The sequence below is a fragment of the Pseudomonas sp. DF5 genome (assembly GCF_058148225.1).
This window is the reverse complement of record NZ_JBYVYM010000021.1, coordinates 1-113,724: the sequence shown is the minus strand read 5'-3', so window position 1 is coordinate 113,724 and position 113,724 is coordinate 1. Positions and strand designations below refer to the sequence as shown.

Sequence of the window (113,724 nt, the reverse complement as noted above, 5' to 3'; positions counted from 1 at the left end):
GGGCTGTCGTCTTACGTCGAAGCCACCGAAGAAGCGATGAATGTGTGCCGGGCGATCACCGGTTCCCGCGACGTCAACCTGATGGGCGCCTGCGCCGGCGGGCTGACCATCGCCGCGCTGCAAGGGCACTTGCAGGCCAAGCGGCAGTTGCGGCGGGTATCCAGCGCGACCTATCTGGTCAGCCTGCTCGACAGTCAGATAGAAAGCCCGGCCACCCTCTTCGTCGACGAACAGACGCTGGAAGCGGCCAAGCGTCGCTCGTATCAGAAGGGTGTTCTGGAAGGTAGCGACATGGCCAGGGTTTTTGCCTGGATGCGTCCCAACGATTTGATCTGGAATTACTTCGTCAATAACTACCTGCTGGGCAAGGAGCCCCCGGCGTTCGACATCCTCTACTGGAACAATGACAACACGCGCCTGCCGGCAGCGTTTCATGGCGACCTGCTGGACTTCTTCAAGCACAACCCGCTGAATCATCCGGGCGGGCTGGAAGTGTGCGGCACTCCGATCGACCTGCAGAAAGTCACCGTCGACAGTTTCAGCGTGGCTGGCATGAACGATCACATCACCCCGTGGGATGCGGTGTATCGCTCGACCTTGCTGCTGGGTGGCGAGCGGCGCTTCGTGCTGTCGAGCAGCGGTCATGTGCAGAGCATTCTTAACCCGCCTCACAACTCGAAAGCCAACTACGTCGAAAACCCGAAACTGAGCAGTGACCCGCGGGCCTGGTATTACGACGCCAAACGCGTCGACGGCAGTTGGTGGACACAATGGCTGAGCTGGATTCAGGAACGCTCCGGCACTCAACACGAAACCCTGATGACCCTTGGCAACCAGAACTATCCACCGATGGAGGCGGCGCCCGGTACTTACGTGCGCGTGCGCTGACGTTCAATGAACCACGGCCGCCAATGGCCGTGGCCTGACTCGACCATTAAGAAGACTGGATGAAAACCCGCGACCGGATTCTCGAATGTGCCCTGCAGTTGTTCAATCAGAAGGGCGAACCGAACGTGTCCACCATGGAGGTGGCCAACGAAATGGGCATCAGCCCCGGCAACCTCTACTACCACTTCCACGGCAAGGAGCCGCTGATCCTGGGGCTGTTCGAACGCTTCCAGACCGAACTGACGCCCTTGCTCGATCCACCGTCCGATGTGGAATTGGCACCCGAAGATTACTGGCTGTTCCTGCACCTGATCGTCGAACGCCTGGCCCAATACCGGTTTCTGTTCCAGGACTTGTCGAACCTTGCCGGCCGCCTGCCGAAACTGGCCAAGGGGATACGCAACTTGCTCAATGCGTTGAAGCGCACACTGGCTTCATTGCTGGCGCAGTTGAAGGCTCAGGGGCAGTTGGTCAGCGACACCCAGGCGCTGGGGCAACTGGTGGAACAAATCACCATGACATTGCTGTTCTCGCTGGACTATCAGCGGATTCTCGACCGTGAAGGTGAAGTACGACTGGTGGTGTATCAGATCATGATGCTGGTGGCGCCGCACTTGTTGCCGCCGGTCAAAGTCGCGACCGAGCGGTTGGCGTTACAGTATCTGGAAGAACACGACTAACCCTGTGGGAGCGGGCTTGCTCGCGAAAGTGGTGCATCATTCAACATTGATCTCGACTGACACGCCGCTTTCGCGAGCAAGCCCGCTCCCACAGTAGATCTGTGGTGCTATTTAGAATGTATCCGCAAACAAAAACGCCCGACCTTTACAGGCCGGGCGTTTTTTTGAGTCCTGAAAATCAGGACTGACTGGTTGGCGCCGATGGAGTCGGTGCGACAGTCGGGGTTACAGCAGGGGTCGGCGCAGCAGCGGAGTTCGCCGGACTGACCGGGGTTGCCGGTTTGGCGGCAGCCACTGCTGGTTTCGGAGCGGCCGCTTTCGGGGCTGCCGGTTTTTTCACTGCTGGCTTCTTCACAGCAGCGGGTTTGGCCGCTGCGGTTTTAGCTGCTGGTTTTGCTGCTGGTTTAGCGGCAGGTTTTGCAGCAGGTTTAGCGGCCGCTTTGGCAGCAGGTTTCGCAGCAGCAGTTTTGGCTGCTGGCTTGGCTGCCGGTTTGGCGGCAGGTTTCGCTGCGGCCTTGGCCAATGGTTTGGCAGCGCTTTTAGCTGCCGGTTTGGCCGCTGCGGTTTTCGCCGCAACAGGCGCAACCTTGGCACCGGTGAGTTTTTCGATTTGCTTGGTCAGGGTGTCGACCTTGCTGTGCAGTGCCTTGACCTCATTGCGGCTCGGTACACCCAGGCGCGAAATGGCGCTGTTCAGGCGCTTGTCGAAAGCCCCTTCCAGTTCATCCCACTTGCCCAGTGCGCGATCTTTCACGCCGCTGATGCGCGACTTGGCCGACGAAGCGGAGTCCTTGGCAGCATCGACAGTCTTGCCGACAGCGCTCTTGGTGAGCTTCTCGGCTTTCTCGCCGTCCTTAACCAATGCATCGAAGAGTTTGCTGCCGTCAGTATCAATCTTCGAGTACACGCCTAAACCAGCCAGCCAGATCTTGCGGGAGTAGTCTTCGACCTTCCCGATCCACGAGCTGCTTTCTTTTTCAGTATTCTTTTTGCCAGCCATCCCGTTCTCCTTAAGATTTACGCGCGACACGTTCGAGCAATGCTGTCAGCTCATCGAGCTTAGCAGAGAGTGTCTCCACGTCATGTTTAGACGGAATGCCGATACGATTCAAGGCACTTGCGATACGCGTATCGAAAGCCTTCTCGACTTTGTCGAGTTGAAGTTCGACTTTGCCTTTGAAAGTACTCACTTCATTCTTGGCTTCATCGATCTCGGCATTAGCCGCTTCAAGTTTCTCAGCAACTACTTTTTTACCTTTCTTTTCAACAGCTTGACCAGCCTTGATCAACTCTTGAACGTACTCGCTACCCTCTTGACCGACCTTGGTGTAAGCACCCAGGCCCGCCAGCCAGATCTTGCGGGCATACGATCTGACGTCGTTCAGAGTGTTGGTCTCAACGTCGACTTTTTTCTTCACAATAACTTTGGCCATGGTCCACCTCACGCGCAGAAGGGTTGAGGAACTGCCCGCGAAAGTGTCGGGCTCAGGCACAAAGTAGGGAGAAAAATTAGAAACGGCACCCTAACAACCGCAACAATTGCGTGCCGTGGAATACCTGTAGGAGCGAAGCTTGCTCGCGAAGGGGCCGGTCCATCCGCACCATCTTCGATGGCAGAAACTCTGCCTTCGCGAGCAAGCTTCGCTCCTACGGGTCGTCATCACGCGAGGGCTTTGTCGAGGGCCCTTTCGATTTCCGATTTGATGGTGCCGCTCATGGCAGACATCAACAGCCCCAGTTCGACATCGACCCTGATCGAATCCTCGCCCACATGCACCGCCCCTTTCACACCGGAGCGCTTGAGGTTCAGCGTGTCGCCAGACCACTGTGGCTCCAGGCCATATTGATCGGACAGTTTCTGCGCCAACTTGTCGGCCTTCTCGCGGGCCGCTTCCTTACCCAGGCCATGGGCACGCTCAACACTAATATGGGCCATCGAATGACTCCTGCTTTATGGACACTTCCTGAAGCATCTTGACCGTTACTGCGTCAAAACGTCCCGGTTTCTCTCTATCTTACCTTCAGCCTTGCCAAGACAAAGCAAGCCACCGGGATTAGAATGTCGCGCATTCTCTTTTGGTGACAGCGATATGACTGATCAGCGCAAAGGCAGCGATGCCGAACCCACCACTCACTTCGGCTTCAAAAACGTTCCGGAAAGCCAGAAAGCGGAAAAAGTCGCTGAGGTTTTCCACTCGGTAGCCGCCAAGTACGACCTGATGAACGACCTCCTGTCGGGCGGCATGCACCGTCTGTGGAAGCGTTTCGCGATCGAACTATCGGGCGTGCGTGCCGGTAACCGTGTGCTGGACATCGCCGGCGGCACTGGCGACCTGACCAAAAAGTTTTCGCATCTTGTGGGACCGACTGGTCAGGTAGTGTTGGCCGACATCAACGAATCCATGCTCAAGGTCGGTCGTGACCGCCTGCTGGATCTGGGTGTGTCCGGCAACGTCGAATTCGTCCAGGCCGATGCTGAAAAGCTGCCGTTCCCGGACAACCACTTCGACTGTGTGACCATCGCTTTCGGTCTGCGCAACGTGACGCATAAAGAAGATGCCCTGCGCTCGATGCTGCGCGTGCTCAAGCCCGGCGGTCGTCTGCTGGTGCTGGAGTTCTCCAAACCCACCAACGCACTGATGTCCAAAGCCTACGATGCCTATTCGTTCGCCTTCATGCCGTTGATGGGCAAGCTGATCACCAATGATTCGGAAAGCTATCGCTACCTGGCCGAATCGATCCGCATGCACCCGAACCAGGAAACCCTGAAGTCGATGATGGTCGAGGCCGGTTTCGACCGCGTGACCTACCACAACATGACCGCAGGCATCGTCGCCCTGCACCGCGGCATCAAACCCTGATGTTGCTGGCCGGCCTGCTCGCCAGCGTTGAACTCGGTCTGAACCGGGTGCTGCGTCTCGACAGCACGGCGCTGCCGCGGCTGGCGCATTTGAGTGGCAAGGTCATTGCCGTCGACTGCCGTAGCCCGGCACTGCAATTGTTCATCCTGCCCAGCGACGAAGGTTTGATGCTGGCGTCCCACTGGGAAACCGGTGCCGACTGCACCTTGCGCGCACCGGCCTCAAGCCTGCTGAAACTGGCGACGAGCAAAGACAAGACTTCCGTGCTGCATGGCCCGGAAGTCGAACTCGACGGCGACAGCGGCGTGCTGCTGGAACTGGCTGCGATCCTGCAGGACCTTGAACTGGATTGGGAGTACGAACTCTCGCGCTGGCTGGGACCGGTGGCCACGCAACTGGTCGGCGGTCACCTGCGCAGTCGCGCACGCTGGTATCAGCAAGGGTTCGCCAGCCTCAACCAGAACCTGGGCGAGTACCTGGCCGAAGAATCACGCACCCTCGTCGGTCAGCGCGAAGCCGAAGCCCGTTTCAGTGAACTGGACCAGATCAAGCTCAATCTGGAACGTCTCGAGGCGCGTTTCGAGCGCCTTTCCCGATCCCTCGACCCAAGCGATAACGCATGAAGCTGCTTGCCGTCCGCCGTTTGTTGCGCATCCAGCGCGTCGTGATCCGTTACCGCCTCGATGACCTGCTGTTCGCCCTGCCATTGCCCTGGTTTCTGCTGGCGCTGCGCTATGCATTGCCGTGGCGCTGGTTCCCGCGCAAGCCCCTGGACCTGAGCCGAGGCGCACGATTGCGCCTGGCGTTGCAGGACCTCGGGCCGATTTTCATCAAGTTCGGCCAGATTCTCTCGACGCGCCGCGACTTGCTGCCTGAAGACATCGCCGATGAATTGATGATGTTGCAGGACCGCGTACCGCCGTTCGACTCGCAAGTGTCGGTCCGGCTGATCGAGGAGCAGCTCGGCAAGAAGATCAATGAAGTCTTCTCACGTTTTGACGTCGAACCGTTGGCCTCGGCCTCGGTGGCGCAGGTGCATGCCGCGCAGCTGAAAACCGGTGAAGAAGTAGTGGTCAAGGTGATCCGCCCGGGCCTCAAGCCGGTGATTGCCCAGGACCTGGCATGGCTGTTCATTCTTGCCCGCGCCGCGGAAAAACTCTCGGCCGACGCCCGTCTGCTACACCCGGTGGACGTGGTCAGTGATTACGAAAAAACCATCTACGACGAACTCGACCTGCTGCGCGAAGCCGCCAACGCCAGCCAGTTGAAGCGCAACTTCGACGGTTCGCCGCTGCTGTATGTGCCGCAAGTCTATTGGGACTGGTGCCGACCGAAAGTGCTGGTGATGGAGCGCATCTACGGGATTCAGGTCACCGACCTCGCGACCCTGGCCGACCAGCGCACCGACATGAAAATGCTCGCCGAGCGTGGCGTGGAGATCTTCTTCACCCAGGTGTTCCGCGACAGTTTCTTCCACGCCGACATGCACCCCGGCAACATTTTCGTCAGCACCGTGCAGCCCTGGAGCCCGCAGTACATCGCCATCGACTGCGGCATCGTCGGCAGCCTGACCCCGGAAGACCAGGACTATCTGGCGCGCAACCTGTTCGCGTTCTTCAAGCGTGACTACCGGCGTGTCGCGCAATTACACATCGACTCGGGCTGGGTACCGGCAGAAACCAAACTCAACGAATTCGAAGCGGCGATCCGCACGGTGTGCGAACCGATCTTCGAAAAACCTTTAAAAGATATTTCCTTTGGTCAGGTGCTGATGCGCCTGTTCCAGACCGCTCGACGCTTCAACATGGAAGTGCAACCGCAGTTGGTCTTGCTGCAAAAAACCCTGTTGAACATCGAAGGCCTGGGTCGTCAGTTGTACCCGGACCTCGATCTGTGGAACACCGCCCAGCCGTTCCTCGAACGCTGGATGCGCGAGCGCGTCAGCCCCAAAGCCTTGCTGGGCAACGTGCAGAGCCAGTTCGAGCAACTCCCGCACCTGGCCAACATGGCCCGCGACCTGCTTGAGCGCATGTCCCAACCCCACGCCAACGACCCGCCGCCTCCGTGGCACCGGCGCAAGGACGACGTGTTCCTGCGCCTGCTCGGTACCGCTCATCTGGCGGGTGGCACGATACTCGCCGCCGGTGGCCCGTTGCACGAACTGGGGCATTGGCCCGCCGGAATCATGGTGGCGATCGGCTTGTATCTGGTCGTTCGCCGATAGCCAGTTGGATCATCGGCTGGCACACTGTTTGAACGCTGAATTTGAACATTGGCCTCAACTATTGAAGTAGAGCCCGCTGTCGGAGTCGAAGATGAAAAACTGGCTGGACGAGATCAAGTGGGACGCCGATGGACTGGTGCCGGCGATTGCCCAGGATCACAAGACCGGACGCGTCCTGATGATGGCCTGGATGAACCGTGAAGCACTGCAATTGACCGCCGCCGAGAACCGTGCCATTTACTGGTCACGTTCCCGTGGCAAGCTGTGGCGCAAGGGCGAAGAGTCCGGCCACGTGCAAACCCTGCATGAGATGCGCCTGGACTGTGACGCTGACGTGATCATCCTGATGGTCGAGCAGATCGGCGACATCGCCTGCCATACCGGCCGTCAGAGCTGCTTCTATCGCGTCTTCGAGAACGGCGACTGGAAAACCGTCGACCCGGTTCTCAAAGACCCGCACGCCATCTACTCCGCAGGACATACCCATGAGTGACACTTTGACCCGTCTGGCCCAGGTGCTGGAAGAGCGCAAAGGCGCCGCCGCCGACAGCTCGTATGTCGCCAGCCTGTACCACAAAGGCTTGAACAAGATTCTGGAAAAAGTCGGCGAAGAGTCGGTCGAAACCATTATCGCCGCCAAGGATGCCGCCATCAGCGGTGACTGCAGCGATGTGATCTACGAGACCGCCGACCTGTGGTTCCACAGCATGGTCATGCTCGCCCAGTTGGGGCAACATCCACAGGCTGTGCTCGATGAACTGGACCGTCGCTTCGGTCTGTCCGGACACGTCGAGAAAGCCTCGCGTCCGTCCGCCTGAATAGTTATTAGAGAGGAATGCAACATGGGCATTTTTGACTGGAAACACTGGATCGTCATCCTGGTTGTCGTGGTGCTGGTGTTCGGCACCAAGAAACTGAAAAATCTCGGCACTGACGTCGGCGAGTCGATCAAGGGCTTTCGCAAGGCCATGAACGACGAAGAGAAACCGGCCGACCCGACTGCGACTCCGGCCCAACCGGTTCCGCCGACCCAGCCACAGGCCACAACGTCTGTGAACCCGCCGCACACCATCGACGTGCAGGCGCAAAAAGTCGAAGAGCCGATCCGCAAAGACTCGTGAGCACTGACTAATGTTTGGTATCAGCTTCTCTGAACTGCTGCTCGTCGGCCTCGTCGCCCTGCTGGTGCTGGGCCCCGAGCGCCTGCCGGGTGCTGCGCGCACCGCTGGCCTGTGGGTCGGGCGGCTGAAGCGCAGCTTCAACGCGATCAAACAGGAAGTTGAACGTGAAATCGGTGCCGACGAAATTCGCCGGCAACTGCACAACGAGCACATTCTGTCCCTGGAGCAGGAGGCGCGGAAGATTTTCACGCCGACCCAGCAGGAGCCAACGCCGGTGGAACCTGTGGCGACGCCGACGATTCATGCGCCAACAGCTGAAGTCACACCGGCGGTTGCAGCTGCTGAACCTGCGCCTGCCAGCCCAGTAGAACCTGTTGCTCCTGCCGCTGCGCCGACAACCCCGGCGCCTCACGACACCACTTTGCCGCCGCGAGCCCCATGAGCGATCTCCCCGAAAACGACCAGCACATGCCACTGGTCTCGCACCTCACCGAGTTGCGCACCCGTCTGCTGCGCTGTGTAGCGGCGATTTTCATCATCTTCGCCGGGTTGTTCGCCTTCACCCAGCAGATCTACACCTTCGTCTCCACGCCGTTGCGCCAGTACCTGCCGGCCGGCGCGACGATGATCGCCACCGACGTGTCGTCGCCGTTCCTGACGCCGCTGAAGCTGACCATGATGGTCTCGCTGTTCCTGGCAATCCCGGTGATCCTGCATCAGATCTGGGGGTTCATCGCGCCAGGCCTGTACAAGCATGAGAAGCGCATCGCCGTGCCGTTGCTGGTCTCCAGCATCCTGCTGTTCTACACCGGCATGGCCTTCGCCTATTTCCTCGTGTTCCCGCTGATCTTCAAGTTCTTCGCCGCTGCCACCCCGGCCGGCGTGGAAATGATGACCGACATCACCAGCTACCTCGATTTCGTCATGACACTGTTCTTCGCCTTCGGCGTGGCGTTCGAGATCCCGGTGGCCGTGGTGCTGCTGGTGTGGATCGGCGTGGTCAACGTCGCCTACCTGAAGAAAATCCGCCCGTACGTGGTCATCGGCTGCTTCGTGGTCGGCATGATCCTGACGCCGCCGGACATCTTCTCGCAGACGCTGTTGGCCGTACCAATGTGGTTGCTGTTCGAGATCGGCGTCCTGTTCGGCGGCCTGATCAGCAAGCGCGGCGAGCACCCGGACGAAAAGCCGGCTGACGATCACAACGACCAGCCGCCAGCGACCCAAGCGTGAACCTGCTGCTCCTTGAGGAGGCCGATTTCATTGCGGCCGACCGGGCGATCCTGCGCGATCGCCGCTTGACCCATATGCAGGAAGTCCACCGCTGTGAAGTGGGTGACAGCATGCGCGTCGGGCGTATTGGTGGGCTGATGGGCGCCGCCGAAGTGCTGCGCCTGGACGCCGACGAAGCCGAGTTGCGCGTCACCCTCGACCAGCCGCCGCCAGCCAAGCTGCCACTGACCCTGGTGTTGGCCCTGCCACGCCCGAAAATGCTCCGCAGGGTGTTCCAGACCGTGGCCGCCATGGGTGTGCCGCGAATCGTTCTGGTAAACAGCTATCGCGTCGAGAAGAGCTTCTGGCAAACCCCGTTCCTCGAACCTGAGGCTATTCGCGAGCAATTGATCCTGGGGCTTGAACAAGCCCGGGACAGCGTGCTGCCGGAAGTCGTCATCGAAAAGCGCTTCAAACCTTTTGTCGAAGATCGCCTGCCAGCAATCACTGAAGGCACTCTCGGCCTGGTCGGTCATCCCGGCAATTACCCGCCCTGCCCCCGTGGCCTGGACGAACCCGTGACCCTGGCCATCGGCCCCGAAGGCGGCTGGATTCCTTACGAAATCGACCTGCTGGCCAAGGCCGGCCTGCAACCGGTGCAGCTCGGCGAGCGCATCCTGCGGGTCGAAACCGCCGTCACTGCACTGCTCTCGCGTTTGTTCTGACCCAGACACTTACCCTCGCCACAGGTGTTTGCTCACCTACAGGTTCCAGCCTGCCTGCCGATACAGTCCCTATAAAACCAATCAATGGTCCGAGGGAGTCGCAGCATGTACCGATGGCTAGCCGAGAAACTGGGGAACGTAAGCGTCAATCACAAGTTGAGTGTCGGCTTTGGCCTCGTGCTGCTCATGACCCTCCTGATCACTTTCACTGGCTGGAATAGCCTGGGCAGTGTGATCAGTCGCGCAGACAAGCAGAACTACATCTCAGGTCTCAACGAGTTGGGCAAGGATTTGCGAACCGCCCGTCTCGACTACGAAATGCGCCGTGGCGAACAAGGCCCGGCAGCCGTCAGCGAACTCTTGGGCAAGCTTGACGATGGTGTGCAAGTCGCCCTCAAAATGTTTGTGCGCATCTCGGACCAGGAAGTGCTCAATCAGCAACTGGCCACCATCGGTGACTACAAACGTGCCTTTGCCGAAATGACTCAAGCGACGCAGAACCGCGAATCGGCGCGATCCAAGCTCGGCGCCACCGCCGACAACGCTGTGGCCAAGGTGACAGAAGTCGAAAAGTCCTTGCTGCAAAGCGACAGCGTCACTCAATTCAACAGCGTGGTCGAGCTGAGCAAACTGCTCCAGCAAGCGCGCTTCCAGGTTCGCGGTTATACCTACAGCGGCAAGCCCGAAGCCGAGCAACCCGCGTTGGATGCCATCGACAACGCCCTGAAAAACCTTGAAAGCCTGCCGGGCAAACTGCCAGAACAACACACCGCCAACCTGCAACAAGCCACCGAATCGCTCAAGGGCTACCGTGTCGCAGTCAGCCAGTTCCGCGATTCGCAAGTGGCCAGCGCCGTCGCCCTCAAGAAGATGGTGGATCAAGAGACCCGCTTGAATGACCTGAGCGCACAACTGACCCGCTCGCAAACCGACAAGCGTAACCAGGAGACGGCCCAAGCGAAAAGCACGCTGATCATCGTGACCGTCCTGGCATTGGCGTTTGGCCTGCTCGCAGCCTGGATCATTACGCGGCAGATCGTCGTTCCACTGCAACAGACGTTGGTGGCAGTCGAACGTGTTGCCTCGGGCGATCTGAGCCATAACCTTGAGGTCGCTCGCCGCGACGAGCTGGGTCAATTACAAAGCACCCTTCAGCGGATGGTCGTCAGTCTGCGGGAACTGATCGGCGGCATCAGCGACGGTGTGACCCAAATCGCCAGCGCCGCTGAAGAACTGTCTGCCGTTACCGAGCAGACCAGTGCCGGGGTCAACAGCCAGAAGGTTGAAACCGATCAAGCGGCCACCGCCATGCACGAAATGACCGCCACCGTGCAGGAAGTCGCGCGTAACGCCGAGGAAGCATCAGAAGCAGCCGTCGCCGCCGACCAGCAGGCCCGCGAGGGTGACAGGGTGGTCGGCGAAGCCATCGCTCAGATCGAGCGCCTGGCCCTCGAAGTCGGCAACTCCACTGCCGCCATGGGCGATCTGAAGCGCGAAAGCGACAAGATCGGCAGCGTGCTCGACGTGATCAAATCCGTGGCCCAGCAAACCAACCTGCTGGCGCTCAACGCCGCCATCGAAGCCGCTCGCGCCGGTGAAGCCGGGCGTGGCTTTGCGGTGGTCGCCGACGAAGTCCGCAGCCTGGCCCAGCGTACCCAGAAGTCCACCGAAGAAATCGAAGAGCTGATCGTCGGCCTGCAAACCGGCACTCAGCAAGTCGCTACCATCATGGACAACAGCCGCTGCCTGACCGACAGCAGCGTCGAACTGACCCGCCGTGCCGGTGGCTCACTGGAAAGCATCACCCGCACCGTGTCGGCGATCCAGTCGATGAACCAGCAGATCGCCGCAGCCGCCGAGCAGCAAAGCGCGGTGGCCGAAGAGATCAACCGCAGCGTGCTGAATGTGCGTGACGTATCAGAGCAGACCTCGGCCGCCAGTGAAGAGACCGCGGCCTCCAGCGTTGAGCTGGCACGGCTGGGGACGCATTTGCAGATGCTGGTGGGCAGATTCAAGGTTTGAGCGTTCGCTTAAGACCGAGGTGAAGCCATTCGCGGGCAAGCCTCGCTCCTACGGGGGAATTCCTGTAGGAGCGAGGCTTGCCCGCGAATGCGATGGATCAGGCGACGAAGTTAGAGAACCTGCCGCAAAAACGCCTGCGCACGCGGATCCTTCGGTGCATCGAAGAACTCGGTCGGGGAGGCATCTTCCAGCAATTTGCCGTGATCGAAGAACAGCACCCGATCCGCCACTTCCCGGGCGAAGCCCATTTCGTGGGTGACGCACACCATGGTCATGCCTTCCACGGCCAGGGTCTTCATCACATCCAGCACTTCACCGACCATTTCCGGGTCGAGCGCCGACGTCGGCTCATCGAACAGCATGACCTTCGGCTCCATCGCCAACGCCCGGGCGATGGCCACGCGCTGCTGCTGACCACCGGACAGGCGCGATGGAAACTCGTGGGCCTTCTGCGCGATACCGACCTTCTCCAGCAACACCATGGCCTTGGCCTCGCGCTCCTTCTTGCCGCGCTTGCGCACGACTTTCTGGGCCAGGCAGAGGTTCTCCAGCACGGTCATGTGCGGGAACAGGTTGAAATGCTGAAACACCATGCCGACTTCGCGGCGGTAGGCGTTGACGTCGGTTTTCGGGTCGGCCAGTTGCAGACCGTCGATGCTCACCGAGCCGGAGTCGAACGCTTCCAGGCCATTCAGGCAGCGCAGAAAGGTCGACTTGCCGGAACCGGACGGGCCGATCACCACCAATACTTCGCCCTTCGCCACTTGGGTGGTGACGTTGTCCACCGCGCGAACCACCTGGCCGCGAGTGTCGAAGACTTTAATCAGATCGCGGACTTCAATCACTTTGCGCGAGCCTCCGCTCAAGCCGACTGGCGATTTTCGACAGCGGCAGGTTGATCAACAGGTACAGCCCAGCCACGCAGAACAGGATTTCGAACGGCGAGAACGAGGTGGTGATGACTTCGCGACCGCTTTTCAACAGTTCGGTAATCGCGATCACCGACACCAGCGATGTGTCCTTGACCAGACTGATGAACTGCCCGGCCAGCGGTGGCAGCACGCGCTTGAACGCTTGTGGCAGCACCACGTGGCGCATCGACTGGCCACCGCTCAAACCGAGGGAGCGCGCCGCTTCGTTCTGGCCGCGTGCAATCGACTGCACGCCAGAGCGGATGATCTCCGCCACGTAGGCACCGGTGAACAGCGACAGCGCGGCGATCCCGGCGAACTCGCGGGAAAGGTTCATCACGGTGCCGATGAAGAAATAGAAAATGAAAATCTGCACCAGCAGCGGCGTACCGCGCACCAGCTCGACATAGATCGTCGAGAGGTCGCGCAGGGTCGGGTTGTTCGACAGGCGGCACAGCCCGGTGGCCAGGCCGATCAGCAGGCCAAGCACGCCAGACACCAGGGACAACCACAACGTGGTCCAGAGACCCCATAGCAGTGGGCCGGCGGCCCAATGCCGGGTCACACCGATCACGTCGCCTTCGGCCACATCATCGCCTTGCGCGACTTGCAGGCTGTTGTCGTCAACCGTCAGGTGCTGCTCATCCCCTGCATCATTGCGCAGGGTGACTTCAGCCTTGCTGCCCTTGCGCACCAGCTCACTGACGGTGGAGATGTCGGCCGCGCGCTGGGACTCTTCGGCGTGGTAGGCGAAGTACTGCGGCACACGGTTCCAGCGCCATTCGTAGGACATCAGCGAGGTGGCGTAGTACAACGCGCCAGCCAGGCCGATCAGCACCAGCACGGTTAATACGTGCCAGGGCCATTGGGTTTTTTTCTGTTTCATTGGGGTTTGCAGGTTCCGAATGCTAAGTCGCTGGGGAGGACGCCTTCGCGGGCAAGCCTCGCTCCTACAAGGGATCGCGTTTGCGCAAGATTGGGATTACTCCAATCCCGCCTGTAGGAGCGAGGCTTGCCCGCGAAGGGGGCGACTCGATCTATCTGACCGAGTGTTACTCCATATCCTTGAGCCAAGCGGTGTCTTTAAACCACTTGTCATGGATGCGATCGTAGGTGCCGTCTTCGTGGATCTGGTGCAGGAAGTTGTTGATGAAGTTGAGGCTGTCGTAGTCGCCCTTCTTCAGGCCGAAAGCCAGGGGTTCATAGGTGAAAGGCTTGTCGAGGAACAGCAGTTTGCCGTTGCCGACCTTGTTCACCGCCACGACGTTGTAAGGCGCGTCGTAGACGAAGGCGTCGGCCTTGCCGTTGACCACGTCGAGCACTGCTTCCTGCTCGTTGTCGTAGCCGTGGTACTTGGCTTTGGAAATGAGTTTTTTGGCAACCATCTCGCCGGTAGTGCCGAGCTTGGAGGTGATGCGGTAGTCGGCGGTATTCAGGTCTTTATAGGACTTGATGGTGCCTTCCAGCTCCTTGCGGATCAGCAGCGTCTGGCCAACCACGATGAAGGGCTCGCTGAAGTTCAGGCGCAGGTTGCGCTCCTGGGTCAGGGTCATGCCGCTGCCGATCATGTCGAACTTGTCGGTCAGCAGGGCCGGGATGATGCCGTCGTAGCCGGTGGATACCATTTCCAGCTTGACGCCCATGGCCTTGGCCATGGCTTTGAGAATGTCGACTTCGAAGCCAATGATCTCGCCGCGCTTGTTGGTCATTTCGAACGGCATGTAGGTCGGGTCCATGCCGACTTTCAGCGTGCCGCGCTTGACCGCGTCATCGATGGCACCGGCCTGCGCCGCGCTGACTGCAACCAATGCCGTGACGCCGACCAGCAGCATCGACAGATACTTCTTCATCATCAAGTCCCCAAACCATCGCGTTGTGAGGCACGCAAACCGCTGATTTCCTTTGGGAAACCGGCAGATACGAACAGAAAGTTGTCCGGGCGCACCAATTCGGGGACGGATGCTAACGCACTCGGCCGTTTGCACAAGGGGTTGGGCAGGATTTGTTTGATCCCCCCCACGCTCGGCGCAGGGAAGTTCCGCGCCCCAAGAGCGTCCAACCAGACCTTCCCATGCAGAACACGGGAACGATCATCGGCACAAAAAAAACCCCGCTTTCGCGGGGCTTTTTCGTTATGCCAACTGAGGCTGCACGCTCAATGGCTTGAGCGGCAACAACGGCGCATGCGGATCGGCAACCACCGAAGTGCGCCAGGCTTGCAGCCACTCGGCATGGCCTTCGTTCCAGACCTGCTCATGCAAGCGACTCAGCGCCACCGGATCACTCAACAGGGCCACACGCTCGTTGTTGGTCAGCCCCTCAGGCCCGACCTTCATTGCATGGCGAACCCGCTCGATGCGCAGCCATTCGATCGGCTCGGCCTGACGGTGACGAGATGTCGCCAGCGCGCACGCCAACGCGTTCTGCTGTGGATCGACCACCGACCGGACGAAGCCGTCGTGCAGTGCATGCCAACGGTTTTCGTGGGTGTACTGATCGGTCGCCAGCAATGCCTGCGGCGGATTGTATTCCTCAGGAATCAGGAACAGGCTCTCGTCACGGGACTTGAGGCCCAGACCGACACGACTGGAGATCACCGACACCGGAATCGACAGCATCAGCGAACCGACGATCGGCACCAGCCACCAGAGGAAGCTCGGGTTCAGCCAGATCACCAGCAGCGCCCAGAAGAAGCCCAGCACGGTTTGCGGACCGTGGCGCTTGACCGCTTCGCTCCACGGCGTGGAGTCGTCGTCACGTTGCGGCGAGTTCCAGGTTGCGGCCCAGCCGAGGAACGCGGCGAGCACGAAACGGGTGTGGAAAATCATCCGCACCGGCGCCAGCAGCATGGAGAACAACATCTCCAGCAACATCGACAGCGTCACCTTGAACTTGCCACCGAACTCTTTCGCGCCCTTGGCCCAGATCAGGATGATGCTCAGCAGCTTCGGCAGGAACAGCAGCACGATGGTCGTCGAGAACAGCGCAATCGCCTTGTCCGGGTGCCATTGTGGCCACAGCGGATAGAGCTGGCGCGGCTCCAGGAAGTACTGCGGCTCCATCAGCGTGTTGGTCGCCAGCAGAGCTGTCGACAGCACGAGGAAGAAGAACCACAACGGCGCCGACAGGTAAGACATCACGCCTGTCAGGAACACCGCGCGGTGTACCGGGTGCATGCCTTTGACCAGGAACAGCCGGAAGTTCATCAGGTTGCCGTGGCACCAGCGACGGTCACGCTTGAGCTCGTCCAGCAGGTTCGGCGGCAGTTCTTCGTAGCTGCCCGGCAAGTCATAGGCAATCCACACGCCCCAGCCGGCACGGCGCATCAGCGCAGCTTCAACGAAGTCGTGGGACAGAATCGCACCGGCGAACGCGCCTTTACCGGGCAACGGCGCCAGGGCGCAGTGCTCGATGAACGGCTTCATGCGGATGATCGCGTTGTGGCCCCAGTAGTGGGATTCGCCCAACTGCCAGAAGTGCAGGCCAGCGGTGAACAACGGACCGTACACACGGGTGGCGAACTGCTGCATGCGCGCATAAAGGGTGTCCATGCCCGACGCACGCGGCGCGGTCTGGATGATCCCGGCGTCCGGCGTGGCTTCCATCAGGCGCACCAGGCTGCTCAGGCATTCGCCACTCATTACGCTGTCGGCGTCGAGCACGACCATGTACTTGTAGTCACCGCCCCAACGACGGCAGAAGTCGTCGAGGTTGCCGCTTTTACGTTTTACACGACGACGACGGCGGCGGTAGAAGATCTTGCCGAAGCCCTTGGCTTCACGGCAGACGTCCAGCCAGGCCTGCTGTTCGGCGACGCAGATATCGGCGTCGTTACTGTCGCTGAGCACGAAAAAGTCGAAGCGATCGAGGTTGCCCGAGGCTGCAACCGACTCGAAGGTCGCCCGCAAACCGGCGAACACCCGCGGCACGTCTTCGTTGCAGATCGGCATCACCAGAGCGGTGCGTGCGTCCTTGGCGATCGGCTCGTTGCCGGCGCTGGCGCCGGAAATGCGGTACTTGTCGCGACCGGTGATCAACTCGAGGAAGCCCATCAGCGCGGTCCAGAAACCGGCCGACACCCAACAGAACAGAATCCCGAACAGAATCAGGATGCTGGTTTGCAACACGTAAGGCAGCACCTGGGCCGCAGTTTGCAGCAGCGGTTGGTGCAGGACTTCTTCCAGATCGACGAACGACCAGCCCTGGTACGGCATGATGCCTTTCATGTACCAGCCGGCGACGATCGTCTGACCAAGCATCAGCACCAACAGAATGTAACGACGGATCGAACCGACGGTGCGCCAGCGAGCTGCTGGCAACACGTTCTCGTCTTTCGGCGGCTTCGGCGGGTTGGTGCGACCGGTCAGCCGACGCCAGCCACGCACCAGGATATTGGTGCGCCATGGCTCCGGAACGACTTTGGTCCGACGGATCGGCGGGGCTGCCTTGAGGCAAACCCGACCACTGGCGTCGAGTCCCAACATTTGCGCATCCGCCAGTTCTTCGGCGGTGTTCAGGGTCAGGCGCCGCCCGACCGACGCCTGGGCGGCATCGGTCGGCGCGTCGAACGCCTGGGACGACAGACGTTCGTGCAATTCACTGAAAGACTTGCAGCCCGCGAGTTCCGCGCGCTGCTCGTCGGTCATCGGCAAATGCGCCAGGTACTCGGCAAGCGTTTGTGGCTGTACGTGTGAATTACTCATCGGCGGGCAACTGATAGCTCCAGGTCTCGGTCAGGACTTGTTCAGTCGGTGCCGATTCCGGTGTGGCAGGGGCCGCTTCGGCAGCGACAGGCTGCTTGGCGTCTTTGTTGTCCTTGTCCTTGGTGTCCTTGACTTGCTGGGCCTGCGCTTCAGCTTGCTTGGCTTCCTTGTCCTTCTTCTCCTGCTGCTTGGCGGCGATCTTGTCAGCCTTGGCAACGGAAGAGCTGGACGCTGGCGCCGTGGTCTTGATCGTCTCGGCAGGCGTGATGGTCTTGACCAGTGCTGCACGCATTTCGGTGGACTTGCCCGGATCCTTGATCTTCATCCGCAGGGTCAGGCGCCAGCCCTTGGTTTCAGGGTTGTAACGGACGCTGTTCTCGACCAGTTCCGCGTTGTCGCCAACGCTCACCTGACTGCGCACTTCGGCATCTTCCGGCAAGTCTTGCAGGGACGGACCCTGGAAATCCACCAGGTAGGCCACGCTGCCGTCCGGCTGACGAATCAGGTTCGACTGCTTCACGTCACCCGTGGAACGCAGGGTCTGTTGAACCCAGGCGCTGTCCGCCGAATGCAGGGCGGCTTCGTCGATGGTCCAGTGCATGCGATAGGCGACGTCCAGGGACTGGCCAGGCTCTGGCAGTTTTTCCGGGCTCCAGAAAGCAACGATATTGTCGTTGGTTTCGTCAGCGGTAGGAATCTCCACCAGATCGACGGAGCCCTTGCCCCAATCGCCTTTCGGCTCGATCCAGGCACTTGGGCGCTTGTCGTAGCGGTCATCGAGGTCTTCATAGTGGCTGAAGTCACGACCACGCTGCAGCAAGCCGAAACCGCGCGGGTTCTCGATCGAGAAGTTGCTCACGGCCAGGTGTTTCGGGTTGTTCAATGGGCGCCAGATCCATTCGCCGTTGCCGGCATGGATCGACAGACCGCTGGAGTCGTGCAGTTCGCGACGGTAGTTCAGCACTTTCGACGGCTGGTTGGCGCCGAACAGGAACATGCTGGTCAGCGGCGCAACGCCAAGTTTGGTGACCTTGTCACGCAGGAACATCTTAGCCTTGACGTCGACGACCGTGTCGCTGCCCGGACGCAGGGTCAGGCGATAGGCACCGGTGGCGCGCGGCGAATCCAGCAGGGCGAAGATCACCAGGTGCTTGTCGCCCGGCTTCGGCTGCTGAATCCAGAACTCGGTGAAACGCGGGAACTCTTCACCGGACGGCAGGGCAGTATCGATGGCCATGCCGCGAGCGGACAAGCCATAGGTATGGCCCTTGCCGACGACGCGGAAATAACTCGCGCCGAGCATGGTCATGATTTCGTCTTGCTTGTCGGCCTTGTTGATCGGGTAGAGCACACGGAAACCGGCATAACCCAGCTTCTCAGTGGCTTTAGGATCGAACTTCATATCGCCGAAATCGAAACGACTTGGGTCGTATTTGATCTCTTCGACGGCGTTGGCCGTGATTTCGTTGATTTTCACCGGCGTATCGAAGTGCATGCCCTGGTGATAGAACGACAGCTTGAATGGGGTTTTCTGGTTAGCCCACTCGGCTTTTTCGGTGAGGAAGCGAATTTTTTGATAATCCGCGAATTTCATCTCACGAAATTCGTTCGGCAGGTTACTGCGCGGGGCTTCGTATTTTTGCCCGGCCAGCTCTTTTGCCTTGACCGATACGTCATCCAGATTGAATGCCCAAAGCTGGCCGGCGCTGAACAGGCAGAGCAGTGCAGAGCCCGCTACCAGAGCATTTCGAAACCGTTTGGCAGACAATTTTGGTGCATTACAGGGACTAACAATCACGAGCAACCCTCGCCGAAAACAGATCAAAAAACCAACGGCCAGTTAAAGTGCCAGCACGGTGTACGGTGGAAAAAAACCGACCCTGCGGACCACTCTTGCCAAGTTGGCGAGCATTGTTCCGACTCCCATGGGGCAAAATGATTCCCCAACAGGCCGCGGACAAGTCTCTACCTAAGTCAAAATGGACCAACGAACGCTGATCCCCGTAGCGCGCGATTATCTAGTAGGCCGCGTTACAACGCATCAGGGGGAAGCAAGTATTTATCGGGAAAAGCCTCTGTTTTCAGCCGAAATGCCCTTAAAAACATGTTTCAAGCGCTTTCACGTCTGTAACAGGAAGGTTACCGGGCCATCATTGACCAGGTGCACCTGCATATCCGCGCCGAATCTACCTGATGCCACAGTGCCATGCACCTGTTTCGCTTTGCCCAATAGATAGTCGAACAGCGCCTCGCCCAAGGCCGGAGGGGCTGCAGTCGAAAAACTCGGACGCAACCCGTTTTTGGTATCGGCGGCCAGGGTGAACTGCGAGACCAGCAACAACCCGCCGTCCACGTCAGCCAAGGACAGATTCATCTTGCCCTCGGCATCACTGAATACTCGATAGTTAAGCAGTTTATGCAGAAGTTTGTCGGCGCTGGCCTGCGTGTCGTCGGGTTCGACCGCCACCAGCACCAGCAACCCCTGATCTATCGCACCAACCACCTCTCCCGCGACCTCGACTCGCGCGCCGCGCACGCGTTGCAGCAGGGCCTTCATGCTTCGTCAGGCGACAGGTCGAGCAAGCGACGGGCCATCTGATCGGCGGCGCGTACCAATGCATCGGTGATCCCCGGTTCGGACGCCGCATGGCCGGCGTCGCGGATCACCTGCAATTCGCTGTTCGGCCAGGCTTGATGCAGTTCCCAGGCGTTGTCCAGCGGGCAGATCACGTCATAGCGACCATGGACGATGACGCCGGGCAAATGGGCGATCTTGCCCATGTCGCGGATCAGCTGATTCGGCTCAAGGAAAGCGTTGTTGGTGAAGTAGTGGCATTCGATGCGGGCGATGGACAACGCACGCTGGGGTTCGGAGAAACGATCGACCACCAGCGGGTTCGGACGCAAGGTCGCAGTGCGGCCTTCCCAGATGGACCAGGCCTTGGCCGCGTGCATCTGGGCGATCTGGTCGTTGCCGACCAGGCGTTTGTGGAATGCCGTGAGCAAGTCGTCGCGCTCGTCCAGCGGGATCGGCGCAATGTAGTCCTGCCAGTAATCGGGGAACAGGCGACTGGCGCCACACTGGTAGAACCACTCGATTTCCTGGGGACGGCAGAGAAAAATCCCGCGCAGAATCAGACCGTGCACGCGCTCCGGGTGGGTTTGCGCGTAAGCCAGGGCCAGGGTCGAACCCCAGGAACCGCCGAACAGCACCCATTTGTCGATGCCCAAGTGCTTGCGAATCCGCTCGAGATCGGCGACCAGATCCCAGGTGGTGTTGTTCTCAAGGCTGGCGTGGGGCGTGGAGCGACCGCAACCGCGCTGGTCGAAGGTGACGATGCGATACAGGTTCGGATCGAAATACCGGCGGCTCTGCGCATCACACCCGGCGCCAGGGCCGCCGTGAATGAACACTACCGGCAAACCTTCCGGTGAACCGCTTTCGTCGACATACAGCGTATGGGTTTTATCGACGGCCAGATCGTGCCGGGCGTGGGGTTTGATCTGCGGGTACAAAGTCTGCATTGCGCGCTCCGTAAGGGGTCGAGGTCATCCCTGTAGGGACTTCTATTATTCTGCCGTCCGGCATCATAAACCCGAATTACTTCAATGAGCATGCCCCTCGCAGCGTCAGCGTTTGTCAGCCCGTCTTATCAGCCCGTCTTGTCAGCCAAATAGCCGAGCAGGGTTTCATAGAGTCGGTCGACCTCGGCAACCTGCCCCCGCGCCCGCAAACAACCGTGAACCAGCCCCTGACCGTAATAAAGCATTGCGCTCACGCCGGCGGCGTTGAGTCGCCCGGCGTAAAGCACGCCGTCGTCACGCAATGGATCGAACTGCGCCACGGCGATCAACGCCGGCGGCAGGCCGCTGAAATCGTTGGCGAGCAATGGCATCGCATAGGCTCCCGGTTGCCGGGTACCGCGCAAATACATCGCGTGATAACAATCCAGATCGCTGCTGCTGAGCAGTGGCGCGTCGGCGCACTCACTGCGCGACGGCAATGGGTGATCACCGCCCAGCCCCGGATAAATCAGAACCTGTGCGCAAGGCCCCGGTTCGCCGGCATCGCGCAAGGCTAGACACAACGCGGCGGCAAGGTTGCCGCCAGCGCTGTCGCCGGCCACCAGCGTCCGCGCCAGGTCGAGCTGGAACGGTCCCGCTTGCAGGGCTCGCCAGACACCCAGACAGTCATCGAACGCCGCCGGAAACGGATGTTCCGGCGCCAGCCGATAATCGACGGCGATCACCAACACACCGAGTACCGATGCCAGTTCGGCGCAGATGAAGTCGTGGGAATCCAGATCCCCCACCACCCAACCGCCGCCATGCAGATACACAATGCAGGGCCAACCGTTGGTCGGCGGCGGAACCGACAGTTGCCAGGCGCGCACCGCCACTCCCGCCAACTCGACATCGACTACCTCAAGCCCCGCCGGATGCGGCGGGGTAAATGCCCGGCACATCTCGTTATAGGCCTGACGCATGCCGGCGAGGCTGTTGTCGGTGCTGTTGAAGCTGGCGGTTTTCTCGACGAAAGCCGCCATCTGCGCAGAGAGAGGATAAGAAGCCATGAGCCTACAGCCAGCCAAATAGAGGAAGTCGAAAAAATGAACGACGCTAATCCTGTGGGAGCGTGGCTTGCCCGCGAAGAATGCGCCGCGGTTTTTCAGGTATTACGCGTCATCGTTCTTCGCGGGCAAGCCACGCTCCTACAGGTTCTGCGTCTTCCTCGCCAGAGTGCTCTCGCTCGACCAGTCAGTTTTTCAAACTGGCTTGAACGGTTGCCACCCCTTCCTTGCCATCGAAACTGCTGACACCCGCCAGCCAGCGCTGAAGGTCTTCGGGATGATCACGCAGCCACTGTTTGGCGACATCCTGCGGCGTCTTGCGCTCCATGATCGGCACCATCAACTGGCTTTCCTGGGCAGCGGTGAAGGTCAGGTTTTCCAATAGACGGTTCACGTTCGGGCAACGCTCGGCATAGTCCGGCGCGGTCACGGTGGAAACGGTCGCCGCGCCTTCGTTCGGGCCGTAGACGTCTTCGCTGCCGGTCAGGTAGGCGATGTTCATGTTGATGTTCATCGGATGCGGGGTCCAGCCGACGAACACCACGAACTCCTTGCGATTGACCGCCCGCTGCACGGCGGCGAGCATCCCGGCCTCACCGGACTCGATCAGTTTGAAGTCCTTCAAGCCGAAGCGGTTGGTCTCGATCATGGTTTTGATCGTGGTATTGGCACCGCTGCCCGGCTCGATGCCGTAGATCTTGCCGCCGAGCTGATCCTTGAATCTGGCGATATCGGCGAAAGTTTTCAGGCCGGCGGCAGCAACGTAGTCAGGTACGGCGAGCGTTGCCTGGGCGTCGGCCAGGCTCGGTTTGTCCATGACCTTCACCTGATTGGCAGCGACGAACGGGGCGATGTTCTTGTCCATCGCCGGTTTCCAGTAACCGAGGAAGATATCGAGGCGTTTGTCGCGAATGCCGGCGAAGATGATTTGCTGCACGGCGCTGGTTTGCTTGCTTTCGTAGCCAAGGCCGTTGAGCAATACGTCAGCCATGCCACTGGTGGCGATGACGTCGGTCCAGTTGACCACGCCCATGCGCACGGTCTTGCAGGAAGCGGGGTCGTTGGCGAAAACGCTGGTGCTCAGAAGAGCAGTGCCGGTGAGGATTAACAGACAGCGGTTGAACAGTCGTTTCATCGGGAAGGCTCGCTCGGCAGCAGATTATTGTGGGCCCGGTGTCTTTGTGCACCGTGCCCACAACGTTACGCAGCACCGAGTCGGCAAAAGTGACCTGTGGCGACCGTGTTTTGCACGGTGGCGACAGTTCCAATCAGGTATCGAGGCGAAGCGCAATCCATGTGGGAGCGGGCTTGCTCGCGAAGGCCGCGTACCAGGTAACATTGATATCGACTGACACTCCCTCTTCGCGTGCAAGCCCGCTCCCACAGATAAGCATTTAAGCTTGAACTGCGTGAACATTAATAGCCGACAACCCGAAGCATTAAAATCGCACTAGAAAAAAAAGCATCAACTGCAAATAATTATAAGAAACCATTTACACCTATCAGATATGACAGTAGACCATCATCGACAAACAGATATAAATAGAGCTTCAAATCGATACTCTTATAAGGATATAGCGATGAGCTTCAATACCAAATCATTCAAGCACTGCCTCGGGTCGCAGGCATTGCTCTCGGTCTGCGCACTGTCCCCCCATGCCTTTGCTGGAGATCACACATACTCTTGTAAATTTACAATGAGTACAGATCTCGCTAACCCGCAGTATATAAAAATGCCTATCCAAGCTTCCTCAGAAAAGGATGCAGAAAGTAAACTCAAAACCCAATATAAAAAAACAAAAGCTCCAGTCACGAAGGTGGTTTTTTGCGCATTGATTGGCCAATAAGTCGAGACTTTACTGGAGACTCATACGGGAGCATCAGCCAGTGCTTTATCAACCGCCATGTTAAATGGGCCGCCTATTTTAGGCCGCCCATTCAACATTTGAGTCAGCTACATCGCGGCACAACCGCGCGCAGAAAAAACAAGTGCCTGCCAGTTCTCTTTTTACTTCAAATACTGCCGCTGTCCCCACGCCAACAGCCCTTGCAGCAACTCCCGGAGCACCACCTGCGTCGGTGCCGCCAGATCCGGGCGATAACGGAACGGCTGGAACTCTTCCATATACGTGCACTGGCCCAACTCCAGTTGCACGGCATGAATGTTCTCGGCCGGGTTGCCGTAGTGCCGGGTGATGTGACCGCCCTTGAAGCGACCGTTCAGCACATGGCTGTAATCGGTGTGCTTCGCGCAGATCGCTTCCAGCTGTGTGGCCAACTGCGGATCGCAACTGGCGCCGTTGAAGGTGCCGAGGTTGAAGTCCGGTAGTTTGCCGTCGAACAGGTGCGGGATCACCGAGCGGATCGAGTGCGCGTCGAACAGCAGCGCGTAGCCGAACTCGGCTTTCAGCCGTGCCAGCTCTTGCTGCAAGGTGCGGTGGTACGGCGTCCAGATCTGCTCCAGATACGTAGCCCGCTCTGCAGCCGACGGCTCCAGCCCTTCGCGGAACAACGACACGCCGTCAAACAGCGTCGCCGGATACAGACCGGTGGTGGCGCCGACATATAAAGGCTTGTCGTCGGACGGCCGGTTCAGGTCGATGACAAACCGCGAGTACTCGGCCGCCAGGGTGCTGGCGCCCAGTTCGGCAGCGAACTCATAAAGCCGTGGAATGTGCCAGTCAGTGTCCGGCAGGCTTTTCGCGTCGGGGATCAACCCCGCTTCCACCGTCGGGGTCAGGCGCAGGCCGGCGTGGGGCATGCTGATCAGCAGTGGCACGCGGCCTTGTTTGAAGTTCAGAACCTTATCCACAACCGCTCTCCTACAGATTTGATTCAACGCCGTGACGCACGACGCGTTTTTCCAGGTCGCCGCCCAGCCAGTACGACAGGTCGGCCGGACGATCGATTTGCCAGGCGACGAAGTCTGCGACCTTGCCGGCTTCCAGCGAACCGTGGGTTTGGCCCATGCCCAACGCGGTGGCGGCATGAATAGTCGCCCCTGCCAGCGCCTCTTCCGGGGTCATGCGGAAACAGGTGCAGGCCATGTTCAGCATCAAACGCAACGACAACGCCGGCGAAGTGCCCGGGTTGAGGTCGCTGGCGATGGCGATTTTCACCCCGTGTTTGCGCAGGGCTTCCATCGGCGGCAATTGGGTTTCCCGCAGGAAGTAAAACGCGCCGGGCAGCAATACCGCGACAGTGCCGGACTTGGCCATGGCGATGGCGTCGTCTTCGGTCATGAATTCCAGATGATCAGCGGACAGCGCGTGGTAACGCGCCGCCAGGCTCGAACCGTGCAGCGATGACAATTGCTCGGCGTGCAGCTTCACCGGCAAGCCGAGGTTCTGCGCGGCGACGAACACCCGCTCGACCTGCTCTGGCGAAAACGCCAGGTATTCACAGAACGCGTCTACCGCATCCACCAGCCCTTCGGCTGCCAGGGCCGGGAGCATTTCGCTGCAGATGTGATCGATGTACGCGTCGGCGCGGTCGGTGTATTCCGGCGGCAAGGCGTGAGCCGCCAGGCATGTGCTGCGCACGCTGACGGGTAGCTCGGCGCCGAGACGGCGGATCACCCGCAGGATCTTGCGTTCGCTGGCCAGGTCCAGGCCGTAGCCGGATTTCATTTCGACGGTGGTCACGCCATCACGCATCAGGCTTTTCAGACGCTTGGCGGCACTGGCGAACAGCTCGTCTTCACTGGCGGCGCGGGTGGCGCGCACGGTGCTGGCAATGCCGCCGCCGGCAGCGGCGATTTCCGCGTAGCTGACGCCTTGCAGGCGCTGCTCGAATTCGCCGCTGCGGTTGCCGCCGAACACTGTGTGGGTGTGGCAGTCGATCAGGCCCGGAGTGACCCAGGCCCCGCTCAAGTCATTGACGGCCGGGTACTCGCCGGCCGGCAGTTCGGCGCGTGGGCCGACCCACTCAATGTGCGCACCGGACGTCACGATGGCCGCATCCTCGATGATCGAGTAGACGCCTTGCGCCATGGTTGCGACGTGGCAGTGTTGCCAGAGCGTTTTCATCCTTGGCCTCCGTTAGGTTATCGATGAGAAAAAATGGGTTCCTGTTCCACCGGTACCGCCTTGCCTGCCGCCGGTTTGACCCACGTCAGGTAGGCCAGCACCAGCAACACTATCCAGACCACGCCGACGATCAACGCCGCCTGAGTGTCCGGGAAATAACCCAGCACGCCGAAGATGAACAGCATGAAGGCAATCGCCGCCATCGGCGCATAGGGCCAGAACGGTACCGGGAATTTCAATTGCGCGACCTGCTCGGCACTCATGGAGCGACGCATGGCCACCTGGGTGAACAGAATCATCAGCCAGACCCACACCGTGGCAAAGGTCGCGATGGAGGCGATCAGCAGAAACACGTTTTCCGGGATCAGGTAGTTCAGCAACACACCCAGCAGCAGTGCGCAGCTCATTACCATCACCGTCAACCAAGGCACGCCATTGCGCGACAAGCGAGCGAAGCCTTTCGGTGCGTGCCCTTGCTGAGCCAGGCCATACATCATGCGGCCCGCGCCGAAGATGTCACTGTTGATGGCCGACACCGCCGCCGAGATCACCACGATGTTGAGGATGGTCGCCGCCGAGCTGATCCCCAGGTTGTCGAAAATCTGCACGAACGGGCTGCCTTGGCTGCCGATCTGCTGCCACGGGAAGATCGACATCAGCACCAGCATCGTCAGCACGTAGAACAGCAGGATTCGCAACGGTACGGCATTGATCGCGCGAGGCAGCACATGCTGCGGGTCTTTGGCTTCACCGGCGGTAACGCCGATGATTTCAATACCGCCAAAGGCAAACATCACCACCGCAAACGAGGCGATCAAGCCGCCCACGCCATTGGGCATGAAGCCGCCCTGGGTCCAGAGGTTGCTGATATCGGTCGCTTGGGCACCGGGCGCATTGCTGATGCCGAACAGCATGATGCCGAAACCGCCGAGGATCATCGCGACGATGGCCGCGACCTTGAGCAGCGACAACCAGAACTCCATTTCGCCGAAGACTTTGACGTTGCACAGGTTCAAGCCGCCGACCACCGAAACGATGCCCAGCACCCAGATCCAGCGGGAGACTTCCGGAAACCAGAACCCCATGTAAATGCCGAATGCGGTCACGTCGGCCATACCGACAATGACCATTTCAAATGCGTAGGTCCAACCGAGGATAAAGCCCGCCATTGGCCCCAGATAGGTGCTGGCGTACTGGCCGAAAGAACCGGCCACCGGGTTATGCACCGCCATCTCGCCAAGGGCGCGCATGACCATGAACACCGCCGCGCCACCGATCAGGTAAGCGAGCAGGACCGCGGGGCCGGCCATTTGAATGGCCGAGGCAGAACCGTAAAACAGCCCGGTGCCGATCGCCGACCCCAGTGCCATGAAGCGAATATGTCGGGCAGAGAGCCCGCGTTTCAAACCTTTTGCTGGCTGTTGCATTTCTCGTCCTTAATTATTCTTATTCGACGCTAAATGATCATTCCCACGCTCCGCGTGGGAATGATCATCAGAGAAGGAGCTATTACAGGCTAGGCAGCAACTTCGCCGTCACCAGGCCATTCAGGCAACGCGTAGCCAACAACTCACTGGCCGCATTGATGTCCGGCGCAAAGAAGCGGTCCTTCTCATAGAACGGCACTTCAGCACGCAGGATCGCGCGGGCTTTTTCCAGTTTTGGCGAGGTTTTCAGACCGTCGCGCAGATCCAGACCCTGGGCCGCCGCCAACCATTCCACCGCGAGAATCCCGCGAGTGTTCTCGGCCATTTCCCACAGACGCTTGCCGGCAGCCGGGGCCATGGACACATGGTCTTCCTGGTTGGCGGAAGTCGGCAGACTGTCCACCGAGTGCGGATGGGACAGTGCCTTGTTCTCGCTGGCGAGTGCTGCAGCGGTCACCTGGGCGATCATGAAGCCGGAGTTCACGCCGCCATTGGCCACCAGGAACGGCGGCAGTTGCGACATGTGCTTGTCCATCATCAGCGAGATGCGGCGTTCACTCAGGGAGCCGATTTCGGCAATGGCCAGAGCCATGTTGTCGGCAGCCATGGCCACCGGCTCGGCGTGGAAGTTACCGCCGGAGATCACGTCGCCTTCAGCCGCGAACACCAATGGGTTGTCCGATACGGCGTTGGCTTCGATGGCGAGCACTTCGGCGGCCTGACGGAACTGGGTCAGGCAGGCGCCCATGACTTGCGGCTGGCAGCGCAGGGAGTACGGATCCTGGACCTTTTCGCAGTTCTGGTGCGAGTCGGACACTTCACTGCGCTCGCCCAGCAAATCGCGGTAAGCGGCAGCGGCGTCGATCTGGCCTTTCTGGCCGCGAGCGGCATGAATGCGGGCGTCGAATGGCGAGCGCGAGCCCAGTACCGCTTCGACCGTCAGGCCGCCAAGGGCCAGGGCGCCAGCGAACAGATCTTCGCCTTCGAACAGGCCACGCAGGGCGTAGGCAGTGGACACCTGAGTGCCGTTGAGCAGCGCCAGGCCTTCTTTCGCTGCCAGGGTCAGCGGTGTCAGACCGGCGACTTTCAGCGCTTCGGTGGCGGGCAGCCATTCACCTTTGTAACGCGCCTTGCCTTCGCCCAGCAGCACCAGCGACATGTGCGCCAGCGGCGCCAGATCGCCGGATGCACCAACCGAACCTTTCAGAGGAATATGCGGGTAAACCTCGGCGTTGATCAGCGCGATCAGTGCGTCGATCACCTGACGACGAATACCGGAGAAACCACGGCTCAGGCTGTTGACCTTGAGCACCATGACCAGCCGCACCAAGGCGTCGCTGATCGGTTCGCCGACACCGGCGGCGTGGGACAGCACCAGCGAGCGCTGGAGGTTTTCCAGGTCTTCGCTGGCGATGCGGGTCGAGGCCAGCAGGCCGAAACCGGTGTTGATGCCATACGCGGTGCGGTTCTCGGCGAGGATCTGTTCCACGCAGGCAACGCTGGCTTCGATTTGCGCCGAAGCGCTTTCATCGAGGGTGATTTTGACCGGTTGCTGATACACATCACGCAGTTGGGCAAGGCTCAGTTGGCCGGGAATCAAATTAAGCGCAGTCACATTCATTCTCCTTTTGAGAGTTTTTTATTAACTAACCAGACGCTCCGGAGATATCCGTTGTCCGTCGCTTCCCGCCTTTTGGAGGGGCCGCGCCTTGGCACGCTGGTGTTGTGGAAATCAGTTCAGGTTCGGTACAGCCTTGTGCAGCAAAATCGGGTCTTTCAAAACGGCAGCGGCGCTGGCGATGTCCGGCGCCAGCCAGCGGTCCTGGTCGTAAGCCGGAATACGTTCGCGCAGCAGGCGCCACGCGGCATCGGTGCCGGCGCCGAAGCGTTGCTCTTTCAGGAACTCAAAAGCCTGAGCCGCCAACAGGTACTCGATGGCGAGGATCTGCGTGCAGTTTTCCAACGCGCGATGCAGCTTCAGCGCGGCGTTGGTGCCCATGCTCAGGTGGTCTTCCTGCAAGCCCGACGTAACGTAGTTATCGAGCACCGCCGGCTGTGCCAACTGGCGGTTTTCCGCACACAGCGACGCCGCGACGTATTGCACGATCATCATCCCGGAGTTCACGCCCGGGTTGGCCACCAGAAAGGCTGGCAAACCGCTGACGTGCGGGTTGACCAAGCGGTCCAGGCGACGTTCGGCGATAGAGCCGATTTCGGCCATGGCAATGGCGAGCAAGTCAGCCGCCAAAGCAACCGATTGGCCGTGCGGATTGGCCTGGGACATGACACGGAAGTTGTCCGGCGTGCCCAACAGCAACGGGTTGTCGGTCGCGGAGTTGAGCTCGGTCTCGATCTGTTTTCTGGCGTGTTCCAGCTGATCGCGGGCAGCGCCGTGTACTTGCGGAATCGAGCGGATGCTCAGCGCATCCTGAGTGCGAATGCCTTTGCTGTTGGCGATCACTTCACTGCCGTCGAGCAATGCCCGCAGATTGATACCCACCTGTTGCATGCCCGGATGCGGTTTGAGCGCAATGATCTCGGCATCGAACGCGGCAATCTGACCACGCTGGGCTTCGAAGCTCATGGCGCCGATCACATCGGCCCACTGCACCAGGTTCGTTGCATCGGCCAGGGCCAGGCAGCTGAGGCCGGTCATGCACGGTGTGCCGTTGACCAGGCACAAACCATCTTTGGCACCCAGTTGAACCGGTTGCAGCCCTTCTTCGGCCAAGGCTTGTTGTGCAGAAACGATCTGCCCGCGATAGCTGACATTACCGACGCCCAGCAGCGCGATGCCGATGTGGGCCATGTGGGTCAGATAACCGACCGACCCCTGGGACGGCACTTGCGGAGTGATGCCGCGATTGAGCAACGCCAGCAACGCTTCGACTACCCGGCGGTGAATGCCGGATTTGCCATGGCTGTAGTTGTGGATCGCGGCGCAGAGAATCGCGCGAGTCTGCTCTTCGGACAGCGGAGCACCGACGCCGCAGGCATGGCTGAGCAAGGTGTTGCGCGACAGCTGGCTGAGTTGTTCGTCCTTGAGCGAGACGTTGCACAAGGCGCCCAGGCCGGTGTTGACGCCATAGGCGCGCTCGCCGCTGGCGACGATGCGCTGGACGATCGCCTGGGCATTCTCGATCCGCGCCCAGGTTTGGGCCGACAGCTCAAGCTGCACGCCGTGGCGGGCGACCGCGACCACATCCTGCCAACGCAACGGGGCATCGGCGATAACGATTTTTTCAGCCTGGGACATCTAGAGCCTCATACAAAATTCATGGACGTATGACACCTGTGGCGAGGGAGCTTGCTCCCGTTCGACCGCGCAGCGGTCGCAGATTTTCAGGGCCGCTTCGCAGCCCAGCGGGAGCAAGCTCCCTCGCCACAAAAACGATCAACCTCAAACCACCGCAGCCCGCCGCTGTACGAACCGGTCTACATACTCATCCGCCGGCGAATGCAGGATCTCTCGTGGCGTGCCGACCTGAATCAGCCGGCCATCCTTGAGAATCGCGATGCGATTGCCGATGCGCACGGCCTCGTCGAGGTCGTGGGTGATGAAGACGATGGTCTTGTGCAGGGTCTTTTGCAGTTCCAGCAACTGGTCCTGCATTTCGGCGCGGATCAGCGGGTCGAGGGCGCTGAAGGCTTCGTCCATCAGGATGATGTCAGTGTCCGCGGCCAGGGCACGAGCCAGGCCCACACGCTGGCGCATACCGCCGGAAAGCTGATGCGGGTATTTGTTTTCGTAGCCCTTCAGGCCCACGGTGTTGATCCAGTGCAGCGCGCGTTCGGAGCACACCTGCTTGCTCTCGCCACGCACTTTCAGGCCGTAGGCGACGTTATCCAGCACGCTTTTGTGCGGCAGCAGGCCGAAGCTCTGGAACACCATGCTGATCTTGTGCCGGCGAAATTCGCGCAAGGCTTCCATGTCGTATTGCAGGATGTCCACGCCGTCCACCAGGATCGCACCGCTGGTGGGGTCGATCAGGCGGTTGAAGTGACGCACCAGGGTCGACTTGCCGGAACCCGACAGGCCCATGATCACGAAGATCTCGCCGGTGCCGATGCTCAGCGACAGGTCATTCACGCCGACCACGCAACCGGTTTCGGCCAATACCTGGTCTTTGGTTTTGCCCTGGCTAATCATGGCCAGCGCATCCTTGGAACGGTTGCCGAAAATCTTGAAGACGTTTTTGACTTCGATCTTGCTGATGGCTGCGTTGCTCATTTGCTCACCTCATGCCGTGCACGACCGTACGCCTGTGTAATGCGGTCGATCACCACTGCCAGAATCACGATCGCCAGACCGGCCTCAAGACCACGTCCGACGTTGAGGGTCTGAATCCCCACCAATACGTCTTCACCCAAGCCACGGGCACCGATCATCGAGGCGATCACCACCATCGACAGGGCCATCATGGTGGTCTGGTTGATCCCGGCCATGATGCTCGGCAGGGCCAGCGGCAGTTGCACGCCGAACAGTTGCTGCCAGCGGTTGGCACCGAAGGCGTTGATGGCTTCCATCACTTCACCGTCGACCTGGCGAATACCCAGATCGGTCAGGCGGATCAGCGGCGGCGCAGCGTAAATAACGGTAGCGAAAATCGCCGGGACCTTGCCCAGGCCGAACAGCATCAGCACCGGGATCAGGTACACGAAGCTCGGCATGGTTTGCATGATGTCCAGCAACGGCATCAACACCGAACGCAGGCGATTGCTGCGCGCAGAAAGAATGCCCAACGGAATGCCGATCAGCACCGAGATGACCGTCGCCACCATCATCAGCGCCAGGGTCTGCATCAGCTTGTCCCAGAGACCGACCGCGCCCACCAGGAACAGCAGGCCGACGATGACCGTCGTGGTCACGACTTTGCGGGTCGCGTGCCAGGCCACGCCCGCCACGATCGCCAGCATCAGCCACCAGGGCGCCGCACGCAGCAGCCCTTCAAGATTGACGATGGCCCACAGCAGGGTGTCGGAGATGCTGCGGAACACGTCGCCGTAGTTGGTGACCAGCGTATCGACCCAACCGTTGACCCAGTCGGCGATGGAAAAGGTAAAGCTTTCGGGAAACATAAGAGACTCTCAATCAAGGGGTTGCGATCAAGCATCCGACTGCCGTTGCCGACAGTCGGAGAGGCTCAACCTACAAGGCCGCGTCGATTTTCTTGGCTGCGTCTTCGCTCACCCACGCGTGCCAGACTTCAGGATGTTCCTTCAAGAAGATCTTGGCCAGTTTTGGCGACTCGATCCGCTCTTTGGCCATACGCCCCAGGTTCTGATTCAACAGGTCGATCGGCAGGTTGACCTTTTCCAGCACGGTCACCAGTTCCGGGGCCTGCTCGTGGAAAGTCTTGGAGAGGCCGACCTTGATGGTCACGCGCTTGTCGACACCCGGTTTTTCTTCCAGTTTGACCACGTCGATCTGGCCCATCAGCGGGGTTGGCGACCAGTAGTAGAACAGGATCGGCTCGCCACGCTTGTAGCTCGACAGCACCGCCGCATCCAGCGCCGGGCCGGTGCCTGGACGGAAGTTGGTGTAGCTGTTTTCCAGGCCGTAGCTTTTCAGCATTTCGCTGTTATCCAGCTCGCAGGTCCAGCCGGCCGGGCAGTTATAGAACCGCCCTTTGGATGGCTCTTCGGCGTCCTTGAATACCGCGGAATATTTAGCCAGATCGGCAATGTTTTTCAGGTCCGGCGCCTTGGCTTCCAGTTTGCGCTTGGCGTCGCCTTCGATCACGTAGCGCGGCACGTACCAGCCTTCGACGGCACCCACCACCGGAGCGCCGACACCGACGACTTTGCCGGCCTTCTCGGCCTTGTTCCAGACTTCGCTGCGGCCGACCCACTCTTCGGCGAACACTTGGATGTCGTTGCTGCTCAGGGCGTTTTCCATGGTGATGGAGTTGCCCGGCAGGCTGTCGGTCTTGCAGTCGTAGCCTTTCTCCAACACGACTTGCAGCACGTCGGTCAGCAGCATGGCGCTTTCCCAGTTCAGGCCGGCGAACTTCACCGGTTTACCCGATTCGCACCAGCCAGCCGCCTGGGTAGCACCGGCACTGGCCAGCAGGCCCATGGAAAGCAAAGTGGTCAGCAGGGTCTTGTTCGATTTCATTGTGTGACGCTCCTAATCATGAGTTGGCTTACGGCAGTCAAGAGGCATCCAGCCCTGTCCACGTCCAATCAGGCCTGCGCTACGCGCGACCCGCCCCGCTTATTGTTGGGTCTGCAACATCGTGATCTCTGCAGGAGCTGCCGCGGCAGCTCCTGCAGTGGTCTTTTCTCTTATTTGCCGGTGATCATCGGCAGGTTCAGCCCCTGTTCCTTGGCGCAGTCGATCGCGATCTGGTAACCCGCATCGGCGTGACGCATGACACCGGTGGCCGGGTCGTTGTGCAGCACGCGAGCGATACGCTCGGCCGCTTCGTCAGTACCGTCGCAGACAATCACCATGCCCGAGTGCTGGGAGAAGCCCATGCCTACGCCACCGCCGTGGTGCAGGGAAACCCAGGTCGCGCCGCTCGCGGTGTTCAGCAGAGCGTTGAGCAGTGGCCAGTCGGACACGGCATCGGAACCGTCCTGCATCGATTCGGTTTCGCGGTTCGGGCTGGCTACCGATCCGGAGTCCAGGTGGTCGCGACCGATCACGATTGGCGCGGACAATTCACCGCTACGGACCATTTCGTTGAACGCCAGACCGAGCTTGGCGCGCAGGCCCAGGCCAACCCAGCAGATACGTGCCGGCAGACCCTGGAAGCTGATGCGCTCGCGAGCCATGTCCAGCCAGTTGTGCAGGTGGGCGTCGTCCGGGATCAGTTCTTTGACTTTAGCGTCGGTCTTGTAGATGTCCTGCGGGTCGCCCGACAGTGCAGCCCAACGGAACGGGCCGATGCCACGGCAGAACAGTGGACGGATGTAAGCCGGTACGAAACCCGGGAAGTCGAATGCGTTTTCCACGCCTTCTTCTTGCGCCATCTGACGGATGTTGTTGCCGTAGTCGAAGGTCGGGATGCCTTGCTTCTGGAAATTGAGCATCGCTTTGACGTGAACGGCCATCGATTGCTTGGCGGCCTTGATCACGGCAGCAGGTTCAGTCTTGGCGCGGGCGCGGTATTCGTCCCAGGTCCAGCCGGCCGGCAGGTAGCCGTTGAGCGGGTCGTGGGCGCTGGTCTGGTCGGTGACCATGTCCGGGCGCACGCCACGACGGACCAGTTCCGGGAGGATTTCCGCGGCGTTGCCCAGCAGGGCGATGGAGATCGCCTTGCCTTCGGCAGTGTATTTGGCGATACGGGCCAGGGCGTCGTCGAGGTCTTTGGCTTGCTCGTCGACGTAACGGCTTTTCAGACGGAAATCGATGCTGACCTGCTGGCATTCGATGTTCAGCGAGCAGGCGCCGGCCAGGGTTGCAGCCAGAGGCTGTGCACCGCCCATGCCGCCGAGGCCTGCGGTCAGGACCCAACGACCTTTCAGATCATCGTTGTAATGCTGGCGACCGGCTTCGACGAAGGTTTCGTAGGTGCCTTGAACGATGCCCTGGCTGCCGATGTAGATCCAGCTGCCGGCGGTCATCTGGCCGTACATGGCCAGGCCTTTGGCGTCGAGTTCGTTGAAGTGCTCCCAGTTCGCCCAGTGTGGTACCAGGTTGGAGTTGGCGATCAGAACGCGTGGTGCGTTGCTGTGGGTCTTGAACACGCCGACCGGCTTGCCGGATTGCACCAGCAGGGTCTCGTCGTCGTTCAGGTTGGTCAGGCTTTCGACGATCTTGTCGTAGCATTCCCAGTTACGTGCCGCACGACCGATACCACCGTAAACCACCAGTTCTTTAGGGTTCTCGGCGACTTCCGGGTCGAGGTTGTTCATCAGCATGCGCAGCGGCGCTTCAGTCAGCCAGCTCTTGGCGGTCAGCTTGTTACCACGCGATGCGCGGATTTCAACGTCACGGTGCTTAGTAAAAGAAGCGGTCGTAGGTTTATTCTCAGTCACGAAAAGAACTCCTCAGCAATCAATCCAAACCAACCCAGGCAGTGGGCGAGCAAGCCGATGGGCGTCAGTGCACATCAGCGAATCAGTGGACGATGGTTGAGTCTTCGTGACTCATACACATACGTCTTTACTTGTACATACAAGCATATGCAATCAAGCGGCCAACTTGTTGAATGAGCATCCAAGAAAATTTTTTCCAGGGCTGGAAAGCGCTTGAATCAAGGGTTCTGGCGCAGATGAAATTTTTCGCGGGGATTTATTCGAGGACGTGCCGGTTGTTACTTGAGCGTGGTTTTGCGCCACGCTGGGGCGTTCGGTAACAAACTGGTGCGCGATGGGGAACGGATTGGCGAGGACGAAAAGCATCGCGGGCAAGCCTCGCTCCCACAAGATTGTCATCGACCTTGTGGGAGCGGGGCTTGCCCGCGATAGAGGCGACTCGATATTGAATCAGCGTGCAGTCAGCTCAATGACACAGCACGAACCATTGATGGCGATGTCCAGCAGACCGACGTTACCGTCCAGTTGCAGGCAATCATGGCGACCGAGTTGCGATGCGTTGTTACCGACCTTCACTTCAAGCGCTTCACTGACGCTGAACACCAGCAGAGTCCCGGCTTCACTAAAAAACCGCTGCTTGCCTTCCAGCCACTGCAACCGCGCACTGTAGCGATCCGGAGCATAAATCAGGTTGAAGTCGCGAATCGGTCCGCCGAGCAATGCGCAGGACACATGACTCTCACCACTGAAGGCAAACGGGTCCAGCGGTAACAACGCCCGCGTGTCCTGACCATCGACACGCAAGGTCATGCCTTCGCCCTGCAGTACGGTGATCACCCGCTCATACCCGGCAAAGGTGGAAAAACCGCCCGACTCGCCAATGTCGGCAATCGACAGGCGCCAGCCAAAACCATCAAGACCTACCCCCGTATCACGGGTGATTTCTTCAGTGCTGCCGCCGCCGTTCTTCCACGGCATGCGCGGGTAATCGGTTGCGCGTAAAACCTTCAACTGACTCATTTATGGCTCTTCTTATTTGTGGAACCGTCCTTCCAGACGATGACGGGAACCGGGGTGGATCAAACGGGCAGCGGTCACTGGCTGACGGCCGGACCAGGTGCGGCGACGAATCAGCAGGCACGGTTCGCCCTTTTCAATCTGTAGCAACTTGCACTCGGACGGCTCGGCGAGAATCGCTTCGACCACATGCTCGCCTTCGGTCAACGGCGCGACCTGATTCAGATAGGCGTATGGCGTTTGCAGGGTGAAGTCTTGCTTGAGGTACTCCGGCGCCACCAGTGCATTGACGAAACGGTCTTCGATTTGCACCGGGATATCGTTTTCGAAATGCACGATCAGCGAGTGGAACACCTTCTGGCCTTCGCGCATGTCCAGGGCCAGGGCCCGCTCGGAACCGGCGGCCTCTTCTTCGAGGGTGATCACCTTGCACGTGTGACGATGACCACGGGAGGCGATCTCGTCGGCGATGTTGTGCACTTCAAACAGCGCAGACTGACTTTTTGGCTCGGCGACGAACGTTCCAACGCCTTGCATACGCACCAACAGGCCGTCGGCAGTCATCTCGCGCAGGGCGCGGTTGATGGTCATGCGGCTGAAACCCAGCTGGTTGACCAGTTCGCTTTCCGACGGAACGCGGTAGTGCGGCGGCCAGTTTCCACTGTCGATTTGCTGGGTGATCATCTGTTTTACGCGGGCGTACAAGGGCGCCGGACTGTCGCCCATGTTCGCGGCCAACGGGGAGACTGCAGGCGGAGTCGGCACGGTTAATCCTTGTTCATTTGGTAGAGGTTGCTAGCTTGCCGGAGTTTACCGAGCAGGCAAACGTCTGTATATGTATATACAAATAACACACGATGGGGTGCTGAACCATGTCCGCCTTCTTTGCCGAACGCGCGCTGCTGCCTAGTGGATGGGCCAACAATGTACGTCTTGAAGTCAACGCCGATGGCGTGCTGACCCATATCCAGGCCGATTCCCACGCAGATGGCGCCGAACGGTTGAGCGGTCCGCTGCTGCCGGGAATGCCGAATTTACACTCCCACGCCTTCCAGCGGGCCATGGCGGGACTTGCGGAAGTGGCGGGTAATCCGAATGACAGTTTCTGGACCTGGCGCGATCTGATGTATCGGCTCGTCGGAAAAATCAGCCCGGATCAACTCGGCGTCATCGCCCGTCAGCTGTACATCGAAATGCTCAAGGCCGGTTACACATCGGTCGCGGAATTCCATTACGTCCATCACGACAATAATGGCCAGCCGTATGCGGACCCCGCCGAACTGGCACTGCGCATCAGCCAGGCGGCCAGCTCCACCGGTATCGGCTTGACCTTGCTGCCGGTGCTCTACAGCCACTCCGGTTTCGGCGGCCAGGCCCCGAACGAAGGCCAGCGCCGCTTTATCAACAGCACCGAAAACTACCTGAAGCTTCAGTCGCGTTTGCAGCCGATTCTGGCGCAGCAACCGGCGCAGTCGCTCGGCCTGTGTTTCCACTCGTTACGCGCGGTCACACCGCAGCAGATCAGCGAAGTGCTGGCGGCCAGCGACAAGCAGTGCCCGGTGCACATTCACATCGCCGAGCAACAGAAGGAAGTCGATGACTGCCTGAGCTGGAGCGGTCGCCGTCCGCTGCAATGGTTGTACGAAAACACCGAAGTCGATCAACGCTGGTGCCTGGTCCACGCCACCCACGCCAACCCGGAAGAAGTCACGCTCATGGCCAAGAGCCGCGCCATCGCCGGCCTGTGCCTGACCACTGAAGCCAACCTCGGCGACGGGATTTTCCCGGCGGTGGACTTCCTGGCGCAGGGCGGGCGCATGGGTATCGGTTCCGACAGCCATGTGTCGTTGAGCGTGGTTGAAGAATTGCGCTGGCTGGAATACGGCCAGCGTCTGCGCGATCAGCGGCGTAATCGGCTGTATGGCGCCGATCAGCCGATGGTCGGCCGCACGCTGTACGACGCCGCGCTGGATGGCGGAGCCCAGGCGTTGGGCCAGCCGATCGGCGCCCTGGAAGTCGGCAAGCGCGCGGATTGGTTGGTGCTGGACGGCAACGATCCATACCTGGCGACAGCCAGTGGCGACGGGATTCTCAATCGTTGGCTGTTTGCCTGTGGCGATCGCCAGGTCCGGGATGTGCTGGTCAATGGCCAGTGGGTCGTGCGCGATGGGCGGCATGCCGGTGAAGAAGAGAGTAACCGGGCATTCACCCAAGTCCTGCGTGATCTCTTGGGCTGACGCAAAAAAATGTGGGAGCGGGCTTGCTCGCGAAAGCAGTCTGTCAGTCAACAATTGTGTTGGTAGTGACAGTTCTTTCGCGAGCAAGCCCGCTCCCACATTTGATCTTCGTTAGCAGTCAGTTCGAGGTTTTAGCCATCTTGGCATCCGACGTACGCCAGATCAGTCGCGTCGTGTCATAGCCCTGCTGACGCGCCCTGCTCAGCAGTTCTTCACGCACTACACCATTGACCGTCGGGGTCCGTGACAGTAGCCAGAGATGATGGCGGCTCGGGTCACCGACAATCGCGGTCTTGTAATCATCGCTGACATACAACACCCAGTATTCTCCCTTCGACACACCGGGTATCAGTCGCGAGAACCAGGTATCGAATTCGACCCACAGCTTGTCGGCCTTGCCGGGTACCTGTGGATAAGCCGTGCCCTTGGCCTCTTCCCATTGCCATTGCGAAGTCAGGCAGCGGTTCAGCACCGCCATCCCACCGTCAGGCTTGAGGCTGTAATGGGCTTCGGATTGCGCACAGTTACGCTGGAAATACACCGGCAGACGCGCCAATTCGTACCAGGTTCCCTGGTAACGCTTGAGGTTGACGCTGTTGACGGTCTTGGGCGCCAACGGATCTACGCCAGAAGAGGCGCAGCCGGCCAATACCAGGCCGGCCAAAAGAACGATCAGGAACCGCTTCATTATTTTTTTCTCCCGTGGGCGAAAAGCCCCGGTTTACTTCAGGCCTTGGCCCGAAAACATCAGCACTTTGTCACCGGCATACTGCACGCTGATAAAGCTGTTTTTGTCGCCCCAGGTGCAGCTGGACATGCCGAGTGCGCCCGAGCAGTCGGTCGGTTTGCCCAGCAAGGTTTCAACCTCGGCCTTGGGCATGCCGGTCGACAGCTTCGAATAATTTTCCTGATTGATCTTGCTGCACGCGGCCAACAGCACGCAGAACGAGAGCAAGGCGATAGAACGCAGCGACATGGTGTAACTCCTGGAGCGGAAGAGAGGTGGCATGTTGCCAACCAGAAGCTTAGAAGAGAAAACCCTAATCTGGTTCCCCGACCGTCCGCCTATTTATTAGGCCACTCGTCAGCCTTTTACCAATAAATCAGCCCCTTTCTCACGCCCTTGAGTATTTCGTCGGTTTTCGTCGATACCTGCCTAATCTTTGGCGCCGGCCAGTCGACATAAAAGCAGCGCCAAGCCCTCGACTGTGGCAAATTGACGCCCCTTTGCTGACCAGCCACTGCGCGGTAGATCACTTAATGACCAGAAACATGAAATTCAGCCACAAGATCTTGTTGGCAGCCGCTCTTGTGGTGGCCGTTGCATTCGCCTGTTTCATCCTGTTCAACGATTACCGCCAGCGGCAAACCCTGCGCAGCAGTACTGAGTCCTCGATGCAGGAACTCGGCAGCCTGACCACCAGCAACATCCAGACCTGGCTGGAAAGCCGCATCCAATTGCTGCAATCGCTGTCCCAGCAGATCGCCGTGGACGGCGGCGCCCCGGCCAACCTCAAACGCGCCATCGACCTGCCTGCCTATACCAGCAACTTCCAGCTGAGCTACTTCGGCGGCACCGATGGCGTGATGTTCTCGGTGCCGGCTGGTAACCGCGCCGCGGACTATGACCCCCGCGCCCGTGGCTGGTACAAGGCAGCCAACAATGCGCAACAGACCATCGTCACCGAACCCTACATCGCGGCGTCGTCGGGCAAACTGGTGATCACCGTGGCCACACCGGTGAAGTATCAGAACCAAATGATTGGCGTCGCCGGCGCGGATATCGACCTGTCCAGCGTCAGCGCAATCATCAACTCGCTGAACTTCGGCGGCCATGGCCATGCGTTCATTGTCAGCGCCGACGGCAAGATCCTGATCCACCCGGACAGCAAACTGGTGCTCAAGAGCTTGACTGACGCCTATCCCAACGGCGCGCCTAAAGTCAGCCCGGGCTTGAAGGAAGTCGAACTGGACGGTAAAACCCAGTTCATCTCCTTCACCCACGTTAACGGTGTGCCGTCGGCGGACTGGTATGTGGCGCTAGTGCTGGATCAGGAAACCGCGTTCTCGATGCTCAGCGAATTTCGCACCTCGGCGATCATCGCCATGGTCATCGCCGTGGTGATCATCATCGCGCTGCTGAGCATGTTGATCCGCGTACTGATGCAGCCTCTGCTGATCATGGGCCGCGCCATGCATGACATCGCCGAGGGCGAAGGCGACCTGACCAAACGCCTGACCATTCACGGCCAGGACGAATTCGGTGCACTGGGCACCTCGTTCAACCGTTTCGTCGAGCGTATCCATACCTCGATCCGCGAAGTCTCTTCGGCCACCGGCCAGGTCAACGAAGTTGCCCTGCGCGTAGTGGCGGCCTCGAACTCGTCGATGTTCAACTCCGATCAGCAAGCGTCGCGTACCAGCAGCGTCGCGGCAGCGATCAACCAACTCGGTGCCGCCGCCCAGGAAATCGCCCAGAACGCCGCCCTCGCCTCGCAACATTCGAGCGACGCACGCAGCCTGGCCGAAGAGGGTCAGCAGGTAGTGGATAAAACCATCGCCGCGATGCACCAGCTTTCGGCAAAAATCAGCGATTCGTGCGGCAACATCGAAACCCTGAACAGCAACACGGTGAACATCGGACAGATTCTGGAAGTGATCACCAGCATCTCGCAGCAAACCAACCTGCTGGCCCTCAACGCGGCCATCGAAGCGGCGCGCGCCGGTGAAGCCGGCCGTGGTTTTGCCGTGGTGGCCGACGAAGTACGCAACCTCGCCCACCGCACTCAAGATTCGGCGCAGCAAGTGCAGAAGATGATCGAGGAGCTGCAAGTTGGCGCCCGGGAAGCCGTCAGCACCATGACCGACAGCCAGCGTCAGAGCGAAAGCAGCGTCGGCATTGCCAACCAGGCCGGCGAACGCCTGGGCAGCGTGACGCAGCGCATCGGTGAGATCGACGGGATGAACCAGTCGGTGGCCACCGCGACCGAAGAACAGACCGCTGTGGTGGAATCGATCAACGTCGACATCACCGAGATCAACACGCTGAACCAGGAAGGTGTGGAGAACTTGCAGTCGACTTTGCGTGCGTGTGCCGATCTTGAGCAGCAAGCGGCGCGGTTGAAGCAGTTGGTCGGTAGTTTCCGGATCTAAGGCGCTCTCACCGGCCTCATCGCGGGCTTGCCCGCGATGCCGGCATCAGCAACAACGAAAAGCTAGAAGCGCGATCCTGGCCCCGAAAGAAACTCCAGCTCCTCAGCCGTAGACTCACGCCCCAACACCGCATTGCGATGGGGAAACCGCCCAAATCGCGCAATGATCTTCTGATGCCGTTCGGCGTAATCCAGGTTGCTGGCAAACACCGCCCGATCCGCCTCGGGTTGCTGTTCAACCAGATCGAGAAACCGCGAAACCGCTTCGTTCTGCACCGCCAGGTTTTCGCAGTGCTCGAACACCAGATAGATAAATACCCGCTGGATCGGTTGCAGTTGCCGATCGAAATCCGCGGCAATGCCTTGCGCCACCAGTGCCTGGGCCCTGACGTCGCCGGAAAAGGATTTGGGGGTGTCGCGAAAGATCATTCGCGGCAATTGATCGAGTAACAGCACCAGGGCCAGCCAACCTTCGGGGCGTTGCGCCCATTCGGTCAATCCGCCGGCCAGTGCCTGCTCGACCAGATCCCCGAAACGCATCCGCGCTTCGAGGTCCTGACTGTCACGCTTGCCGAACCATAACTTGCCCTTGTCAGCCGCTATTTCGTTGGGTGATTCGAAAGATCCAAACCACCATTCGAGTAACGGCTGCCAGGGCGCGGTCATGTTTTATTCCTTGTGGTAAGCCGTGACGCGGGCAACTTCTTCTTTCGAACCGAGGAACACCGCAACACGCTGGTGCAGGCCTTCCGGCTGGATGTCGAGGATGCGCTGGTGGCCGTCAGTGGATGCGCCACCCGCTTGCTCCACCAAGAACGACATCGGGTTGGCTTCGTACATCAGGCGCAGTTTGCCCGGCTTCGACGGCTCGCGGCTGTCGCGTGGGTACATGAACAGACCGCCGCGGGTCAGGATGCGGTGCACGTCGGCCACCATCGCGGCGACCCAACGCATGTTGTAGTTCTTCTTCAGCGGGCCTTCATCGCCAGCCAGCAACTCGTCGACGTAACGTTGTACCGGCGCTTCCCAGTGACGCTTGTTGGACGCGTTGATCGCGAATTCCTGCGTGGACTCCGGAATCGTGATGTCTTCATGGGTCAGTACGAAGCTGCCCATTTCACGATCCAGGGTGAAGCCTTTGACGCCATTGCCCAGGGTCAGCACCAGCATGGTCTGTGGACCGTAAATCGCGTAACCGGCGGCAACCTGCTGAGTGCCTGGCTGCAGGAAAGCCTTTTCGTTCAAAGGCTCGTTCTGGGTCAGGTATTCGTTCGGGCAACGCAGCACCGAGAAGATCGTACCGACCGGCGCGTTGATGTCGATGTTCGACGAACCGTCCAGCGGGTCGAACACCAGCAGGTACGCGCCTTTCGGGTATTTGCCCGGGATCTGGTAGGCATTGTCCATTTCTTCGGATGCCATGCCGGCCAGGTGACCGCCCCATTCGTTGGCTTCGAGCAGGATGTCGTTGGACATCACATCAAGCTTCTTCTGCACTTCACCTTGGACGTTTTCAGTGCCCATGCTGCCCAGGACACCACCCAGGGCGCCTTTGGAGACGGCGTGGCTGATTTCCTTACAGGCACGCGCCACCACTTCGATCAGGAAACGCAGATCGGCAGGAGTGTTGTTGCTGCGGGTCTGCTCAATCAAATAGCGACTCAGGGTAACGCGGGACATGGACGGCTCCGGAGGAATGGGGGGGCTAAAAACCCGCGCAGTTTAACGCGAGTCGGGGCGCATTTCCTCCTATCAGACGTGATACACCCAATAGAGTTCATGCGCGGGGTTGAGCGTAGTTGGAAATGGGCTGCGATTGGGCGCCAGTTTCGATATTTTTGGTGGCAGGAAGGACGTCTTCGCGGGCAACCCTCGCCCCTGCAGGAGCGGCTTGCCCGCGATCTGGCGCACAGCGCCAGCCATCCTCAGGATTTAGCAGCAGGCTTGCGCAGCAAACTGAACGCCATACCCCCCAAAAACAGCACACTGAGCAGCAAAACCGCCCACAGCCCGATCTTTTTCCAGTTCGTGCCCAGCACCGTTGGCGCTGTCGCCACCGGGGTCACCACAGCCCCGCCGTCCACCGTCGCCTTGCCCAACGTCGCCAGCTTTGCCGCGCTGTAATCGGGAATCAGCGTCGACAACGGCAAGCTTGCAGCCTTCACCGTCGCACTTCCCAGCGCCAGCGTATAAGGCCCGGCCCCGCGCGCCAGGAACACCAACTGCGTGGAGCGCACGGCATACCGCACGGTGGGTGCTTCGGCACCCAGGCCACCGCCGCGTTCATCCACCGTCAGTTTCAATTGCTGCACGGTCTGACCCGACAACTGCAATTCGTTCTGCACCACGTCCTGGCCATTCTGGGTCAGGCGATAGAGCAAACCGTTGGTCAGCGGTTGCCACGGCAGGCTGGTCTCCCGGCGCCCCGACAATGTTACCGGTGCCAGGCTGTTGGGCTGATTCAGCTCGATCTGCAAACGCTGGACGTTCAACCCCATCGGCAATTGCCAGATGTACTCACCGGCCTTCACGCTGCTGCCGGCCAAGGGTTGCGACCAGACCAACGGCAGCGGCAAGGTGCGAGGGTTGGTGCTTTCCAGTTGCGCCGAGGTCAGCACTGGCGCCGACTGAGGCGAATTCCAAAGCAAACGCAGATAGCGCGCCGATTGCCCCGGCAGGCCGACTTCATGTTGCTCGACCCGTTCGTCGGCAAACGTCAGACGCGCCACCTGCCCTTCCCCCCACGACTGCCAATGCTGCAAATCGTTGCTGGCCTCGATGCTGAAACGCTGGAAGCCGTCGCGTTCACTGGTCCAGTCGAGGATTAATTGCTGCAACGGCGCCTTGATGCCGCTGGCATCGAGTAACCAGCCACGCAGTTCTTCTTCGCCCGCCTCCAACTGGCTGGACGGCTGCACTTCGATCAACGTGCCGTTGGTGTTCGATTGCACCCGTACGCTTGGCGTGCGTTCGCTGGCATCCGCCGAGTTGTACAACGGGAACCACTTTACGTCGGTCAGCGTGCGGTTTTCGTGAGTCTGCGCAGGCTCTCGGGCCAGAGCGTACGCCTGAGGCTCACCGGCGGCGTTGAACACACGCACATCGCTGAGATCGGTTTGCCGCGCGTTCAGTTGCACGCCCAAGGGCAGTTCCAGGCGATACCACGGGCCCTCGCCGCTCACAGACAATGGCACCTGCGTGGCGAAGTCCGCAGGTTTTTCCTGCGCGCCAGCCGACAGTGTCACACCCAGCACAACAGCAGCCCACCAGCCCAGGTTCAGCTTCTGACTCAAGATGACGCTCCTTCGGTTTCAGGGGCCGGTTTTTCAGCATCCGGCACGGCTTCGGCACGCTTGGGTGGCAACGGGGCGAAATAGCCCACCACCAACAGCAACACGCCAACGCCGATAAACGACACGATCCGCGCCAGCCCGCCGCGGTTACTTAATTCGACGAAGAACAATTTGGCGACCACCAGCGCGATCAGCGCCGCGCCGATCAGCCAGACTTCGCGGCGATGACGCAGATGCCCACCGATCATCAGGCTCAGGGCCATCAGGGTCCAGACGATGGACAGGCCGGCCTGCACCAGCATCGATTCAAGCAGCAGATCCAGCGCGAACGGCACGCCACCCCAGTGGTGAGCCGCGCGCATCACCAGCGCGGTAAAGAAGGCGAACAGTGAAACACCGGCAATCACCTGCGTGGCGTTATCGGTGTAATCCTTGCGGATCGCCAGTTGCGTGACTGCGTTGCGGGACCAGACATAAACACCGAACAGGGCGAACAACAGGCCCAGCTCCAGCGGGTTGATCAGTGGCACATAGGGCAACGGCTCGGCGGTGCCGTCGCTGGCCATGTTCGCCAGCCAGAACCAGCCGAGCATCAACAACGCCAAAGGCGCGGCGGCATAGACCCGGTACTCGCGGGGATAAGCCGACACCGGCCATGGCCACGTGCGCGGTGCGGCCATCAGCACCAGATACAGGCTCGGCAGAATTGCCCAACCCAGCCAACGCCAGGCGTTGTACTGCTCCGACAACAGCAGCAAGCCATAACGCAGCTCCAGGGCCAACACGCCGATCAATAGCCAGCAACCGAGCACATGGGCGGTGCTCAGGGCTTTTTCGGGCAACATTGGCGCTAGCCGCCGCAGCGAGGTGAAATGCACGACGAACACCGCGGCCCAAACCAGCCAGCCGAAGTTGGCGGCCGGGTGATAACGCGAATGCCAGGCCGTGAGCAACACCAGACCGGCGGCGGGAATCAGCAAGGTGCAGAGCAAGCCCAGCGACGACCACTTCAGGCGCAGCGCCAGCACCGCCCACAGCGCCACACTCACCGCCGCGACCGCCAGCAACAACGTCGCTTGCAGGTTCACAGGCGCAAAACGCAGCACTTCGCTGATCCACGCCAGTGCCCACCAACCCGTGCCCCACACCAGCAACACTTCGGACAAGCGCTGCAGGCTCAACACATCGAAAGCCGAAGCATGGTTGCCTAGCTGCAAACGCCAGGCCCCGACAAATGCCGCCAGCCCCAGCACCAGCGGTGTCCAGAACCCGCTATGCGCCAACGGTCGCAAGCCTTCGCTGAGCAGCGGCCCGAGCAGGTCCGGCCCGGCGAACAGGAACGCTACGCCGCCGATCACCTGCAACAGCAGACCAAAGACAAAACTCACACGCTGCTTCAGGTACAGACTCAGCCAGATGATGAACAAACCACTGGCCGCCCACACCGCACTCGCGGTTTGCCACGGCAACACGAACAGCACAGCCAGGTTGATCAGCACCAGACCGGCCAATAGCACCACTGACAAGCCACGCAGCAAACGCACATCGCTGCGCACCATTTCATCGCGGGCCGCCAGCAGCATGCCAGCGATCAACGCCAACCCGATCAGGGACGCGCTGAGCAAACCGCTCCATCCGGCGCTGAACACCGCACCCGACTCTCCGCTTGCCCCTTGCAGCCGCACCAGGAACAACGCACCGCCGAGCAGTTGCACGGCGAACGCACTGAACAGGAACGCTCGCGATTGCAGGCGCAGGCCGACGAACAGCGTCACCAATCCGGCCAACGCCCAACTGATCGCCGTGCCGTGAGTGAAGAAAAACAGCGGCGCCAGCAGATAGAGGAACGTCAGGCCCAGGCAGGCCAGCACCGGCAAGCCTTGGCGTTCCCGCGTTGATACCTGTTCGGGTGACGCTTTGCGCAATTGATAGAAGCTGAAAAGCAACGCCACGCCAAGCATCAACGCCCCTAGCGGCGCGCCATCGAGCAGACTGCTCTCGCCGCTGCGCAATTCGCTGAGAAAGGCCAGCGCCGAACCCAGTTGCAGCAGCAAGGCAAAGGCCCGCGCCAGCGGTCGTCGTTGACGCAGGCCGAGCCAGTAAATCCCCGCGCCTTCCACCGCCCAGGCTGCGGCAGTCCAACGCGCGTCCAGCCCCAGGGGGATCGCCAGACTGGCGAAGATCACCCCCAGCGCCAGACAGGTTTCGGCCAACAACAGCGCTCGGCCACCCATCAGCAACTTGGCCAGGCCCATGTAGATCATGCCCAAGGCCAACGCACTGAAGGCTGCGGCAAATTCAAAGTGCTCCACCAGTGCGAACTGCAGACCGAAGCCCACCAGCGGTGGCGCGAACAGCATCATGCCGTCGACGTAATCGCCCTTGTGCGCCGACCAGTGCAGCAGTGCTTCACGGCTGCCGTCCTCGGGCGCGTCGCTCATCTCCAGCAACTTGCGCCGGGTGAACAACAAACCGATGGCCAGGTACATCAGGAAAAACAGAATCAGGAACGGCTCGGTGCTCCATAGCAGCTCCGGTCTATAGGAGCGCAGGCCCCAGGCAAAGCCGATACCGAAGGTGCCGACAAACCCGATCAGGTTGAGCAGCCGCCAGGCCTTGAACCACGCGATGGCGAGGATGCCGGCGTTGAGCAGGGCGAAATAGCTGAACAGCGCGACGTGATTGCCGGCGCCGGTGGAGGTCAGGATCGGCGCGGCGAAACCGCCCAACGCAGCTGCGGCCGCCAGGCCCAACGCATTTTGGGTAATGGCGAGAATCGCCGAGAACACCGTTACCACCACCAACAGGCCCAATGCTGCCTTTGGATCAAGCAACGGATGCAGACGCATCGCGGCAAATACCGTGAGGTACAACACCGCGATCCCGGTGCCTTGCAGCATCAGCGCGTAGTTGCTGTTGCGCAGTCGCAGCCACCAGCCCAGCGCGAGCAGGCCCAAGGCCGCCGCCGCAACGCCGGCGTAACGCAACTCGATCGGCACAACCATGCCTTCGGTGGCATAGCGCAACAGGAAGGCCAGGCCGAGGAACAACAGCACCACACCGACCCGCAACACGGTATTACCGCCGAACAGCCAGTTGCGTGCGCCGCTGATGGCGCGCTCGATGAAGCTCGGGCCGCGCGGCTCAGCCGGTTGCTGCGGTTTGCGGGCAACCGGCTCGGCTTGCCAGACATCGGCGGGCAGCGGACGACTGGTTTCGGCAGCGGCCACAGTGATGGGTTCGAATTCGGGGGGTAGTTCCCAGACCAGCTCCGTGGGTGCGACAGGGGCTTGCTCAAGACTGATTTCAGGCGATGCAGCAGGTTCGCTGACAACCGGTTCGCCTGGTTCAGGTGCCTTGGCACCCGACACCTCCAGCAACGCCAGTCGCTGCTCGACCGCATTCAGCGCAACCTGAGCCTGATCAAGCAAGCGTCGCTGCTCGGTCGATTGAGTACTCAAGCGGCCAATGCGAATGGCCTGGCCGAGACCCAGCCCGAGCAACGCGCCCAACAGCGCCTCGCTGAACGACTCGTCAAGCATCCAGCCCAGCAGCAGCCCAATCAGCATGAACATCCATTGCATGGTCGATATCCCTAAGCGGCCCCGTGGCGGGGCTGATCCGTGCGATACAGCCTCTGGCTCAGTCTAGTGAGCAGGCACCCGGAATCCAGTGTGGGAGCGGCAGTGCGCCGCCCCCACACTGGGTCAGGTTGGTGCTTAGTATATCGATCAGGCCCAACGGACGTTGGGCCTTGCGCACATTTGTTGCTAAAAATTACTCCAAAGCCTTCCAGATATCCGTTGCGTACTCGCGAATGGTCCGGTCGGATGAGAACCAGCCCATCCGCGCAGTGTTCAATACCGCCGAGCGCCACCACTCTTTAGAGTCGTGCCAGTGAGCTTCGACCCGCATCTGCGCGTTCCAGTAAGAGTCGAAATCGGCGCAGACCAGGAAACGGTCGTAGTCCACCAGCGAATCAATCAGCGCGGTATAACGGGACGGATCGTCCGGTGAGAACACCCCGCTGCGAATCGCTTGCAGCACATCGTTGAGCCGATGGGAGGCGGCAATGTCCGGCGCTGCGTTGAATTCATGGTTGCGCTTGCGCGCCTCGACTTGCTGGGCGCTGAGACCGAAGATGAACATGTGCTCGGCACCGATGCGCTCGCACATTTCCACGTTGGCGCCGTCCAGGGTGCCGATGGTCAGTGCGCCGTTGAGGCCGAACTTCATGTTGCTGGTGCCCGAGGCTTCGAAGCCGGCAGTGGAAATCTGCTCCGACAAGTCCGCCGCCGGAATGATGCTCTCGGCCAGGCTGACGTTGTAGTTGGGCAGGAACACCACTTTGAGCAAACCGCGCACCGTCGGGTCGTTGTTGACCACCCGCGCAATATCGTTGGTCAGTTTGATGATCAGCTTGGCCTGGTGATAACTGGCCGCCGCCTTGCCGGCGAAGATTTTCACCCGCGGCACCCAATCGATTTCCGGCTCGGCACGAATCGCCTGATACAACGCAACGGTGTGCATCAAGTTGAGCAACTGACGCTTGTATTCGTGGATCCGCTTGACCTGCACATCGAACATCGCCGCCGGATTGACCGCGATCCCCAGCCGCTCATGAATCAGATAAGCCAGGGCTTTCTTGCTGTGCAGGCGCTGTTCGGCGAACTGCTTGCGAAATGCAGTCTTCTCGGCAAACGACTCCAGAGCGAGCAAGTGCTCCTCGGGGTTGTCCAGCAGGCTCGGGCCGAGGGCGTCGACCAACATGGAGGTGAGTTCAGGGTTGGCCTGATAGAGCCAGCGGCGGAAGGTAATGCCATTGGTCTTGTTGTTGATCCGGTCCGGGTAAAGCTTGTGCAGTTCGGAGAACACCGTGCTGCGCATCAGCTGCGTGTGCAGGCCGGACACTCCATTGACGCTGTGGGAACCCAGGAATGCCAGGTTACCCATGCGCACGCGGCGACCGTTGTCTTCCTCGATCAGCGAAATCGCACGCAGCACGTCGAAATCGTGAACGCCTTTGGCTCGCAACGAGTCGATGTGCTGGGCGTTGATCAAGTAAATGATCTGCATGTGCCGAGGCAGCATCCGCTCCATCAGACTGACCGGCCAGGTTTCCAGCGCTTCCGGCAACAGCGTGTGGTTGGTGTACGACAGCGTGTCGACCGTGATCTGCCACGCCGCGTCCCACGCCACGTCATAGACGTCGACCAACTGACGCATCAGCTCAGCCACGGCAATCGAGGGGTGAGTGTCGTTGAGTTGAATCGCGGCGTGATCACCCAGGGTCAGCACCGAGGTGTGCATGTTGCGATGGCGACGCAACAGATCCTGCAGGGATGCGGCGACGAAGAAATACTCCTGGCGCAGGCGCAATTCCTGGCCGGCCTCATTGCTGTCCGCCGGATAGAGCACGCGGGAGATACTTTCTGCCCAGGCAACTTCCGCGACCGCGCCCAAGTGGTCGCCCGCGTTGAAGCGCTCCAGATGCAAGTCCTCCATGGCTCGGGCGCGCCACAGCCGCAGTGTGTTGACGCTCGCACCACGCCAGCCGACCACCGGAGTGTCATAGGCAATGGCCCGCACGGTTTCCGCCGGGGACCAGACTTGCCTGGACTTGCCGGTTTCATCGGTCACGGTTTCGACACTGCCGCCGAAACCGATCGGGTAGGCAACCTCTGGCCGTTCGAACTCCCACGGGTTGCCGAAGTCCAGCCAGTGTTCGGTCTGCTCCTGCTGCCAGCCGTCGACGATGGCCTGGCGGAACAAACCGTGTTCATAACGAATGCCATAACCATGGCCGGCGATGCCGAGGGTCGACATGCTTTCCATGAAGCACGCCGCCAGACGTCCGAGGCCACCGTTGCCCAGTGCCGCATCGGGCTCCAGCAGACGAATGCGTTCGATGTCGACGCCCAGTTCGGTCATGGCCTCGCGGGCCACATCGAGCAGGCCGAGGTTGCTCAGGCTGTCGTAGAGCAAGCGACCAATGAGGAATTCAAGGGAAAGGTAATAAACCCGTTTCTGGCCTTTGCGGTAAATCTGCCGGGTGTGATCCATCCAGTGCTCGACCATGTGATCACGCGCCGCCAGGGCAATGGCTTCGAACCAGTCGTGGTCGAAGGCGTGATCCGGGTCTTTGCCCACCGCGTAAGTGAGCTTGGTCAAGACGGCGTCGCGGAATGCGGCCACCTCTGCTTCGCGAACAAGTGGTTCTTGAGTCATCGATAAGACCTCGAGCGAGCGTGAAGTTGTCTGAGCCTAGTCGGTCTGACAGACCGTAGAGACTCTGGTTCGGCAGTTTTTCCTGTTAGTACGAGATAGATCGACATTACGTTGTCGTGTGCCAGAAACAATGCAGGGGCCGTGCCGGACACAGGACTATTTTGCGACAAGCAAAAAAATCTGGCGAAAGGTTGTTCAAAAATCCACCAGTCCCGGTATGATCGCGCGCCCTGATGCACACGCTGGTAACAACCGATGATGAAGCCCAACCTGATCGCCGCCGCGGAAATCGATCGCCTCGATACCTGGGCCAAGTACTCTGCCCCAATGTGCGGCTCGTGCATGTCCAGCTGCTGCACGCTGCCGGTCGAGGTCAAGATCAAGGATCTGATCCGTATCGGCATCGTCGACGAATTCGAACTGGGCGATCCACCCAAGAACATCGCCAAGCGCTTGCAGAAGGAAGGGATTGTCGAGCGCTACAACCAGAAGTCCGAGATCTTTACCCTCCAGCGCATGAGCAACAACGATTGCCTGTACCTGGATCGTAAAAGCCGTTTGTGCACTATTTATGATAAGCGCCCGGACACCTGCCGCAACCACCCGAAGATCGGACCGCGGCCGGGGTATTGCGCGTACAAGCCTAAAGAAGTGGTGCGCGAGACCAGCAGCTCCAGCCGCACCCTCGAAAAGTTTTAAAGCCGCCTCGATCCCCGTAGCAGCTGTCGAGCCCCAGCGAGGCTGCGTTCGGCAGCGCAGCAGTCGCAGGCCTGAAAACACGATTTATATGATGCACCGCAGCGTTTGATTTCACGACTGCTGCGCAGTCGAACACAGCCTCGCAAGCTCGGCAGCTGCTACAGCCTGACAAACAAAAACGCCCCCGGCCTTTCGACCGGGGGCGTTTTCATTCAGCCTGAGTTAACTCAGTTCTTGGCTTTCTTGGCAGCGCGGGTACGCTCGCCTTCGTCCAGGATCTTCTTACGCAGGCGGATCGACTTAGGTGTCACTTCGCACAGCTCGTCATCCTGGATGAATTCCAGAGCCTGTTCCAGAGTGAAGCGAACAGGTGGAACCAGGGCGATGGTTTCGTCTTTACCCGAAGCACGCATGTTGTCGAGCTTCTTGCCTTTGGTTGGGTTGACGCCCATGTCGTTGTCACGGCTGTTCAGACCAACGATCTGACCGTTGTAGATCTCTTGACCGTGTTCAACGAACAGCTTGCCACGTGCCTGCAGGGTTTCCAGGGAGTAGGTCAGTGCCTTGCCGGTTTCTACCGATACCAGAACACCGTTCTGACGACCGGACATGTCGCCGGACTTCATGGTGTCGTAGCGATCGAAGATCGAGGTCAGGATGCCAGCACCGTTGGTCAGGGTCAGGAACTGGTTACGGAAACCGATCAGACCGCGAGCAGGGATGTTGTACTCCAGACGAACACGGCCTTTGCCATCCGGCACCATGTTGGTCAGGTCGCCTTTACGCAGGCCCATCTCTTCCATGACCTTGCCCTGGGATTCTTCAGGGGTGTCGATGGTTACGTTTTCGAACGGTTCCTGCTTCACGCCGTCAACTTGACGGATGATCACTTCCGGACGACCAACGCCCATTTCGAAGCCTTCGCGACGCATGGTTTCGATCAGTACCGAGAGGTGCAGCTCACCACGGCCGGAAACCTTGAACTTGTCAGCCGAGTCGCCTTCTTCAACGCGCAGTGCAACGTTGTACAGCAGCTCTTTGTCCAGACGTTCCTTGATGTTACGGGAAGTCACGAACTTGCCTTCTTTACCGCAGAAAGGCGAGTCGTTTACCTGGAAGGTCATGGAAACGGTCGGCTCGTCAACGGTCAGAGGCTTCATCGCCTCGACGTTGTCCGGCTGGCACAGGGTGTCGGAGATGAACAGCGAGTCCATACCGCTCACGCACACGATGTCACCGGCAAACGCTTCTTCAACGTCGATACGGTGCAGGCCGTGGTGACCCATCAGCTTCAGGATACGACCGTTACGCTTCTTGCCGTCGGCGCCAATGGCCACGACTGGAGTGTTCGGCTTGACGCTACCACGAGCGATACGGCCAACACCGATAACACCCAGGAAGCTGTTGTAGTCCAGTGCCGAGATTTGCATCTGGAACGGGCCTTCACGGTCAACTTTAGGAGCCGGTACGTTGTCGACGATCGACTGGTACAGCGGGGTCATGTCTTCAGCCATGTCGGTGTGGTCCAGACCGGCAATACCGTTCAGGGCCGAGGCGTAGACGACTTTGAAGTCCAGCTGTTCTTCGGTAGCACCCAGGTTGTCGAACAGGTCGAAGATCTGGTCCAGAACCCAGTCCGGACGCGCGCCTGGACGGTCAACCTTGTTGATGCACACGATTGGACGCAGGCCGGCTTCGAACGCCTTCTTGGTCACGAAACGGGTTTGCGGCATAGGGCCGTCTTGAGCGTCAACCAGCAGCAGAACGGAGTCGACCATCGACATTACGCGTTCAACTTCACCGCCGAAGTCGGCGTGGCCCGGGGTGTCCACGATGTTGATGTGGTAGCCGTTCCAGTTGATGGCGGTGTTTTTCGCCAGAATGGTAATACCGCGCTCTTTCTCCTGGTCGTTGGAGTCCATCACGCGCTCGTCGTTGAGCTCGTTGCGCTCCAGGGTGCCGGATTGACGCAAGAGTTTGTCTACCAGGGTGGTTTTACCATGGTCAACGTGGGCAATGATGGCGATGTTGCGTAGATTTTCGATCACTTGTGTATCTCGATCAGAGGATTCGGTGTGCTGACAAGTCTTGGCAGCGATTAACAGTAGCGTCCGTACAAGCCGTTACAACTTGACGGTGGCATCGGGGGGCCGGTGACGCAGGCCACAGGCAAACAGCCCCGGGCACTTAGCTCGGTCGATAAACGCGCACATTGGCATGCCCCTCACTGAGCAAATGGTGGGCATGCAGGCGACTCATCACGCCTTTGTCGCAATACAGCAGGTACTGGCGAGTAGGGTCCAGTTCCTTGAAACGAGCGTTCAGTGCATAAAACGGCATCGTCTGTACCTCGATACCAGGAAGCTCCAGCGGGTCGTCTTCGGCGGCATCCGGGTGACGGATATCGATGATGATCTGGCCCGCCAGCGCTTCGCTGACTTCTTCAATCTGCAAGTCCTGGCCCAATTCGTCGATCACGCGATCGATCGGCACCAGTTTGGCGTTCTCGAGCGCGCGCTCAAGGACTGCCATGTCGAATTCTTTCTCTTCGTGCTCCACGCGGTAGCGCTTGGCCGCCGTCTTCGGATTGACCGAGATGACCCCGCAGTACTCCGGCATGTGCCGGGCGAAATCGGCGGTGCCGATCTCGTTGGCCGTGTCGATGATGTCCTGCTTGTGACTGGCGATCAGTGGACGCAAGACCAGCTTGTCGGTCACGCAGTCGATCACGGACAGGTTCGGCAACGTCTGGCTCGACACCTGGGAGATCGCCTCACCCGTGACCAGCGCTTCGATGTGCAGTCGATCGGCAATTCGGGAAGCAGCGCGCAACATCATACGCTTCAAAACTACACCCATATGACTGTTATCGACTTTCCCGAGAATTTCTCCCAGAACTTCCTCGAACGGCACACTGACAAATAACACGCGTTGGGAGCTGCCGTACTTCTTCCAGATGAAGTGCGCGACTTCCATCACGCCCAGCTCATGGGCTCGTCCGCCCAGGTTGAAGAAGCAGAAATGGCTCATCAGCCCGCGGCGCATGATCTGGTAGGCCGCAACGGTGGAATCGAAGCCGCCGGACATCAGTACAAGCGTCTGTTCCAGGGCTCCGAGCGGATAACCGCCGATGCCGTTGTGCTGGCTGTGGATCACGAACAACCGTTGGTCGCGAACTTCGATACGGACTTCGATTTCGGGCTTTTTAAGATCGATCCCGGCGGCACCGCATTGGCGGCGCAACTGGCTGCCGACATATTTCTCGATGTCTATCGAACTGAATGGGTGCTTGCCCGCACGCTTGCAGCGCACCGAGAAAATCTTTCCGGCCAGCGCATCGCCGTAGTGCTGCTTGCACTTCTCGACGATGTCGTCGAAATCGCCCAGCGGGTACTCGTCGATCTGCAAAAAGTGCGCGATGCCCGGCGTGCAAGTCAGGCGCTCGCCCATCTCTTTCAGGACCTTGGGGTCGCTGACGCGGGTTTCCAGCTCGAGATTGTCCCACACACCGTTCACCACCACGGCCGGGTCCAGGTCGCGGAGCACGGTACGGATGTTTTTGGCCAACTGGCGGATGAAACGCATCCGTACCGGGCGGCTCTTGATGGTGATCTCGGGGAAGACTTTTACGATTAGTTTCATGAAAACAGCGCGCGCAGGGCCAGCCGAAAAAGGGGGGCGCGGATTATAGCGGAAATTGCTCAAGGTTTAACCAGTTAATGTGCAGAAGGTTTTGAGCGCACCAAAACAGGTCATTTACGGAATTCAACGCTACATTACAGGGCGAGATTTTGCGCTTTATGGTGCGCCGCCCCCTTATAAGCGTGATATTGGGGCAAAAAACCCATGATGAGGCACTGGCATGCAATTTGCTCCCTTGTGAGGCAGGTTGCCATGGCAGAGTATTCGCGCCGGCATCACCCACATTTAAGGGCATCCATTACTAGCCCTAAGCCACCCGGAGGACACTATGTCGAAGTCGGTTCAACTCATCAAAGATCATGACGTCAAGTGGATTGATCTGCGCTTCACGGACACCAAAGGCACTCAGCACCACGTGACCATGCCGGCTCGCGATGCGCTGGATGAAGCTTTCTTCGAAGAAGGCAAAATGTTCGACGGTTCCTCCATCGCTGGCTGGAAAGGCATTGAAGCTTCCGACATGATCCTGATGCCGGACGACACCACTGCCGTTCTCGACCCGTTCACCGAAGAGCCGACCCTGATCCTGGTTTGCGACGTGATCGAGCCTTCGACCATGCAAGGCTACGACCGTGACCCACGTGCGATCGCCAAGCGTGCCGAGGAATACCTGAAGTCGACCGGTATCGGTGACACCGTATTTGTGGGTCCAGAGCCTGAATTCTTCATCTTCGACGAAGTGAAGTTCAAGTCCGACATCTCCGGTTCCATGTTCAAGATCTACTCCGAACAAGGCTCGTGGATGTCCGACCAGGACGTGGAAGGCGGCAACAAAGGCCACCGTCCAGGCGTCAAAGGCGGCTACTTCCCGGTTCCGCCGTTCGACCACGACCACGAAATCCGTACCTCCATGTGCAACGCCATGGAAGAAATGGGCCTGACCATCGAAGTTCACCACCACGAAGTGGCGACTGCCGGTCAGAACGAAATCGGCGTGAAGTTCAACACCCTGGTTGCCAAGGCTGACGAAGTTCAGACCCTGAAATACTGCGTACACAACGTAGCTGACGCATACGGCCGCACCGCGACCTTCATGCCTAAGCCTCTGTACGGCGACAACGGTTCGGGTATGCACGTTCACCTGTCCATCGCCAAAGATGGCAAGAACACCTTCGCTGGCGAAGGCTATGCCGGCCTGTCCGATACCGCCCTGTACTTCATCGGCGGCATCATCAAGCACGGCAAGGCTCTGAACGGCTTCACCAACCCGTCGACCAACTCCTACAAGCGTCTGGTCCCAGGTTTCGAAGCTCCAGTGATGCTGGCCTACTCGGCTCGCAACCGTTCCGCTTCGATCCGTATTCCTTACGTGTCCAGCCCTCGCGCTCGCCGTATCGAAGCCCGCTTCCCGGATCCAGCAGCCAACCCATACCTGGGCTTCGCTGCACTGTTGATGGCTGGCCTGGACGGCATCCAGAACAAGATCCACCCTGGCGATGCAGCTGACAAAAACCTGTACGACCTGCCGCCTGAAGAGGCGAAAGAGATCCCACAAGTTTGCGGCAGCCTGAAAGAAGCCCTGGAAGAGCTGGACAAAGGTCGTGCGTTCCTGACCAAAGGCGGCGTTTTCAGCGACGACTTCATCGACGCTTACATCGCTCTGAAAAGCGAAGAAGAAATCAAGGTTCGTACCTTCGTACACCCACTGGAATATGAGCTGTACTACAGCTGCTGATCCGGTAGCGCCGCCTCACGCGGCGCGACAAAAGAGAGGCCTCCTTCAGGAGGCCTTTTTTGTGGGCGAACGTCTGTCATCGGATGCCCGGTTGCGTGCATCATGCCTTCCATCCGATAAAGCCGAGATCCCCCATGCATCTACGCCCATGCATTGCCTTGTTCACTGCCTTGCTGGCCAACAGCGCTTTTGCCAGCCCGGCACCTGCCGCCCTCGCCCCGCTACTAGGCACCATCGAGGAGCGCCTGGCGATTGCCGATCAAGTCGCGTTGAGCAAATGGGACAGCGGCAAACCCGTCGAGGACCGTCAGCGCGAGCGTGAGGTAATTGCTGGTGCCGTTGCCCTGGCACCTGCTTATAAATTGAGCAACGAAGCCGTCGAACAGTTCTTCTCGGCGCAGATCGAGGCCAACAAACTGGTGCAATACGCGCATTTGTCTGACTGGCATGCGCAAGGCAAGGCTCCCGACACCCCTCGCCCCGACCTCGTCGGGCAGATCCGCCCGCAACTTGATCAGTTACAAAAACGCCTGCTGCAACAACTGGCTGATTTCAGCCCTTATCGCAACGACCCGCAGTGCCCATCCTGGCTGGCCAAGGCCAATAAAACCGGCGCCCAAGTGTCTCTGCGCGAGCTCGCCAAGGTACGCGCCAGCGCTGAGTTGTGCAGCGTCAGCCGCTGAGCCGGCCTGCCGACATGCGCTGATGTGCTCTATGCTCAGCGCTTAGTCGCCACGAACGGAACAGGGCCGGACACTTGCCCACCGGCCAATGGAAGCCTGCAATGCGCTCATTGTTGTTATGCCTGCTCGTACTGATCGCCCTGCCCGTCGCCGCGCAGATCTACAAGTACACCGACGCCAACGGCAACACCGCCTACAGCAATCAGCCGCCCGATGGCGTTAATGCTCGACCGGTGGAATTGCCACCGCTCAACAGCGTCGAGCGCCAGTCGCCAAGCGAGCCGGTCGCGCCGGCCCAAGCCAGTAGCCGCGACCAGCCCGGCAGCGCCTATCAAGTGCTGGAGCTGACCGGCCTGCCCACCGAAGAAGCCTTGCGCGCCAACAACGGCACGTTCACCGTTGGCGTATTGATCAATCCGCGCCTGCAAGGCGCTCACCGATTGAGGCTGTTACTGGACGATCAACCCTACGGCCAGCCGAGCAATGTCCCTACCCTGCAATTGGTGAATATTGACCGCGGCGAACACCGCATCGCGGTTCAGGTCATCGACGGGCAAAAGGTCGTGCAACAAAGCCCCACCGTGACCTTCACTGTGCAACGGGTACACAAGCCTTGAGGGCCTGGTTGTTGATCGCCTGCCTGGTCTGCCTGCCGACAATGGCCGAAGTTTTCACCTACGTCGATGCCCAGGGTAATCGGGTTTTCACCGATCAGCCGGGCACTCGCAACGCCAAGCGTGTGCCATTGGCGACAAGCAATCGAATGTCGGCTAACCCGAGTGGCGCGCCCATGACGGCAGCGAAAGAAATCAAAGCCAAACCACTGTTTCATTACGACATGCTCCGGGTGCTGGTGCCGGAACCGGATGCCACGATCCGTAGCAGTGCCGGTGAAATGATCGTCAGCGTTACCAGCGAACCCGGCCTGCAACAGGGTCATCGTTACCGTTTGCTGCTGGACGGCCAGCCCACCGCCGAGCCCGGCCCCAGCCCGGTGTTCGCCCTGAGCAATATCGACCGCGGCAGTCACAACCTGTCGGTGGAAATCCTCGACGAACAGGGTCGCACCGTCGAACGCACCGCCAATCAACCGTTCCACATGCTGCGCATTTCCCTGGCACAAAAACGCCAGGTCAAACCCTGCACCCTCACCGACTACGGCCAACGGCCGGAATGCCCCCTCAAAGACAAGCCTGAAGAAGAAAAAAGCGCCTTCTTGCCCTTCTTCTAACTTCGTTCAGGTTTGCGCACTATATTGGTGCAAACATCTGCACCATACCCACATCTCAACCCATTTTGGTTCGAAAGTACCCGAAAAAACTGGCAGAACGCCATGCAAACGAGCGTAAAACGCCCGTTTCAGGCTCTAAACGCTTCTTTTCGGAGCCTTGGTTTGGTTTTTGCATTTTCCTCGCATCAGCGCTTGTTCCTTTCGCGCGCCCTGCTCCAAAAGAGGTCCTGATGACCATTAGCGACGCACTACACCGCTTGCTACTCGACAACCTGACCACCGCCACCATCCTGCTCGACGCCGAACTGCGCCTCGAGTACATGAACCCGGCGGCGGAAATGCTGCTGGCCATCAGTGGCCAGCGTAGCCATGGGCAGTTCATCAGTGAGTTGTTCACCGAATCCACCGAAGCGCTGAACTCCCTGCGCCAGGCAGTCGAGCAGGCGCACCCGTTCACCAAGCGCGAAGCGATGCTCACCGCCCTCACCGGCCAGACCCTGACCGTCGACTACGCCGTAACGCCGATCCTGAGCAATGGCGACACGATGCTGCTGCTGGAGGTTCATCCTCGTGACCGCTTGCTGCGGATCACCAAGGAAGAGGCACAGCTATCAAAGCAGGAAACCAGCAAAATGCTGGTGCGCGGCCTCGCCCATGAGATCAAGAACCCGTTGGGCGGAATTCGTGGCGCAGCTCAGTTGCTCGCCCGTGAGTTGCCGGAAGAGAGTCTGCGTGATTACACCAACGTCATCATTGAAGAGGCCGATCGCCTGCGCAATCTGGTGGATCGCATGCTCGGCTCTAACAAGCTGCCGTCGCTAGCCATGTGCAACGTCCACGAAGTGCTCGAGCGCGTTTGTCAGTTGGTGGAGGCCGAAAGTCAGGGCTGCATCACTTTGGTGCGCGACTACGACCCAAGCATTCCAGACGTTTTGATCGATCGCGAACAGATGATTCAAGCCGTGCTGAACATCGTGCGCAACGCGATGCAGGCCATCAGCAGCCAGAACGAGCTGCGCCTTGGCCGCATCAGTTTGCGTACCCGCGCCATGCGCCAGTTCACCATCGGCCACGTGCGCCATCGCCTGGTGACCAAGATCGAAATCATCGACAACGGCCCGGGGATCCCCGCCGAACTGCAGGAAACCATCTTCTTCCCCATGGTCAGCGGCCGCCCGGACGGTACCGGGCTGGGCCTGGCCATTACCCAGAACATCATCAGCCAGCACCAGGGCCTGATCGAATGTGACAGCCATCCAGGCCACACCACGTTCTCGATCTTTCTGCCACTGGAACAAGGAGCCACATCGACATGAGCCGTAGTGAAACCGTGTGGATCGTCGATGACGACCGTTCTATCCGTTGGGTCCTGGAAAAAGCCTTGCAACAGGAAGGCATGACCACGCAAAGCTTCGACAGCGCCGATGGCGTGATGAGCCGCCTGGCACGCCAGCAGCCGGACGTGATCATCTCCGACATTCGCATGCCGGGTGCCAGTGGCCTGGACCTTCTGGCGCGGATTCGCGAACAACACCCACGGCTGCCGGTCATCATCATGACCGCCCACTCCGACCTGGACAGCGCTGTCGCGTCCTATCAGGGCGGCGCGTTCGAATACCTGCCCAAGCCGTTCGATGTCGACGAAGCCGTTTCCCTGGTCAAGCGCGCCAATCAGCACGCTCAGGAACAACAAGGACTGGAAGTCGTCCCGACATTGACCCGCACCCCGGAAATCATTGGCGAAGCGCCGGCGATGCAGGAAGTGTTTCGCGCCATCGGGCGCTTGAGTCACTCCAACATCACCGTGCTGATCAACGGCGAATCCGGTACCGGTAAAGAACTGGTAGCCCACGCCCTGCACCGTCACAGCCCACGGGCGGCCTCGCCGTTCATTGCGCTGAACATGGCGGCGATTCCCAAGGATCTGATGGAGTCCGAGCTGTTCGGCCACGAAAAAGGCGCTTTTACCGGCGCGGCCAACCTGCGTCGCGGGCGCTTCGAACAGGCCGACGGCGGCACCCTGTTCCTCGATGAAATCGGCGACATGCCGGCGGACACCCAGACGCGCTTGCTGCGGGTACTGGCGGACGGCGAGTTTTACCGCGTCGGCGGTCATGTGCCGGTGAAGGTCGATGTACGCATCATCGCCGCGACTCACCAGAATCTGGAAACCCTGGTGCACGCCGGAAAATTCCGTGAGGACTTGTTCCACCGCCTCAACGTGATCCGCATCCACATTCCACGGCTGTCGGACCGTCGCGAAGACATCCCGACCCTGGCCAAGCACTTCCTCAGCCGCGCCGCGCAAGAACTGGCGGTGGAGCCGAAGCTGCTGAAAAGCGAAACCGAGGAATACCTGAAAAACCTGCCATGGCCGGGCAACGTGCGTCAGCTGGAGAACACCTGCCGCTGGATCACCGTGATGGCTTCGGGTCGCGAAGTGCATATCAGCGACCTGCCGCCAGAGCTGCTGAGCCTGCCGCAGGACTCGGCACCGGTGACCAACTGGGAGCAGGCGCTGCGCCAGTGGGCCGACCAGGCTTTGGCACGCGGCCAATCGAGCCTGCTCGACAGCGCCGTGCCGGCCTTCGAGCGGATCATGATCGAAACCGCCCTCAAACACACCGCCGGCCGCCGCCGCGATGCTGCCGTACTGCTGGGCTGGGGACGTAATACCTTGACGCGCAAGATCAAGGAATTGGGAATGAAGGTTGATGGTGGGGATGATGATGAGGGTGAAGAGGGCTAAACAGCCTTTAGTTCTTCATTGACCGCCAGATCCAATCGCGGGCAAGCCCGCTCCCACAGGATTTTCAGTGGTTTCACCATCGCGTGAACACCGTTGAACCTTGTGGGAGCGGGCTTGCCCGCGATGCTTTTGGGGCCACCGTGCACCGCAGCAATGCACCGTGAACCGCAATCGCGCACAACAACCCGTCCCAAATCCCGTGCTCATCTGCAGAAAAAACCATACCGAAAAAACACAAAAGCCCCGGAATACGGGGCTTTCAGCACTATTCAGCGACTTTCCGCTTCAACTTTTCAAAAACTGGCACGCCCCCTGCAATAGTCCAATCAGTGATTCGATTCACTACCCAGTTTCGGGGACCTTGGTACAGGCAGGCCGGGGATTCCCCTCTTTACACCGGGCTCACACCGCAACAGCGACGAGCCCTCCCGTTTTGGGGTCCTTGGTACAGGCAGGCCGGGGATTCCCTCTTTACACCGGGCTCACGACGCAAAGCGCGAGCCCTCCCGTTTTGGGAACCTTGGTACAGGCAGGCCGGGGATTCCCTCTTTTATTGCTCTCGGAGATGGATCTCCAGCCGCCAGCGGTCATCGACCTCGCTACCGGCCCACTCGCCCTGCAGTGGCCGGGCCGCCACCACCGTCAGCAACAATCCCCCATCACTCAAACGCGTTCGCCAGTTCACGTCCTTGCCGTTGAGCTTGAGCTGACCTTTCTGTGCACGGCCTTCAGCCTCGAACAACAACGCAACACTGCCGTCGACCAACTCGCCGTGGGTTTTGGGTTCGTGGTTGAACCACACCAGCAGCCCATCATTGGTCACCTCGACCTGCTGCAAAATGCTGGGGTCGGGCGCAGTCAGACGACCGATCATCAGGCCGACCATCACCCCGACAATCGCCAGCGAAGCCATCACCCGCGGGAATAGTTTCGAACGGGCATCCGCTTGCGGCGTAGAATGCTGCTCATCTTTACCTTCGGAGCCGTGCATGTTTCACGTCATCCTTTTCCAACCAGAAATTCCGCCGAATACCGGCAACGTTATCAGGCTGTGCGCCAACAGTGGCTGCCACCTGCATTTGATCGAACCGCTGGGCTTCGAGATGGACGACAAGCGTCTGCGCCGGGCGGGCCTCGATTATCATGAGTATGCCACCCTGCAACGCCACGCAGACCTCGCCAGCTGTCTGGAAAGCCTCGGTCATCCTCGGCTGTTCGCCTTCACCACCAAAGGTTCGCGACCGTTCCATGATGTCAGCTTCGCCGAAGGCGATGCCTTCCTGTTCGGCCCGGAAAGCCGTGGCTTGCCAGCCGAAGTGCTCGACGCCCTGCCCGGCGAACAACGCCTGCGCCTGCCCATGCGCGAAGGCTGTCGCAGCCTGAACCTGTCCAACACCGTGGCCATCGCGGTGTACGAAGCCTGGCGTCAACTCGGTTTTAAATAACACCCCATAACAAATGTGGGAGCGGGCTTGCTCGCGAAGGGGTCATCAGCTTCAACATCAATGTTGACTGACACACCGCCTTCGCGAGCAAGCCCGCTCCCACATAGGACTTGCGTTGACGCACAGACCGCTTATTGAACGGTTGGAGTCTCGCCAGCCGCCTGCATGCGTTGCAGCTCTTGTGCGTACAGCGCGTCGAAGTTCACCGGGGCCAGCATCAGGGCCGGGAACGAACCGCGAGTCACCAGGCTGTCCAGGGTTTCGCGAGCGTACGGGAACAGGATGTTCGGGCAGAACGCGCCCAGGGTGTGGCTCATCGACGCCGCGTCCAGGTTCTTGATCAGGAAGATCCCGGCCTGTTGCACTTCGGCGATGAACGCCACCTCTTCACCGTTTTTCACGGTGACCGACAGGGTCAGCACCACTTCGTGGAAATCGCCTTCCAGCGCCTTCTGACGGGTGTTCAGATCCAGACCGACGCTCGGCTCCCACTGCTGGCGGAAGATCGCCGGGCTTTTCGGGGCTTCGAAGGACAAGTCACGTACGTAGATGCGCTGCAAGGAGAATTGCGGTGCGTTTTCTTCTTCGCTAGCTGCAGTGTTCTGTTGGTCAGTCATCTCAGATCCTTTCTGATCTCGGGTCTTATAGGGTTAGCTATTTCTAAGTAACGCAGTCAGGCCTTGAGCATGGCGTCGAGCTTGCCGGCGCGCTCCAGGGCAAACAAATCATCACAGCCGCCAACGTGGGTGCTGCCGATCCAGATCTGCGGCACGGACGTACGCCCGGCCTTCTGAGCCATCGCGGCACGCACCTGCGGCTTGCCATCGACCTTGATCTCTTCGAAGGCTACGCCTTTGTTCTCGAGCAGGTATTTGGCTCGCGAGCAATAAGGGCAGTAATCGCTGGAATAGACGACGACGTTGTTCATATCACTTCACCAGTGGCAGATTGTCGGCTTTCCAGCTGGAAATACCGCCAGACAGCTTGGCAGCGGTGAAACCGGCCTTCACCAGTTCACGGGCATGCGTGCCGGCAGTCTGGCCCATGGCGTCGACCAGGATAATGGTCTTGGCCTTGTGCTTTTCCAGTTCGCCAACGCGTGCGGTCAGTTTGTCTTGAGGGATGTTCAACGCGCCAACGATGTGACCGGCGGCGAAATCCTTGGTCGGACGAATGTCGACCACCACGCCTGCGTCCTTGTTGACCAGGCCGGTCAGTTCACCGGTGCTCAGGCTGCGGCCGCCGCCTTGCATCTGATAGGCCAATAGCAGGGCCGCCAGTACAACGAAGATACCCACGAGAATGTAGTGGTTGGTGGCGAATTGAATCAGGTGATCAACCATCGAAGGAGGTTCCAGGGCGTTAAAATGTCGGCCAGTATACACAGCCACTATGGTGGGCCAAACCCCGTCTGGCGGTGACGGCGCCGGAACTTCGCTTTAAACTGCCACTCCCTTTTCCATCGCCCTCTATTAACTCAGCCACGAGTGGAATCCATGACTACCACGCCTAAACCTTTGGTCCTGATTATTCTCGACGGCTTCGGTCACAGTGAGAGCCCTGAATCCAACGCCATCTATGCGGCGAAGAAGCCCGTACTGGACCGCCTGTGGGCCACCGCGCCCAACGGCCTGATCTCGGGCAGCGGCATGGACGTCGGCTTGCCGGACGGCCAGATGGGCAACTCTGAAGTTGGCCACATGAACCTCGGCGCCGGCCGGGTGGTGTATCAGGACTTTACCCGAGTGACCAAAGCGATCCGCGACGGCGAGTTCTTCGAGAACCCGACCATCTGCGCCGCGGTGGATAAAGCCGTTGCTGCCGGCAAAGCCGTGCACTTCATGGGGCTGCTGTCCGATGGCGGCGTTCACAGCCACCAGGACCACCTGATCGCCATGGCTGAGCTGGCCTTCAAGCGCGGCGCCGAAAAAATCTACCTGCACGCCTTCCTCGATGGCCGCGACACACCGCCGAAAAGCGCCCAGTCGTCGATCGAGTTGCTGGATGCGACCTTCCAGGCCCTCGGTAAAGGCCGGATCGCCAGCATCATTGGCCGTTATTACGCCATGGACCGCGACAACCGCTGGGATCGTGTGTCCCAGGCCTACAACCTGATTGTCGATGGCGCCAGCGAATTCAACGCCGCCACCGCTCAGGAAGGCCTGCAAGCCGCGTACGAACGTGGTGAGAGCGACGAATTCGTCAAAGCCACCAGCATCGGTGAGCCGGTGAAGGTCGAAGACGGCGACGCCGTGGTCTTCATGAACTTCCGCGCCGACCGTGCTCGCGAACTGACCCGCGTGTTCGTCGAAGACGATTTCAAGGAATTTGAACGTGCTCGCCAGCCAAAACTGGCAGGTTTCGTGATGCTGACCCAATACGCCGCCAGCATCCCCGCACCCTCGGCTTTCGCTGCGGGCAGCCTGGAAAACGTACTGGGCGATTACCTGGCGAAAAACGGCAAGACGCAGCTGCGCATTGCCGAAACCGAGAAGTATGCCCACGTGACCTTCTTCTTCTCCGGCGGCCGCGAAGAACCGTTCCCGGGCGAAGAACGCATCCTGATCCCGTCGCCGAAAGTCGCCACCTATGACTTGCAGCCCGAGATGAGCGCCCCGGAAGTCACCGACCGCATCGTCGATGCCATTGAAAACCAGCGTTACGACGTGATCGTGGTCAACTACGCCAACGGCGACATGGTCGGTCACAGTGGCGTATTCGAGGCGGCGGTGAAAGCTGTGGAATGCCTGGACACCTGCGTCGGCCGTATCGTCACGGCGCTGGAAAAAGTCGGCGGCGAAGCCCTGATTACCGCCGACCACGGCAACGTCGAGCAAATGTCCGACGCCACCACCGGCCAGGCCCACACGGCCCACACCACCGAGCCGGTGCCGTTCATCTATGTCGGCAAGCGTGACTTGAAGGTTCGCGAAGGCGGCGTGCTGGCCGACGTGGCACCGACCATGCTGAAGTTGTTGGGGCTTGAGAAGCCAGTAGAAATGACCGGAACTTCGATTCTGGTGTAATCCGCTTCTTCAAAAACACCGCCAAACCCTGTGGGAGCGGGCTTGCCCGCGATAGCGATCTGACAGCCAACCGCTATGTAGAATGTCAGGACGTCATCGCGGGCAAGCCCGCTCCCACATTGGTTTTCAGTGTTTTTCACTCCAGTTATCACACAGCCCCAATTGGGCGTTTTTTTTGCAGCGTGGGGCGGGCATACTAGGCCCGTCCCTTTCCCTGGTGTCGCCCGCCTCTATGCTTCGCGTCCTGATAGCCCTCGCTCTGACATGCCTGCTCCAACCGGCCTTTGCCGACGAGCGTACGCAAACCCAACAACAGTTGGACGCCACGCGTCAGGACATTGCCGAGCTGAAAAAACTGCTGGGCAAGCTCCAAGAAGAAAAATCCGGGGTGCAGAAAGACCTCAAGGGCACCGAAACCGAGATGGGCAAGCTCGAGAAGCAGGTAGAGGCACTGCAAAAAGAGCTGAAGAAAAGCGAATCCGAGCTGCAGCGACTCGATGCCGAGAAAAAAAAACTCCAGAGCGCGCGCATTGAACAGCAACGACTGATCGCCATCCAGGCCCGCGCGGCCTATCAGAATGGCCGCCAGGAGTACCTGAAACTGCTGCTCAACCAGCAGAACCCGGAAAAATTCGCCCGCACCCTCACCTATTACGACTACCTGAGCCAGGCCCGCCTGGAGCAGTTGAAGAATTTCAACGAGACCCTGCGCCAACTGGCCAATGTCGAAAAAGACATCGCCATGCAGCAAGCGCAATTGCTGGTGCAGAAAAGCAGCCTCGACAGCCAGCGCGACGAACTCGACAAGGTCCGCAAAGAGCGCCAGCAAGTCCTGGCCAAGCTCAATGACGACGTGAAGGCTCGAGACCAGAAACTGGCCGCCCGCGAGCAGGATCAGGCGGACCTGTCTAAAGTCCTTAAAACCATTGAAGAAACCCTGGCCCGTCAGGCCCGTGAGGCAGAAGAAGCGCGACAAAAAGCGCTGATCGCCCAGCAGGAAGCCGAAAAAAAGCGGTTACGTGAGGCTCAGGCTGAAGCAGACGCCAGCGACGCCCCACGCAAACCCGCCAAATCGACGCCCGGCGCTCTGGTTTCAAGTTCAGGCGAGACCTTTGGCGGTCCTTTTGCCTCCACTCGCGGCAAACTTCCATGGCCGGTTGATGGTCGACTGCTGGCGCGCTTCGGTGAAACCCGTGGCGACGATGCCCGCACCAAGTGGGACGGCGTGATGATCAGCGCCTCCGCCGGCAGCCAGGTGCATGCCGTTCACGGCGGTCGCGTGGTGTTTGCCGACTGGCTGCGTGGTGCCGGGCTGCTGGTGATTCTCGATCACGGCAACGGTTTTTTGAGTCTTTACGGTCACAACCAGACGCTGCTCAAGTCTGCGGGTGACGTGGTAAAAGCCGGTGAGTCCATCTCCACTGTCGGTAACAGTGGCGGGCAGGACACACCAGCGCTGTATTTCGCTATTCGTCAGCAGGGTCACCCGAGTGACCCGGCGCAATGGTGCCGCGCGCAAGGATAGGCGTTGAGTCACCTACATTAGGAGTTCGTTCGACATGCTGCATTTGTCCCGCCTTACCTCGCTGGCCCTGACGATCGCCCTGGTGATCGGCGCGCCTCTGGCGTTCGCCGCTCAGCCGGCCCCGGCGGTCGCGCCTGCCGGCACCGCTGCGACCACCAAGGCGCCATTGCCGCTGGACGAGTTGCGCACCTTTGCCGAAGTCATGGATCGGATCAAGGCAGCCTATGTAGAACCGGTAGACGACAAGACCCTGCTGGAAAACGCCATCAAAGGCATGCTCAGCAACCTTGACCCGCACTCCGCCTACCTGGGCCCGGAAGACTTCACTGAGTTGCAGGAAAGCACCAGCGGCGAATTCGGCGGCCTGGGCATCGAAGTCGGCGCGGAAGACGGTTTCATCAAAGTGGTTTCGCCCATCGATGACACCCCGGCCTCCAAGGCTGGCATCCAGGCTGGCGACTTCATCGTCAAGATCAACGGCCAGCCGACTCGCGGCCAGAGCATGACCGAAGCCGTGGACAAGATGCGCGGCAAGATCGGCCAGAAGATCACCCTGACCCTGGTGCGCGACGGCGGCACCCCGTTCGACGTGACCCTGGTCCGCGCCACCATCCAGGTGAAAAGCGTCAAGAGCCAGCTGCTGGAATCCGGCTACGGCTACATCCGCATCACCCAATTCCAGGTCAAGACCGGCGAAGAGGTCTCCAAGGCCTTGGCCAAGCTGCGCAAGGACAATGGCAAGAAGCTCAGCGGCATCGTCCTCGACCTGCGTAACAACCCGGGTGGCGTGCTGCAATCGGCGGTGGAAGTGGTCGACCACTTCATCACCAAAGGCCTGATCGTCTACACCAAGGGCCGCATTGCCAACTCCGAACTGCGCTTCTCCGCCACCGGCAAAGACGAAAGCGAAGCCGTGCCAATGGTCGTGCTGATCAACGGCGGCAGCGCCTCGGCCTCGGAAATTGTCGCCGGCGCCCTGCAGGATCAGAAACGCGCGGTGGTCATGGGCACCACCAGTTTCGGCAAAGGCTCGGTCCAGACCGTGTTGCCGCTGAACAACGACCGCGCCCTGAAAATCACCACGGCGCTGTACTACACGCCGAACGGCCGCTCGATCCAGGCTCAGGGCATCGTCCCGGACATCGAAGTGCGCAAGGCCAAGATCACCAACGAGCAGGACGGCGATTACTTCAAGGAAGCCGATCTGCAAGGTCACTTGGGCAATGGCAACGGCGGCGCCGACAAACCGACAGGTTCCGGCGGCAAAGCCAAAGCCATGCCGCAGGATGACGATTACCAGTTGGCCCAGGCCCTGAGCCTGCTCAAAGGACTGAGCATTACCCGCGGCCACTAAGATGCGCCTGCGGTTACTACTCGGCCTGCTGTGCAGTCTGGCGGGAGTTGCTCACGCGGCGCCCGCCACGGCAGCGGCTACACCTCACAAGGCTTATCTGAGCCTGATCATCGATGACCTGGGGCAGAACCTGCCCCGGGATCGCCGCGTGCTGGCCCTGCCCGGCCCGGTCACCACGGCGATCATGCCCGACACACCCCACGCCACCGAGTTCGCCCGCCAAGCCCATCGTGCCGGCAAGACTGTCATCTTGCATATGCCCATGGACCCGGCAACCGGGCCATTCGCCTGGCACCCCGAGCTACCCCTCGAAGAACTCGAGAAGCGCCTGAACGCGGCGTTCACGGTGGTGCCATACGCAGCTGGCATCAACAACCATATGGGCAGCCGCATGACCGCTCAACAACCGGCCATGGCCTGGTTGATGGCGGACTTGCAGCGTCGGCACAAGTTCTTCGTCGACAGCCGCACCAGTGCGCAAACGGTGGCCGCCGCCGAGGCGCAGAAGATTGGCTTGGCGAGTGTTTCGCGGGATGTGTTTCTGGATGACGAGCCCACCGAAGCGGCGATCTTCACGCAGCTACAGACGGCGATCAGCCTGGCACGCAAGCAGGGCTCGGCAGTGATGATCGGGCATCCGTATCCGCAGACACTGGCGGTGCTGGAGCGCGAACTGCCCAAGCTCAAGGCGCAGGGAATTGACTGGATCGACATCAAATTGATGATCAGCGTACGCGGCAATCGCGCGACAGCCGCGCATGGCAAGGATGGCGTCTATCGCTAACTTGCCGTACCTCAGAACCAATGTGGGAGCGGGCTCGCTCGCTAATGCAGTGTGTCAGGCAACATTAATGTCGCTTGATACACCCTCTTCGCGAGCAAGCCCACTCCCACAGTGATTTGCGTAAGGTACAAGGTTCGGTATTCGGGTTTAGAGATACCGCGCCATGATGTCGTCCACTACGCCTTCCTTGCGCAACTGATCCAGCGCAGCCTGCAGCTTGGCCACGGTTTCATCCGGCACGTCCTTGTTCAGCGCCAGGTATAGCTCGGCGCTATTGAAGCGCAGCACGGTCTTGAGCCCGGTTACTCCGTCCTGCCGCGCCAGGTAACGCCCGGCCGGATCGCCAGTGGCCCACAGGTCAATCTGACCGTTAACCAGTTTCTTCGCGTTGTCCTGATCGCGCAGCACCACAATCGGCTTCAGCCCTTGCTTGGCCAGTGTCTCGGCAATCGCATCGCCCTTGTAAGCGCCGATTTTGTATTTACGCGCCTGCTCCAGCGACTCGAGGGTGATCTTGCTATCGGCCTTGGCCAGCATGATCCAGTCATCCGGGCCGATCGGGCCGACCCACTTGAAGAGATTCTCACGGTCCGGCAACCGCGCCATCACGAACACACCATAACCGGGTTGTTCCAGGGCGAGTTTGTAGATTCGCTCCCAAGGGAAACGCAGCGTCAGGCTGTAGGGGACATTGGCGCGCTTGAACATCTCGCGGACGATGTCCACGGCGATGCCGTTGATGTTCTCGTCCTGGGCGAAGTTCTTGCCGTTCTTCGCCATGTTGTATGGCGGGAAGTTTTCCGTCAGCAGCACCAGGCCGGTGTCGGGACTTTCTTCGGCATGAACTCCGTTGATAAACAACAGTGAAGCACTGGCGAGAACAAGAAGAAGTCGTTTCAGCATGTCGGGCTACCGGAATCCATGGCGTGGCCCAAGAGTGCCTTGAGCCCGCCATGCTGTCCACTGGCCTGTATGTTTAACGCATCACGATGCCGCGATGAGCCATGTAGGCCTTGGCTTCCTGCACGGTGTATTCGCCGAAGTGGAAAATACTTGCCGCCAATACCGCACTGGCGTGGCCTTCGAGAATACCGTCAGCCAAATGCTGCAGGTTGCCGACGCCACCTGAGGCGATCACCGGAATCCCCAGCGCATCACTGATAGCGCGGGTGACGCCCAGGTCGAAACCGTTTTTCATGCCGTCCTGGTCCATGCTGGTCAGCAGGATTTCACCGGCACCGAGGCCTTCCATCTTCTTCGCCCACTCAACGGCGTCGAGGCCGGTTGGCTTGCGACCACCGTGGGTGAAGATTTCCCAGCGCGGGGGTTCGCCCGGGCCGGAAACTTTCTTGGCGTCGATCGCGACGACAATGCACTGCGAGCCGAAATGCTGCGCCGCTTCGCCGACGAATTCCGGGTTGAACACTGCAGCGGTGTTGATCGAGACCTTGTCCGCGCCGGCATTCAACAGGTTACGGATGTCTTGCACGGTGCGCACGCCGCCGCCCACGGTCAGCGGGATGAACACCTGGCTGGCCATGCGTTCGACGGTGTGCAGCGTGGTGTCGCGGCCGTCGACGCTGGCAGTGATGTCGAGAAAGGTAATCTCGTCAGCACCCTGCTCGTCGTAGCGACGGGCGATTTCCACCGGGTCGCCGGCGTCGCGAATGTTCTCGAACTTGACGCCCTTGACCACCCGGCCGTTATCCACGTCCAGGCAAGGGATGATGCGTTTGGCCAGCGCCATGGTGAGTCCTCAGCCTTTGTACGAATCGCAGAAAGCTTGCGCTTCAGCGACATCGAGGGTGCCTTCGTAGATCGCCCGGCCGGTGATGGCGCCGATGATGCCTGGTGCCTTGGCGTCGAGCAGCGACTTGATGTCACCCAGATTGTGGATACCGCCGGATGCAATGACCGGGATCTTCGTCGCGGCAGCCAGAGCAGCGGTGTAAGAGACGTTGCAGCCCTGCATCATGCCGTCTTTGGCGATGTCGGTATAAACGATCGCGGACACGCCGTCGGCTTCGAATTGCCTGGCCAGGTCGATGACCTGCACGGTGCTGATTTCAGCCCAGCCGTCGGTGGCGACAAAACCGTCTTTGGCATCGAGGCCGACAATCACCTTGCCTGGGAACGCGCGGCAGGCTTCGGCGACGAAGGCCGGATCTTTCACGGCCTTGGTGCCGATGATCACGTAGCTCACACCCGCTTTCACGTAGTGTTCGATGGTTTCCAGGGAACGGATACCGCCGCCGATCTGAATCGGCAGGTTCGGGTAGCGCTTGGCGATGGCGGTGACCACTTCGCCGTTGACCGGCTGGCCTTCGAACGCACCGTTCAGGTCGACCAGATGCAGACGACGGCAACCGCCCTCCACCCACTTGGCAGCCATGCTCACCGGGTCATCGGAGAACACTGTGGAATCTTCCATGCGGCCCTGGCGCAGACGAACACAGGCACCGTCTTTGAGATCGATAGCGGGAATAATCAGCATCTGGCAAACCTTCAAATTCGAGTGTTCAGCTTCGCTCGGAAATCAGTTTTTCTCGAGCGCCCACAGGTCGCTTTCGATGCTTTCGAACCTCTCTTTGAGGTGCGTCTGCACATCGAAAATCGCCCTGTTGTAATAGTGCGGAGCAATTTCGCGGGTAAACAGCTCAAGGATTTCAGCCGCTTCGAACGAACCCAGGTCCAGTTCGAAACGGTCTTCCATGAAGCGCTTGATCTTGTGATTGGCCTCGCTCTCCTGCTCGGGAGTGAGGGTCAGGATCGGCGGCTTCTTCTTGACGGCCATTTACCAGCGGCCATCCCACGCGGCGAAGTTCTGCAGCAATTGCAGGCCGTGGGTATGGCTCTTCTCCGGGTGAAACTGCACGGCGAAACGCGAGCCATCGGCCAGCGCAGCAGCGAAATCGACCCCGTAGTGACCGCTACCGACCACCTGCCGCGCATTGGCGGCAGCGATGTAGTAGCTGTGCACAAAGTAGAAACGCGCCAGGTCCGGAATGTTGTGCCACAACGGGTGAGTCACCGTCTGCTTCACTTCGTTCCAGCCCATGTGCGGCACTTTCAAATGTTCGCCGTCTTCGTGCAGATCCTTGCCGAAAAACTTCACCTGGCCCGGAAACAGACCGATGCAGCCGACGCCGTCGTTCTCTTCGCTGTGGTCAAGCAAGGCTTGCATGCCGACACAGATGCCGAGGAATGGACGATCCTGGCTGACTTCACGCACCAGCGTGTCGAAACCCAGACGACGGATCTCCGCCATGCAATCGCGAATTGCGCCGACCCCAGGGAATACCACCCGGTCGGCTTCGCGAATCACGTCGGCATCGCTGGTGATCAGGACCTTGCCGGCACCGACGTGCTCGAGGGCCTTGGCCACCGAGTGCAGGTTGCCCATGCCGTAATCGATAACCGCGACCGTCTGCATTACAGAACGCCTTTGGTCGAAGGCATTTGCCCGGCCATGCGGTCATCCAGCTCCACAGCCATGCGCAACGCGCGGCCGAAAGCCTTGAACACAGTCTCGATCTGGTGGTGGGTGTTGTGCCCACGCAGATTGTCGATGTGCAGGGTGACGTTGGCGTGGTTGACGAAGCCCTGGAAAAACTCCTGGAACAGGTCAACGTCGAAGCCGCCGACGGTAGCGCGGGTATACGGAACATGCATCTGCAGGCCAGGACGGCCGGAGAAATCGATCACCACACGCGACAGCGCTTCATCGAGCGGCACGTAGGCGTGGCCGTAGCGACGGATGCCTTTCTTGTCGCCGATGGCTTTGGTGAAGGCCTGACCCAGGGTGATACCGACGTCTTCCACCGTATGGTGGTCGTCGATATGCAGGTCGCCCTTGCTGACAATATCCAGGTCGATCAGCCCGTGACGGGCGATCTGGTCCAGCATGTGCTCAAGAAAAGGCACACCGATATCAAATCGGGCCTTTCCGGTGCCATCCAGGTTGATCGAGGCTTTGATCTGGGTTTCCAGAGTGTCGCGCTCGACAGACGCCATACGTTCGGCCATCACCAGCTCCGCAAAAAATCATTGGGGCGAAAAAGGCAGCCATTATAGGGTCGCGGGCGCTAAACAGAAACACGGGAGGTGATATCACTGACGGAGTGAACCCCGTGTTGTCGGGGATAGACATGTCCGTACAAGCAGGTGAACACAAAGTTTGTGTCCATGGAGATCAATGTGGGAGCGGGCTTGCTCGCGAAAGCGGTGTGCCAGGCAACATCGATGTCGACTGACACGACCTCTTCGCGAGCAACCCTGCTCCCACAGGGTTATGCGTTAGTGAAACAATACCGCTGTTTTCTGCAGGGTCACCCAAACACCCCACGCCAACGGAATCCCCACCACCAGCCACGCAGCCACGGCCAACGGCTTGGTGCCTGCATCCGCTTTCCACTCCAGCACGGTGCTGGCGTCAGCACCCTTGTCGTGGCCCAGCGCCTGTTCGGCGGCCAGTTCAGCATCGGTCATGAAGTACTTGTCGGCCACCGGGCGCACCAGCAGGTTGCAGATGAAACCCAGCACCAGCAGGCCAGCGAGGATGTACAGAGTGATGTCGTATGCCGCGGCACGTTCGACGCCGATGCTCAGCTGATATTCACGCAGGTAGTTCACCAACACCGGCCCCAACACACCCGCCGCCGCCCAGGCTGTCAGCAGACGACCGTGGATCGCGCCGACCATTTGCGTACCGAACAAGTCCGCGAGATAGGCAGGAACAGTCGCAAAACCACCGCCGTACATCGACAGGATGATGCAGAACGCCGCCACGAACAGCGCAACGCTGCCCAGGTGACCGAGGTTCGGGATCAGTGCATACAGGGCGAAACCCAGGGCGAAGAACACAAAATAGGTGTTTTTGCGGCCCAGGTAGTCCGAGAACGAAGCCCAGAAGAACCGGCCACCGATGTTGAACAGGCTCAGCAAACCGGTGAAACCGGCGGCGATGGCAGCGATCGACACCAGTTGCGAAGCGTCCAGTTGACCGAACGTCAGGTCGTTGCCAAGCAATTTACCGGCGAACACTTCCTGCAACAGCGGCGAAGCCATGCCGAGGATGCCGATACCCGCCGAAACGTTCAGGCACAGCACCAGCCATACCAGACGGAATTGTGGGGTTTTCCACGCCACATTCACGTGGACGTGCCGGTGAGTGATCATCGCGTTCGAAGCTTTTTTCGCCGGAGCCGTCCAGCCTTCAGGCTTCCAGCCGGTTGGCGGAACGCGGTAGGACAGTGCGCCACCGATCATGAACACGAAGTAGATCGCGGCCATCACCAGGAAGCTCTGCCATACACCGACGCTGGTTGGCGAAGCAAAGTGGCCCATCAGGGCCGCAGCCAGTGGAGCGCCGACCATCGCGCCACCACCGAAACCCATGATCGCCATGCCGGTCGCCATGCCGCGCTTGTCCGGGAACCACTTGATCAGAGTCGAGACCGGCGAAATGTAACCCAGCCCCAGGCCGATACCGCCAATGACCCCGGAGCCGATCCACATCAGCCAGATCTGGTGGGTATAGACCCCCAACGCCGAAATCAGCAGACCGCCACACCAGCACAGTGCCGACACAACACCGGCCTTGCGAGGACCTGCGTGTTCCAGCCAGCCGCCCCAGATCGCTGCCGAGCAGCCGAGGAAGATGAAGAACAGGGTGTAGATCCAGCCGAGCATCGAGATCGGCCAGTCGCATTGCGACGAAAAGACCTGAGCGATAAAGCTCATGTCCGGCGCGCAAGTCACGGCTTTGGTGACGCCCAAAGCTTTGGACAGCGGCAACCAGAACACCGAAAAGCCGTAGGCCATGCCGATGCAGAGGTGGATGGCCAGCGCGGCCGGTGGTACAAGCCAGCGGTTAAAACCGGGCTTGGCGATGATGCGTTCCTTGGACAGGAACGCGGGCCGGTCGGCAAAGCCGTCCGCCGTGATGCTCGTAGTCATGGTGTTTCCCCCAATTATTAGTAGGGTTCGCCAGCCGCTCCTCACCCCCAGCCTTTATGCACGCAGACATGACTGTTTTTAGGTGAAGCTTCATTTTGGTGCGACATCGCGTCGCAGAAGGACGGACGAACGGGCAAAGGTTACCATTTGCAGGTGACAGAAAAACCAAACTGATATCACCTTTTGTATGTCATCTGATCTCGTACCACTGGAAGACATGTTTTCAGCCTGCGGGACCGTATAAACCTTTCAAGGGAGACACCATGCCGATCATCGTCGAGCTGCTGAACCAGGCCACTTATCAGGATCAGCAGGACCTGCAGAAGATCTACCGCGATGCCCCGGACTGGCTGTTTGCGCCGTTTACAGGGGATGCGGAGCTGATCGAAGGCTGTCTACGGGACAGTTCGCTGATTGTCGGGCGTTTCAATGATCGGTTGCTGGGCGCAGCACGTTTGCAACGGCACCAGGACGTCTGGCATTTGTCCCATTTATGCGTACGAAAAATCACCCGTCGTCGTGGTGTTGCCGAGCGTCTGGTGAGCGAAGCGCAGAAAATGGCATCGCAATCGGGCGCGACATTGCACCTGCTGGCACCCGCCGGGCACCTAGAAGCCCAGGCGCTGGCGGCTAAGCTGAAGGTGCCGCTGGATGTGCTCGCGACGTGATCGCTGACCGGTCGGCCACTTCGGGGCGCTATACTCCCCGGCTAAATTTCGAATTCGACTAATACAAGGACTCGCCCATGAAAGCGTTCGGCAAAATCCTGGGTCTGGTACTTCTCGGGCTGTTGCTGATCATTGTGGCGCTGGGCTTTGCCCTGACCCACTTCTTCGATCCCAACGACTACAAAGACGAGATTCGCCAGATTGCCCGCGACAAGGCCCACATCGAGCTGACGCTCAATGGCGACATCGGCTGGAGCCTGTTCCCCTGGCTGGGCCTGGAATTGCACGAAGCCAGTGTGGCGACCCTGGCCAAGCCCACCGAGCCGTTTGCCGACCTGCAGATGCTCGGTCTGTCGGTCCGCGTGATTCCGCTGCTGCGCCGCGAAGTGCAGATGAGCGATGTGCGCGTCGAAGGCCTGAACCTGCGCCTGAACCGTGACAAGGACGGCCATGGCAACTGGGAAGACATCGGCAAGGTGCCGGTGCCGGCACCTGCGGCTGCGACGACCTCGACCACAACGCCCGCCACCACCGGCGAACCCGCACCAACGACCACCGCCCAGGCCGAAAAACCGGCTCAACCGGTCCGTCTGGACATCGACAGCCTGACTGTCAACAACGCCCGTGTTGAGTACAACGACGAGAAAACCGGCAAGCAGTTCAGCGCCGAAAGCATCCAGCTAAGCACCGGCCCGGTCCATGATTCGACCAACATCCCGGTCAAACTCACGGCGTTCCTGGGTACCAACCAACCGGTTCTGCGAGTACGGACCGAGCTGGCTGGCGAGCTGCGTTTCGAGCGTGCGCTGCAGCGCTACAAATTCGAAGACATGAAATTCTCCGGCGAAGTATCTGGCGATCCGCTGCAAGGCAAGACCATGACCTTCGCCGCTCAAGGTCAATTGCTGCTGGACAAGGCCGCCAACGTCGCCGAATGGACCGGCATCAAGATCTCCGCCAACCAGTTGCGCGCCTTGGGTGAACTGAAAGCCAACGACCTCGACAAGACCCCGCAAATCAGCGGTGGCCTGTCGATTGCCCAATTCGATCTGGCGAAATTCGTCGACAGCATCGGCCAGAAACTCCCGGCGATGGCCGAAGGTAGCCTGAGCAAAGTTGAACTGGTCAGCCAGGTTGCCGGCACGCCGACCAGCCTGTCGCTCGACAACCTCAACCTGAAACTCGACGACAGCAACTTCAGCGGCCGCATCGCCATTGAAGACTTCGCCAAGCAATCGCTGCGGGCAACCCTCAAGGCAGACACCTTCAACGTCGACCGTTACCTGCCGCCGAAATCCGCCGAAGCCAACAGCGCAACGCAGGTGCGCAAGGCTGAAGTGGCCAGCACCGAGGCCGATGCTCTGGCCGGCCCTGGCAGCACACCGCTACCGCCATCACCGACCAAAGGCCCGTGGAGCAGCGACCGTCTGTTCCCGGTGGAACGCCTGAGCAAACTCGATGTGGACGCCGACCTGACCTTCGAACAACTGACCCTCGACAAACTGCCGATCCAGAACGCGGCGCTCAAAGCCAACGGCCAGGGCGGCTTGCTGACCCTGGAGAACCTGCGCGGCGATCTGTACGACGGTAACTTCGAAGCCAAGGGCACCCTGGATGTGCGCCAGCAAGTGCCGGCGCTGAACATGCAGACGCGCATCAACAACGTGCCGGTGGAGAAAATCCTCGAGGGCCAGGGGAAAAATCCACCGGTCAAAGGCCAGGTCACGCTCAACAGCACCCTGACCGGCAGTGGCAATAGCGAGAGCGCGCTGATCGACAGCCTCAACGGCAACGCCAGCTTCGTCATCAACAACGGCATGCTGCTCAATGCCAACCTTGAGCAACAACTGTGCAAAGGCATCGCCACCCTGAATCGCAAAACCCTCAGTGGCGAACCACGGGGCAAGGACACTCCCTTCGAGGAGCTCAAGGGCAACCTGACTTTGCGCAACGGCGTGGCCAATAACCCGGACCTGAAAGTGCGCGTCCCGGGCATGACCGTGAACGGTAACGGCGACATCGACCTGCGGGTGCTGGGCATGGATTACCGCCTGGGCATCATCGTCGAAGGCGACAAGAGCGACATGCCGGACCCGGCCTGTCAGGTCGGCGAGAAATTCGTCGGCATCGAATGGCCGCTGCGCTGCCGTGGCCCGCTGGAGCTGGGCGCCAAGGCTTGCCGCCTCGACAGCGAACGCATGAGCCAGGTCGCCAGCAAACTGGCCGGCGAGCGCATCAGCGAAAAAATCGACGAGAAGCTTGGCGATAAAGTCAGCCCGGAACTGAAAAACGCGCTCAAGGGGCTGTTCAAGCGATGAGAGCCGAGCAGTTTTCAACGGCCGTACTGGATTGGTACGACCGCCATGGCCGCCACGATTTGCCTTGGCAACAGGGCATCACCCCTTACCGGGTATGGGTCTCGGAAATCATGTTGCAGCAGACCCAGGTCAGCACGGTGCTGAACTACTTCGACCGGTTCATGGCCTCGCTGCCAACCGTCGAAGCCTTGGCCGCAGCACCGGAAGACGAAGTACTGCACCTGTGGACCGGCCTCGGTTACTACACCCGCGCGCGCAACCTGCAAAAGACCGCGAAGATTGTGGTCGCCGAATATGGCGGCGAGTTTCCCCGTGATGTGGAAAAACTCACCGAGCTGCCGGGTATCGGCCTGTCCACCGCCGGGGCGATTGCCAGCCTGAGCATGGGTATCCGCGCGCCGATCCTCGACGGCAACGTCAAACGGGTGCTGGCGCGTTTTACCGCGCAAGAGGGTTATCCGGGCGAGCCGAAGGTCGCCAAACAGCTGTGGGCCAACGCTGAGCGCTTCACGCCGCATGATCGGGTCAACGCCTACACCCAGGCGATGATGGATCTGGGCGCCACGCTCTGCACCCGCAGCAAGCCGAGCTGCCTGCTTTGCCCGTTGGAAAAGGGCTGCGAAGCACACATGCTCGGCCTGGAAACCCGCTACCCGATCCCCAAGCCACGCAAAGCCGTGCCACAGAAGCGCACGCTGATGCCGATGCTCGCCAACGGCGACGGCGCGATTCTGCTTTACCGACGCCCGTCCACGGGCCTGTGGGGCGGTCTCTGGAGCCTGCCGGAACTCGATGACCTCGACGACCTGCAACATCTGGCCTCGCAGCACTCGCTGGAACTGGGCAGCCAGCAGGCACTGCCGAGCCTGGTGCACACCTTCAGCCATTTTCAGTTATCCATCGAACCCTGGCTGGTGCAGGTCCAGGAGGCCGGTCATCACGTGGCCGAGGCCGACTGGCTCTGGTATAACCTCGCCACCCCGCCGCGCCTGGGCCTTGCCGCCCCGGTCAAAACCTTGCTCGAACGCGCGGCCGCCGTATTGAACGCAGGAGAGTCGTCATGACCCGCACCATCATGTGCCGCAAGTACAAAGAAGAACTACCCGCCCTGGAGCGCGCTCCATTCCCGGGTGCAAAAGGTCAGGACATTTTTGACCACGTCTCGGCCAAGGCCTGGGCCGACTGGCAGAAACACCAGACCCTGCTGATCAACGAAAAACGCCTGAACATGATGAACGCCGAAGACCGCAAATACCTTCAGGGTGAGATGGACAAGTTCTTTTCCGGCGAGGAATACGCCAAGGCTGAAGGCTACGTTCCACCTGCTCAATAATTGATCAAAATCCGGGGTCGGCACGTAAGCGACGGTAATAATTAAATATTTTTTGAAAACTTGCTTGACGACCCCCTGAAAAACCCGTTTAATGCGCCCCGTTGCCCAGATAGCTCAGTCGGTAGAGCAGGGGATTGAAAATCCCCGTGTCGGCGGTTCGATTCCGTCTCTGGGCACCAAATACCGAAAACCCTGAATCGCAAGATTCAGGGTTTTTTTATGCCTGCGATTTAATCAGACATCACGCAGCCACCTCTTTTAACTAGTTTACACCGCCCCAGTGGAAAACCAGGTTGCGAGCGGCACCACTGCCCACATCCGCCGTATCACGCCGCACCTCACCTTTATGTGTGGCGACAACGGTGTACTTGCCGGCAGGCAGCTGAACGTAAACCAACGGTCCGGCCTCACTCAGCGTCAGCACGGTCTGCCCTGTGGCTTTTTGAATAACCAGATCCACATCGGGAACGTATTCGTCCTGAGGCCCGGTGGAGAAGGTCATGTGCAGGTTGTAGCCCTTGGTTTGCTGAATGGCCTTAGCCTCGTCCTCTCCAATCCCCCCGGACAGGTAGGTAATCCCGTTTTGTTGTTGCTGCTGGACTTGCACGGCTGAGCTGTCGATTGGCTCAAGGCTGGCGGCGTTAAGCGCGACTGGCAACAGCAGTACGCCGACAGCGGCGATGGGCAGCATGAATGAATGGACGTACTTCATGATGGCGACTCCCGGGTTACGTAGAACCCACTCGTTACTCCTTTTAGATTTATCGCCGAATACTCAAGTTTTAGATCGATTCGGAATTGAGCTCACTGCGAATCGGACTACACGATTTACTCCTCAAGTACGAGCTGTATTCGGTGGTGTCCTGCAAGACGAATCCGATATTTCCTTCCGATTTACCAGCAGCGCCCGGCATCGTCGACTATCGCTCTCCTGCCATCCTCTTGCGTCTGTTTCCAGCTGCGGAAGATGTCATGAGCCACCTCAAACCCGATAACACTCAAGATCCACAAATGGCTTCACTGCTCGGCAGTCTTGGCGAACTGATCCGTGAAGCGCGTCAAAAGGTCCTGAGAGCGGTCGATACCGTTCAGGTGCAAACCTGTTGGCAGATCGGCCGGCATATTGTGGAATTCGAACAGGAAGGCGCTCGGCGGGCGGCTTATGGCAAGCAGCTGCTGTCGACATTGGCGCATGCACTGACAGCGGAGTTTGGGAAAGGCTTCGACGCCTCCAATCTCCGCTACATGCGCCAGTTCTATCAAGCATTCCCGATTCGTGACGCACTGCGTCACGAATTGAGCTGGACCCACTACCGCAGACTGCTACGAGTCGATAACGACAACGCTCGCCACTGGTACATGAACGAATCAGCACTCCAGAACTGGTCAAGTCGCGCCCTTGAGCGCCAGATCAACACCCTCTACTACGAACGCCTGCTGGCGAGCCGCGACCGGGTTGCCGTCAAGCAGGAAGCCGCCACCAACATCCAGCAAATGAACGCCAGCCCTCGGGATTTCATCCGGGACCCCGTGCTACTGGAGTTTCTCGGCCTGCCCAATGCGGGCCTGGTTCAGGAAAGCGAACTTGAACAAGCACTGATCGATCAACTTCAGGGTTTTCTGCTCGAACTGGGCAAAGGCTTCGCCTTCATCGCTCGCCAGCAACGCATCAGTACCGAGAGCAAAGACTTCTACATCGACCTGGTGTTCTACAACTACCTGCTCAAGTGCTTCGTCATCTTCGACCTCAAGCGTGGCGTACTGACCCACCAGGATGTCGGCCAGATGGACATGTATGTACGCATGTACGACGACCTCAAGCGCGGACCGGACGACCGCCCCACCGTCGGCCTCATTCTCTGCGCGCAAAAAGATGAATCGGTGGTGCGCTATTCAGTGCTGCAAGGCAATGAACAGCTGTTCGCAAGTACCTACAGACTGGTGCTGCCGAGTGAGGAGGAACTTCGCACAGAACTGGATCGGGAATGGGCGGTGCTTGAGGAACGGTTACTCAAGCGCCCCCGATAAGCGCGGGCAGATTGTTCATAAACGGCATGACGACTATGGTGAGTAACTCGTCGCAAAGGTTCAAAGCCGATGAACTTACAGGACATACCCTCACTGGCACCGACGCAACTCGAGTTGCCGTTGCCCACCCGCACACCCGGCGAATCCTTCAAGGAACCCGCCGCCGATGGCTTCCTCCTTGGCGGCTTCACCTGGCGGCACACCCATCAAGACCCAACTCGCCCGGTGGTGATCATCAACGCCGCCACCTCTGTCCGTTGCCGGCACTATTCGCGCTTCGCCGATTACCTGTTCGCCAACGGCTTTGATGTGATCACTTATGACTACCGTGGCATCGGCGAGTCGCGTCCCGCATCGCTGAAAGGGCTTGAGGCCACATGGTCCGACTGGGGCGCGCTGGATTTCGAGGCGATGCTGCAAAGAGCGCAACGCGTATTTGCGGGACAACCCATCAATGTCGTCGGCCACAGCTTCGGCGGCTGTGCTGCGGGGCTGGGGGCCTCCGGGCATTTGATCCGACGCCTGGTGACAGTGGGCGCGCAGTTCGCTTACTGGCGCGACTACGCCCCCGCTCATCGCTGGCGGATGTTCGCCAAGTGGCACGTGGTGATGCCGTTGATGACGACGCTTTGCGGCTACTTCCCCGGCAAACGCCTGGATTGGCTCGAAGACACCCCCGCCGGCGTGGTTCGCGACTGGAGCACGCCCAGCGACCGATATGAGAAGCGCCCCAGCGGTCGTCTCATCCACGCCAGAACCGGTCGGCTCCCCTTCGCCAACGTCAGCGCACAAACCCTGGCCATCAGCCTCAGTGACGATCCCTACGGCACGACACCCGCTATCGAGCGCCTGCTCGGCTACTTCACCAACAGTACAAATACCCACCTGAGAATCGCGCCTGAGGACATCGGCGAAGAAGAAGTCGGACATTTCGCCTTTTTTCGCAGCGCATACCAAGCCACACTATGGCCCATTGCATTGTCCTGGCTGCAGACCGGCGAGTTGGCCCCCGATACACCCGGGCGGCGAATGCCACGCAACTGATTTGATGCGCCCTCTCAACGAATTACGGAACGACGCCCATGGCCTCCGCCAACAAGCAGAACAAACGCGCCTCCCGCGCCAAAGCCAAGGCCAAGCAGAACCGCACCCAGCGGGCCGCCGCGCCGGTCGAGCTGGACCCGAACGACGATCGCATCGACTTCGAATCGGTGGACCTGACCGAACTGTTCAAAAAAATGATCGACGCCGAAAAGTCCAGTCAGCAAGCCATGTGCACAGCCTTCCTTGAAGACCCGCTGCTGGAGCTGGTGTACGAACAGGAAGGCGAAGAAGGCGCGATGGATTTCATACTTGCGGCACTGATCGAATACCGCCAATGGTCCACCGAGACCGACGAGGCCGGTGCACTGGCGTGGATCGAATCGCCAGCCTTCCAGGCTGATTACGTGGCGGCGTCCGACGCCATCGCGGCCCAAACCCAACAGAAAACCCACTGAGTTCCCATGGCATCCCTGAATAAGCAACAGAAACGCGCCAAACGCGCAAAGGCCAAAGCCAAACAGATCCGCATGGTCGGCAGAAAGCCTGCCGATCTGAACGATGACCTGGGTGAGATCGGCGAGCCGATCCCGGAATACACCCTGGCGATGTTCAGCAAAATGCGTGACGCCGAAGCCACCAGCCGCAACGAAATGCTGCTGACCCTGCTGTCGAACCTCGCCGGGATCATCAGCGACCATCCAGAACTGCTGGACATGGAAAACGCCGACAACGAAGCCATGGCCGCCACGCACCTGGCCGCCGACATGCTGATCGACTACCGCATGTGGGCCGATGGCATGGACCGCGATACCGCCCAGGCCTGGCTGACCGACCCGCAATTCATCACTGATTTTGGCGATGCGCTGGACAGCTATCGTCAGTCGCTGGATGCGCAGGAAGAAAAGGGCGAGTAAACATCCCCTCAGAAACAAAAACGGCCGCTTGTCATCACTGACAGCGGCCGTTTTGCGTTACGCAGTACGGATCAGCTCAGCACCACCGCGCCCAGTTTCTGCAGCTTGCGACGACGCGCCACAAACAGACCGGCAGCCACCACCAACATGCTCAGCAGACCCGTCGCGAGGATCTCCACGCGATGCGCTTCCTGGAACAGCATGATGGTCAGGGCGGCGATGATGAATACGATCACCGCGTAGGTCAGACCCGGGAACAGCCACATGCTGAAGGCGATTTTTTCACCGCGAGCCATGCGCTGTTTGCGCATACGCAGTTGCGAAAACGCGATCACCAGGTACACCAGCAACGCGATGGCGCCAGAGCTGGCCAGCAGGAATTCGAACACGGCAGCCGGGGCCACGTAGTTGGCGAAGACTGCAAGGAATGCCGCAGCGGTCGACAGCATCACGGCCCAATAAGGCGTGCCGCTGCTATTGGTGCGCTGGGAAACGGCCGGCGCGTCGCCGCGTTTACCCAACGAGAACATCATCCGCGAAGCGGTGTAGAGCGCGGAGTTCAGGCAGCTGGTGACCGCAACCAGAACCACGATATCAACGATCAGCTTGGCATTCGGGATGCCCATGCGCTCAAGCACAGTCTGGTAAGAACCGACACTGGCGAGAATCGGGTCGTTCCATGGCACCAAGGCCACAACGATGAAGATGGAGACGAGGTAGAACAAGCCAATCCGCCAGATGACCGAGTTGGTAGCCTTGGAAATCTGCTGGCCAGGGTTCTTCGATTCCGCGGCCGCGATGGTCACGATCTCGGTGCCCATGAAGGAAAACATGGTGGTCAGAATCGCGCCGAGCACCGCGCCCATGCCGTTTGGCAGGAAGCCTTGAGTGTCAAACAGGTGCGACACGCCGCTGACCTGGCTGGTGGGCAGGAGGCCGAAGATCGCCAGAATGCCCAGACCGATAAAGCCAATGATCGCCACGACTTTGACCAGGGCGAACCAGAACTCGAACTCGCCGTAGTTCTTCACGCTGAACAGGTTAGTCACCGTCAACAGTAACGTGATGACCAAGGTGAAGGCCCAGATCGCCACGTTCGGGAACCAGGCATGCAGAATGGTCGCCGCAGCGTTAGCTTCCAGCGGGATGACCAAAACCCAGAACCACCAGTAGAGCCAGCCGATGGTGAAACCGGCCCAGTGACCGATCGCACGATCGGCATACGTCGAGAAGGAGCCTGTATCTGGCGATGCAACGGCCATCTCGCCGAGCATGCGCATGACCAGAACCACCAGCGCACCGGCGGCAGCGTAGGCCAACAGCACGGCCGGGCCTGCAGCGGCGATGGCGTGGCCGGAGCCGACGAACAGCCCGGCGCCGATGACACCGGCGATCGACAGCATGGTCACATGACGCGGTTTGAGCCCCTGTTCGAGGCCATTGGAGCTTTGCGTACTGCTCATTGAAACTACCTTTGCCTGGAAATCGATTCAGTCCACCCTGCCTGAAAATCCCTTCTCGTAAAAAGAATCCAACAGAGTGTTCCTTATTCTGCACGCAATAATTGCGCCAAAATGTTTCACGCCCCCCGGTATACGCGGCCTGTGCGCCGATGGAGTGCTTATCGCAAGTCATTGAGATTAATGGCATTTAGCCAGAGCGTTACCTTGCCACCCACTTCAGGAACGAATCCATGCACCGGAAACACACCCAAAAAGGCAGGCGCGCACAATAAAAGTGCAGATCAGGAACGTTTGGCCGGTTAGCGCTTCCAACACCCCGCCAAAGCTGGCAACATCGCGCCTTTTTTTACGGGACAGTCGGACCACATCGGGTTCAAACGGCTGTTCGGTTGATAGCAGCGCGACAGTCTGCTGTACCGATGCGACAACCTGCCACACGCCATCCGTTTACCGTCCCGAGCGCTGTTGGCTGCCATTCGAACGCTATGCTAGCTTGGCCGCCTCGCCAGGAAGGCGACCAACAGCAGGAGCGCAACACACTATGAGGAACGCACATGGCTGAGGCCACGCCCGCGCTTGAAATCCGCAACTTGCACAAACGCTACGGACAGCTTGAGGTGCTCAAAGGCATCTCGCTGACCGCCCGCGACGGCGACGTGATCTCGATCCTGGGCTCCTCCGGTTCCGGCAAGTCCACGTTCCTGCGTTGCATCAACCTGCTGGAAAACCCGCACCAGGGCCAGATCCTGGTGGCCGGCGAAGAACTCAAGCTCAAGTCTGCCAAGAACGGCGAACTGGTCGCTGCCGACGGCAAACAGATCAATCGCCTGCGCAGCGAGATCGGTTTTGTATTTCAAAACTTTAATCTCTGGCCGCACATGACCGTGCTCGACAACATTATCGAGGCTCCTCGCCGCGTACTCGGTCAGAGCAAGGCCGAGGCCATCGAAGTCGCCGAAGCCCTGCTGGCCAAGGTCGGCATCGCTGACAAGCGCCACGCCTACCCCGCACAACTCTCCGGCGGCCAGCAGCAACGCGCGGCCATCGCCCGAACTTTGGCGATGCAACCCAAGGTGATCCTGTTCGACGAACCCACCTCCGCCCTTGACCCGGAAATGGTCCAGGAAGTACTTAATGTCATCCGCGCGCTGGCCGAAGAAGGCCGCACCATGCTGCTCGTGACCCATGAAATGGGCTTCGCCCGTCAGGTTTCCAGCGAAGTGGTGTTCCTCCACCAGGGCTTGGTAGAAGAACAAGGATCGCCGCAGCAGGTGTTCGATAACCCGCTTTCGGCGCGCTGCAAACAATTCATGTCCAGCAACCGCTAACGGAGCTACCCGCATGCAGAACTACAAAAAAATCTTCCTGGCTGCGGCCGTCACCCTGGCCTTCAGCGCCGGTGCCGCCGCCGAGACCTTGAAGATGGGCATCGAAGCGGCCTACCCGCCGTTCAACAACAAAGATGCCAGTGGCAATGTCGTCGGCTTCGACAAAGACATCGGCGACGCCTTGTGCGCCAAGATGAAAGTCGAGTGCACCGTGGTCACCTCCGATTGGGACGGCATCATCCCGGCCCTGAACGCGAAGAAGTTCGACTTCCTGATCTCCTCGATGTCGATCACCGATGAGCGCAAGCAAGCGGTGGACTTCACCGCACCGTACTACTCCAACAAACTGCAGTTCATTGCCAAAAAAGACGTCGACTTCAAGACCGACAAGGCTTCGCTGCAAGGCAAGGTGATCGGCGCCCAACGCGCGACCCTCGCCGGCACCTGGCTGGAAGACAACATGGAAGGCGTCGAAGTCAAACTCTACGACACCCAGGAAAACGCTTACCTGGACCTGACTTCCGGTCGCCTGGACGGCATCCTGGCCGACAAGTACGTCAACTATGAGTGGCTGAAAAGCGACGCCGGCCGTCCTTACGAATTCAAGGGTGACCCGGTTGAAGAAAGCGACAAGATCGGTATCGCCGTTCGCAAGAACGACCCGATCCGCGAAAAGCTGAACGCTGCGCTGAAAGAAATCGTCGCTGACGGCACCTACAAAAAGATCAACGACAAGTACTTCCCGTTCAGCATCTATTGATTCTGACCTGCCTGACCGGCGCCGTTCGCTGACGGCGCCAGTCCTTGGCATTGCCTGCCGCGATTTGAAAAGAAATCCATGATTATCGACCTCTACGGATTCGGCCCGGCGCTCGCCGCTGGCGCGCTGATGACTGTGAAACTGGCACTCTCGGCCTTGTGCCTGGGGCTGGTGCTCGGTCTGCTCGGCGCCTTGGCCAAGACTTCCCCGTACAAGCCGCTGCAATGGCTTGGCGGCACTTATTCAACGCTGGTTCGCGGAATCCCGGAATTGCTCTGGGTGCTGTTGATCTACTTCGGCACAGTCAACCTAATGCGTGCGCTGGGTGAGTTCTTCGGCAATCCCGACCTCGAACTCAACGCCTTCGCCGCCGGCGTGATTGCGCTGGGGCTGTGTTTCGGCGCCTATGCCACGGAAGTGTTTCGCGGGGCGATTCTGGCGATTCCCAAAGGTCACCGTGAAGCCGGTGTGGCCCTGGGCCTGTCGAAATTCCGCATCTTCACCAAGTTGATCATGCCGCAGATGTGGCGCATCGCCCTGCCGGGCCTGGGCAATCTGTTCATGATTCTGATGAAAGACACTGCGCTGGTATCGGTCATCGGCCTGGAAGAAATCATGCGTCACGCGCAAATCGGCGTGACCGTGTCCAAGCAACCGTTCACCTTCTATATGGTGGCCGCGTTCATGTACCTGGGCCTGACCATTCTGGCCATGACCGGCATGCACTTCATGGAACGACGTGCCGCTCGCGGCTTTGCGAGGAGCACCCAATGAATTGGGAAGTCATCATCAAGTGGCTGCCAAAACTGGCTCAGGGCGCGACGCTGACCCTGGAACTGGTGGCCATCGCCGTGATTGCCGGGTTGCTGCTGGCAATTCCGCTGGGCATCGCTCGCTCATCGCGACTCTGGTATGTGCGGGCATTCCCCTACGGCTATATCTTCTTTTTCCGTGGCACACCGTTGCTGGTTCAGCTGTTCCTGGTCTACTACGGCCTGGCGCAATTCGACGCGGTGCGTAACAGCTCGATGTGGCCGTACCTGCGCGATCCGTTCTGGTGCGCCACCGCGACCATGACCTTGCACACCGCGGCCTACATCGCCGAGATCCTGCGTGGCGCGATCCAGGCGATTCCACCGGGCGAGATCGAAGCGGCGCGGGCGCTGGGCATGTCCCGGGCCAAGGCGTTGTTCTACATCATGCTGCCACGTGCTGCGCGTATCGGCCTGCCGGCGTACAGCAACGAAGTGATCCTGATGCTCAAGGCCAGTGCCCTGGCCAGTACCGTGACCCTGCTGGAGCTGACCGGCATGGCCCGCACCATCATTGCTCGCACCTACCTGCCGGTTGAGATCTTCTTCGCCGCGGGCATGTTCTATCTGCTGATGGCTTACGTGCTGGTGCGCGGCTTCAAGCTGCTGGAGCGCTGGTTGCGCGTCGATGCCTGCCAAGGGCGTTGATGCCTGGGTGCTGACGGGCGAGACCCTGCTCGCCCGCTTCGCTGCGCTGGATGCTTTTCTGATCGAGCATCAAGCGCTGTGGAAACCCCGACCGTTTACCCATCTGCAACTACCCTGGGAAACGTCCTACCCGGAACTGGCGTTGTGGCTACGCGGGCGGTCGCTGGAAGATGCAGAAAACAGTCATAACCAGCCTGGCTGGCTCGATGCGCCGGAGCCGTTTGCTTCATTGGCTGCGATGTCTCTTGAGCTGAGTGCGGTGGGTGAATTGCCGACACATGCGCTTGAAGCCGCGGGCCATCGGTTGAATGTGGATGTGCCGGGGCGCAAGTGGCAACAGATTGAAGCGTTCGCCAGTTGCCTGCAGTTCGCTCATGCCCCGACGCATTGGCTGGATTGGTGTTCGGGTAAAGGGCACTTGGGGCGACGTCTACTGCGAACCGGGCAACAATTGACCTGCCTTGAATACGACCCGGCACTGGTCGCCAGTGGTCAGGCACTGAGCCAGCGCCATCAATTGCATGCGCTGCATGTCGAACAGGATGTACTCGCGCCTGACGCAGCCTCTTTATTGAATGCCGATCACACGCCGGTTGCGCTGCATGCCTGCGGGGATCTGCATGTACGGCTGATCCAGCTCGCCAGCGCCGCCGGTTGCAAACAACTGGCTATCGCACCGTGCTGCTACAACCGGATCAGTCTGAACACCTATCGGCCACTTTCCTGTGCGGCTGAGCGCTCCGACCTACACCTCTCCCTCGATGATCTTGCGCTGCCGATGAGCGAAACCGTCACCGCTGGCGCTCGCGTCCGACGCCAACGCGACACCTCCATGGCCCGACGCCTGGCGTTCGACCTGCTGCAACGGCAACTGCGCGGTGTCGACGAATACCTGCCCACCCCTTCCCTGCCCAGCGCCTGGCTGGACAAACCGTTCGCCGATTACTGCCGCGATCTGGCCGCACTCAAAGACTTATCCACAATCGGCACGCCAGATTGGACCGAACTGGAAGCCGCCGGTTGGCAGCGACTGGCCGAAGTGCGCAACCTGGAGCTGCTGCGAGGCCTTTTCCGACGGCCTCTGGAGCTGTGGCTGGTACTCGATCGGGCACTTTTCCTCATTGAGCAGGGTTATGTCGTTCGTCTCGGCACCTTCTGCGAATCCCCACTCACACCGCGCAATTTCCTGCTTCTGGCAGAGCGCCCTTAAACAGTCTCAACCTGTGGATAACTCTGTTGATGGAATTATCGTGGATCCAATATCCACGGTGGTTTAGCCCACAAACACTGCTGGTCATTTTTCGTTCACATAAATAAAAAAACCTGTAAAACAGGCATTTGCGGACAAATGAGAACGAGTCCACAAAAGTGCGAAGATCGAGCAGATTCCGCCAGCCCGTTGTGCATAAGCATTAAATCAAAACGACATAACCGCCGAATTCCGGACATCACGGGCGAAAAATTGCGCCTGGCAATACCCCTTGCTATGCACGCATATGAGGGCGCCAACAGCGCGGCCATGAACAAGAAAAATCTTCGACCGCGACGTTCTCCAGAGGCCATCAATTCAGCCACCCCGTCACCAACACCAAAAACCACCTCCCCGCCGCCCTGCAACGCGCTGAACACGCCGAAGCGCAACTGCGGGCGATGCAAAACAGCCGAGCCTGGCGCACCCTGCTGAAACTCAAGAAAGTACTGCATCACGCCTGACCGAAAGCCTGCGCAAAAATAGTCTGAATTCAGGGGTTTACAGAACCAACCCAATCGCTATAATCGTCGCCCTGACACGCCGGTATAGCTCAGATGGTAGAGCAACTGACTTGTAATCAGTAGGTCCCGGGTTCGATTCCTGGTGCCGGCACCATACAAAACAAAGCCCTCGTAGAAATACGAGGGCTTTGTTGTTTCTGGCATCTAGAGAGGCAGCCCTTGTAGATACCGTCTTAACCCTCCCCTGCGCCAAATCTACCTGCACACCGCCCCATCACAATTTCACTTCAGCGCTAAGCACTTAACTGCCTAATCCAGTCAAGGCTCGCCACGGTAGAACCGGAAGGCCGGTATTCACACCCGATCCATCCTGTGTAGCCACGCTGCTCCAGCGCTGCGAACAAGGCTGCAAAGTCGATGCTCCCCGTTCCCGGCTCGTGGCGCCCCGGGCAGTCGGCAATTTGCACATGAACTGTTCTGTCGTAAAACCGAGCCAGAACATCTGCTGCGTCTCCAGTCAGAAGCTGGGCATGGTAAAGATCGAGGATCAGCCCGACACTCGGGAAGGTTTCCAGCACTTGTTGCGCCTTGCTGAAGTCAGACATGTAATAGCCCGGCATCTCCTGCGCACAAATTACTTCGATAAGCGGCCGCAAACCCTGATCCTCGAAGTACTTGACGGCATACTCCAGGTTGCTCCCGAAGACACGCCCTGCGTCATCTTGCGTCGTAACACCAGACATAATATGGACATCCGAACATGCCAGCGCCTTTGCATAGCTGGCGGCCCGGAGCAAACCGTTGCGAAACTCTTCCTCCTTGCCCTGCAAGGCAGCGATGCCTTTGGTAACGCCAGCCGGTGCAGCGAATTGAATCAATGGCAGACTGTATTGAGCCAGATGGTCGGCCAAGAGACTCGCGTCGAACTCATAGGGTGATGGGAACTCCACCGCCCGAAAACCAGCTGCGGCGGCTGCTTCGATGCGTTGCAGAAAAGGCAATTCATTGAATTGGAAGCCGAGATGAGCATTGAACTTGAGCATTGGGTAAATATCCATCCTGGGAAGAAAATCATCAGCCTGGAGCATCCTTCGTAACTCCAAAACCGGACTATAGGTTGACGTTGTCGGCAAGCTCAAATCATGCGGATCTTTTTTTCCTCAAAACCATGGGATAAACGACGGTTTCCATTTGGAAAATAAAGTTGGCCCTTTTCACTTCTTAGAGATCGTTGCTCCCAGATACCGCTCCCGCCTGGAGCCCTTTGCCAAGCAAGGGGGCGGCTTCAGTATGGAACAGGGCGCAGTACTTCACCGCCAGGGCTAGGGCACGCGCTAGTAAAGCGTGCACCCATACAAAACAAAGCCCTCGCAGCAATGCGAGGGCTTTGTTGTTTCTGGGGGTTTAACGTCGCAGGTCTCAGTGACCCGCACTCTGCCCGCCATCAACGTGCAGGATTTCCCCGGTGACAAAGTTGGCGCTGTCCAGATACACCACAGCCTGAGCGATATCGCCGATTTCGCCCATATGCCCAACCGGGTGCAAACTCCCCAGCGCTTCATGGGTTTCCTCACCATGCATCGGCGTCTTGATGATGCCGGGGCTAACCGCATTCACTCGAATCCCGCGCTTGGCGTACTCGATGGCCAGGGATTTGGTCGCCGCGTTCAAGCCACCTTTGGTCAACGAAGCCAGTACCGATGGCACACCGTCAATGGCGTGGTCCACCAGGCTGGTGGTGATGTTGACGACGTGGCCTTTGCCCTGCTTCTCCATCTCGGTGATCGCAAGTTGGGTGATGTAGAAGAAACCATTCAGGTTCACCGACAGCACCGCGGCATAGTCTTCAGGGGTGTAAGCCGTGAACGGTTTGGCGACGAAGATCCCGGCGTTGTTGACGAGGGTGTCGATGCGGCCAAAACGTGCGATCGCCTCACGAATGACTTGCTGAGCGACTGCCGGGTCGCCGATGTCGCCGGCCACAGTGAGGATGTCCGGGTCGGTGGACGGTTTGATCGAACGCGAAGTGGCGACAACCTTGTAATCGAGATCACGGAAAGCCTTGACCATGCCTGCGCCGAGACCTTGGGATGCGCCAGTAATAACGATGACTTTTTTCGAATTGCTCATGATGAACCTCTACTGATAAATGATGGTTTGAAAAGTGATTAATCAGGCTTCAACAGGCGCCTGCGCCATTTGTCTCAACATCTGTTCGTAGTACTCGACCGATTGCGAACCGGACACCAGGTGACGGCCGTTCAGCACCATGGCCGGTACCGAATTAATCCCGCGCTCGCGGTAAAACACTTCAAGCTCACGCACTTCCTGGGCAAACGCTCCGGACACCAGCACCTCACGCGCGCTCGCCGCATCCAGCCCCACTTGCGCCGCCAGTCGAACCAGCGTTTCGCGATCGTTCGGGTTCTGGCCGTCGGTGAAATAAGCACGTAGCAAGGCTTTCTTGAGTGCGACCTGCCGTCCCTCCTGCAACGCCCACAACAGCAACCGGTGAGCATCAAAGGTGTTGTAGAAGTGGCTGCGTTTATCCAGATCGAACTTGAAACCGATGGCCTCGCCTCGAGCGATTTGCATCACTTTGCCGGCGGCAACATCCTCGGCGCTGCGCCCGTATTTGCGCATCAAGTGCGCAACTGCGTTCTCGCCCTCCGCCGGCATGTCCGGGTTCAACTCGAAAGGCTTGAAGGTCAGCTCGACCGTGACTTCACCCGCCACGTTCTCGATCGCTTGCTCCAGCGCCGTCGCACCCAGGGCGCACCACGGGCACACCACATCGGAAACGAAATCGATGGTGACGGAGGCGGTCATGACTGCCCCTCCGCCTCAGCCAGTTGCTTGCGGTACTGGGTGGTGGTGATACCGGCATAGCCCCAGTTATCGGTGTCGACTTCCTCGATCACGATGTGGGTCAGGTCCGGGCGTTTGTTGAGGACGCGTTCCAGGGTTTCAGTGATTTCGGCGATCACCTGAGCTTTCTGCTCCGAGGTAACACCATCGCGGGTAATGCGTACGCTGACAAAAGGCATGATGAGTCTCCAGTGACCTGCCCTTCGGGATGATGGGTAGGTGGGTGGAGCTCAATGTAGGAGGTTGGTTAGGGGGGATAAAGGTGGGGGCGGGAACATCATTAGTGACGTGATGTAATGAGTTCAGTTGTAACGTGTCGCTATTTTTCGGTTTTAGCGACACGTCTTGATTACATGTCGCTGCCGACGACATGTCAGTGAGCCTTCCCATCCGCCCTGGACGCTCAAAATAATGTGGATCTGAGCCCCCTCAGATCAGAGCCCAACCTTTATGCTAAATTATGTATGGCCAATAATTATGGCGTATCCATAAAAAAAGGTAATTGCATGAGCAGCATTTTTCAGCGCCCTGAACTGGCTGAACAGATGGCAAATCAGCTTCTCAATCCTGGTGTTCTGGATGAAGGTATGCGCTCAGGTCTGTTTCTGTCCGGCCTGCGCAGGACCGGTAAAACGACATTCCTGAGAAATGACCTCATTCCTGCCCTGGAAGAAGCGGGTGCTCTGGTCATTTACGTCGACTTATGGAGCGACACACTGGCCAATCCTGCGACGCTCGTGCATAACGCGATCCGTCAACGCCTGGAAGAACTCCAAACGCCCGGCTCCAGCCTGCTCGAAATGCTCAAACGCGTTAGCGGTGCAGATATTGTCGCAGCCGGATTCAAGTTTGGTTTCAAGCTCGACAGCATTGGCAATACAGGTGGGCCAACGCTGGCACAGGCGCTGACTGAGGTGGTCGACCAAGCGAAAACAGATTTGGTGCTGATCATCGACGAAGTGCAGCACGCCATTTCGTCCGACGACGGCAATCAATTGCTCCTGGCACTGAAAGCCGCTCGTGATGCAATCAATCCACGCCCGAACACACCGGGCTACTTCCTGTTCATAGGAACGGGATCGCACCGGGCGCAAGTCAGCGAACTGACTGCAAAGCGGAACCAAGCATTTTCCGGTGCAACGTCGGCGGCTTATCCGGTGTTGAAAGGGGATTACGTTGAGTACCTGCTGAACCGCCTCGCAATGACGGTGAAGAAGGAGAAGTTGCCGTCTCTTGAGGTTGCCATTGAAGCGTTCAACACCTTGGGGAATCGGCCTGAGGAAATGCTCAAGGCGCTGCGACAGTTGATGCAGCAAGAAGGTGACCCCGATCTATTTCTGCCGGTAATTGCCAGTACTTTGCGTTCGGCAGCGGCCAGTATTGAGCTTGAAAAGGTTGAGCAGTTGGGCAGCCTGGCTCAGGCTATTTTCAACAAAATCGCATCCACGGAAGGCGACGCTCGGGGGATTTTCTCCACCGATGCGGCGGCTGAGTATTCGAAGACTGTAGGTCGTGAGGTACGCGTGGAAGAGATTCAACCGGTGGTGATTGCGCTGGTTGCCGAGAACATCATCATGCGGCGTGGGCATGGGATTTATGCGATTACGGATCAGTTTGTTCAAGAAATCTGGCTTGAAGAACGAGCGTTGATTGACGCCAGTTAGAATCTAGCTGGCGGAATTGCGTTTCGCCGTGCGTCACATCTCGCTGACTTCAAACACAAACGAGATCTTCCTGCTGCTCGCACTCCACACATACCGAATATGCTTGCCTTGCTTGGGGATAGAAACAGCCGGCGGCCGAAACGCGGCAACACATTCATGCCCGGGCAATCGAACGCTGTTGTAGAGCAATCCCCAGGACGACGTTTCGCGCAGTTGCCGGGCAAAGGCCTGGGCCGGACCGTAGGCGTTGGGATCCGGGTCGTGCAGGTGTGGGTAGTCGGCGCGGATGTCGTGCAAAGGTTTGACCACCCGGTTGACGTAGGTACGCATGGTCAACTCAAGATCCGGTTCGTTGGTCGCGGCGAGGAAGCGTTCCTGGTGATAACTCGTCTCGGCGATGGCCGCTGCCTGGCTGCTGGCGGCGTAGTAGACGCCGAAGGTGCCGTCGGTGAAGCGGCTGGTTTTGCCGATGTGGGTAAACGTGGCCATCACCGGTGTGGAGCCAGGGCCGCAGATGCGGTCTTCGGGGCGCACGCGGGTGAGCACGCCGGCTTCTTCCATCAGCCGATCGTTGGTCAAGGCTTCCAACGCGTAGGCAGTGGGCAGGTCTTCAGGGTCGAGAACGTCTTCGAACAACGAGATCGGCGGGAAGCAGCTATTGACGATCCGATAGGCCCGCGGCCACTGCGGGTCGGCGAGTTCCGGCACCATCAACCGCGTACCCCGTCGAGGTAGCGGCGCACATCAGCGATGTCGACCACGCGACCGGCCAGCATGTAGCTCAATGCCGATTGGCCATTGAACGGTGCGGCGGTGTTGGGGCTGCTGACCCATGTGTAGGCACGTTCGCGACTGTTGCTGAAGATGATGCTCAGCGCTTTGTGAATGCCCATCAAATACGAGATGCGCTCCAGGGTGTCGTGGGGCAGGCGCACGTTGGGTGGCAGGTGTTTGTATTTGTAGAAAGTCGTATTACCGACTTTGCCCAGGAGTGTGCGTTGTTGCTCGGCGGTACAGCCCCAGCGTTCCATGAGGTTGAAAAAAAACTTCAGCGCGACTCGACCGGCTTCGGGGGAGTCGAGTTGTTGCTGTGGGCTGAGGACAGTGGATGAGGTAGGCATGAGAATAGCCTCCTTGGGTATGATGTCTTGATTTCAGACTAGTACAGATCCGAACAAAAATGAATTTTTAATTCATAAGCGTATTAATCTGCTCCCCCTTCGAAAAGAGCATTCACACCCGCTTTTCCGCAGCCTGAAAAGACGCCGACATACGGTCCGACACACACGTTGACACCCACACTATAGGGGCAGAGAATTAAATCGAGAGCGCGAAACCGACTGCCTCCAAGTGGCAATAGTCGGCGGAGGGACCTCGTTGATGACTTGGAAATCAACGCCTGGTGAGACCTCTTCTCCCCTGCTTGAGGGAGCACAATATCAAGCACCTTTTCATGAAAGCAGCCTGATCAGGCTGCTTTTTTTTGCCTTGGGAAAAGGTTTCGTTGATAAAACAAGTAGCCAAAAAACGCCCACACCTCCCCATCCGGGCCACTTTCTTGACCCCGATCACTTCCCCTTCAACAAAAATCTCGATCCTGTGTGAGCCTCCAGCCATCGGACGCAGAATCATTTCGCTACTAAACTCGGGACAAGCATGCTCTGGTGCAGGATCATAGCCGGCACGCGACCCACGCCCACCGGGCGGCAAGGTACACAACAATAGCCAGCCCACTTTAGAGGGCATTACCCAAATGGATAGCAGAACCTTACGCAACCTCATGCGCATCGTGCAGACCGGCTCGTTGTCGGCGGCGGCAGAGCATTCCTTTTTGACCGTGCAGGCATTGGCCGCGCAGTTGAACAAGGTCGAAGAGCAGTTCGGTTTTCGGTTGTTTCGTCGCTCCAACAAGGGGCTGACCCTGACCACACAGGGCACGGAGCTCACGCCCTACATGGACAAAGTGTTGGTCGCCACGCGGCAGCTGGAAGAGAAAGTCGCCGCGCTCAAGGTGCCCGGGCAGCGCACGCTCAAGGTTGCGCTTAACACCACGCTTTCGGCTGACTTCAACCGGCGAATGATCGGACGCCTCATCGAGGTTTTTCCTGATTATCAGCTGGAATTCAGCTACGCCGAGTCGATGGAAAACCTCAGCAAGTTGAAGAATGAGGACTTCGACCTGGCCGTGCTGATCGGGCCACAACAGCCGGGGCTGCCCAGCATTGCCTTGCCTGATGTGCAGGTGCAGGTGGTCGGTGCTCATTGCGGTCAGGAAAACGACCCGCTGGTGCTGCTTGGCAATAAATTTCAGGTTCGGCCGGCCGACGACTGTCCGTATTCCCACAGCTTCTTGCGCTTTCTCGACGCCGGTCTCGGCAACTACGAGTCAGGCAAGCGGATGATCTATTCCTGCAGTGAAACCCTGACCCTATCGTTGATCACGCAAATGGACGGCCTGGGCATGGTCTCCCGTGAGGCGGCCCTGCGTAACGGCCTGACCATTTTCCCGGGTTTCGAGGATTCCCTCGAAGTGCGGCTGGCGATCAATAATCCCGAGTTGTCGGGCCAGGCCTTGAATGACGTGGTCCATCTGCCGCTACATGAACGAACCGAGCGCAATGTACGCAGCCGTTCCCACCGCAACGGAGAGAAAGAGGTTTTTGCTGAAATACGCACATAACAACGTCGGAATGGCTGCATAAAATTCCGGGCGATCGAGCTGCACATGCTGATCCTTGATCAACAGGGGCGTGAGGCTGATGGCAGCCACGATCGCCACCGGCAGGTATTCCAGCGCCCGGGCGACCAGAGGTGGCCAATGATCGGTGTTCACCTGCAGCGGCAACGCGCGTGGCAGGAATGTCACGGCCATCATCAGCGCGACGACCAGGATCAGGAACGTTTGGTCAGGCATACACCCACTCCGCAGCCCACGAATGTGGCGATGAATACGTTGAAGGGTGAGTTGCCAATCAGGCTCAGTGCCCCCATGCAAGCGACCGCGGCCAGTGCGGCGATCAGTTTGTTGCGGGTGTTGCAGAGCGATACCAGCACGTAGAGCATCATCGCGGTCAGTGCATAGTCGAGCTGATATTTGATCAGGTGCGCCGCGTACTGCGCGCAGATCGCCCCCAGCAAACCGCCGAGTACCCACGAGGTGTGGCAATACAGATTGAAGCCGATCAGGTAACGCACATTGACCGGCGAGCCCTTGCCCAGTTTGACGCTGTGGAAGGCGAACGATTCATCGGTCAGCCCGCCGGCATAACACCAGCGCTCCAGACGACTGAGCCCCATCGCCTGCAGGGCCTTGGCCATGTAGACCGACATCAGCATGTGCCGCGCATTGATCAGAAACGTGGTGAGGATAATGGTAGTCAGCGACGCACCGCTGGAGATCAACGCCAGGGCGGCGAACTGCGAGGCACCGGCGTAGACGAACAGGCACATCGCGACCGGCAGCCACACGGGCATCCCGGCATTGACGGCCATCAGACCGAACACAAACGACACCGTGAAGTAGCCCGCAACCACCGGGCTGGCTTCAGCAAACGTGCGCGAGGGCTGGGGCTCGACCATCAGCGGCTGGCTGCTGGACGTCTCATTCATAGGTCCCTCTCAAAGGTAGTTTCGCCGCGCGGCTCACAAAAGCCCTGGGCACTCCAAAAACGTTTGCCGGCAAGGTTAGCATCGTCGACGAACAGGAACATCCGCAGCACCCCCACCCGTTTCATGTCCGCCGAGGCCGCTTCCACCAGACGCTGACCGACGCCCTGGCTGCGATACAACGGGCTCACCGCCAGGTGATTGATGGTGCCACGACTGCCAAGCATGCCGCCCAACACCGCGCCGACCACTTCGCCACGGACATCGAGTGCGAGGAACGCGGTGGTGGTTTTCTGCTCCAGCACACCGCGCAGGCATTTGGCGTCCTGCCATTCACAGAACGACACTTCTTCGAATTGCCGAAAGAAGCGCTCCAGGCGTTGGGCATCCTTGGCCGTCGCGCGTCGCAGCATCACCGGTGCAGAGCACTCGGCGATGTTCATCATGGGGTCGAACTGTTCAGCGAACAATGTCGAAAGCGGTCCCGGGCCGCGAGAAGGAAATGGCCAGAATCTGCCGATAGGCCATTTCGTGAGCATGGGTGTTGCGTGCCGGTGTCACGTAGTGACGCATCTCGCGATCGAGAAAGTAGGTGGTGTCGAGGATTTCCATATAAGTCGTCGTCGCCAGCTGTTCCTCTTGGGCCGAATACAAACGGCTCTCCGCCCCGTCCACATTGTTGCGACCCCAGAAATGCACACCGCTGAACGGATAACCGTCGCAATGAATACCTTCCGGGGTGATTTCCAGTTGCTTGCCCGGCTTGATCTCGATGCGGATCTGATGAATCTGGCATTGCCAGATTGCGTCGTGCAGTTCCGGCGGCAATACGTGTTTGTACACCTCGAAATCCGTATCGATGAGGCTGCGCATCACCGGCGAATTAATGACCTCATTAGAGAAGTCCTGGAAGTGCCGCTCCAGTCCACCGACGTAGCTGTTGTTGGCCTTCGATTGCACGTAGGCGCGATGTTCCAATTGCTTCAAGTCGCGGGTGACCGGGTTGTATTCAAAATCGCTGTAGCGACGAAAACGCATGCCCGCATCGGCTTGGCCGTAATAACTGTCCGGCTCCATGTTTTCCCAACTTTTGGTCAGTCTGACGAAGTCGGAAAAATGACCGAAGAGATTGAAGTCGGCTCCCTGGACGTTGACATACTTGTCGCGCCGTAGCGATTCGCCAACTTCTCTGTTCAACACGATCATTACTAGGTCTCCGCTGCATTAAGCGGCCTAATCTAGTAGGTGCCGGATTGACGGCCCATGAGAAAGAATTTCAGGCATATCAAGCGTTGCTTGAAACGCAGGATAAAGTTGCTCCAATTCGACTTTTTACGATCGGAAACAGCTGTTTTCGGTGTTTTTATACGGTCATGAGGCAAAAAAAACCCCGAACCGGTCACGAACCAGTCGGGGTTTTCATCGAGTCTGAATAACTCAACCGATCATCAGAAGATGTTGATCGGGTAATCCACGAATACGCGCAGCTCGTTGCCACTGACGTTGTACTCGCTGGATTTCTGCGACACACGCAGAATCGAGCTGCGTACCTTCACGCTCAGGTCTTTGGCCGGGCCACTCTGCACGACGTACTTGAACTGGTTGAAGATCTCGCGCTCGGTGCCGCCTTCACTAGTGGAAGTGGTGATGTTGTCGCCGCGCACGTAGGCCACGTTGTAGCTCAGGCCCGGAACGCCGAAGGCGCCGAAGTCCAGACCGTAACCCAACTGCCAGCTGCGTTCGTCTTCGGCGTTGAAGTCGGACCAGTAGGAGTTCGCCAGGTAGATAGTGTTGCCGCCGTCACCGACACGGTTTTGATCTTTCTGATAGCCGCCGTAGGCGTAACCCAGGTTGCTGTCGCCGGTGCTGCGCTGGTGGGCGAGGGTGAACGAGTGCGGGCCGGTGGCGAAGGTCGCTGCCAGGCTCCAGATTTTATTGTCGTCGCCGGTAACACCGTTTTCCCGGACGTAGGAATTGTCCAGTTTGGTGCGGTAGCCATTGAAGTCCAGGGTCAGGGACTGATCCTTGGCGATCGGGAATACGTAGTTGGCGTTCACGTATTGTTTCTTCAGTACGTCTTCGACGTCGGAAGCGTACAGCGCTGCCTTGAACTGTTCGGTGAACTGGTAGCTACCGCCCAATACGTTGATCGACTTCAAGCCACCACTGTCACGGCCTTCAGCGCTTTTGCGCGATTCGGCGGTGAAGCGACCGGCGTTCAGCTCCAGGCCTTTGATCTCTTTGGAGGTGATCAAGGTGCCGGTATAGCTTTCCGGCAGCAGGCGGGAATTGTCGTAGTTCAGCACCGGCAGGGCCGGCATCTGGTCACCGTAGGTCAGGACAGTACTGGAGATACGGAATTTAACCGCGCCACCGAACTTGGACAGGTCATCCGCTGCGTTACCGCTGTCACCCTGCTTGAAGAAGTCGATACCACCGGCGCCGCTGCGGCCTTTGCCGCCGTCCAGACGCAGTGCGTACAGACCGAAGGCATCCACCCCCACACCGACGGTGCCTTGGGTGAAACCGGACGAGTAAGTACCGATGGCCGCTTGGCCCCATTCGGCTTTGTCCGGGTTGCCGTCTTTATAGTCACGATTGATGTAGGCGTTGCGCAACAGCACTTTGAGGCTGCTGTCTTCAACAAAACCCTTGGATTCGGCCTGGTCGTTAGCCATGGCCTGTGTGGCGCTCAACATCCCCAGTGCGATCAGGCTGATTCGCTTGTTCAACATGTTATTTTCCTTATTACGGGTTGATACGCTCTGTGCCGAACAGCTGAAACGGCGCTATCGCGCTCTTTTTTCACCGCAAAAACAAAAAGACCCGCCCACGAAAATTCGCGGCGGGCCTTTTATTGTTTTGTCAGTCGTGGCGGTTAGCCACAGGCGTTGGGGCGCATCCTATCTGCGCCCTTAATGATGTGTCAATTTCGTGAATCTTCTGTAAATAGGCGAAAATCGTCTAAGAAATCACTTGTCAGCGATAGCCAATTGCACGACATGGCTGTCGACGAATTGTTCGAAATGGGTGACTTTTCCGTCGACCAGAGTCCACAAGTGCGCGACTCGGGCATTCATCGCACGGCCGGTGGCTTTATAGACGCCGCTGTAATTGCCGTAGGCAAATACCTTGTCGCCCTGAGCGACGTAGTTCTCGACCTTGAACTGAAAATCTTCCCACTCAGTGGCCAGGCGCTTAAAGACGTTTTCGACGATCGCGTCGAAACCAACATAGGTGCCGGCATAGGGGAAGCCCGCCGCTTCAGTCCAGCGGGCATCAACGGCCAGCGCTGCGGCGGTGTTGCGCGCATTCTCCTGGGAGTTGGCACCTTCGTAGGTGCTTTTGATCAGGCTCAGGTTATCCATGGTGACTCCAGGTGAGTTCAATGGGCGCAGCCGTCGAGGCCACAGGTTTGAAACGCGGATGAAGACTCTGTCGCCGCAAGCGACTGGCTCAACCATTGGGCGAAGGCTTGCGGCTTGCCGAGCCAGGGACCGATATCGACCAGGGTGAACTGGCCATCCTGTTCCAGTGCAAAGGTCGGGAAGCCCTGCCCGCCGACACGGGCCAAGAGTGCGCGGCTGTCCTTGATGTGGCGATCGGTGTCGGCTTCATTAAAGGCCTGTTGGAAGGCTTCAGGTTCAAGACCCATTTGTACAGCGAGTTCCAGCAGAACGGCTTGGTCAGCGATGCGTCGACCTTCCACGTAATGAGCCGTCTGCAAACGCCCCAGCAACTCCAGTCCGCGCCCGGCGATCTGCTCGGCTGCCAGCACGGCGGCAATCGGTGGCGTGGAATCGAACACCGCCGTCTCATCACGTAGCAATCCCTCAAAATACGCCTCGCCAAACGGCTGACCGGTGTACTCGGCGATGCGCCGATCATGGGGCATGACGTAATTGCGTAGTTGTGGCGAAACGCTTTGGCGATTGGCACCGCTCATCATGCCGCCACCATGGCCGATCACTGGCAACACGGCTTGGGCAGCTTGCACCAGCGGTTTGGCGCCGTAACACCAGCCGCACAACGGGTCGTAAATGTAGTGAAGGGTCATGGGAAGGCTCCGGCAACAAAGTAGGGAAAACTCAATGCCGGCAGACTAATACTCGGATCGTTCTGGAAAAACGCCGGAATCACTTTCAGTCTGTTTCAGGAATCGGTCGAATGATCCCATGACGGGCAACTACCGATCTTGCAGGCGCCCACTTTTGCGACGGACATAAAAAAGCGCCGCCTTCCCGGCAGCGCTTTTATCAATCCGTTGTTTTTCTTCTTATCCTTCCATCACATCCCACAATGCTTCCAGTTCCGCCTCGCTGAATAAACCAGCGGGATAGCGCTCGATCATCATCCGGCGCGGATCAGGTTCTCTGATCTGACGCGTTCCATTGGACTTCAACCACTGTGCCAGGACTTGAAGCGATTCGCTGTTAACTGCCAGGGGATGCAGTGCCCGCTCGCCCACTACGTTCATTTCGGCGTTCATCTCAGCGCTCTCTCCTGGTTTGTGAGCGGCTAACTTATCCAAGGTTTATGACAGAACATCGAAGTTCTCTCCCTCCCCGTGTTGCGCCTTCGAAGATACAAGAGCTATGCCAATGTTTTCGAAGTGTCGATAAGTGGATACAAAAAAGCCCGCAGTCCTGATGGGCTGCGGGCTTTCTGCGAGATAAGGAGGCCAAAATCGTTGCTCAATCGATTTTTCAATCAACTCAAGCTGTTACGACCTCACTCACTCTTTGTGCGGCGCGGGCTGTTGTTGGGTAAGGCAATGGATGTTACCGCCCCCAAGTAACAGTTCGCGACCCGGCACCATGACCACTTCGTGTTGCGGAAACACGCTCTGCAAAATCTCTTTGGCCGGCCCGTCCAGCGGGTCGTCGAAGCTCGGCGCGATAATGCCGCCGTTGACGATCAGGAAGTTCACATAGGAGCCAGCCAGACGCACGGTCGGATTACGTTCCTGAGTGCCGTCCACCGGGTCCACACCCGCGCACTCTTCTTCGGTCGCATACAGCGGCCCCGGAATCGGCATTTTGTGCACCGTGAACGGGCGACCCTTGGCATCGGTGCTGTTTTGCAGCACGTTCATGGCCGCCTGGCAGCGCGGGTAGTTCGGGTCCTGCGGGTCGTCGGTCCAGGCCAGCAGCACTTCACCCGGACGCACATAGCAGCAGAAGTTATCCACATGGCCGTCGGTTTCGTCGTTGAACAAGCCGTCCGGCAGCCAGATGATTTTATCCACAGCCAGGTTTGCGCTGAGAACCGCTTCGATTTGCTCACGGCTCATGTGCGGGTTGCGATTGCGGTTGAGCAGGCACTCTTCGGTGGTGATCAGGGTGCCTTCGCCATCGACATGAATCGAACCGCCTTCGAGCACAAAACCCTCGGTGCGGTAGCGCGGGCTGCGCTCGATTTCGAGGATCTTGCCCGCCACCTGCGAGTCACGGTTCCACGGCGAATACAAACCGCCGTCGAAACCGCCCCAGGCATTGAAGTCCCAGTCCACGCCACGTACTTCGCCGCTGTTATTGATGACGAACGTCGGGCCGGTATCCCGGACCCAGGCGTCATCGCTGGACATCTCCACCACACGAATATTCGGCACATCGAGACGAGCGCGCGCGTTTTCGTACTGGCCCGCGGAGACCGCCACGGTCACCGGCTCGAAACGCGCGATGGCCTTGGCTACCGCGACGTGCGCGGCTTGTGCAGGTTTGCCACCCAGGCGCCAGTTGTCCGGGCGCTCGGGCCAGACCATCCAGGTCTGGGTTTGGGGTGCCCACTCGGCGGGCATGTAAAAGCCGTCGGCGCGAGGGGTGCTGTTCAAAGTGGTCATGGCTTCAGGACTCCAGGGAACCGTCGAGGGTTTTGATCGCGCCGTACAGGTTCGGACGACGGTCGCGGAACGAACCCCAGGCGCTGCGAATGTGCTCCAGCTCATCGAGGTCGAAGCTGTGAACCAGAATGCCTTCTTCGGTTTTGTTCAGCTCTTGGACTTTCTCGCCAAACTGGTTGGCGATGAACGACGAGCCGTAGAAGGTAATGTCGTAACCGTCCTGCTCTTCATTGCCGATGCGGTTGCTGGCGATCAGCGGCATCAGGTTGGCACCGGCATGGCCTTGTTGCACGCGCTGCCAGTGGTCGCGGGACGAAATGGTCTTGTCGTGCGGCTCACTGCCGATGGCGGTCGGGTAGAACAGTATTTCTGCGCCTTGCAGCGCCATGCTGCGGGCGCACTCGGGGAACCACTGATCCCAGCAGATGCCCACGCCGATTTTCGCGTAACGGGTGTTCCACACTTTGAAACCGGTATCGCCCGGGTTGAAGTAGTACTTTTCGTGGTAGCCAGGGCCATCCGGGATGTGGCTTTTACGATAAATCCCGAGGTTGCTGCCGTCGGCATCGATGATCGCGATGCTGTTGAAACGCGCGCGACCGGCCAGTTCGTAGAAGCTGATCGGCAGCACCACTTGCAGTTCTTTGGCGACTTTCTGGAAGTGCTTGATGGCGACGTTGTCTTCAACCGTCGTGGCCAGTTGCAGGTAGTCCGGGTTCGGCTTCTGGCAGAAGTACGGAGCCTCGAACAGTTCCTGGATCAGGATGATTTGCGCACCTTTGGCCGCTGCCTCACGGACCAGCTTCTCAGCCGTCTCGATGTTGGCTTCAAGGTCCCAGGAACAAGCCATCTGGGTGGCGGCGACGGTAACGATACGACTCATGAATCATCTCCTGGGCAAGTGCTTGAGGGTCAGTGTGGCATCGACCGATGACAGAACGGGAATCACCGGGCGTGGTTCGTCCACACCGTGGGCAGTGGCGACTTTATAGCCGATAAAAATCGGCTTTAAAAGCGATAAATATCCACTACGTCTAAATATCCTCAAAAATTCCCGATAACAATCGATATTTTCAACCTCTAGGCGCTGCCTACAAACCTTCGCCCAGCACCTTCGACAGCATGTCCACAAAGAAGTCCACACTCTGCCGCGACGTGACCATCGGTGGTTTGATCTTGAGGATGTTCAGGTAATCACCCGTCGGCTGCATGAAAATCCCCAGCTCACGAAGACGATCGCACAGCGCGGTGGTTTCTTCAGTCGCCGGTTCAAGGGTTTCGCGATTGCGGACCAACTCCACGCCAAGATAGAAACCGGAACCATGCACCGCCCCCACCAACGGATGCAGGTCGATCAAGGCTTCAAGACGCTCCTTGAAGTACCCGCCCACGACCTGGGCGTTTTCCCAGAGTTTTTCTTCTTCCATCACATCCAGCACCGCCATGCCGATCCGGCAACTGACCGGGCTGCCACCCGCCGACGAGAAGAAATAACCCTCGGCCTCCAGCGCTTCGGCAATCTCCCGACGGGTAATGACGGCGCCCAACGGCTGGCCGTTACCCATGCCTTTGGCCATGGTGATGATATCGGGCACCACGCCCTGCTCTTCGAAGCCCCAGAAGAATTTGCCCATGCGGCCGTAACCGACCTGCACCTCATCGGCGATGCACACCCCGCCCTGAGCACGGACCAGCGCATAGACCTGCTTCAAATAGCCCGGTGGTAGAGAGATGCCGCCGGCATTGCCATACACCGGCTCGCAGATGAAACCGGCAAGTTGGCGTTTCTGCCCGGCGATTTTCGCCAGGTTGTGTTCGACGCTGCGCACGTAGTCCGGCGCGCTGTCCGGGCCACGGAATTCGCCGCGATAGGTGTTCGGCGCGGTCACCGGGTGCACCCAATCGGGACGGCTGCTCAAGGCCTTGGGGTTGTCGGCAATCGAGGTCGAGACCGCATCCGCCGCCACCGACCAGCCGTGATACGCCTCAAGCACACTGAGCATGTCGCGGCCGCCGCTGTAGGCCCAGGCAAGACGAATCGCCAGGTCATTGGCCTCGGTGCCGCTGTTGACCAGAAATACGCGATCCATGTTGTCCGGTGCCAGCTTCAGCAAGCGCTCGGAAAACTCGGCAATCGCTGCGTAGTGAAAACGCGAGTTGGTGTTGAGCAACGACCATTGACGGCCGGCGACGGCGGCCATGCGCGGATGACCGTGACCCAGGACCGCAACGTTGTTGAGCATGTCGAGGTAGGAACGACCCTGCATATCGATCAGGTGATTGCGCCAGCCACGCTCGATGCGCGGCGGGTCGACGTAATAGTGCTTCTGGGATCGGGCGAAACTGGCGTCGCGGCGGGCCAGCAAGGTTTGCGGGTCGAGTTCTGCTTCGGCATCGCAGGCCAGACCCAGCAACGCGGCCGGTGACGGACACAACGCCTGCCAGGCTGCGGCGCGCGAAGGTGTGCAAAACAACGGCGCGTCGGGCTGAGCGCCTCGACACAATTGCACGATCAACGGCCCGCTGACCGAACCCAGCACCTGACCTTTGACCAATGCTGCGCCCGCGTGCAACGACGGTGTCACACCCCACAGCCGTAAACTCAGTTGCGGACCATCCAGTTGCAGCACACCCACTGCCGGCTGGTGAACCGTTCCGGCAAACGGCGATTCGACCGCCGTGCCATGGGGCACTCGCAACTCGACGTGCAGAGGGCAAGTGGCCGGTTCAGTGGCGCTGTCCGGTTGGGTGCGAGACAGACGATATTGCCCATAACGACTGGCCACCAGTCCGTGGGCCGCGGCGGCCTCGGTCAGCAGGCGCTGGTCGATCCCCTCCTGTTCCCAGTTACCCGCTTCGAAGTGCGGGCTGAGGACACCCAGATCGATCAAGGCAAACTCACGCCCCACCAGACTCGGCAACAAGGGCGCAAAACCTTCGCTGCCGATGCTCGGCAGGCCTTGACCGACCGCGGCCAGAATCGCCGCCTCCATCAACGCCAGCGGCACCGATGTGGCCACGCGGAAAATTTCCCACTCATGGGTCAGGTTGTCGCGACTGTACTCGTTGCCCGGATCAATGCTGACCTGCTGTTCGCCACTCAGCACCAACACCGCCGAGCGCGCAACGATCAGCGGCCAGAGCGCCAGCAGTTCTTCATGTTGCAGCGGATTGATCGCGTGATAGGCCCGAACCGCCGGCAAGATGTAGAACGGATCGCCATCGGCATGGTGCAGCAGCGCCGCACAGGTCACCGACAGATCGGTGATCCGCCAGGTTCGGACCAGGTCGCCGAAATCGATGACACCCTGCAACTGCCATTGGCGCTGCGCATCTCGCTGCCAGACCACGTTGTCGTCGGTGATGTCCATGTGAATCGCCTGCACCGGCAACTTATCCACCAAAGGCTGCAAATGGCGCTCGGCCTGCTCGGCCGCTTCAGCAATCAGCTTGCGTTGCTGATCATCCTTGATCACCGGCAGCAAATGCGCGATCAACGCGTTAGCGTGGCGGGCGTCCCATTGAAGGGTGCGCTCTAGGCCAGGATGGTCGAAGCTGGCCAGTGCCAGGTCCATCTCGCCGCAGAGCCGACCGAAACCGGCGACCACTGCCTGGCTCAGATGGTCGAGGTGCGTCAGGGACTGGCCGTCGATGTAATCGAGCAGACGTACATGCACCGCTTGACCGCCGACCTCCAGGGAGAGCAGGTCAGTACCATTTTTGGCCGGGATCACTCGCGGCACCTGCACGCCGGGATGTTCGGCCAAGTGCTTGAGCCCTGCGTGCTGGGCTTGAAGTTCCAGCACCGAGTAATCGCCACGGCAGATCTTCAGGACGAAACGCCCCTGCTCGCTGTCGACGCGGTAGTTGAGATCCTGCTGGCTGCCCAAGGCCCGCAGTCGCCCGCTCAGCCCGTAATGTTCCTCCAGCAGCTCAAGCGCTTGCGCCGCAGACACTTGCGGGCTGGGCAGACTGGCGCGATGAATCAACGTGGCGAGCGGCATACAACGACCCCTGAAATTTTATTAGGCGCTTATATCGCCACTGCCGGGGGCGATAAGCAACCCCCTTTCCCTGGTTCGCACGAATCCAATGGCCGAGCAACTCTCTTCACCGTACCACTCGCACCAACCGCCACTTTGCGTAAGAATGTCGGCCATCAACGCCTATTGCTGGAGAAACACCATGAACGTAGTCATCACCGACCTGCCCGGTGTTCTGATCATCGAACCCAAGGTATTTGGTGACGAGCGCGGCTTCTTCTATGAAAGTTTCAACGCCAAGGCTTTCGAAGAAGTAACCGGCCTGAACACCCAATTTGTTCAGGACAACCATTCGCGCTCGCAAAAAGGCGTACTGCGCGGCTTGCATTACCAGCTGCAAAACACTCAGGGCAAACTGGTCCGCGTCACCGTCGGCGAAGTGCTGGACGTGGCGGTGGACATTCGCCGCAGCTCGCCGCATTTCGGCAAATGGGTCGCGGTGCGCCTGTCCGCCGACAACCATCGCCAACTCTGGGTTCCGGAAGGTTTTGCCCACGGTTTCGTGGTGCTGAGCGATTTCGCCGAGTTCCTCTACAAAACCACCGACTACTACACCCCGTCGGCTGAACGCAGCATTCGCTGGGACGACCCGGACTTGGGCATCGACTGGCAGCTGGACGAAGCACCGCAGCTGTCCGCCAAGGATCAGGCCGCCGCGTTTTTCAAGGACGCTGAAGTCTTTTCCTGAATTGCTGTCTGAATTTTCACCGCCATTGCGCACTTGATCCAGGTGCGCAGACTGCGCCCGCAAGCCTAGGCATAATGCGTCTATACCCACAGGCGCTGGATGCTCATGACACCAACTCTTCCTCGCAGACCCCGCTGGCGCAGCCTGGCGCTGCTTGCGCTGTGCCTGGCGCCCTTGCTGTGGCCGCTGGAGCATCTGGCTGAGCGTTACTACCGCAGCGAACTGGCCGGGCAGAACCGTCAGACCCTCGACCTCTACGTCGCCAACCTGCTGGGTACCCTGCACCGCTATGAAGTGCTGCCGCAGATTCTCGGCGACCTGCCCGCACTGCGTGCGACGTTGGGCGCACCCGACGAGGGCGTGATTCAAGGCAATGCCAATCGTCTGTTGAAACACATCAGTGCCCAGACCGGCGCCGAAGTCATGTACCTGATGGACACCACCGGCAAGACGCTGGCGGCCTCCAACTGGGATAAAAACGACAGCTTCGTCGGCCGCAATTTTTCTTTCCGTCCTTATTTCAGTGAAGCCATGGCCGGGCGCCTGGGGCGATTCTTCGGCCTGGGCACCACCTCGGCCAAGCGCGGTTACTTTTTCGCCGCGGCGGTACATGACCGCGAAAAAATCATCGGCGTATTGGTGGTCAAGGTCGATCTCGACCACACCGAAAGCCTCTGGGGCAAAACCCCGGAACAACTGTTGGTCACCGACCACAACGGCGTGGTCATCCTCACGTCACGGCCAGAGTGGCGTTTCCGCTCGACCCGTCCATTGAGTGATGAGGAGAACAAGGCCGTCGCCGCGATTCAACCCTATCCGACCCGCGATCCAAAGCCGTTGAATCTCGACCCCAATGCCTGGCTGACCCAAACCCGGCAGATCGAAGAAACTGGCTGGAGCGTCAGTATCCTTGCACCGCGTACCCTGATCGACCGCCCCGTGCGCACGGTCGTGGCCATCGGCGGCGCAACGCTGCTGGTATTAATGCTGCTGCTCGGCCTGATGATGCAACGCCGACGCCATTACCTGGAGCGGATCGCCTTCGAAGCCAAGGCCCGCCAGGAACTGGAAGGCCGGGTCGCCGAACGGACCAGCGACCTCGAGGGCCTCAACCGTCGACTGAAACAGGAAGTGCTGGAGCGCGAACATGCCCAGCAAGAACTGGTACGCGCTCAGGATGATCTGGTACAGGCCGGCAAGCTCTCGGCGTTGGGGACAATGTCGGCGAGCATCAGCCATGAACTCAACCAGCCGCTGGCGGCAATCCGCAGCTACGCGGAAAACGCCGAAGTGCTGCTCGATCATCAGCGCACCGAAGATGCTCGCGGCAACCTCAAGCTGATCAGCGAACTGACCGGGCGCATGGCGTCGATCATCGCCCACCTGCGCGCCTTCGCCCGACGTGATCGCCACGCCCCGGAGAGCGTGGCCCTGCAACCGGCGCTGGACGACGCCCTGGCGTTACTGGCCAAGCGTCGGCGCAGCATGGAAGTCGAACTGATCCGCGACCTGCCGGCCGCCACCCTATGGGTCGAGGCCGGAGAAACCCGTCTGCGCCAGGTACTCGGCAATCTGCTGGCCAATGCCCTCGATGCGCTGACGGAAAAAGGCCCGCCGCGTAAACTCTGGTTGAGTGCCCAATCCACCACCGACGGCGTCAATCTGTACATTCGCGACAACGGCCCCGGGTTCTGCCTGGAAGCGCTGGGTCGTGCCGGCGAGCCCTTCTACACCACCAAGACCCGCACTCAGGGTCTTGGTCTGGGGCTGGCGATCTGCGACACCCTGATGCGTGCCTTCGGTGGTGAACTGTCGTTCTCCAACCATAAGGAAGGCGGCGCCCTGATTACCCTGAAGTTGCGTGCAGGCGCACCGGGCGTGAGCCTGCAACCGTCCGAGGACCGAAGTGCATGACCATCGACAACCGCATCCAGGTCGTGTTGATCGACGATGATCCCCACCTGCGCCAGGCCCTGAGCCAGACCCTGGACCTGGCCGGCCTGAAGATCCTGCCGCTCGCTGAAGCCAAGGGCCTGGCCGGGCAACTGGAGCGTGATTGGCCGGGCGTGGTGGTCAGTGACATCCGCATGCCAGGCATGGACGGCCTCGAACTGTTGACCGACCTCCACGCCCAGGATCCGGAACTGCCCGTGCTGCTGATCACCGGCCACGGCGATGTGCCGCTGGCGGTGCAAGCCATGCGCGCCGGCGCTTATGACTTTCTGGAAAAACCGTTCGCCAGTGATGCCCTGCTCGACAGCGTGCGTCGCGCCCTTGCCTTGCGCCGTCTGGTGCTGGACAACCGCAGCCTGCGTCTGGCCCTGAGCGATCGAAACGAACTGAGCGCCCGACTGGTCGGGCAATCGGCGCCGATGCTGCGCCTGCGCGAGCAGATCGGGGCACTGGCGGCGACCAAGGCTGACGTACTGATCCTCGGCGAAACCGGCGCGGGCAAAGAAGTGGTGGCCCGCGCGCTGCACGATTTGTCGAGTCGGCGTAACGGCCCGTTCGTGGCAATCAACGCCGGAGCCCTGGCCGAGTCGGTGGTAGAAAGCGAGCTGTTCGGTCACGAACCCGGCGCGTTTACCGGCGCGCAAAAGCGTCGCATCGGCAAGTTCGAATTCGCCAACGGCGGCACGTTGTTCCTCGATGAAATCGAAAGCATGAGCCTGGACGTGCAGGTGAAATTGCTGCGCTTGCTGCAAGAGCGGGTCGTCGAACGCCTAGGCGGCAATCAGTTGATCCCGCTGGACATCCGCATCATCGCCGCGACCAAGGAAGACCTGCGGCAATCCGCCGATCAGGGGCGCTTCCGTGCCGACCTGTATTACCGCCTGAACGTCGCGCCGTTGCGCATTCCGCCACTGCGCGAACGGGGCGAAGATGCGCTGGTGCTGTTCCAGCATTTCGCCGACGAAGCCAGCGCCCGCCACGGCTTGCCGCCCCATGAATTGCAACCGGGGCAACGGGCGCTGCTGCTGCGTCACCGCTGGCCAGGTAACGTGCGGGAACTGCAGAACGCCGCCGAGCGCTTTGCCCTGGGCCTGGAGCTGGCACTGGACAACAGCGCGCCGGATGGCGGTGTCGGCACCACGATTGAAGTGGTCAGCGGCGGCCTGAGCGAGCAAGTCGAGAACTTCGAGAAGAGTCTGATTGCCGCCGAACTGGCACGCTCGCACAGCTCCGTGCGCAGCCTCGCCGAAGCGCTCGGCATTCCGCGCAAAACCCTGCACGACAAGCTGCGCAAGCATGGCCTGAACTTCGCCGATGGCGGCACCAGCAGCCATACCGACGACCTCGATTGAGCTACCGTAAAATCATCCTCATCAAACAAAAGGCCCGCGAATGAACCGCGACAGTCGTCACCTGGAATCGATCCTCTATCGCGACATCCCCCTCACGCGGGACATGGGCCTCAAAGTGCTCGACTGGCATGACCAACAACTGCGCCTGCATCTGCCGCTTGCGCCCAACGTCAATCACAAGAGCACCATGTTCGGTGGCAGCCTGTATTGCGGCGCGGTGCTGGCCGGCTGGGGCTGGCTGCATTTGCGTTTACGTGAAGAAGGTATCGAAGACGGGCACATCGTGATTCAGGAAGGGCAGATCAACTACCCGCTGCCGGTCACCATGGACGCGACGGCGATCTGTCAGGCACCGAACCCGGCAGTGTGGAGGAAGTTCCTGGCGATGTATCGACGCTATGGGCGGGCGCGGTTGACGCTGCATTCGCGGATCGTGAATGCCGGGAGTGAAGAGGATGCGGTGAGGTTTACCGGGCAATACGTCCTTCACCGGTAAAGCAAACGATCTTAAAAGATCGCGGCCTCGTTGCACTCGACAGCTCCTACAGAGAAGCGCGCCCCC

Annotated in this window: 109 protein-coding genes, 2 tRNA genes and 3 pseudogenes (1 of these 114 only partly in view); 52 read left to right on the top strand and 62 right to left on the bottom strand. The window is 59.5% G+C overall.

The window, feature by feature from the left end:
- Positions 1-888: the 3' portion of a class II poly(R)-hydroxyalkanoic acid synthase gene (phaC, locus tag AC30D7_RS19705; protein WP_490135163.1), read on the top strand. The gene continues 795 nt to the left of window position 1, outside the view; the window shows 888 of its 1,683 coding nt (coding positions 796-1,683); the start codon falls outside the window, past its left edge; it ends in the stop codon at positions 886-888.
- A 59-nt stretch (positions 889-947) separates the two neighbouring features.
- A complete protein-coding gene (locus tag AC30D7_RS19700) occupies positions 948-1,568 on the top strand; it encodes a TetR/AcrR family transcriptional regulator (RefSeq protein ID WP_019581845.1) in 621 nt (206 codons plus the stop codon).
- Positions 1,569-1,746: 178 nt separating this feature from the next.
- Here AC30D7_RS19700 and AC30D7_RS19695 read toward each other — a convergent pair whose 3' ends face one another.
- From AC30D7_RS19695 to AC30D7_RS19685, 3 genes are all read right to left on the bottom strand, one after another.
- Positions 1,747-2,568: a phasin family protein gene (locus AC30D7_RS19695; RefSeq protein ID WP_490135162.1), complete on the bottom strand. Its 822-nt coding sequence runs from the start codon at positions 2,566-2,568 to the stop codon at positions 1,747-1,749.
- A gap of 10 nt (positions 2,569-2,578) precedes the next feature.
- Complete coding sequence (locus AC30D7_RS19690) at positions 2,579-3,001, bottom strand: phasin family protein (protein WP_018929157.1); 423 nt, start codon at positions 2,999-3,001, stop codon at positions 2,579-2,581.
- A gap of 227 nt (positions 3,002-3,228) precedes the next feature.
- The gene (locus AC30D7_RS19685) at positions 3,229-3,504 is read right to left on the bottom strand and encodes a polyhydroxyalkanoic acid system family protein (protein WP_018929158.1); all 276 of its coding nucleotides are present in this window, start codon (positions 3,502-3,504) and stop codon (positions 3,229-3,231) included.
- A gap of 154 nt (positions 3,505-3,658) precedes the next feature.
- Here AC30D7_RS19685 and ubiE point away from each other — a divergent pair, with 154 nt between their 5' ends.
- The 11 genes and pseudogenes from ubiE (at position 3,659) to AC30D7_RS19630 (ending at position 11,733) form a co-directional block, all read left to right on the top strand.
- On the top strand, positions 3,659-4,429 hold the full coding sequence (ubiE, locus tag AC30D7_RS19680; RefSeq protein WP_007936800.1) for a bifunctional demethylmenaquinone methyltransferase/2-methoxy-6-polyprenyl-1,4-benzoquinol methylase UbiE: 771 nt from the start codon (positions 3,659-3,661) through the stop codon (positions 4,427-4,429).
- Positions 4,429-5,052, top strand: coding sequence for a ubiquinone biosynthesis accessory factor UbiJ (locus AC30D7_RS19675; RefSeq protein ID WP_490135161.1), 624 nt, complete (start codon positions 4,429-4,431; stop codon positions 5,050-5,052). The genes ubiE and AC30D7_RS19675 overlap by 1 nt, the downstream gene beginning before the upstream one ends.
- Positions 5,049-6,653 (top strand): ubiquinone biosynthesis regulatory protein kinase UbiB, encoded by a 1,605-nt coding sequence (gene ubiB, locus AC30D7_RS19670; RefSeq protein WP_028939613.1) that lies wholly within the window; start codon positions 5,049-5,051, stop codon positions 6,651-6,653. Before AC30D7_RS19675 ends, ubiB begins: the two co-directional genes overlap by 4 nt.
- Before the next feature lie 91 nt (positions 6,654-6,744).
- A complete protein-coding gene (gene hisI, locus AC30D7_RS19665; RefSeq protein WP_007936797.1) occupies positions 6,745-7,146 on the top strand; it encodes a phosphoribosyl-AMP cyclohydrolase in 402 nt (133 codons plus the stop codon).
- Positions 7,139-7,471 carry a phosphoribosyl-ATP diphosphatase gene (locus AC30D7_RS19660; RefSeq protein WP_003220849.1) on the top strand — a complete coding sequence of 111 codons (333 nt, stop codon included), beginning with the start codon at positions 7,139-7,141 and terminating at the stop codon, positions 7,469-7,471. Before hisI ends, AC30D7_RS19660 begins: the two co-directional genes overlap by 8 nt.
- Positions 7,472-7,495: 24 nt before the next feature.
- The gene (locus AC30D7_RS19655; protein WP_018929163.1) at positions 7,496-7,774 is read left to right on the top strand and encodes a twin-arginine translocase TatA/TatE family subunit; all 279 of its coding nucleotides are present in this window, start codon (positions 7,496-7,498) and stop codon (positions 7,772-7,774) included.
- 10 nt (positions 7,775-7,784) lie between these two features.
- Positions 7,785-8,216 carry a Sec-independent protein translocase protein TatB gene (tatB, locus tag AC30D7_RS19650; RefSeq protein WP_028939612.1) on the top strand — a complete coding sequence of 144 codons (432 nt, stop codon included), beginning with the start codon at positions 7,785-7,787 and terminating at the stop codon, positions 8,214-8,216.
- Complete coding sequence (tatC, locus tag AC30D7_RS19645; RefSeq protein ID WP_019581837.1) at positions 8,213-9,007, top strand: twin-arginine translocase subunit TatC; 795 nt, start codon at positions 8,213-8,215, stop codon at positions 9,005-9,007. Before tatB ends, tatC begins: the two co-directional genes overlap by 4 nt.
- Entirely contained in the window at positions 9,004-9,711 is a 708-nt protein-coding gene (locus AC30D7_RS19640) for a 16S rRNA (uracil(1498)-N(3))-methyltransferase (RefSeq protein ID WP_018929166.1), read from the top strand. Before tatC ends, AC30D7_RS19640 begins: the two co-directional genes overlap by 4 nt.
- Positions 9,712-9,795: 84 nt before the next feature.
- A pseudogene (locus tag AC30D7_RS19635) lies at positions 9,796-10,878 on the top strand (methyl-accepting chemotaxis protein); the annotation flags it as partial.
- A complete protein-coding gene (locus tag AC30D7_RS19630) occupies positions 10,870-11,733 on the top strand; it encodes a methyl-accepting chemotaxis protein (protein WP_490135170.1) in 864 nt (287 codons plus the stop codon). The pseudogene AC30D7_RS19635 and the gene AC30D7_RS19630, both read left to right, overlap by 9 nt.
- 110 nt (positions 11,734-11,843) lie before the next feature.
- Here the strand turns inward: AC30D7_RS19630 and AC30D7_RS19625 are convergent, their stop codons facing one another.
- The 9 genes from AC30D7_RS19625 to AC30D7_RS19585 form a co-directional block, all read right to left on the bottom strand.
- Positions 11,844-12,578, bottom strand: coding sequence for an amino acid ABC transporter ATP-binding protein (locus tag AC30D7_RS19625; RefSeq protein WP_204123941.1), 735 nt, complete (start codon positions 12,576-12,578; stop codon positions 11,844-11,846).
- Entirely contained in the window at positions 12,571-13,530 is a 960-nt protein-coding gene (locus AC30D7_RS19620; RefSeq protein ID WP_490135160.1) for an amino acid ABC transporter permease, read from the bottom strand. The genes AC30D7_RS19625 and AC30D7_RS19620 overlap by 8 nt, the downstream gene beginning before the upstream one ends.
- Positions 13,531-13,696: 166 nt before the next feature.
- Entirely contained in the window at positions 13,697-14,494 is a 798-nt protein-coding gene (locus tag AC30D7_RS19615; protein ID WP_490135159.1) for a transporter substrate-binding domain-containing protein, read from the bottom strand.
- Between the two features lie 282 nt (positions 14,495-14,776).
- Positions 14,777-17,347: a glucans biosynthesis glucosyltransferase MdoH gene (mdoH, locus tag AC30D7_RS19610; RefSeq protein ID WP_490135158.1), complete on the bottom strand. Its 2,571-nt coding sequence runs from the start codon at positions 17,345-17,347 to the stop codon at positions 14,777-14,779.
- Entirely contained in the window at positions 17,340-19,145 is a 1,806-nt protein-coding gene (locus AC30D7_RS19605) for a glucan biosynthesis protein G (RefSeq protein WP_490135157.1), read from the bottom strand. Before AC30D7_RS19605 ends, mdoH begins: the two co-directional genes overlap by 8 nt.
- 321 nt (positions 19,146-19,466) lie before the next feature.
- Positions 19,467-19,904, bottom strand: coding sequence for a D-aminoacyl-tRNA deacylase (dtd, locus tag AC30D7_RS19600; protein ID WP_018929172.1), 438 nt, complete (start codon positions 19,902-19,904; stop codon positions 19,467-19,469).
- Positions 19,901-20,872 (bottom strand): prolyl aminopeptidase, encoded by a 972-nt coding sequence (gene pip / locus AC30D7_RS19595; protein ID WP_018929173.1) that lies wholly within the window; start codon positions 20,870-20,872, stop codon positions 19,901-19,903. Before pip ends, dtd begins: the two co-directional genes overlap by 4 nt.
- A gap of 128 nt (positions 20,873-21,000) precedes the next feature.
- Positions 21,001-21,921, bottom strand: coding sequence for an alpha/beta hydrolase (locus AC30D7_RS19590; RefSeq protein WP_490135156.1), 921 nt, complete (start codon positions 21,919-21,921; stop codon positions 21,001-21,003).
- Positions 21,922-22,105: 184 nt separating this feature from the next.
- Complete coding sequence (locus tag AC30D7_RS19585) at positions 22,106-23,053, bottom strand: choline ABC transporter substrate-binding protein (RefSeq protein WP_477744133.1); 948 nt, start codon at positions 23,051-23,053, stop codon at positions 22,106-22,108.
- Positions 23,054-23,498: 445 nt separating this feature from the next.
- Between AC30D7_RS19585 and AC30D7_RS19580 the strand changes: the two genes are divergently transcribed.
- Positions 23,499-23,765 carry a hypothetical protein gene (locus tag AC30D7_RS19580; RefSeq protein WP_490135155.1) on the top strand — a complete coding sequence of 89 codons (267 nt, stop codon included), beginning with the start codon at positions 23,499-23,501 and terminating at the stop codon, positions 23,763-23,765.
- 161 nt (positions 23,766-23,926) lie between these two features.
- On the opposite strand, the gene hutG is transcribed toward AC30D7_RS19580, so the two are convergent.
- The 11 genes from hutG to hutC all read right to left on the bottom strand — a co-directional run bounded on the left by hutG (position 23,927) and on the right by hutC (position 37,102).
- Positions 23,927-24,730, bottom strand: coding sequence for an N-formylglutamate deformylase (hutG, locus tag AC30D7_RS19575; RefSeq protein WP_490135154.1), 804 nt, complete (start codon positions 24,728-24,730; stop codon positions 23,927-23,929).
- Positions 24,731-24,740: 10 nt separating this feature from the next.
- Positions 24,741-25,946 (bottom strand): imidazolonepropionase, encoded by a 1,206-nt coding sequence (hutI, locus tag AC30D7_RS19570; protein WP_019581829.1) that lies wholly within the window; start codon positions 25,944-25,946, stop codon positions 24,741-24,743.
- A gap of 17 nt (positions 25,947-25,963) precedes the next feature.
- Positions 25,964-27,373, bottom strand: coding sequence for an amino acid permease (locus AC30D7_RS19565; RefSeq protein WP_018929178.1), 1,410 nt, complete (start codon positions 27,371-27,373; stop codon positions 25,964-25,966).
- An 82-nt stretch (positions 27,374-27,455) separates the two neighbouring features.
- Positions 27,456-28,994: a histidine ammonia-lyase gene (hutH, locus tag AC30D7_RS19560; RefSeq protein WP_018929179.1), complete on the bottom strand. Its 1,539-nt coding sequence runs from the start codon at positions 28,992-28,994 to the stop codon at positions 27,456-27,458.
- Positions 28,995-29,105: 111 nt separating this feature from the next.
- Positions 29,106-30,629 (bottom strand): histidine ammonia-lyase, encoded by a 1,524-nt coding sequence (hutH, locus tag AC30D7_RS19555; protein WP_490135153.1) that lies wholly within the window; start codon positions 30,627-30,629, stop codon positions 29,106-29,108.
- A gap of 144 nt (positions 30,630-30,773) precedes the next feature.
- Complete coding sequence (locus tag AC30D7_RS19550) at positions 30,774-31,604, bottom strand: quaternary amine ABC transporter ATP-binding protein (protein ID WP_096481383.1); 831 nt, start codon at positions 31,602-31,604, stop codon at positions 30,774-30,776.
- Positions 31,601-32,452 carry an ABC transporter permease gene (locus tag AC30D7_RS19545; RefSeq protein WP_490135152.1) on the bottom strand — a complete coding sequence of 284 codons (852 nt, stop codon included), beginning with the start codon at positions 32,450-32,452 and terminating at the stop codon, positions 31,601-31,603. The genes AC30D7_RS19550 and AC30D7_RS19545 overlap by 4 nt, the downstream gene beginning before the upstream one ends.
- Before the next feature lie 70 nt (positions 32,453-32,522).
- Positions 32,523-33,491: an ABC transporter substrate-binding protein gene (locus AC30D7_RS19540; protein ID WP_018929183.1), complete on the bottom strand. Its 969-nt coding sequence runs from the start codon at positions 33,489-33,491 to the stop codon at positions 32,523-32,525.
- A gap of 170 nt (positions 33,492-33,661) precedes the next feature.
- Positions 33,662-35,359 (bottom strand): urocanate hydratase, encoded by a 1,698-nt coding sequence (gene hutU, locus AC30D7_RS19535; RefSeq protein ID WP_490135151.1) that lies wholly within the window; start codon positions 35,357-35,359, stop codon positions 33,662-33,664.
- 450 nt (positions 35,360-35,809) lie between these two features.
- A complete protein-coding gene (locus AC30D7_RS19530; RefSeq protein ID WP_490135150.1) occupies positions 35,810-36,379 on the bottom strand; it encodes a HutD/Ves family protein in 570 nt (189 codons plus the stop codon).
- Between the two features lie 12 nt (positions 36,380-36,391).
- Entirely contained in the window at positions 36,392-37,102 is a 711-nt protein-coding gene (hutC, locus tag AC30D7_RS19525; RefSeq protein WP_177318976.1) for a histidine utilization transcriptional repressor HutC, read from the bottom strand.
- A 146-nt stretch (positions 37,103-37,248) separates the two neighbouring features.
- On the opposite strand from hutC, the gene AC30D7_RS19520 reads away from it, so the two are divergent.
- Positions 37,249-38,613 (top strand): formimidoylglutamate deiminase, encoded by a 1,365-nt coding sequence (locus AC30D7_RS19520; RefSeq protein ID WP_490135149.1) that lies wholly within the window; start codon positions 37,249-37,251, stop codon positions 38,611-38,613.
- A 118-nt stretch (positions 38,614-38,731) separates the two neighbouring features.
- On the opposite strand, the gene AC30D7_RS19515 is transcribed toward AC30D7_RS19520, so the two are convergent.
- A complete protein-coding gene (locus AC30D7_RS19515; protein ID WP_490135148.1) occupies positions 38,732-39,301 on the bottom strand; it encodes a lipocalin family protein in 570 nt (189 codons plus the stop codon).
- A gap of 33 nt (positions 39,302-39,334) precedes the next feature.
- A complete protein-coding gene (locus AC30D7_RS19510) occupies positions 39,335-39,589 on the bottom strand; it encodes a hypothetical protein (protein WP_019581819.1) in 255 nt (84 codons plus the stop codon).
- A gap of 284 nt (positions 39,590-39,873) precedes the next feature.
- Here AC30D7_RS19510 and AC30D7_RS19505 point away from each other — a divergent pair.
- Positions 39,874-40,908, top strand: a pseudogene (locus AC30D7_RS19505) (HAMP domain-containing protein); the annotation flags it as partial.
- Positions 40,909-41,001: 93 nt separating this feature from the next.
- A complete protein-coding gene (locus AC30D7_RS19500) occupies positions 41,002-41,766 on the top strand; it encodes a methyl-accepting chemotaxis protein (protein ID WP_370695245.1) in 765 nt (254 codons plus the stop codon).
- Positions 41,767-41,828: 62 nt separating this feature from the next.
- Here AC30D7_RS19500 and AC30D7_RS19495 read toward each other — a convergent pair whose 3' ends face one another.
- From AC30D7_RS19495 to AC30D7_RS19475, 5 genes are all read right to left on the bottom strand, one after another.
- Entirely contained in the window at positions 41,829-42,431 is a 603-nt protein-coding gene (locus tag AC30D7_RS19495; RefSeq protein ID WP_490135147.1) for a DUF924 family protein, read from the bottom strand.
- A gap of 3 nt (positions 42,432-42,434) precedes the next feature.
- Positions 42,435-43,445 (bottom strand): class 1 fructose-bisphosphatase, encoded by a 1,011-nt coding sequence (locus AC30D7_RS19490; protein ID WP_007933966.1) that lies wholly within the window; start codon positions 43,443-43,445, stop codon positions 42,435-42,437.
- A gap of 245 nt (positions 43,446-43,690) precedes the next feature.
- A complete protein-coding gene (locus tag AC30D7_RS19485; RefSeq protein ID WP_019581814.1) occupies positions 43,691-45,058 on the bottom strand; it encodes a DUF3999 domain-containing protein in 1,368 nt (455 codons plus the stop codon).
- Positions 45,055-48,642, bottom strand: a complete 3,588-nt coding sequence (locus AC30D7_RS19480) for a DUF2339 domain-containing protein (protein WP_490135146.1) — start codon at positions 48,640-48,642, stop codon at positions 45,055-45,057. Before AC30D7_RS19480 ends, AC30D7_RS19485 begins: the two co-directional genes overlap by 4 nt.
- A gap of 193 nt (positions 48,643-48,835) precedes the next feature.
- Entirely contained in the window at positions 48,836-51,286 is a 2,451-nt protein-coding gene (locus AC30D7_RS19475) for a glycogen/starch/alpha-glucan phosphorylase (RefSeq protein WP_490135145.1), read from the bottom strand.
- Between the two features lie 258 nt (positions 51,287-51,544).
- On the opposite strand from AC30D7_RS19475, the gene AC30D7_RS19470 reads away from it, so the two are divergent.
- The gene (locus tag AC30D7_RS19470) at positions 51,545-51,985 is read left to right on the top strand and encodes a YkgJ family cysteine cluster protein (protein ID WP_026286653.1); all 441 of its coding nucleotides are present in this window, start codon (positions 51,545-51,547) and stop codon (positions 51,983-51,985) included.
- 227 nt (positions 51,986-52,212) lie between these two features.
- Here the strand turns inward: AC30D7_RS19470 and typA are convergent, their stop codons facing one another.
- Positions 52,213-54,033, bottom strand: coding sequence for a translational GTPase TypA (gene typA / locus AC30D7_RS19465; RefSeq protein WP_008028025.1), 1,821 nt, complete (start codon positions 54,031-54,033; stop codon positions 52,213-52,215).
- A 139-nt stretch (positions 54,034-54,172) separates the two neighbouring features.
- Complete coding sequence (gene thiI, locus AC30D7_RS19460; RefSeq protein WP_026286654.1) at positions 54,173-55,627, bottom strand: tRNA uracil 4-sulfurtransferase ThiI; 1,455 nt, start codon at positions 55,625-55,627, stop codon at positions 54,173-54,175.
- A gap of 328 nt (positions 55,628-55,955) precedes the next feature.
- On the opposite strand from thiI, the gene glnA reads away from it, so the two are divergent.
- The 6 genes from glnA (at position 55,956) to ntrC (ending at position 62,025) form a co-directional block, all read left to right on the top strand.
- On the top strand, positions 55,956-57,362 hold the full coding sequence (glnA, locus tag AC30D7_RS19455; RefSeq protein WP_018929197.1) for a glutamate--ammonia ligase: 1,407 nt from the start codon (positions 55,956-55,958) through the stop codon (positions 57,360-57,362).
- 134 nt (positions 57,363-57,496) lie between these two features.
- The gene (locus AC30D7_RS19450; RefSeq protein WP_490135144.1) at positions 57,497-58,045 is read left to right on the top strand and encodes a chorismate mutase; all 549 of its coding nucleotides are present in this window, start codon (positions 57,497-57,499) and stop codon (positions 58,043-58,045) included.
- A 101-nt stretch (positions 58,046-58,146) separates the two neighbouring features.
- Positions 58,147-58,662 (top strand): DUF4124 domain-containing protein, encoded by a 516-nt coding sequence (locus tag AC30D7_RS19445; RefSeq protein WP_490135143.1) that lies wholly within the window; start codon positions 58,147-58,149, stop codon positions 58,660-58,662.
- The gene (locus AC30D7_RS19440) at positions 58,659-59,276 is read left to right on the top strand and encodes a DUF4124 domain-containing protein (protein WP_490135142.1); all 618 of its coding nucleotides are present in this window, start codon (positions 58,659-58,661) and stop codon (positions 59,274-59,276) included. Before AC30D7_RS19445 ends, AC30D7_RS19440 begins: the two co-directional genes overlap by 4 nt.
- A 230-nt stretch (positions 59,277-59,506) precedes the next feature.
- Positions 59,507-60,592 carry a nitrogen regulation protein NR(II) gene (glnL, locus tag AC30D7_RS19435; protein ID WP_018929201.1) on the top strand — a complete coding sequence of 362 codons (1,086 nt, stop codon included), beginning with the start codon at positions 59,507-59,509 and terminating at the stop codon, positions 60,590-60,592.
- Positions 60,589-62,025, top strand: coding sequence for a nitrogen regulation protein NR(I) (ntrC, locus tag AC30D7_RS19430; protein ID WP_490135141.1), 1,437 nt, complete (start codon positions 60,589-60,591; stop codon positions 62,023-62,025). The genes glnL and ntrC overlap by 4 nt, the downstream gene beginning before the upstream one ends.
- A 550-nt stretch (positions 62,026-62,575) precedes the next feature.
- Here ntrC and AC30D7_RS19425 read toward each other — a convergent pair.
- Complete coding sequence (locus tag AC30D7_RS19425; protein WP_490135140.1) at positions 62,576-63,016, bottom strand: hypothetical protein; 441 nt, start codon at positions 63,014-63,016, stop codon at positions 62,576-62,578.
- On the opposite strand from AC30D7_RS19425, the gene trmL reads away from it, so the two are divergent.
- On the top strand, positions 63,015-63,470 hold the full coding sequence (gene trmL, locus AC30D7_RS19420; protein WP_490135139.1) for a tRNA (uridine(34)/cytosine(34)/5-carboxymethylaminomethyluridine(34)-2'-O)-methyltransferase TrmL: 456 nt from the start codon (positions 63,015-63,017) through the stop codon (positions 63,468-63,470). The two genes, AC30D7_RS19425 and trmL, sit on opposite strands and share 2 nt — an antisense overlap.
- Before the next feature lie 131 nt (positions 63,471-63,601).
- Here trmL and secB read toward each other — a convergent pair whose 3' ends face one another.
- The 3 genes from secB to AC30D7_RS19405 are packed head-to-tail and all read right to left on the bottom strand — an operon-like array spanning position 63,602 to position 64,813.
- Positions 63,602-64,087, bottom strand: coding sequence for a protein-export chaperone SecB (gene secB, locus AC30D7_RS19415; RefSeq protein WP_007939439.1), 486 nt, complete (start codon positions 64,085-64,087; stop codon positions 63,602-63,604).
- A gap of 56 nt (positions 64,088-64,143) precedes the next feature.
- On the bottom strand, positions 64,144-64,398 hold the full coding sequence (gene grxC, locus AC30D7_RS19410) for a glutaredoxin 3 (protein WP_007939440.1): 255 nt from the start codon (positions 64,396-64,398) through the stop codon (positions 64,144-64,146).
- Position 64,399: 1 nt separating this feature from the next.
- Positions 64,400-64,813: a rhodanese-like domain-containing protein gene (locus AC30D7_RS19405; protein WP_018929205.1), complete on the bottom strand. Its 414-nt coding sequence runs from the start codon at positions 64,811-64,813 to the stop codon at positions 64,400-64,402.
- A gap of 153 nt (positions 64,814-64,966) precedes the next feature.
- Here AC30D7_RS19405 and gpmI point away from each other — a divergent pair, with 153 nt between their 5' ends.
- From gpmI to AC30D7_RS19385, 4 genes are all read left to right on the top strand, one after another.
- Positions 64,967-66,496, top strand: a complete 1,530-nt coding sequence (gpmI, locus tag AC30D7_RS19400; protein WP_490135138.1) for a 2,3-bisphosphoglycerate-independent phosphoglycerate mutase — start codon at positions 64,967-64,969, stop codon at positions 66,494-66,496.
- 232 nt (positions 66,497-66,728) lie between these two features.
- On the top strand, positions 66,729-68,021 hold the full coding sequence (locus AC30D7_RS19395) for a murein hydrolase activator EnvC family protein (protein ID WP_490135137.1): 1,293 nt from the start codon (positions 66,729-66,731) through the stop codon (positions 68,019-68,021).
- Between the two features lie 34 nt (positions 68,022-68,055).
- On the top strand, positions 68,056-69,375 hold the full coding sequence (locus tag AC30D7_RS19390) for a S41 family peptidase (protein ID WP_028939599.1): 1,320 nt from the start codon (positions 68,056-68,058) through the stop codon (positions 69,373-69,375).
- Position 69,376: 1 nt separating this feature from the next.
- Positions 69,377-70,159 carry a divergent polysaccharide deacetylase family protein gene (locus AC30D7_RS19385; RefSeq protein WP_490135136.1) on the top strand — a complete coding sequence of 261 codons (783 nt, stop codon included), beginning with the start codon at positions 69,377-69,379 and terminating at the stop codon, positions 70,157-70,159.
- Positions 70,160-70,306: 147 nt separating this feature from the next.
- Here AC30D7_RS19385 and AC30D7_RS19380 read toward each other — a convergent pair whose 3' ends face one another.
- The 7 genes from AC30D7_RS19380 to AC30D7_RS19350 all read right to left on the bottom strand — a co-directional run bounded on the left by AC30D7_RS19380 (position 70,307) and on the right by AC30D7_RS19350 (position 76,117).
- Positions 70,307-71,062 (bottom strand): substrate-binding periplasmic protein, encoded by a 756-nt coding sequence (locus AC30D7_RS19380; RefSeq protein ID WP_490135135.1) that lies wholly within the window; start codon positions 71,060-71,062, stop codon positions 70,307-70,309.
- A gap of 73 nt (positions 71,063-71,135) precedes the next feature.
- Positions 71,136-71,906, bottom strand: coding sequence for an imidazole glycerol phosphate synthase subunit HisF (gene hisF / locus AC30D7_RS19375; protein ID WP_018929212.1), 771 nt, complete (start codon positions 71,904-71,906; stop codon positions 71,136-71,138).
- A gap of 9 nt (positions 71,907-71,915) precedes the next feature.
- Positions 71,916-72,653 carry a 1-(5-phosphoribosyl)-5-[(5-phosphoribosylamino)methylideneamino]imidazole-4-carboxamide isomerase gene (gene hisA, locus AC30D7_RS19370; RefSeq protein ID WP_007939449.1) on the bottom strand — a complete coding sequence of 246 codons (738 nt, stop codon included), beginning with the start codon at positions 72,651-72,653 and terminating at the stop codon, positions 71,916-71,918.
- 42 nt (positions 72,654-72,695) lie between these two features.
- A complete protein-coding gene (locus AC30D7_RS19365; RefSeq protein WP_008005317.1) occupies positions 72,696-72,953 on the bottom strand; it encodes a DUF2164 domain-containing protein in 258 nt (85 codons plus the stop codon).
- Positions 72,954-73,592 carry an imidazole glycerol phosphate synthase subunit HisH gene (gene hisH, locus AC30D7_RS19360; RefSeq protein WP_490135134.1) on the bottom strand — a complete coding sequence of 213 codons (639 nt, stop codon included), beginning with the start codon at positions 73,590-73,592 and terminating at the stop codon, positions 72,954-72,956.
- A complete protein-coding gene (gene hisB, locus AC30D7_RS19355) occupies positions 73,592-74,185 on the bottom strand; it encodes an imidazoleglycerol-phosphate dehydratase HisB (RefSeq protein WP_007939452.1) in 594 nt (197 codons plus the stop codon). Before hisB ends, hisH begins: the two co-directional genes overlap by 1 nt.
- A gap of 270 nt (positions 74,186-74,455) precedes the next feature.
- Entirely contained in the window at positions 74,456-76,117 is a 1,662-nt protein-coding gene (locus tag AC30D7_RS19350) for an OFA family MFS transporter (RefSeq protein ID WP_490135133.1), read from the bottom strand.
- Positions 76,118-76,380: 263 nt separating this feature from the next.
- On the opposite strand from AC30D7_RS19350, the gene AC30D7_RS19345 reads away from it, so the two are divergent.
- The 5 genes from AC30D7_RS19345 (at position 76,381) to AC30D7_RS19325 (ending at position 80,615) form a co-directional block, all read left to right on the top strand.
- Positions 76,381-76,785 (top strand): acetyl-CoA sensor PanZ family protein, encoded by a 405-nt coding sequence (locus AC30D7_RS19345; protein ID WP_490135132.1) that lies wholly within the window; start codon positions 76,381-76,383, stop codon positions 76,783-76,785.
- Between the two features lie 77 nt (positions 76,786-76,862).
- On the top strand, positions 76,863-79,103 hold the full coding sequence (locus AC30D7_RS19340; protein ID WP_490135131.1) for an AsmA family protein: 2,241 nt from the start codon (positions 76,863-76,865) through the stop codon (positions 79,101-79,103).
- Positions 79,100-80,167, top strand: a complete 1,068-nt coding sequence (mutY, locus tag AC30D7_RS19335; RefSeq protein ID WP_204123951.1) for an A/G-specific adenine glycosylase — start codon at positions 79,100-79,102, stop codon at positions 80,165-80,167. Before AC30D7_RS19340 ends, mutY begins: the two co-directional genes overlap by 4 nt.
- The gene (locus tag AC30D7_RS19330) at positions 80,164-80,436 is read left to right on the top strand and encodes an oxidative damage protection protein (protein WP_007939458.1); all 273 of its coding nucleotides are present in this window, start codon (positions 80,164-80,166) and stop codon (positions 80,434-80,436) included. Before mutY ends, AC30D7_RS19330 begins: the two co-directional genes overlap by 4 nt.
- 103 nt (positions 80,437-80,539) lie before the next feature.
- Positions 80,540-80,615, top strand: a tRNA-Phe gene (locus AC30D7_RS19325).
- A gap of 83 nt (positions 80,616-80,698) precedes the next feature.
- Here AC30D7_RS19325 and AC30D7_RS19320 read toward each other — a convergent pair.
- Entirely contained in the window at positions 80,699-81,148 is a 450-nt protein-coding gene (locus tag AC30D7_RS19320) for a carboxypeptidase regulatory-like domain-containing protein (RefSeq protein WP_490135130.1), read from the bottom strand.
- Positions 81,149-81,408: 260 nt separating this feature from the next.
- Here AC30D7_RS19320 and AC30D7_RS19315 point away from each other — a divergent pair, with 260 nt between their 5' ends.
- The 4 genes from AC30D7_RS19315 (at position 81,409) to AC30D7_RS19300 (ending at position 84,422) form a co-directional block, all read left to right on the top strand.
- Complete coding sequence (locus AC30D7_RS19315; protein WP_490135129.1) at positions 81,409-82,464, top strand: PDDEXK nuclease domain-containing protein; 1,056 nt, start codon at positions 81,409-81,411, stop codon at positions 82,462-82,464.
- Positions 82,465-82,533: 69 nt separating this feature from the next.
- Entirely contained in the window at positions 82,534-83,508 is a 975-nt protein-coding gene (locus tag AC30D7_RS19310) for an alpha/beta hydrolase family protein (RefSeq protein WP_490135128.1), read from the top strand.
- 38 nt (positions 83,509-83,546) lie between these two features.
- On the top strand, positions 83,547-83,963 hold the full coding sequence (locus AC30D7_RS19305) for a hypothetical protein (RefSeq protein ID WP_019581792.1): 417 nt from the start codon (positions 83,547-83,549) through the stop codon (positions 83,961-83,963).
- Positions 83,964-83,969: 6 nt separating this feature from the next.
- Positions 83,970-84,422, top strand: a complete 453-nt coding sequence (locus AC30D7_RS19300) for a hypothetical protein (RefSeq protein ID WP_490135127.1) — start codon at positions 83,970-83,972, stop codon at positions 84,420-84,422.
- Between the two features lie 71 nt (positions 84,423-84,493).
- Here AC30D7_RS19300 and gabP read toward each other — a convergent pair whose 3' ends face one another.
- Positions 84,494-85,885: a GABA permease gene (gene gabP, locus AC30D7_RS19295; protein ID WP_490135126.1), complete on the bottom strand. Its 1,392-nt coding sequence runs from the start codon at positions 85,883-85,885 to the stop codon at positions 84,494-84,496.
- A 554-nt stretch (positions 85,886-86,439) separates the two neighbouring features.
- Here gabP and AC30D7_RS19290 point away from each other — a divergent pair.
- The 7 genes and pseudogenes from AC30D7_RS19290 to AC30D7_RS19260 all read left to right on the top strand — a co-directional run bounded on the left by AC30D7_RS19290 (position 86,440) and on the right by AC30D7_RS19260 (position 91,300).
- Positions 86,440-87,213 carry an ABC transporter ATP-binding protein gene (locus AC30D7_RS19290; protein WP_019581789.1) on the top strand — a complete coding sequence of 258 codons (774 nt, stop codon included), beginning with the start codon at positions 86,440-86,442 and terminating at the stop codon, positions 87,211-87,213.
- A 13-nt stretch (positions 87,214-87,226) separates the two neighbouring features.
- The gene (locus AC30D7_RS19285) at positions 87,227-87,973 is read left to right on the top strand and encodes an ABC transporter substrate-binding protein (protein ID WP_018929227.1); all 747 of its coding nucleotides are present in this window, start codon (positions 87,227-87,229) and stop codon (positions 87,971-87,973) included.
- A gap of 78 nt (positions 87,974-88,051) precedes the next feature.
- On the top strand, positions 88,052-88,747 hold the full coding sequence (locus tag AC30D7_RS19280; protein ID WP_413697375.1) for an ABC transporter permease: 696 nt from the start codon (positions 88,052-88,054) through the stop codon (positions 88,745-88,747).
- Positions 88,744-89,433: an ABC transporter permease gene (locus tag AC30D7_RS19275; RefSeq protein WP_007897471.1), complete on the top strand. Its 690-nt coding sequence runs from the start codon at positions 88,744-88,746 to the stop codon at positions 89,431-89,433. Before AC30D7_RS19280 ends, AC30D7_RS19275 begins: the two co-directional genes overlap by 4 nt.
- On the top strand, positions 89,414-90,643 hold the full coding sequence (locus tag AC30D7_RS19270; protein WP_490135125.1) for a methyltransferase: 1,230 nt from the start codon (positions 89,414-89,416) through the stop codon (positions 90,641-90,643). Before AC30D7_RS19275 ends, AC30D7_RS19270 begins: the two co-directional genes overlap by 20 nt.
- A gap of 338 nt (positions 90,644-90,981) precedes the next feature.
- Positions 90,982-91,146: pseudogene (locus AC30D7_RS19265) on the top strand (FkbM family methyltransferase); the annotation flags it as partial.
- A gap of 78 nt (positions 91,147-91,224) precedes the next feature.
- A tRNA-Thr gene (locus AC30D7_RS19260) sits at positions 91,225-91,300 on the top strand.
- 139 nt (positions 91,301-91,439) lie between these two features.
- On the opposite strand, the gene AC30D7_RS19255 is transcribed toward AC30D7_RS19260, so the two are convergent.
- The 4 genes from AC30D7_RS19255 to AC30D7_RS19240 all read right to left on the bottom strand — a co-directional run bounded on the left by AC30D7_RS19255 (position 91,440) and on the right by AC30D7_RS19240 (position 94,193).
- Positions 91,440-92,189, bottom strand: coding sequence for a hydroxypyruvate isomerase family protein (locus AC30D7_RS19255; protein ID WP_026331894.1), 750 nt, complete (start codon positions 92,187-92,189; stop codon positions 91,440-91,442).
- 376 nt (positions 92,190-92,565) lie between these two features.
- Complete coding sequence (locus tag AC30D7_RS19250; RefSeq protein WP_204123957.1) at positions 92,566-93,276, bottom strand: SDR family NAD(P)-dependent oxidoreductase; 711 nt, start codon at positions 93,274-93,276, stop codon at positions 92,566-92,568.
- Positions 93,277-93,318: 42 nt separating this feature from the next.
- A complete protein-coding gene (locus AC30D7_RS19245; RefSeq protein WP_028939590.1) occupies positions 93,319-93,975 on the bottom strand; it encodes a DsbA family oxidoreductase in 657 nt (218 codons plus the stop codon).
- Positions 93,972-94,193, bottom strand: a complete 222-nt coding sequence (locus tag AC30D7_RS19240; protein WP_007939483.1) for a tautomerase family protein — start codon at positions 94,191-94,193, stop codon at positions 93,972-93,974. The genes AC30D7_RS19245 and AC30D7_RS19240 overlap by 4 nt, the downstream gene beginning before the upstream one ends.
- Positions 94,194-94,520: 327 nt before the next feature.
- Between AC30D7_RS19240 and AC30D7_RS19235 the strand changes: the two genes are divergently transcribed.
- Positions 94,521-95,678 (top strand): AAA family ATPase, encoded by a 1,158-nt coding sequence (locus AC30D7_RS19235; RefSeq protein ID WP_490135124.1) that lies wholly within the window; start codon positions 94,521-94,523, stop codon positions 95,676-95,678.
- 33 nt (positions 95,679-95,711) lie between these two features.
- Here the strand turns inward: AC30D7_RS19235 and AC30D7_RS19230 are convergent, their stop codons facing one another.
- Together AC30D7_RS19230 and AC30D7_RS19225 are read right to left on the bottom strand one after the other, a co-directional pair.
- Positions 95,712-96,389, bottom strand: coding sequence for an RES family NAD+ phosphorylase (locus tag AC30D7_RS19230; protein WP_490135123.1), 678 nt, complete (start codon positions 96,387-96,389; stop codon positions 95,712-95,714).
- Positions 96,389-96,799, bottom strand: a complete 411-nt coding sequence (locus tag AC30D7_RS19225) for an MbcA/ParS/Xre antitoxin family protein (RefSeq protein WP_490135122.1) — start codon at positions 96,797-96,799, stop codon at positions 96,389-96,391. Before AC30D7_RS19225 ends, AC30D7_RS19230 begins: the two co-directional genes overlap by 1 nt.
- A gap of 259 nt (positions 96,800-97,058) precedes the next feature.
- On the opposite strand from AC30D7_RS19225, the gene AC30D7_RS19220 reads away from it, so the two are divergent.
- Complete coding sequence (locus AC30D7_RS19220) at positions 97,059-97,283, top strand: hypothetical protein (protein WP_156043986.1); 225 nt, start codon at positions 97,059-97,061, stop codon at positions 97,281-97,283.
- A 148-nt stretch (positions 97,284-97,431) separates the two neighbouring features.
- Positions 97,432-98,358: a LysR family transcriptional regulator gene (locus AC30D7_RS19215; protein WP_490135121.1), complete on the top strand. Its 927-nt coding sequence runs from the start codon at positions 97,432-97,434 to the stop codon at positions 98,356-98,358.
- Here AC30D7_RS19215 and AC30D7_RS19210 read toward each other — a convergent pair.
- From AC30D7_RS19210 to AC30D7_RS19160, 11 genes are all read right to left on the bottom strand, one after another.
- The gene (locus AC30D7_RS19210) at positions 98,275-98,592 is read right to left on the bottom strand and encodes an AzlD domain-containing protein (protein WP_007939492.1); all 318 of its coding nucleotides are present in this window, start codon (positions 98,590-98,592) and stop codon (positions 98,275-98,277) included. The genes AC30D7_RS19215 and AC30D7_RS19210 overlap by 84 nt on opposite strands.
- Complete coding sequence (locus AC30D7_RS19205; protein WP_019651478.1) at positions 98,571-99,287, bottom strand: AzlC family ABC transporter permease; 717 nt, start codon at positions 99,285-99,287, stop codon at positions 98,571-98,573. The genes AC30D7_RS19210 and AC30D7_RS19205 overlap by 22 nt, the downstream gene beginning before the upstream one ends.
- Positions 99,284-99,697: a GNAT family N-acetyltransferase gene (locus tag AC30D7_RS19200; RefSeq protein WP_490135169.1), complete on the bottom strand. Its 414-nt coding sequence runs from the start codon at positions 99,695-99,697 to the stop codon at positions 99,284-99,286. Before AC30D7_RS19200 ends, AC30D7_RS19205 begins: the two co-directional genes overlap by 4 nt.
- A gap of 46 nt (positions 99,698-99,743) precedes the next feature.
- Entirely contained in the window at positions 99,744-100,490 is a 747-nt protein-coding gene (locus AC30D7_RS19195) for a 2OG-Fe dioxygenase family protein (protein ID WP_019581770.1), read from the bottom strand.
- Positions 100,491-100,732: 242 nt separating this feature from the next.
- Positions 100,733-102,019 (bottom strand): OprD family porin, encoded by a 1,287-nt coding sequence (locus AC30D7_RS19190; RefSeq protein ID WP_490135120.1) that lies wholly within the window; start codon positions 102,017-102,019, stop codon positions 100,733-100,735.
- A 237-nt stretch (positions 102,020-102,256) separates the two neighbouring features.
- Positions 102,257-102,652, bottom strand: coding sequence for a nuclear transport factor 2 family protein (locus tag AC30D7_RS19185; protein WP_490135119.1), 396 nt, complete (start codon positions 102,650-102,652; stop codon positions 102,257-102,259).
- A 17-nt stretch (positions 102,653-102,669) separates the two neighbouring features.
- Positions 102,670-103,341: a DsbA family protein gene (locus AC30D7_RS19180; protein WP_490135118.1), complete on the bottom strand. Its 672-nt coding sequence runs from the start codon at positions 103,339-103,341 to the stop codon at positions 102,670-102,672.
- 219 nt (positions 103,342-103,560) lie between these two features.
- Positions 103,561-103,773: a hypothetical protein gene (locus tag AC30D7_RS19175; RefSeq protein WP_018929289.1), complete on the bottom strand. Its 213-nt coding sequence runs from the start codon at positions 103,771-103,773 to the stop codon at positions 103,561-103,563.
- A 246-nt stretch (positions 103,774-104,019) separates the two neighbouring features.
- Positions 104,020-105,126, bottom strand: coding sequence for an agmatine deiminase (gene aguA, locus AC30D7_RS19170; RefSeq protein WP_490135117.1), 1,107 nt, complete (start codon positions 105,124-105,126; stop codon positions 104,020-104,022).
- A gap of 4 nt (positions 105,127-105,130) precedes the next feature.
- Positions 105,131-106,009 (bottom strand): N-carbamoylputrescine amidase, encoded by an 879-nt coding sequence (gene aguB, locus AC30D7_RS19165; protein WP_019581765.1) that lies wholly within the window; start codon positions 106,007-106,009, stop codon positions 105,131-105,133.
- A gap of 208 nt (positions 106,010-106,217) precedes the next feature.
- Positions 106,218-109,130: an aminotransferase gene (locus AC30D7_RS19160; protein ID WP_490135116.1), complete on the bottom strand. Its 2,913-nt coding sequence runs from the start codon at positions 109,128-109,130 to the stop codon at positions 106,218-106,220.
- Between the two features lie 181 nt (positions 109,131-109,311).
- Between AC30D7_RS19160 and rfbC the strand changes: the two genes are divergently transcribed.
- The 4 genes from rfbC to AC30D7_RS19140 all read left to right on the top strand — a co-directional run bounded on the left by rfbC (position 109,312) and on the right by AC30D7_RS19140 (position 113,658).
- Complete coding sequence (gene rfbC, locus AC30D7_RS19155) at positions 109,312-109,857, top strand: dTDP-4-dehydrorhamnose 3,5-epimerase (RefSeq protein ID WP_490135115.1); 546 nt, start codon at positions 109,312-109,314, stop codon at positions 109,855-109,857.
- Between the two features lie 105 nt (positions 109,858-109,962).
- Positions 109,963-111,771, top strand: a complete 1,809-nt coding sequence (locus AC30D7_RS19150; protein WP_490135114.1) for a sensor histidine kinase — start codon at positions 109,963-109,965, stop codon at positions 111,769-111,771.
- Positions 111,768-113,162 carry a sigma-54-dependent transcriptional regulator gene (locus AC30D7_RS19145; RefSeq protein WP_490135113.1) on the top strand — a complete coding sequence of 465 codons (1,395 nt, stop codon included), beginning with the start codon at positions 111,768-111,770 and terminating at the stop codon, positions 113,160-113,162. Before AC30D7_RS19150 ends, AC30D7_RS19145 begins: the two co-directional genes overlap by 4 nt.
- 40 nt (positions 113,163-113,202) lie before the next feature.
- Positions 113,203-113,658, top strand: a complete 456-nt coding sequence (locus tag AC30D7_RS19140; RefSeq protein ID WP_490135112.1) for a thioesterase domain-containing protein — start codon at positions 113,203-113,205, stop codon at positions 113,656-113,658.
- Positions 113,659-113,724: the final 66 nt, after the last annotated feature.

Coding starts and splice junctions, on each gene's coding strand:
- AC30D7_RS19365 (WP_008005317.1), bottom strand. CDS start 72,953: ATGGCCGTCAAGAAGAAGCCGCCGATCCTGACCCTCACTCCCGAGCAG.
- gpmI (WP_490135138.1), top strand. CDS start 64,967: ATGACTACCACGCCTAAACCTTTGGTCCTGATTATTCTCGACGGCTTC.
- AC30D7_RS19590 (WP_490135156.1), bottom strand. CDS start 21,921: ATGGCTTCTTATCCTCTCTCTGCGCAGATGGCGGCTTTCGTCGAGAAA.
- AC30D7_RS19700 (WP_019581845.1), top strand. CDS start 948: ATGAAAACCCGCGACCGGATTCTCGAATGTGCCCTGCAGTTGTTCAAT.
- AC30D7_RS19285 (WP_018929227.1), top strand. CDS start 87,227: ATGCAGAACTACAAAAAAATCTTCCTGGCTGCGGCCGTCACCCTGGCC.
- AC30D7_RS19585 (WP_477744133.1), bottom strand. CDS start 23,053: ATGAAACGACTGTTCAACCGCTGTCTGTTAATCCTCACCGGCACTGCT.
- AC30D7_RS19475 (WP_490135145.1), bottom strand. CDS start 51,286: ATGACTCAAGAACCACTTGTTCGCGAAGCAGAGGTGGCCGCATTCCGC.
- AC30D7_RS19660 (WP_003220849.1), top strand. CDS start 7,139: ATGAGTGACACTTTGACCCGTCTGGCCCAGGTGCTGGAAGAGCGCAAA.
- AC30D7_RS19145 (WP_490135113.1), top strand. CDS start 111,768: ATGACCATCGACAACCGCATCCAGGTCGTGTTGATCGACGATGATCCC.
- AC30D7_RS19210 (WP_007939492.1), bottom strand. CDS start 98,592: ATGCCTGACCAAACGTTCCTGATCCTGGTCGTCGCGCTGATGATGGCC.
- AC30D7_RS19540 (WP_018929183.1), bottom strand. CDS start 33,491: ATGAAATCGAACAAGACCCTGCTGACCACTTTGCTTTCCATGGGCCTG.
- AC30D7_RS19425 (WP_490135140.1), bottom strand. CDS start 63,016: ATGCACGGCTCCGAAGGTAAAGATGAGCAGCATTCTACGCCGCAAGCG.
- ubiE (WP_007936800.1), top strand. CDS start 3,659: ATGACTGATCAGCGCAAAGGCAGCGATGCCGAACCCACCACTCACTTC.
- AC30D7_RS19520 (WP_490135149.1), top strand. CDS start 37,249: ATGTCCGCCTTCTTTGCCGAACGCGCGCTGCTGCCTAGTGGATGGGCC.
- AC30D7_RS19215 (WP_490135121.1), top strand. CDS start 97,432: ATGGATAGCAGAACCTTACGCAACCTCATGCGCATCGTGCAGACCGGC.
- AC30D7_RS19185 (WP_490135119.1), bottom strand. CDS start 102,652: ATGGATAACCTGAGCCTGATCAAAAGCACCTACGAAGGTGCCAACTCC.
- AC30D7_RS19160 (WP_490135116.1), bottom strand. CDS start 109,130: ATGCCGCTCGCCACGTTGATTCATCGCGCCAGTCTGCCCAGCCCGCAA.
- AC30D7_RS19500 (WP_370695245.1), top strand. CDS start 41,002: ATGTTCAACTCCGATCAGCAAGCGTCGCGTACCAGCAGCGTCGCGGCA.
- AC30D7_RS19270 (WP_490135125.1), top strand. CDS start 89,414: ATGCCTGCCAAGGGCGTTGATGCCTGGGTGCTGACGGGCGAGACCCTG.
- glnL (WP_018929201.1), top strand. CDS start 59,507: ATGACCATTAGCGACGCACTACACCGCTTGCTACTCGACAACCTGACC.
- AC30D7_RS19690 (WP_018929157.1), bottom strand. CDS start 3,001: ATGGCCAAAGTTATTGTGAAGAAAAAAGTCGACGTTGAGACCAACACT.
- hisH (WP_490135134.1), bottom strand. CDS start 73,592: ATGCAGACGGTCGCGGTTATCGATTACGGCATGGGCAACCTGCACTCG.
- AC30D7_RS19250 (WP_204123957.1), bottom strand. CDS start 93,276: ATGAGCAATTCGAAAAAAGTCATCGTTATTACTGGCGCATCCCAAGGT.
- AC30D7_RS19300 (WP_490135127.1), top strand. CDS start 83,970: ATGGCATCCCTGAATAAGCAACAGAAACGCGCCAAACGCGCAAAGGCC.
- AC30D7_RS19580 (WP_490135155.1), top strand. CDS start 23,499: ATGAGCTTCAATACCAAATCATTCAAGCACTGCCTCGGGTCGCAGGCA.
- AC30D7_RS19280 (WP_413697375.1), top strand. CDS start 88,052: ATGATTATCGACCTCTACGGATTCGGCCCGGCGCTCGCCGCTGGCGCG.
- hisB (WP_007939452.1), bottom strand. CDS start 74,185: ATGGCCGAACGTATGGCGTCTGTCGAGCGCGACACTCTGGAAACCCAG.
- AC30D7_RS19205 (WP_019651478.1), bottom strand. CDS start 99,287: ATGAATGAGACGTCCAGCAGCCAGCCGCTGATGGTCGAGCCCCAGCCC.
- AC30D7_RS19445 (WP_490135143.1), top strand. CDS start 58,147: ATGCGCTCATTGTTGTTATGCCTGCTCGTACTGATCGCCCTGCCCGTC.
- AC30D7_RS19315 (WP_490135129.1), top strand. CDS start 81,409: ATGAGCCACCTCAAACCCGATAACACTCAAGATCCACAAATGGCTTCA.
- AC30D7_RS19195 (WP_019581770.1), bottom strand. CDS start 100,490: ATGATCGTGTTGAACAGAGAAGTTGGCGAATCGCTACGGCGCGACAAG.
- hisI (WP_007936797.1), top strand. CDS start 6,745: ATGAAAAACTGGCTGGACGAGATCAAGTGGGACGCCGATGGACTGGTG.
- secB (WP_007939439.1), bottom strand. CDS start 64,087: ATGACTGACCAACAGAACACTGCAGCTAGCGAAGAAGAAAACGCACCG.
- AC30D7_RS19480 (WP_490135146.1), bottom strand. CDS start 48,642: ATGCAATGGATGTTCATGCTGATTGGGCTGCTGCTGGGCTGGATGCTT.
- AC30D7_RS19630 (WP_490135170.1), top strand. CDS start 10,870: ATGGTCGTCAGTCTGCGGGAACTGATCGGCGGCATCAGCGACGGTGTG.
- tatB (WP_028939612.1), top strand. CDS start 7,785: ATGTTTGGTATCAGCTTCTCTGAACTGCTGCTCGTCGGCCTCGTCGCC.
- AC30D7_RS19140 (WP_490135112.1), top strand. CDS start 113,203: ATGAACCGCGACAGTCGTCACCTGGAATCGATCCTCTATCGCGACATC.
- AC30D7_RS19290 (WP_019581789.1), top strand. CDS start 86,440: ATGGCTGAGGCCACGCCCGCGCTTGAAATCCGCAACTTGCACAAACGC.
- AC30D7_RS19150 (WP_490135114.1), top strand. CDS start 109,963: ATGACACCAACTCTTCCTCGCAGACCCCGCTGGCGCAGCCTGGCGCTG.
- AC30D7_RS19675 (WP_490135161.1), top strand. CDS start 4,429: ATGTTGCTGGCCGGCCTGCTCGCCAGCGTTGAACTCGGTCTGAACCGG.
- AC30D7_RS19190 (WP_490135120.1), bottom strand. CDS start 102,019: ATGTTGAACAAGCGAATCAGCCTGATCGCACTGGGGATGTTGAGCGCC.
- hutH (WP_018929179.1), bottom strand. CDS start 28,994: ATGAATGTGACTGCGCTTAATTTGATTCCCGGCCAACTGAGCCTTGCC.
- AC30D7_RS19515 (WP_490135148.1), bottom strand. CDS start 39,301: ATGAAGCGGTTCCTGATCGTTCTTTTGGCCGGCCTGGTATTGGCCGGC.
- AC30D7_RS19380 (WP_490135135.1), bottom strand. CDS start 71,062: ATGCTGAAACGACTTCTTCTTGTTCTCGCCAGTGCTTCACTGTTGTTT.
- trmL (WP_490135139.1), top strand. CDS start 63,015: ATGTTTCACGTCATCCTTTTCCAACCAGAAATTCCGCCGAATACCGGC.
- AC30D7_RS19235 (WP_490135124.1), top strand. CDS start 94,521: ATGAGCAGCATTTTTCAGCGCCCTGAACTGGCTGAACAGATGGCAAAT.
- tatC (WP_019581837.1), top strand. CDS start 8,213: ATGAGCGATCTCCCCGAAAACGACCAGCACATGCCACTGGTCTCGCAC.
- AC30D7_RS19695 (WP_490135162.1), bottom strand. CDS start 2,568: ATGGCTGGCAAAAAGAATACTGAAAAAGAAAGCAGCTCGTGGATCGGG.
- grxC (WP_007939440.1), bottom strand. CDS start 64,398: ATGAACAACGTCGTCGTCTATTCCAGCGATTACTGCCCTTATTGCTCG.
- AC30D7_RS19530 (WP_490135150.1), bottom strand. CDS start 36,379: ATGAGTCAGTTGAAGGTTTTACGCGCAACCGATTACCCGCGCATGCCG.
- AC30D7_RS19340 (WP_490135131.1), top strand. CDS start 76,863: ATGAAAGCGTTCGGCAAAATCCTGGGTCTGGTACTTCTCGGGCTGTTG.
- AC30D7_RS19395 (WP_490135137.1), top strand. CDS start 66,729: ATGCTTCGCGTCCTGATAGCCCTCGCTCTGACATGCCTGCTCCAACCG.
- AC30D7_RS19470 (WP_026286653.1), top strand. CDS start 51,545: ATGAAGCCCAACCTGATCGCCGCCGCGGAAATCGATCGCCTCGATACC.
- AC30D7_RS19565 (WP_018929178.1), bottom strand. CDS start 27,373: ATGCAACAGCCAGCAAAAGGTTTGAAACGCGGGCTCTCTGCCCGACAT.
- mutY (WP_204123951.1), top strand. CDS start 79,100: ATGAGAGCCGAGCAGTTTTCAACGGCCGTACTGGATTGGTACGACCGC.
- AC30D7_RS19350 (WP_490135133.1), bottom strand. CDS start 76,117: ATGACTACGAGCATCACGGCGGACGGCTTTGCCGACCGGCCCGCGTTC.
- ntrC (WP_490135141.1), top strand. CDS start 60,589: ATGAGCCGTAGTGAAACCGTGTGGATCGTCGATGACGACCGTTCTATC.
- AC30D7_RS19255 (WP_026331894.1), bottom strand. CDS start 92,189: ATGCTCAAGTTCAATGCTCATCTCGGCTTCCAATTCAATGAATTGCCT.
- AC30D7_RS19655 (WP_018929163.1), top strand. CDS start 7,496: ATGGGCATTTTTGACTGGAAACACTGGATCGTCATCCTGGTTGTCGTG.
- AC30D7_RS19495 (WP_490135147.1), bottom strand. CDS start 42,431: ATGACCGCGCCCTGGCAGCCGTTACTCGAATGGTGGTTTGGATCTTTC.
- hisA (WP_007939449.1), bottom strand. CDS start 72,653: ATGCTGATTATTCCCGCTATCGATCTCAAAGACGGTGCCTGTGTTCGT.
- AC30D7_RS19245 (WP_028939590.1), bottom strand. CDS start 93,975: ATGACCGCCTCCGTCACCATCGATTTCGTTTCCGATGTGGTGTGCCCG.
- thiI (WP_026286654.1), bottom strand. CDS start 55,627: ATGAAACTAATCGTAAAAGTCTTCCCCGAGATCACCATCAAGAGCCGC.
- aguA (WP_490135117.1), bottom strand. CDS start 105,126: ATGACCACTTTGAACAGCACCCCTCGCGCCGACGGCTTTTACATGCCC.
- AC30D7_RS19550 (WP_096481383.1), bottom strand. CDS start 31,604: ATGAGCAACGCAGCCATCAGCAAGATCGAAGTCAAAAACGTCTTCAAG.
- hutI (WP_019581829.1), bottom strand. CDS start 25,946: ATGAAAACGCTCTGGCAACACTGCCACGTCGCAACCATGGCGCAAGGC.
- AC30D7_RS19545 (WP_490135152.1), bottom strand. CDS start 32,452: ATGTTTCCCGAAAGCTTTACCTTTTCCATCGCCGACTGGGTCAACGGT.
- AC30D7_RS19220 (WP_156043986.1), top strand. CDS start 97,059: ATGACTTGGAAATCAACGCCTGGTGAGACCTCTTCTCCCCTGCTTGAG.
- AC30D7_RS19200 (WP_490135169.1), bottom strand. CDS start 99,697: ATGCTGCGACGCGCGACGGCCAAGGATGCCCAACGCCTGGAGCGCTTC.
- AC30D7_RS19510 (WP_019581819.1), bottom strand. CDS start 39,589: ATGTCGCTGCGTTCTATCGCCTTGCTCTCGTTCTGCGTGCTGTTGGCC.
- AC30D7_RS19305 (WP_019581792.1), top strand. CDS start 83,547: ATGGCCTCCGCCAACAAGCAGAACAAACGCGCCTCCCGCGCCAAAGCC.
- AC30D7_RS19490 (WP_007933966.1), bottom strand. CDS start 43,445: ATGTCCCGCGTTACCCTGAGTCGCTATTTGATTGAGCAGACCCGCAGC.
- pip (WP_018929173.1), bottom strand. CDS start 20,872: ATGCAGACTTTGTACCCGCAGATCAAACCCCACGCCCGGCACGATCTG.
- AC30D7_RS19240 (WP_007939483.1), bottom strand. CDS start 94,193: ATGCCTTTTGTCAGCGTACGCATTACCCGCGATGGTGTTACCTCGGAG.
- glnA (WP_018929197.1), top strand. CDS start 55,956: ATGTCGAAGTCGGTTCAACTCATCAAAGATCATGACGTCAAGTGGATT.
- AC30D7_RS19330 (WP_007939458.1), top strand. CDS start 80,164: ATGACCCGCACCATCATGTGCCGCAAGTACAAAGAAGAACTACCCGCC.
- AC30D7_RS19390 (WP_028939599.1), top strand. CDS start 68,056: ATGCTGCATTTGTCCCGCCTTACCTCGCTGGCCCTGACGATCGCCCTG.
- AC30D7_RS19405 (WP_018929205.1), bottom strand. CDS start 64,813: ATGGTTGATCACCTGATTCAATTCGCCACCAACCACTACATTCTCGTG.
- AC30D7_RS19620 (WP_490135160.1), bottom strand. CDS start 13,530: ATGAAACAGAAAAAAACCCAATGGCCCTGGCACGTATTAACCGTGCTG.
- ubiB (WP_028939613.1), top strand. CDS start 5,049: ATGAAGCTGCTTGCCGTCCGCCGTTTGTTGCGCATCCAGCGCGTCGTG.
- AC30D7_RS19450 (WP_490135144.1), top strand. CDS start 57,497: ATGCATCTACGCCCATGCATTGCCTTGTTCACTGCCTTGCTGGCCAAC.
- AC30D7_RS19385 (WP_490135136.1), top strand. CDS start 69,377: ATGCGCCTGCGGTTACTACTCGGCCTGCTGTGCAGTCTGGCGGGAGTT.
- AC30D7_RS19230 (WP_490135123.1), bottom strand. CDS start 96,389: ATGGTGCCGGAACTCGCCGACCCGCAGTGGCCGCGGGCCTATCGGATC.
- AC30D7_RS19275 (WP_007897471.1), top strand. CDS start 88,744: ATGAATTGGGAAGTCATCATCAAGTGGCTGCCAAAACTGGCTCAGGGC.
- AC30D7_RS19685 (WP_018929158.1), bottom strand. CDS start 3,504: ATGGCCCATATTAGTGTTGAGCGTGCCCATGGCCTGGGTAAGGAAGCG.
- dtd (WP_018929172.1), bottom strand. CDS start 19,904: ATGAAGGCCCTGCTGCAACGCGTGCGCGGCGCGCGAGTCGAGGTCGCG.
- hutH (WP_490135153.1), bottom strand. CDS start 30,629: ATGTCCCAGGCTGAAAAAATCGTTATCGCCGATGCCCCGTTGCGTTGG.
- AC30D7_RS19175 (WP_018929289.1), bottom strand. CDS start 103,773: ATGAACGCCGAAATGAACGTAGTGGGCGAGCGGGCACTGCATCCCCTG.
- hisF (WP_018929212.1), bottom strand. CDS start 71,906: ATGGCGCTGGCCAAACGCATCATCCCTTGCCTGGACGTGGATAACGGC.
- AC30D7_RS19615 (WP_490135159.1), bottom strand. CDS start 14,494: ATGAAGAAGTATCTGTCGATGCTGCTGGTCGGCGTCACGGCATTGGTT.
- hutC (WP_177318976.1), bottom strand. CDS start 37,102: ATGGGCGACAGTCCGGCGCCCTTGTACGCCCGCGTAAAACAGATGATC.
- gabP (WP_490135126.1), bottom strand. CDS start 85,885: ATGAGCAGTACGCAAAGCTCCAATGGCCTCGAACAGGGGCTCAAACCG.
- AC30D7_RS19310 (WP_490135128.1), top strand. CDS start 82,534: ATGAACTTACAGGACATACCCTCACTGGCACCGACGCAACTCGAGTTG.
- AC30D7_RS19180 (WP_490135118.1), bottom strand. CDS start 103,341: ATGACCCTTCACTACATTTACGACCCGTTGTGCGGCTGGTGTTACGGC.
- AC30D7_RS19345 (WP_490135132.1), top strand. CDS start 76,381: ATGCCGATCATCGTCGAGCTGCTGAACCAGGCCACTTATCAGGATCAG.
- mdoH (WP_490135158.1), bottom strand. CDS start 17,347: ATGAGTAATTCACACGTACAGCCACAAACGCTTGCCGAGTACCTGGCG.
- AC30D7_RS19320 (WP_490135130.1), bottom strand. CDS start 81,148: ATGAAGTACGTCCATTCATTCATGCTGCCCATCGCCGCTGTCGGCGTA.
- aguB (WP_019581765.1), bottom strand. CDS start 106,009: ATGAGTCGTATCGTTACCGTCGCCGCCACCCAGATGGCTTGTTCCTGG.
- rfbC (WP_490135115.1), top strand. CDS start 109,312: ATGAACGTAGTCATCACCGACCTGCCCGGTGTTCTGATCATCGAACCC.
- AC30D7_RS19225 (WP_490135122.1), bottom strand. CDS start 96,799: ATGCCTACCTCATCCACTGTCCTCAGCCCACAGCAACAACTCGACTCC.